We start from the raw sequence: 114684 nt of genomic DNA on the forward strand, positions 1-114684 counted from the left end.
CTCCATAATCGGCATAATCACCAACACCACAAGTGGCGCAAACAACCATACCTAAGAGCGTGATATACAGACGTCCATCCGTCGAAACGAACCAAACCGCCCACATATCTCTTCAGTAAACCAAATTGTCAAACAACACTGCACGGACCAAAATAAAAGACCGACGCGCCAATCTCAGCGCTTCCGCCTCTCAAATCTGCCTCCGATGCCTCTGTCTTTCCAGAGCGTCCCATCGTCTTTCCGATGTGTCCCCGGTGCCTCACCAGCGCCGGTGAAGGGCGCTCTAAGCAAAGCGCACGGGCACCGCAAGAGGAAAAATCGGGAATCTGCAAAAAACCGCAGAAAAAGTTCGATGCGGAAATTTAATGTTGTAAATCAATATATTATAAGAGCCCAGCACGACCCCAAACCCCCAAATACCATCGCCCAGGCACGCTCACGCGGGGGAATCGGCGATGCGTGTTTGGTGCGGAAGTGAACTGCCCACCAGATGTAGTGGCTGAGCAAAATGGAGCCACAATCCACTACGGCCCCATGCGACTCGTTTCAGATCGGGAAAACAGCCCCACAGCTTCATCACCAAGCGGAAATGTCAGCTCAGGCTGTCGATCTGGGCCTCAATTTTGTCCAACTGCGCCTGCTTTTCCGCGTCCGTCAGGAAAGACCCGGCAAAGGAGTTGCGAGCCAGCGTAACGATCTCACCCTCGGTCAGCGACAGGTTGTCGAGCACTGCGCGGTAATTGTCATTCAGATAGCCGCCAAAGTAGGATGGATCGTCAGAATTCACCGTAACGAGCAATCCGGCATCCAGCGCCTTCTTGACAGGGCTGGCGGCGAGATTGGGGATGCCCTTCAGACGCCAGTTCGAGATCGGGCACATGGTCAGCGGCGTCTGCTGGTCCGCGAGGCGCCGGATCAGCGCCGGATCGTCGAAGGCGTGATTGCCATGATCGACCCGTTCGACGCCCAACACATCCAGCGCGCCGCGCACATAGCTGGCATCGCCTTCCTCGCCCGCATGGGCGACGGGTACGAAGCCTTCGCTGCGGGCAGCCGCAAAAACGCGTTCGAACTTCTCGGGCGGATGTCCCCGTTCGGAACTGTCCAGCCCGACGCCAAAGATATGGTCCTTATGTTTACAGGCGCAGGCCAAGGCCTCAAACGCCTGATCCTCGGGAAGGTGCCGCAGGAAACACATGATCAGTTTCGAGGTGATGCCGTACTCACGCTTTGCCTGCTCGAGCGCCGAGGTGATACCTGCGACCACGGTTTCGAATGCAACGCCGCGATCGGTATGGGCCTGCGGATCAAAGAACATCTCGACATGGGTCAGCCCGTCCTGTTGCACGCGCTCCAGATAAGCCCAGGTCAGATCGTGAAAATCGCGCTCGCTGATCAGTACAGACATGCCCAGGTAATAGATGTCCAAGAAATCCTGCAGGCAATCGAACTGATAGGCATTGCGCACATCCTCGACCGTGTCATAGGGCAGGCTCACCTTGTTGCGTTTGGCCAATTCCAGCATCAGTTCGGGCTCCAGCGTGCCCTCGATATGCAGATGCAGTTCCGCTTTCGGAAGCGTGTCGATCAGGGCATTGGCTAGGTCGGTCATCGGAGCCTCCGGGTGCAATAAGGGTAGTGCGAGGATGAATCCGAAGTGATCCGCGGGCAAGAGCCGTGTTACTTAAGTCAGCGATTTATCCCTCCCGACGTCAAAGCGAACTTGCGATAGCCCCGCGTCGCTGACATCTTCGCGACAACGCAAGGCGCGCCGCAGCGGCGTGGATCGCGGCCAGAAAGAGAGACGACATGACAGTAAGAATGGCGCTGCTCGGTGCAGGACGGATCGGCAAAGTGCATGCCAAGGCAATTTCGGGCAATCGGGATGCGGTGCTGGTGTCCGTGTCTGATCCGTTTCAGGGTGCCGCCGACGCGGTCGCGGCAGAGTATGGATGCGCGGTCCGCAGCATCGACGAGGTCGAAGCCTCCGGTGACGTGGGCGCGGTTGTGATCTGCACCCCGACCAATACCCATGCCGATCTGATCGAACGGTTTGCACGGGCGGGAAAGGCGATCTTTTGCGAAAAGCCCGTCGACCTGGATATTGCCCGCGTCCGGGCCTGCCTGGCCACGGTGGACGAGACCGGTGCGAACCTGATGCTGGGCTTCAACCGCCGCTTCGACCCGCATTTCGCCGCGGTCAAGACCGCGATCACCGAAGGTCGCGTCGGCGCAGTGGAACAGGTCACCATCACCTCACGCGACCCAGGCCTGCCGCCGATGGATTATATTGATGTCTCGGGCGGGATATTCCGCGACATGACCATCCACGATTTCGACATCGCCCGGTTCCTGCTGGATGAGGAAATCGAGTCGGTTCAGGCCACCGGGTCGGTGCTGGTTGACCCCGAGGTTGCCGCGCATGGTGATTTCGACACCGCCATGGTCATGCTGCGCACCTCCAGCGGCAAGCAATGCACGATACTGAATTCCCGCCGCGCCTCTTATGGCTATGACCAGCGGATCGAGGTTCACGGGTCTAACGGTATGGTCGCGGCAGAAAACCAGCGCCCGGTCTCGATCGAGATCGCCAATGGCGCAGGCTATACCCGTCCGCCGCTGCATGACTTCTTCATGACGCGTTATACCGAAGCTTATGCCGCCGAGATTTCCGGATTCATCGCCACGATCCGCGATGGCGCACCGGTCTCGCCCTCGGGCGAAGACGGGTTGAAAGCGCTGGCGCTGGCCGAGGCCGCGTTGAAATCCGTTGCCGAGGGCCGGGCCGTTCTGGTCTCCGAGATCGCCTGAGCGTGACCCTGACGCGCCGAGACAGTAAAAAGGAACATGCCGTGAAAAGTGATCTGCTGCGGAAACCGTCGGGACCCTCGGGCAAGGTGCATGACATCACACCCGAACGCGCACGCGGCCCACAGAGCCCCGATTGGGCCTATGTGGGCTTTGGCCTCTATCATCTGAAAGCGGGCGAGACCGCGTCCGAGCCGACCGGAGATAGGGAAGCCATTCTGGTTCTGGTTGAAGGCAAGGCGCAGGTTTCCTGCGACAGCCTTGATTTCGGAGAGATGGGTGAACGGATGAACGTGTTCGAGAAAACGCCGCCCCACTGCGCCTATATCCCCGATGACAATCGCTGGTCGGCGACCGCCACGACCGATTGCGTTCTGGCGGTCTGCACCGCCCCGGGTCAGGGCACCCACCCTGCGCGGCGTCTTGGCCCCGAGGGCATTTCCCTGACCCCGCGCGGCAAGGGTCAGAACACCCGCCACATCAACAATATTGCGATGGAGGACCGGGACGTCGCCGGCAGCCTGCTGGTCACCGAGGTGTTCACGCCTGACGGCAACTGGTCTAGCTATCCCAGCCACCGCCATGACGAGGACAACTTCCCCGACATGACTTACCTCGAAGAGACCTATTACCACCGGCTCAACCCCGGTCAGGGCTTTGGCATTCAGCGGGTCTATACCGATGATGGTACGCTGGACGAGACCATGGCGGTCAAGGATGGCGACGTGGTTCTGGTGCCCCGCGGCCATCACCCTTGCGGCGCGCCCTATGGGTACGAGATGTATTACCTGAACGTCATGGCCGGGCCGTTGCGCAAATGGCGTTTCGAAAACGACCCCGACCATAACTGGATCGCAGAACGCGACGCCTGACAGCCGCGCAAGGCAACCGCGATCACGGGGGCCTGAGATTTCGCGTCAGGAATCGTCGAGTTCGTTCAGCAGATCCAGCAGCGCCTCGTATTTCTCGGTGCCCAGCCGCGCACGCGTCGCCTCGAGCAAGGCGATGCTCTTGTCAAGGTTGTCGCTGATGATCTTCTCACCATCGCGGGTGACGCCCACGATCTGACGGCGCCGGTCCGACGGGTCGGTTTCGCGCTCGATCAGCCCCTTGCCTTCGAGGTTCTGCAGGATACGTGTCAGGCTTGGCAGAAGCAGGCAGGCCTGTGCCGCGATCCTTGTAGGGTCTTGCGGGCCATCTTCGTTCAGCACGCGAAGTACGCGCCATTGTTGTTCGGTGATCCCCACATCCGCCAGCATTGCGCGCACCGGTCCCATCACCTGCTCACGCGCTCGCAACAGGGCGATCGGCAGGGAACGGGAGGTTCTGGGCAAAGTCCTGGTCATGCCCCACTGTCTCTCAAACTGTCAGGTGCCGCAACCACAGAGGGGTAAGCATATGACGATAAAATGACAAATCGCTTGCATTCGGATCACCGGATCGCGTTTTGTCAGGGCGCTTGCGGCTGAGGGAGACGGGACGATGCCAGCACCGAAGAACGAGTTCAAACAGGCTCTGAAAGACGGCAAACGCCAGATCGGCTGCTGGCTGAGCTTCGCCGAAGAGGTGACCGCCGAGGTGATGGGCACGGCCGGGTTCGACTGGCTGGTGATCGACGGCGAACATGCTGCCAATGACATACGTTCGATCCGGGCCCAGCTTATGGCGCTTGAGGCCAGCTCGTCACATCCGGTGGTCCGTGTGCCTATCGGCGAGACCTGGATCATCAAGCAGGTGCTGGACGCCGGGGCGCAGACCGTGCTGGTTCCCATGGTCGACAGCGCGGAACAAGCGCGCGAACTGGTCCGCGCCGTGACCTATCCACCCTCCGGAACGCGTGGGGTGGGCGCCGCCGCGGCCCGTGCCACCCGTTATGGCGAGATCACCGATTACGTCAAAACCGCTGGGGATGAGATCTGCCTGCTGGTTCAGGTCGAAAGCCGTGCGGGTATAGACGCGCTGGACGACATTCTTGCGGTGGAAGGCATTGACGGGGTCTTCATCGGCCCGGCGGATCTGTCCACCGATATGGGCCTGCATGGCAACAGCGCTGCCCCCGAAGTGCGCGCCGTAGTCGCCGATGCGATCGCCCGTATCAAGGCGTCGGGCAAGGCCCCCGGCTGTCTGGGCGTGACCGATGAGGCGGTGCAGGCCTATCTGGACATGGGCACGCAGTTCATGGCGGTGGGGCTGGATGTGGTTCTGCTGGCGCAGGCGGCCCGCGCCAAAGCGCAGCAATGGCTCAGCTGATCGCGGATTTGATCTGCTCGGCGGCGCGCGCATAGCCGCCCGATGCGCCATCGACCAGGTGGATATGATCATCGCGGACCACCGAAGGCACGAAACAGGTGGTCATCGCCTCGTCCTGCTCAAAGAGACCAAAGCGCAGGATGCCGTTGCCTTCGGCCTCTTCCAGGATCTGGCGCAGTGTCTGCACCGTCGCGGCGTCACAATCCAGCGTCATCTTCAGACCGTCATCGAACTTTCTGAAATCGGCATTGTTGGTGACCATGTCGGCGTAATGCACCGGATCGAACTCGCCTGCTTTCATGCCGGATTTGAAGAAGAACCATGCGATCAGATTGCCAACCAGCAGCTCAGCCTTGCGCCGCAACAGCGACCGGCCCGCGCGCGAGGCATGCGCCTCAAGCGTCAGACCGGGCGGTGGCCAGCGCACGCCGGGCCCGCCCGGCGGCAAGGGATGCCCGCCCCGGCTGAGCGTTTCGACAACCGCCACGATCCGGCTTGTGACGCCCGAGAAAACCTCTGGCGCAGCGTCTGGTCTCGGCTGGATCACCACGGACAGAATCGTGCCATTATGCGCGGGTGCATTGTTCCAGCGACAGGACAGACCGGTCAGGTCCGGCAATGCGCCCGGCTCGGCCAAGGGGGCCGCATTTGCCCCCTGTTTCATTCGCGCCTCGGCCCAGGACAAGCCCCCACCACCGAACATCGCATAGTCCACCCCGGTCGAGGCCTGATAGCGCGCCACGCCGACCTCGTGCCCCGCATCGCGCACTTCGGCAATCGGGAACTGGGCCGCGCGCAGTTCCAGCGCGAACTCCTCGTCCGCCCAACGCCGCATGACGCCAAGCACTTCGCGGCTGGTCGCGGCAAAGTCCGGCGGCACCGCAAAGCTCGCCCCGTCACCGCCAAAGACAAAAGGAAAGGATTGGCCACCACCCGCATTGATCTGCGACGAGATTACCGCCGCCCCAACCAAGTTCACCATCTTGTAGCGCCCCTCGGCGATATGGCGGGTCGACCCAACGATATCCGCCGTGCCGATCACCCAACCATCTGGCAAGGGCGCATAGCTGGAGGCATCTGTCAGATCGCCAAAGCGGTCGATCAGGGGAAGACCGTTGTAAAAACCGGTATCTGAGGAAAGCTTATCCATGATCTGAGCATACAACCGAATACCGTTGAAACACCCGTGGAAACCTGCTGGTGTCTTGAGATATACGGCAAATCATGCCACCCGGATCACATTCGCGGGTCAGACGGGTGGCGGGCAGCCACCGCCGCAGCGCCGAAGGATGAAAAGACACCGATGCAGGACCTGCGCGTCATCGCACCCAATCTCAAGCGCAGGCTGTCCGGCGTGACCACAACCGTGATCCGGCTGGTGCCGTTGCAAAGCCAGTGGATCGGGATCGCGGCAACCGGCCCCGGCCTGCCGCCCGAGGTGCCGCATATCCCGCTGATTAAAGTCCCGTTCCTGTCGCGCCGCCTGCTCCGCGTCTGGCATGCGCGGCGCAACACCGAAATGGTGATGGGGCTGTTTCTGAAACACGTCCTGCGATGCAATTTCAAACTGCTTTTTACCTCGGCGGCACAGCGCGACCATTCGGGCTATACCAAATGGCTGATCTCGAAGATGGACGGGCTGATCGCAACCTCGCCTCAAGCCGCCTCGTTTTTGGAGCATCCGGCACGGGTCATCATGCACGGCGTCAATACCGAGCTGTTCCACCCCACGCGTGACAAACCCGCCTTGCGCCATGACCTTAACCTGCCCGAAGGGTTGCTGATCGGCTGCTTCGGGCGAATCAGACCGCAGAAAGGTGTCGATCTATTGGTAGATGCCGCGGTGGAATTGTTGCCCTCGCGCCCCGACATCCATATCGTCTTTACCGGCCGCGCTACTTCCGAGTTCGAAGGGTTTCAGGCCGAACAGGAACAAAAGCTGGCCGCGGCGGGTATTGCCGACCGGGTCCGGTTTCTGGGCGAGCGTCCGTGGGACGAGATCGTCAAAACCTATCGCGCGCTTGATCTGTTCGTCGCCCCGGCCCGGCACGAAGGGTTCGGGCTGACCCCGCTTGAGGCGATGGCCTCGGGCGTGCCCGCTGTGGCCTGCCACGATGTCGGCGCCTTCAGCGCGCAGATCGTCGATGGTGAAACCGGACGGCTTGCCGAAAAGGACAACGCCCCTGCCCTGACCGAGGCCCTGCGCCAGATGGTTGACGATCGCGCGGCGCTGGCAAGCGCCCGGATTGCCGCGCGCAAACATGTGGAATCAAACTTCGCCATCGAGGGAGAGGCACGCGCCATCCTCGCGGTTTATCACGAGTTGCTGGACCTCTCCTGAGCGCAAAGCGCCAGAAACCCTGCGCCACGTGGCCGATTTTCACTATTGCCTCTTTTTTCTTGCGATGATCGCGGCTATGTAGCCGCGTCCTTAATCCAGGAGACTTCAAGATGGGCTATCGCGTCGTTGTCGTCGGCGCCACGGGTAACGTGGGCCGCGAAATGCTGAACATTTTGGCTGAACGCCAGTTCCCCGTGGATGAACTTGCAGCGCTTGCAAGCCGTCGTTCGCTGGGCACCGAAGTCAGCTTTGGCGACAAGACACTGACGACCCAGGACCTGGACACGTTCGATTTCACCGGCTGGGACATGGCGCTGTTTGCCGTGGGCTCTGCCGCGACCAAGGATTACGCCCCCAAGGCGGCCGCCGCGGGCTGCGTTGTGATCGATAACTCGTCGCTCTACCGCTACGACCCGGACATTCCGCTGATCGTGCCCGAGTGCAACCCGCAGGCAATCCACGGCTATGCCAAGAAGAACATCATCGCCAACCCCAACTGCTCGACCGCGCAGATGGTGGTGGCGCTGAAGCCGCTGCATGATCGGGCCAGGATCAAGCGCGTCGTCGTTTCGACCTATCAGTCGGTTTCGGGCGCGGGCAAGGACGGCATGGACGAACTGTGGGATCAGACCAAGGCGGTCTACAATCCGACCTCGGAACATCCGCCCAAGACGTTCCAGAAGCAGATCGCCTTTAACGTCATTCCCCATATCGACACCTTCATGGAAGATGGCTCGACCAAGGAAGAATGGAAGATGGTCGCCGAGACCAAAAAGATCGTGGACACTTCGATCAAGGTCACCGCGACCTGTGTGCGCGTGCCGGTTTTTGTCGGCCACTCGGAAGCCGTGAACATCGAGTTCGAGGAGTTCCTGGACGAGGACGAAGCCCGCGACATCCTGCGCGAAAGCCCTGGCATCATGGTGATCGACAAGCGCGAGTCCGGCGGCTACGTCACGCCGGTGGAATGCGTCGGTGATTTCGCCACCTTCATCAGCCGAGTCCGTCAGGATTCGACCATCGAAAACGGGTTGAACCTGTGGTGCGTCAGCGACAACCTGCGCAAGGGCGCGGCCCTGAACGCCGTCCAGATCGCCGAATTGCTGGGCCGCGAAGTTCTCAAGAAGGGCTGAAACCCTTTGATTTAACTATCATTTTGAGACACCACATGGCTTTTCTGAAGCCGAGTGGTGTCTCTTTTTTCGATTTCGACACGCTGTGGGGGTGCAACTCTTGCGCGATATTACTTTTAAGCGATTCGAACAAAGGCATTAAGCGCACTCAAAATGATGCCGAAACACCCGAATCGTGGCATTCGCGCGACCAGACTGCGAACAGAAACGGTTTATTTCCCGTCAAAAGTGTGATTTACCACATTTCGGCCACAGAAATGCACGATTCCGGGCAGATTTCGCCCGAAACATGAAGCTCCCAACGATAAAAACCGAACAAAGGAGATGGCGGATGGCTCCCAACGCGCTCTCTCGTAGTACCGGTAAAGTTGTAGCGCGGGTTATGCGCATTCAGAATTCCACAGCGAACGACAGCCGCCAGCGGCTTCCGGATTTGACACATTCCGAGCTCGAAAAGCTGTTCGACCAAGCCCACCGGCTGGAGCCCAACAAACATGCAAAACGCAATGAGACCCCGAGCAGTCCCGAACCGTCCGTGCAGACCCTCACACCGAACCAACCGGACTGAGCCGCAACCAGATCGGGGCAGAACCGATCAAAGGGGAACAAGACCATGACCAACGTAATCGCCCTCACCACCTCGACACCCAAAGCGCCCAAGGCACAGCAACCCCGCCAATCCGGCACCGTCGTTTCTATCGATGACTGGCGCACCAACCCTCATCCGGTGCGCACCCCCAATGGCGTGTTTTTCGTCACAAACATGTGGGGCCATTCAGGCGACGCTGCATGACCCCACCCAACGCAATTTCATCTTCGCATCTCAGCTAAAAATCGACCCCCAGCCAAGGAATGACCATGACCCAATCGCTTCTCGAAACCGCCCGCGCCAACCGCCTGTCCGCCCTCGCCCATCTGGAGCGGACACGTAAGGGCAAGACTCGCACCGAGAGTGTCCTGAGCTTCTCGGACCGCCGCGCCGAGCGGATGCCGCCGCTGGTCTTCACCTCGTGCCGCAGCAAGACCACCGAGACAGCACTGGCTGCCTGAACATCCATCTTTAGATCAACAGCCCCCGGTGGCGGAAGGCAGCCGAAAGGTTGTCTTTCGCTTTTTTTGCGGCACCCTTGCGCATTCCCGCAACGATTGCAAAGCTCAGCCCAAATTCCAACGGAGTTGAGCCATGCGTTTCGCGACTTCACTGATTGCCTTCATTTCCGCCCTGCCGGTCCAGGCCGATATCATTCCGGCGACCAGCAAAATCACCGAGGTGACGATGCATCCCGACAGCGCAACGATCCTGCGCAAGGGCGGCGTCGAGATTCCGGCAGGCAAGCACCGTCTGGTCCTGCGCGGCGTGCCCGACAGCGCGTCCCGCGAAAGCCTGCGGGTCACCGTCAATGGGGTGCGCCAGATCGGCACGGTCATTCGCGATGCTTTCACACCGCCATATGATGCGACCGCGCCCGAAGTGAAAGCCGCCGAGGCGCGGATCGAAGAGATCGAGCAGCGCATCCGGGCGGTCCGAGACGATGCCGCACAGGCCCGCGCGGCGGCGGCGGCCTCTGAGGTGTCGATCGAGTTCCTGCGCAAGCTGGGCGAGAATGAAAGCATGGCGGAGGCCGGTGCAGGTGCCTTACGCGATATCGCCCGCATGATCCGCGAAGAAGCGGGCGAGGCCAGCCAGGCCGCACTCGACGCCGAGGTTCGCGCCAGAGTGATCGAAGAGGCCCTGAAGGACCTCAACGAAGAACTGGCGGAGGCGCGGCAAGCCCTTGACGCGATCGCGCTGGAAGACGCCGACAGGCTCTATATCGCCGTCGAGGTCAGCGCGACCGAGCCTGTGACATCGGACCTGACTCTCAGTTACCTGGTGAATTATGAAACCTCGTGGGCACCGACATATGACTTCAACCTGATCACCGGCGACGATCCGCGTGTCGAGATCAAACGTAGCGCCCTGGTGCGGCAGGAGACCGGCGAGAACTGGACCGACGTGACCTTGCGCCTGTCGACGACCGAGGCCACCGGCCAGATCGGCGCCCGGATACTTTACCCATCTCTACGTCGTATCGAAGAACCCAGACCGGTGCTGAAACAGCGTGAGCTCTCGGCTGCGGCGCCAATGACGATGGAAGCAGATGCCGGCAGTCTGGCAGAACCGGTTGTCGAGCCTCCGCTCATCACCGAAGAGGTCATGTGGGCCGAGAGCAACCTGATCCTCACCTATTCCGAGCCGGTCTCGATTGCCTCCGGCGCAGATGTTCTGAAACTCCAGCTAGACAGCTTTGCCGAAGAGGCGGAGGTTCAGGCCGTGGCGGTCCCGATCCATGACGAAACCGCTTACCGGATTGCCCGGATGGTCAATTCTTCAGGGCGAGAGATGATCCCCAGCAGCTTTACCACCCACTATGTGGATGGGCAGCTTGTGGGGTTTGAGACGTTCGACGGTCTGACCTCAGGCCAGGAGGCGGATATCGGATTCGGCCCAATTGAGGGCCTGCGGCTGACACGGGATATTCTGGATCAGAGTGAGGGTGACCGGGGCATTTTGGCTCGCTCGAACCAGCGCGAGGACCGGGTTGAAATCGAGATCGAAAACCTCACGAAAGAGGACTGGCCGTTGCGACTGCTAGACCGTGTGCCATATTCGCAGCAGGACGATCTGGAGATCCAGTGGGTCGCGCGCCCCAAACCCTCCGAGATGAATGTCGACAAACAGCGCGGCATTCTGGCGTGGGACCTGAAACTGGCACCGGGGCAAAGCCAGACCATCCAACTCGACACAACGCTAAGCTGGCCGGAAGAGATGGTTTTGCGATAAAGCGCACACCGAAAAGTGGGGATCGGTATTCGGATTGATAGGCGCGCCATAGTAAGTGATTTGGGCCGGAAAAAGGGGCCGCACAAAGGCGGCCCTCAATTAGTTTTCATCGCGGCCAGGGGAGAGAATAGGTTTTGACGTTTGTGAAGAACTTCATGGCTTCGATGACGCCTTCCTTGACGCCGTTGCCGCTGTCCTTGATGCCGCCGAAGGGGGACATCTCGATCCTGTAACCGGGCTGTTCCCAGATGTTGCAGGTGCCCACATCCAGCCCGTTGACGAAGGCGATGGCGCGGTTCAGGTCGTTGGTGCAGACGCCCGAGCTGAGGCCGAACTCGGTCGAGTTCGAGATCGCCATCACCTCGGCATCATCATCGGGCACGCGCACGATGGGCACGATGGGGCCGAAGGTTTCCTCCATCACCAATTCGCTGTCATGAGGCACCTTGTCGACCACGATCGGCGGCAGCAGCGCGCCGTCGCGACCGGGGTGGTAGAGGATTTCGGCACCGTCCTTTTCGGCCATGTAGACCCTCTTTTCGAACAGCTCCGCTGCCTGGGCATGGATCACGCAGCCCAGCTGCGTATCCGGGTCCTGCGGATCACCGAACCGGATCGCCCTGGCCTTTTCCAGCACCAGCGGCACAAAGCGGTCGGCGACGCTTTCCTGCACCAGGATGCGTTTCACCGCGGTGCAGCGCTGGCCGGAATTGCCGGTGGCCCCGGCCACGGCAATGGTCGCCGCCTTGTCCAGATCACCGTCGTCGAGATCGTTCAGCACGATCAGCGGGTCGTTGCCGCCAAGCTCCAGCGCCTGCCGCCTGTAGCCTGCCTTTTCGGCGATGATCTTGCCGACCGGAACCCCGCCGGTGAAGGTGATGATGTCGATATTGTCGTTGGTGATCATCTCGTCGCCGATGTCGCCGGGCCAGCCGGTCACGATCTGGAACATCTCGGGCGGCAGTCCCGCCTCGTAAAGGATATCGGCCAGCGCGATCGCGGTCAGCGGCGTCAGTTCGGTCGGCTTGCAGACCATGCAGTTGTTGGTGGCAATCGACGGCGCGATCTTGTGGCTGACCATGTTCAGCGGGTGGTTGAACGGCGTGATCGCCGAGATCGCGCGCACCGGTTCGCGGGTGGTGAAGATCTTGCGGTCCTTGCCGTTATGGGTCAGATCACAGGAGAAGATCTCGCCATCGTCATGCATCGCCTGCGCGGCAGCGAACTGGTAGACATCCTGCGCGCGCTTGGTCTCGTAGATGGCATGCTGGTGGCAGATGCCCAGCTCGAGCGTCAGCCATTTCGCCATATAATCGCGGCGCTCGCCGATCAGCTCGCCCGCGCGTTTGAGGATTTCACTGCGCTCGTAGCGGGTCAGTTTCGGCGTGTAATTCGCGGCAATCTCGAACGCCTTGCGCGCATGTTCGGCCGTGCCGGCCGGAACGGTGCCGATCACCTCGTCGGTATAGGGATAGTGGACCGGCACCACATCATCGGTGAACACGATCTCACCGCCGATGCGCATGCCCTCGTTGCGGGTTTCGACTTTGTCTTTCATGAGTGCTGTCCTTTCGGCTCAAAGCGCTGCCGCTGTGGTGGCGTAGAAGAACGCATCGAAATTGCGCAATTCCGGTTTGCTTGGCAGGTCGATCACGCGGTTCACGATGAAGGGCACTTCCTGCTCGGTCAGTCCGCCATGGCTGCGCAGCGGCTCTTTCAGCGCGGCCAGGTCGTGGCGGTGTTCGGACGTGCCGATGCAGATATTCTCGCCCGAGATCATCACGATGTCACCGATCCGGTCACCGGGCAGTTCGAACCGCCGGATCGCTTCGGCCTTGTCCACCACCAGGATGATCTCGTCCCGCGCATCAAGCTTCGCCATGATCCCGGCCACATCCGCGCCTTCGGGCAGATAGGCGGTGGCAAAGGCACCCAACGCGCCATGATGCACCACGTAAGGGTCGGTGATCGGCAGGATCACACGCGCCGCATCCTTGCCCAGCCAGTCATCCATCAGGTCCTGCACATAGATCACATTGGGCGAGCCATCGGCATGGTGCTTGGGCTTCATGCCATGATCGGCGGTGACGACAATGGCCGCGCCAAGCGCGTCAAGCCGGGTCAGGTAGCGATCGAACATCTCGTAGAAGGACTTCGCCTCGGCATCGTCGGGGGCGTATTTGTGCTGCACGTAATCGGTCGTGGTCAGGTACATCACGTCCGGCTTCCACTCTTCCAGCAGCTTCACACCGGCGGCAAAAACAAACTCCGACAGCTCTGCCGAGTAGACCTCGGGCTGTGCCATGCCCAGCCAAGCGCTGGCCTTCTCCTGACCGTGCTCGGCGGCGGTCGAGCTGTCGGATTTCTCGGCCGAGAAGCACTTGGCGCGATCATCGTCAAACTCCAACCCGGCGCCCAGCAGCGCGCGCAGCTTGTCCTTGGCGGTGACGATGGCGACCCTGGCGCCGGCGTCATAGAACTGCTTGAACACGGTCGGCGCCCGCAGGAAGCGCACATCGTTCATCATCACCTCTTCGCCGGTCTCCGGGTCGATCAGGTAATTGCCGCAGATCCCGTGCACGCTGGGCGGACGCCCGGTTGCGATGCTCAGGTTGTTGGGGTTGGTGAAGGACGGGATCACCGAATGCGCCAACCGGTCGGTCCCGGTCTCGCGCATCCGCTTCAGCGTCGGCATCAGACCGTCGGCGATGGCCTTCTCCAGATACTCCGGCTCGCAGCCATCAAGACAGATGGCAATCGCGGGCACCTTCGGCATCGGATAAACACGCTCATTCGCCTCAACAGGGGTGTGAAGAGTCATCTCAGTTCCTTCCTTGTCAGGGGGCACGCTTTGGCGGTTGCCCCCGCTATTGTGATTTCTTGTGACTATTTGGCTCGGTTTACGGCGGCACGCAGCCAGCCGGACAGAAACTCGGCAATCAGCACCATCACGATGATCGACAGGATGATCGCCGCGACCCGCAGGTTTTCCAGCTGTTGCACATTGCGCTTGAGATACCAGCCCATGCCGCCACCGCCGAAGAACCCCACAACGGTCGCAGCCCGGAAGGCCACATCCCATGTGTAGATGGCGATTCCCGTGAAGGCGACGCGGACCTGGGGAATAACGGCGTAGATGAAGACCTGGAACGGATTGGCGCCAGTGGCGCGCATCGCTTCGACCGGGCCCATCTCGATGGCTTCGATTTCATCGGCAAAGAGCTTGCCGGCAAAACCGATGCAGAACATCGTGAGCGCGCTGACACCGGCGAGCATCCCGAAGCCAAGAACGGACACGAAGAGGATGGTCCAGATGGTTTCGTGAATGGCGCGGCAGGAGATAACGCCGAGACGGCCGACCGGAAACAGGATGCGGCGCTGGGGGGACACGTTCCATGCCGAGAACCACGCCAAGGGGATCGCCAGACAGACACCGGCAAACCCACCGAGGAAGGACATTTGCAGCGTGTCCAGGATGGACCCGGCATATCCCCAATCAAGCACGTATTCGAGATCCGGCGGGTAATACCGTTCACCAACGACGTTTGCGAACCTGCCCAGAGCGCCGATCAGCAATGCGATGTCGACATTCAGAAAGTGCAGTGAGTACCCCAGGAATAGCAGGACCAACAGGAGCGTGCCGTGCTTGTAGAGCGATTCCGGGTATTTGTAGCGTGACCATTTGGGCGTTTCAGTGGCGCCAGCTGTGCCTTGTGCTGTGGTTTGATCAATCATGGTCATCTCCTCAGATCACGGCTTTGCGAAGGTAGTGAGAGATCACTTCGCCCAGAAGGATGAGCAGCAGGATCGCAAGGATCACCATCGAGACACCGCCGTAGTTGAAACTGTTCATTTGGCGGAAGAAGAGCAGTCCGAGACCGCCGGCGCCGACCAGCCCCATCACCGCCGAGCGACGGATGTTGATGTCCCACTCGAAAATCACGGTCGCCAGCACGACAGGATAGATTTGCGGCAGGATGCCGTAATACATCACCTGAAACTGGTTGCCACCGACGGCACGGATCGCCTCGACCGGCTTGGCGTCGATGTTCTCGATCGCCTCCGCCGTGATTTTCGAGATGAACCCGACCGACCGCATCGCTATCGCAAGAATGCCGGGCAAAGCCCCAAGTCCCACGGCGCTGACGAAGATGAGCGCCCAGACGATTTCATGTACTGAACGGCTGAGCACCATCAGGAAACGGCCCAACGGGTAGAGGATGGCTTTGCTCGGCGTCACGTTGGCCGCACCCAGCCACGCGACCGGCAGAGAGAAGAAACACCCCAAGACCGTGCCGACACAAGCCATCATGAAGGTTTCCAGGGTCGGAATGATCAGTTCGGGCAAGAGACCCAGATCAAGACTGAAATAGCGGCCAATCGAACCCCAGACTCCACTTCTGCCCCCAATGCGGGACCAGTCGGTATCTTCGATGATGGTTCCCTGAAGGCACCAACCGATAAAGATCAGCACGACCGCCCAGATCAGACCCATTTTCAGGAACCGCTTGCGGCGCAGTTCACCCTGAAGATCAAGTGCCGCAGGAGAGACGTCGATGTAGGCCATGTTCAGAGCACCTCCATCTCGTAGATGACGTCGAGATCGGCATCGCGCATGGTTTCGGTCGCACCGTCGAATTTCTTGTATCCGTCCTGCAAGCCGATGATCCGGTTGCAGAATTCCTTGGCCAGTTGCACATCATGGATGTTGCAGAGTGCCGGCACCTTGAGTTCCCGCGCGATGTCGCGAATGAGCGCCATGACCTCGCGTGAAATCTTAGGATCAAGCGCCGATGTCGGTTCGTCCAGCAACAGGAGTTTTGGCCGTTGCATAAGTGCTCTTGCAATGCCGACACGTTGCCTCTGGCCGCCGCTAAGCTCATCTGCGCGTTTGTTGATGTGATCGCTCAGCCCCACTCGGTCGAGGTAATACAGCGCTTGCTTCACATCTTCTTGCGGAAAGGCACGAAAGAATGAGCGCAAATTGCCGGTGTATCCCAGGCGGCCGGACAGAACGTTATCCATCACAGACATGCGATTGATCAGATTGAACTCTTGGAAGATCATCCCGACATTGCGGCGCAGGTTACGCAGTTCTTTGGCGTTCAGGCTGCAGACATCTTCTCCCAGCAGTTGGATGCTGCCAGCGGATGGCTCGACCAGACGGTTGACGCATCGGATCAGTGTGGATTTGCCTGCGCCGCTGGGTCCGATAATGGCAAGAAAGTCGTCGTCCTTAACTTCGAAATCGATGCCCTTGAGAATTTCCGGACCCTTGGCGCTATAGCGCACTTTCAGGTCTCTAACGGTCAACACAGCCATGTCATTCCTCCCGTGTACAGCCCGACCCGCGCGGATGCGGGTCAGACCAGATTTTCGATCAGTTCTTGGCGTCTTTCGCCGCCTTGAGAGCGCGAATGATGTCGTAGTCTTCATCCGTCATCGCGACGAATTTGCTCGCATTCACGTTCTTGAGATATTCGCGCCCCTCCTCGCTCTCGTTGAGCGTCAGGAATGCCCCTCTGATCTGATCGACCAAATCCTCGCAGAGTTTTCCCGAAACGACGAACGGGTCCTGCGGTATGACCGGCGAGGACCAGATCAGATTGTAATCTTCCATATTGGCAAGGCCGCGGTCGATCACGTTGTCCAGCCGATGGGTGGCGACAAAGGCCACGTCAACCTGTTCTTCCAACACCGCGATCGCCGACAGATCATGTCCGCCGGTATAGACCACGCGCGAGAAATGATCCTCGAGCTGGGCGCCGATCACATCGGTAAAGGATACCCGCGGCAACAAGTTGCCGGATGTCGACGCCGGGTCCGTCAAACCGACGATCTTGCCCTCGAGATCCTCGATCTTTTCTATTCCCGAGTCGGAACGCGAGACCAGCACCGCCTTGTATCCGGGACCTTCTTCCTGGAAGTGGCCAGAATGTTTGGCATAGGTGGCGAATACCTTGAGTGACGGGTCTTTTTCCTGTGCAATCACATAAGAATACGGGCCGTGCATACCGATATCGACAAAGCCGCCCAACATCGCCTCGACCACCGAAGCGTAGGATGTCGGAAGGAAGAATTCGACCTCTTTGCCGGTTGCCGATTTGAGCTGATTCACCATCGGCTCATACAGCGACAATTCCTGCGTGGTCTCTTCGGTGGGAATCATCGAAAAGCGCAAAACGTCCGGGTTCTTGCACTCTTCAGCAGTGGCGACACTGGCAGCGGCAATCGCCACACAGGATATCGCCAATTTGATCGCATTGGTATGTTTCATTTCTTTCTCCTTGTGTTGGGTCGTGTTGGCGGGTTGTCCCTGCCTTGTCGTTCACGCCGCTGACAGGCTTATGACATCCTGCTGTTGCGCGGCCTCGATGAAGTTCTCTTTGGTTCCGACGAAGTTCTTGCCGCGTTCCCCGGCAAAGGCTTCGTCGATGATGTCGGCACAGTATTGATGCGGTATTTCATGATCCGCAAAACGCGTACCGACGCCCAGATCGTTCAGGAATTTTGTCAGTCGATCCGCGCCCGCGTTGAGGTCGGCGCCGAAGATATCCTGCAGCGCAGCTTCGCGGAAACCACCAATGCCGATGACCGAGCGAAGAACAGTGGGCAAAGTGAACGAGCACGCGATGCCGTGTTGCACGCCCCAGCCCAGAGTAATCGGGTAGGACAGATTATGCGCAATTGCGGTCTTTGTGTTGGAAAAGGCCAATCCGGCACATAGCGATGCCTCTGCCATGTCACTGCGCAGCTGCAGATTGCCAGTATCACGCATCACTTTGGGCAGGGCCTGTATGATCAGTTTCGCAGCGGCCACGGCATGGCGCGCCGACACCGGGTTGGCATTCACGTTCCAGATGCTCTCAATGGAATGCGACAGCGCATCAAGGCCTGTCGCCATCGTCAGGCCGGTTGGTTTTTTCAGCATCAGTTCCGGATCGACAAGCGCGGTCTCGGGATAGAGTCGAGGGTGCGCAAGGGAATATTTCTTGCCCTGCGCCTCGTTCCAGACCGTCGCCCAGCAGGTGACTTCGCTGCCGGTTCCGGCCGTTGTGGGAACTGCGATGATCGGCAGGAAAGCTAGCGCTTCCTCGCCGGTCTTGGTTTCGAGGTACCGTGCGACGTTGTCGAAGTTGCCGTTGGCTGCCGCAAACACTTTGGCCGAGTCGATGACCGAACCACCCCCGAGGGCCACGACTACACCGATCTCCCCGCCTTCATCGGCGAAACGAGCGCTTTGTTCCCTCAGAAGTTCGTAGTCAGGGTTGGGCGCCACGTCATTGATCGTAAGTACAGGCGCTCCCGCCGACGCCTTCAGCTGTTGTCCGAGTTCCGCAAAAAAGGGCTCGGGATACGTCACCAGCGCAAACCGCCGACCCGCGATCAAATCGGCCAGCTTCCTGACTTCGCCAGCGCCAAAAATGACATCTACCGGATTGCTGTATGTCCACATAATTTCCCTCATGACCAGTGTGTCACAAACCAGAATGGCTGTTGGCAAATCAGTGTGGGTTGGAATTATATATTTAACAAATTGATTGTTTAGATAGTTTATATATACTCAGTATATGTTAAAGCTCGCTCTGAGGTCCTTCCACGCGGTTGCGCGACACGGGGGCTTCTCCCGCGCGGCCAAGGCGCTGAACATAAGCCAACCTACACTTTCGACCCAGGTGAAGGCACTGGAAGAACGATATGGTGTCGACCTATTCAGGCGCGTTGGGCGCAGGGTGGATCTGACCGTACCGGGAAGCGAACTCTTTGAGATCACGTCGCGACTGGACCAGGCAGAGCAGGACGCGGAAAACTTGTTGGATTCCTTCCGCGGCCTTAACGCAGGCAAACTCAATATCGCGGCGGTCGGCCCGTTTCATGCCACCGACATGATCGTCGCTTACAAACGAAAGTACCCGTCGATCGATATCGAGGTGCGCTTTGGCAATTCATCCCGCTGTTTCGACCGGATTCTGTCCTTCGAAGCCGACATCGGCATCATCGCCGAGGTTCCTTCGGACCCGCGGGTCAAGACGCTGCCCTATAGCGTTCATGACGTAGTGATATTCGTAAATTCGGAGCATCCGTTTTTCGACCGGGCCAGCATCTCGTTGGCGGAACTTAACGGCCAGAAGGTCATTCGGCGCGAAGCAGGGTCAACCACGCGCATGGCTATCGAAAGTGCGCTTGAGCGGCATAATGTGGCGGTCGAAACGGTTGTGGAACTTGGCAGCCGCGAAGCGATCTGGAAGGCTGTTGAACAGGGGTTGGGCCTCGGGTTTGTGGCCGATTTCGAGTTTGTAGCGCACCCCAACCTGCGCGCCGTCAAAATCTCTGACATGAGAGTTCAGACAAAATACTATCTGGCGTTTCTGGCCGAGCGCAGGCAGTCGCGCTTGATCGACTCGTTTTGTGAGATCGCGGTTGCCGGGATAGAGCATGAGCAGACACAATGAGAACGCACCAAATACCGGCACCGAATAAGGGCCGATTGACATCTTAACAGACCTGTTGTTACTGCAGCGGCCCCAAATTCGCGCACTTTGACAACGGTCAACATCGGATCACCGCCTAATTCTCTCGCAACCAGCCGTCCTGAAATCCTACCTGCTCCAGCCCTGCAAAACGGCGCACGCGGTTCAGTTCGGCCTCAAGCTTGCGCATCCGGTCCCTCGTCCAGCGGATACCGTTTTCTGGCCAAAGAGCGCGCACCTCAAGTTTGCCGCGTTCGCGCGCCGCTTTCATGTCGATCCGCCCCACCAGCCGGTCTCCTTCCAGCAGTGGGAAGACGTAATAGCCATATTTGCGATTTGCGGCGGGGACAAAGACCTCGATCCGGTAGTGGAACCCGAAAAGCCGCTCGGCCCGTTTGCGGTCGCGCAGGGCGGGGTCGAAGGGGGACAGAACGCGCAGTCGCCCCGGCAAGGTGCCTGGTGCCTCGATGCCCGTGCCGGGCCGCGCAAAGACACGCCGCAGCGCACCGTCCGCGCCCTCGACCTCGACCGTCTCGATTTCTCCGGCGTGCACCGCCTGGGCGCACCAGGCTTTTGCTTCTGCCGGTGTCGCGATATCCCAGAATGCGGCCAACTCGCCCGATGTTGCAAAGCCCAGCCGGTCCAGTGCGGCATTGCACAGCCAGTCAACGGTGGCGGCCTCGTCGCACTCCATCGCGCCAGGGCAGAGATGCGCTTCGATCACCCGCTCGGTCAGGTCATAGCGTTTCCGGAACCCATCACGCCCGGTCACCGTCAGAACGCCTGACCGCCAGAGGTACTCCAGAGCGGTCTTGGACGGATGCCAGTCCCACCAGCCGCCCGAACCCTTGCGCTCATCCGTTCCCACATCCGAAGAACAGGCTGGGCCGTTGTCGCGGATGTGGGTCAGAACCTCTTGGAATTGCTGCTCATAGCCTGCGCGCCGGGCGGCTTTCCAGCGGGATTTCAACGCTTCGGCATCGCGGCGAAATTTCAGGTGCCAGTGCGGGTAGAATTCCATCGGAATGACCGCCGCGTCGTGGGTCCAGTGTTCGAATAATTGCCGGTCGCGTTCGTAAAGCCGTTTCAGATGGGCAGGTCGAAAGGCCGGACGGCGTGAATAGAGGATCATGTCATGGGCGCGGGCGACCGTGTTGATGCTGTCCACCTGTACAAAACCCAAGCGTTGGATCAGAGCACTCAGGTCCTCGCCATTGCCGGAGCCCGCAGGCGTCTCGGCCAAGCCATGTCGGTCCAGAAATACATGCCGCGCGGTGCGGTTGTCCAATTGGCGCAACGCCAACGCTTCAGCGCCGCTTGAGCGTGTCGCCATAACTGATCTTAGGGGTCAGCGTGATCCGCGACTCCATCTCCCGTTCGGGGTCCTCCAATCGTGCCGAGATGATCTGCGCTGCCGCGCGACCAATCTCCAACCGACAAGCATCCATGGTGGCCAACTGTCGCGGCAGGCCCTGCAACAACTCGACATCGTTGAACCCGGCTAGACCGATCTGTCCCGGAATATCGACACCATGTTCCAGCAGGTAGAGCAATCCACCCGCGCCGATCATGTCGTTAGAGTAATACAGAAAATCGAGCTCGGGCGAGCGTTCCAACATAGTCTGCGTCATCTCGCGCCCCTTGGCCAGTGCCGAGCCGCCGGAATAGAAATCGCGATCCTCGATCTCGATTCCGCTCTTGGCCAGAACTTCGGTGAACCCCTCGAAGCGCTTCCGCGCCCGGTGATCCAGCGGCATCTTGGTGCCCATGAACCCGATATGTTCATAACCCGCCTTCAGGATCGCCTTGGCCATCTCGCGCCCGGCACGGCGGTGCGAAATGCCGACCATCGCGTCCACTGGCTTGCCGTCGGTATCCATGATCTCGACCACGGGAATACCCGCCGCGTCCAGCATCGCGCGCGCCGCTTCGGTATGTTCCAGCCCCGCGATGATCACCCCCGAAGGCCGCCACGAGAGCATCTCGTATAAAACCTTCTCCTCTTTCTCGGGGAGGTAGTCGGTGACGCCCACGACGGGTTGCAGCTCGGTATCTTCCAGCACCTGATTGATGCCGGTCAGAACTTCGGGGAACACCATATTCGACAGCGACGGGATGATGACCGCCACTAGATTGACCCGGCTAGACGCCAATGCACCTGCGATCTTGTTGGGGACATAGCCCAGTTCCTTGGCTGCCGCCAATACCCGGGCACGAGTGGCGTCCGATACGTCGCCGCGATTGCGCAAGACGCGGCTGACGGTCATTTCGGATACGCCGGATGCCTCGGATACATCGCGGAGAGTGAGGGGGCGGGCGGTATCTGCGGCCAAGGTGTAATCCTGTGCTTGCTTGTTCGGGGCGATGCTAGCGCGAACAGAACGGCCTGTTCAACCACCGCGCCACGCTATTGCGAAGCCGTGGCATAAAAATCCGCCATCAGATCGTCGCTATTCCTGAAGGCTGAGCCCGTCCAGCTTGATCTTGCCGGAGGCGCAATTGGGGATGAGGGTTTTGGCCCCGAGGGTCCGCCCTGCGATCTGGCGGGTCGCGTCAATGTCGAAGAAACCGTGGCCGGTGACAGCAACATCCTCGTTGATGGAGAGGTCGCGCTGGTCGCTCAGGGCAACACCGGGCTGCAAATCGGGCTGGGCAAACAATACGAGGAAGACCTGACTGATCTGCCAGGCGTTCCGATCAACCCGGCGGATGTGGCTGTGAGAGTTCAGATCTTTTTAACTACAGCGATTTCTGAACACCAGCGGCCTAGGTCGCTGGAGGCGGGTCACCCGGTCTCGGGCCGCACAAAGACGCGCGAGGGATGCAACTCGCCCGACCGGTAGAGACCCACGGCCACAGCCTGACCGTTGAGTGAGGCCCATGCCTCGTCGCCATAGTCCACGTCCGAGGCCAGAACCATGCCGGGATTGCCATTGCGCAGGCGGCTGGCCCCCTCGGGCGTGCATTTCAGTTCGGGTAGCTCGGCCAGCCCTTCTTCGAGAGGGCGCAGATAAGCGTCCAGATCGGGGCTGTGGGCCATCTGCTCGATCTGTTGGATGCTCAACCCGTCTTCGGCGTCGAACGGTCCTGACCAGATGCGGCGCAGCGATCTGACATGGCCGTGGCAGCCCAGCGCCTGACCCAGATCGCGGGCGATGGAGCGGACATAGCCGCCCTTGCCGCAGGTCATCTCAAGCACCACGTGATCGGCGTCGGGGCGGTCGGCGAGCACCAGTTCCTCAACCCAGAGCGGGCGCGCGGCAAGTTCGACATCCTCGCCATCGCGGGCCAGCTTATAGGCGCGCTGACCGTCGATCTTGACCGCCGAGAATTTTGGCGGGACCTGCATGATCTCGCCGAGCAAGGGCTGCAGCGCCTCTTTGATCTGGGCGTCGTTGGGGCGCGCGTCGCTTTGTGCGATCACCTCGCCTTCGGCGTCGTCGGTATTAGTGGCCTGACCCAGTCGCACGGTGAACACATAAGCCTTCAGCGCGTCTGTGATGTAGGGCACTGTCTTGGTTGCCTCGCCCAGGGCCACGGCCAGCACGCCGGTCGCCTCAGGGTCCAGGGTGCCGGCATGGCCCGCCTTGCGCGCCTGCAACGCCCAGCGAACCTTGTTGACCACCGATGTCGAGGTTATGCCAGCGGGCTTGTCCACCACCAGCCAGCCGGAAATATCGCGCCCTTTGCGTTTGCGTGCCATGTCGTCTCTCGGGAATTGTCTAAGGCGCGCGGCCTAGCTGATCGCCCGCGCGCTGTCAAATGCGCTACTCGGCGTCCACCACCACGCCCACGATGGGACCCAGCGAGAACCCGGCATCCGACCGCCCAATCTGCGGCGCGTAAAGCCGCGAGATATTGCCGTCGAAATAGAGCGCATTGGGCGTGCTCAACACATCGCGGAATAGGCTGCCGAACTGGTGGAACGTGACCGCTTCGCGCGAGATCGCAAAGACCACACGCTTTCCGTCTTCGCTCGTGCCGACCCCGTTGCGGATATAGCGCGAGGTGGAATCGGGCAGGAAGCGCGGATGCAAATCGCCATCGATCACCAGCATCGGGCCGGATTGCGTTGCATCGCGGCAGAGCGGTTGCTGGTCCTGATAGCTGATCGTCTCGAACACGTCGGCACGACCCTCTCGGATGCAAAAAACACCATTGGGCAGCAGGCCGAAATTGCCGGGGCCTGCGTTCGGGATCACCCGCATTTCTTCTTGACCGTTTTCGACGTAGTGGCCAACCGGCGAGCGGTCGTCGTGATACATCCCGGCATTCATCGCAAAGGCCAGTTGCTTACCCTGATCGGCTAGCGCGGCATCGACGGTCTGGAAATGACCCAGTATTTCACCCGCCTCATCGCGCAGGAACAGGCGCAGATCCTCTGACCCGGCATCGGCCTCGCAGATTGTGAAACGGTTGCCCTCATGCTCGATATCCGAACAGGTCAACGCCGTGGCCGGGGCGGCCAGCAGCATCAGCAGAGCGGCAGACAGGCGTTTCACTCGTCCAGGTCCCGGCGCACTTCGTCTTGATTGAACAGACGACGGGATTCGTCCATCTGGTCAAAGGTTTCGTCCAGACGGAAGCGCAGATCGGGGGCGAATTTCAGCCCCACCCTCTTGCCGATCACGCGGCGAAGCTCGCCCTTGTTGCGCGCCAGCAGTTTCAGCACGTCCTCCTGCCCTTTGCCGCCCAAAGGCAGCACGAAGGCAGTGGCGATCTTGAGGTCGGGCGAGGTGCGCACCTCGCCCACTGTGATCGACATGCGGTTCAGATCGGGATCATGCACGTCGCCGCGGGCCAGCACCTCGGAAAGTGTACGGCGGATCAACTCGCCGACGCGAAGCTGACGCTGGGAGGGACCGGGGCCATCGTGGAATTTATTCTTTGCCATACTCTTCGATCTAAGCCGAACGAGAGGCTTTGCCAAGCGCTGCCCGAACGGGTAGGAGGCTTAAAGCCGATCTGACGCGAGGATAAGTGACATGACCCATATTCCCGGCATCGCCATCACCGGAGCATCGGGCCGCATGGGCCAGATGCTGATCCGTACTGTGACAGACAGCGACAAGGCGCGGCTGGTGGGTGCGGTCGAGCGCAAGGGTCATGACTGGATCGGGCGCGACGTGGGCGAGGCCTTGGGCGGTGCCGCTTTGGGCGTGACCGTCACCGACGACCCGCTGGGGGCGTTTGCGCCCGCGCAGGCGGTCATCGACTTCACCGCCCCCGTTGCGACGCTGGAATTTGCCGCTTTGGCGGCACAAGCCCGAGCAGTGCATGTGATCGGCACTACCGGTATGAGCGACGAAGAAATCGCCGCGCTGGAGCCTGCCGCGCGCCATGCGGTGATCGTGCGGGCGGGTAACATGAGTCTGGGCGTGAACCTGCTGACGCAGTTAACCAAAAAGGTCGCCGCCGCGTTGGACGAGGATTTCGATATCGAAGTGATCGAGGCGCATCACCACCATAAGGTCGACGCGCCTTCGGGCACCGCGCTGATGCTGGGCGAGGCCGCTGCCGAGGGGCGCGGGGTGGCGCTGGCTGATGTTTCGGATCGGGGTCGTGACGGCATCACCGGCGCCCGCAAACGCGGCGATATCGGCTTCACCGCGATCCGGGGCGGCGACATCGTGGGCGAGCATGACGTGCTTTTTGCCGCCGCTGGCGAACGTATCACCCTGCGCCATGTCGCCACCGACCGGGCGATTTTCGCCCGCGGCGCGCTGAAAGCCGCGCTTTGGGGGCAGGGCAAGCAGCCGGGGCAATATGACATGGTGGATGTGCTGGGACTGTAGATGCCGAGCGGATGCAGTGACCGCTGTCCTATGGGGACGCAAGTTCGGTCAATGCCGACCTGAGCAAAGGAGAAGGGCGCGAGCTGGCGCTGATCTGTCTGGGACTCAGATATACATGCGACCGGCTGCTTTTACGGTGCTTTGTGGAGGTGTTCGAGAGGCGCGGCTGCGATGTGCTGCGGCTCCGGTTCCGCTATGCCGCCGATCACTGGTTTCTAGATGCCGAGGACGAAGCGCAATTTGCCGAGATCTTCTCGGACGGGCAGGATATTTTTGACCAAGCCCTGACATTGGAAGAGGAGCGGTGGGTCTGGCTGATCGGCAAATCGCTTGGAACCCTGCCGATGGCAGGTGCCCTTGCGGCGCAGGTGCAGGCCGTGCCGGATGTCCGGGGCGTTTGGTTGACCCCCGGCCTGCTCAAGACACCCCTGCCGGAGAGGCTGTCAAAGCTGAGCCTGCCGTCGATCCTGGTGCTTGGCACAGAGGGCCCGTGCAATCTGCCCGAGCTACCTACCCCCTACGCGGCTCGTCCCGACTTCGCCTTGTACCTGGTGCAGGGCGTGGATCACAGGTTTCGGCATGTCGATTGGGCGAAGGCCATCGCAGAGGCGGCAGGTCTAAATGAGGACTGGGTCGCATCATCAGCGTGAGCCGCCGCTGCATTCAGGTAGCTGGCAATTGCTGCGTGGCGCAATGGATGCCGCCGCCGACCTCGCCCAGCGCATCGATGTTCAGGGTGATGACGTCACGGTCGGGATAGTGCCTCTGCAAAGCGTCCCGAGCGATCCTGTCAACCTTCCGGTCGCCAAACTGGGCGGCGATCACCGCACCGTTGCAGACATAATAATTGGCATAAGAGGCCACGAAATCGAGGCTGCTGACTCGGCGGGTTTCAGGCTCTGGGATCACCTCAATCTCTAGCCCCTCGGCGGCTAGCCGGTCATGGGTGTCCAGTGCGGCTATGTGGAAAGGGTCCTGCAGATCGGGATCATCTGGCAGGTTGATCAGTACGCGACCGGGGCCAGTGAACCGAGCGAGGCTGTCGATATGGTAATCGGTGATATCCTCGTCCCGCACACCTACAGACCAGATCATCCGCTCGGCACCATAGGCCCGTAGCAGGCGGTCCTCGATCTGGTCGCGGCTGAGGCCGGGGTTGCGGTTGTCGTTCACCCACGAGCTTTCATGCGCCATCAACAGGCCATGCCCGTCCTGCTCGACCCCGCCCGCCTCGCCGGTGAGCCCGCTGGGGATCAGGTCAAAATCGAGGCGTCGGGCGATCTCGGCGGCGATCCGGCCGTCACGTTTGTGAATTTGACGATTGCCCCAGCCATTGAACTGGATATGGCTGACCAGGCGTTGCCCCGAGGACCTTGTGGCGAACAGCGGTCCGGAATCGCGGCACCAGAGGTCCTCGGTCGGAATGTCCCAGAGCGTGACCCTGTTCGACAGCTGTTGCCGCGCTCGGGTCTGATCCGGGGCAGCGGCCAGCAGGATCACCGGTTCGAATTGCGCGATCGTATTGGCGATGTCGGCGATGGTGGATTGCAGCATCTCCAGAAACACCCGGTCGGGATGAACCCGGGTGCTGACGGGCCATTGCATGATGGTCGCCTCATGCGGAGCCTCTTCCGGCGGCACGGTAAAGGTGGCATCGGATGCCGCCATGGCAGACCCTCCAAGCAGATACGCTGCGCCGAACCCGGCAGTGGCGGCCAGAACGTTGCGCCGATTTATTCCGCCATCATTCAAAGGCTCGGAGGCCGTCGGGTGGGGTCTGGCCCGCTGATGCCGCCTCGACCTTTGCAAAGAGAGCGCCCAGCCGTTCGTCCCAACTGGGGTATTGTCCGGTCACCGCCAGAGTCAGCCGTTCCGCACCGATCGACAGGCCCGGCGGGGCGCTGTCGCCCGCGATGACGATTTCGCCGATCTCGGTCCAGTTGGCTGGCGGGGGATAGACGGCTGGGGCGGGGTCGCCCGCCACGACCAGCCGGTAATAGATTCCCATGGTGACAAAGAAATCCTCGCCTGTCGGATCGGGAAAGAAATAGCCCGATCCATCGCGCGCTTCGAAGGCTTCTTCGGCGTTGCGCAGGATCACCTTTTCCGAGAAGGGCAACCCGATCTCATCCAGAACCGGGCGCATCTCTTCGGATTGCGGGACGCTGACAAGGGCTAGCCGCGCGGGGTCGAGCTCGAACTCCTGCGTGAGAAGGCGCAGCATCAACCGGGTCACGGCGGCACGGTCCATATCTGCGGGCGGGTGGCAACCCACCTCGTGAAAGAGCGGCAAAACATCGGAGCGCGCGCGCTCGCCGACATCTGCGACCCGCGCGAGCGGTTGCACGACGAAAGCCCCTTGGGGCAGCATCGACTGATCGAAATCGTGTCGTAGCCCGCCATTGTATGTTGCATCACCGGTTGCGATAGGCAGGGCGGGGGCTTCTTTGTAACCCAGGCTGCCATAGGCGGCGCGCAGCCGTTCCAGCACCGTGTCATATTGTGCCTCAAAGGCGGCATTTTGGGTCGCGGCAAGCGCAACCGAAGGCAGCATCGTGCCCACGGTCAGGGCGGATCCCAATTTGATCACGTCGCGTCGGTCCAATGTCATGATCCGCTTTCCCCTTCGCGCAGGCCTGTGGTCACGGACAATATAGGACCGATTTTCGTGTCTGTCTCAACCCGGCATGAAGACTGTCTTGAAGTTTCTTCATGCCGCCAAGGGTCAGAGCGTTTTGATCCTGTCTTCGCGCAGGGGGCAGGCGAGGTAGACGCCGAATTCCTTCCCGATGTCGGCGCTGACACGGGCATGGACGCGGCCCTGCCGGTCGAGAAAGCGCTGGCTGTCTTCGACCGGAAATATCCCCTCGTGCCAGATGCCGGGATGGATATAGAGCCCGCGCGTCCCGTCGCACCAGAAGGCCACGACCTTGTCGGGGGTCAGGTTGTCGCCGGGCAAGGCGGCAGGAATGATGAAGGGTTTACGGTCGAGCGGATAGAACAGCTGCCCGCCATCTGGGTGGTAGTTCATGTGCCACAGCAGCACCTGATCGCGGGGCGCGGTCTGCGCCTCTCCGCTGGCCTGCTGCGGATCGGTGGACCAGCCCAGCACGTAGTGCCCGTTGACGGCCTCGTTCTCGCCATAAAGAACATCGCCCTTCCAGTCGCCCTTGAACGTGCCCTCGACCCAGCCGCCTTCGTCGCCGGTACCCTTGTCGATGGGCCGCCAGCCCTGTTGCGGCCAGCGGGTGATCTCGATTTCGAATCCGTCGTGGTCGTCGACCAGGCAGCCATATCCCTTGACACTGTCATCCGTGGCGCGGATCAGCGGCACCTCGTGCCAGGGCAGCGAGGGTTTGGTGCTGGCCTCGAAGATATATTCCGGAGCGTTCATGTGACCCTCATATGCTGATCGACGATACGTTGCACCATCGGGGCGAAGTGGTGGAAATCGGGGGTTTCCATATCGTCGCGCTTGCCCGCCTCGTCCAGATAGCGCACCTGGATGATCTTTTCGAGGTTGGGGTTCTGTTCGAATTCGGCCACTTCCTCGGCACTCATCGGCCCGCCCTGTAGGTTCAGTGAGTGGATCGAGGCCTCGGACAGCCGCTCGAAATATTCCGGTTTGGTGGCGCAGAGATAGCGCTTGGCCGCTACGTGGTAGAGCACGCAATCGGTGACCACGCTGGGAAAGAACGGGGCCAGGACCTCGGCACCCGCATCCTCGTGATAGCGGTCTTCAGTGTCGCCCATGCTGAAGGTGCCGAACTCGGACGTGAAATGGCCGATATCGTGCAGCAGGGTGGCAACAATGATGTCCTCAGGCAGGCCGTTCTGTTCGGCGATGGTTGCGCCTTGCAGCATGTGTTCGGCCATGGTGACGGGTTCACCCAGATATTCCTCGCCGCCGCGCCGGTCGAAGATGTCGGCCAGAAAGGCCACGATGGTGTCGCGGGTCAGGTCAGGTTTGCCGGTCATTCTGCGGCCTCCGGCTGGGCCATCTTGAGCGCGGCCAACGTTGACAACAACCCGTCGCGGTCGGCGTAGCAGCCTTGCAGCCAGCGCGATCCTGCGCCTGAATAGCCGGTGCGTGCGTGCAACACGCGGGTGTTGTCAACGATAAAGCTTTCGCCCGGTTCCAGTTTGAACGCCACGCCCATGGCGGGATCGTCGATGATGGCGGCGAATTGCCGGTAGGCTTGGTAATAGGCCTCCATCCGATCAAAGGGGATGTCCACGAAGGGCGCTGACGAGCGGTTGTTGAAGCGGACTGCGACCAGTTCGCCGTCGGGCGCAAGTTCGATCATCGGGCGGCGCGACCGCAGACAGACGCCGTCCGAGCCGCTATATTCGAAGCGGGCAGGGTGGCCTGCGAGCAGAGCGAAACCCTCGGGGTTGTCTGCGCGTAGACGTTGCGCGGCGCGAAACCCGTCCACCACGATCGAATCGCCGCCCTCGGCGGAGTTTTCCAGACAGTAGAGGATTTGCAAGCCCGGCACCGGATCGCGATAGGGGTTGTCAGTATGGGCCTGAAGCCCCAGCCCGGTATAGGCTAGGTTGGATGGGTTGACCTCGGTTCGGACCTCGAAATAACGGCCATAATTGGTCTCGCGTACATAGCCGAACAGGTCGGCGACACGCAGCAATGCCTCGGGCTCGACCGGGCCGCCGGTCAGCCGCGCAAAGCCGTATTCGGCCACCGCCGCCAGCCAGGCGTGTTTTGCGCGGGGCTCGGCATGGACCGCGCTCCAGTCGGCACCGGGAGGCGTCAGCGCGCTGCCCCAAGTGGTGATTCCGGGTGCGGTGCGGCCCGCCTCGCGAGGCCGATCGCGGTCATAGGCGTGATCGGCCAGCCAGCCAGCGGGAAAAATCACGGTTTTGCCTTCCGGCTGGAATGTGACCTCAAGGTCTCCGCCCACGATGCGCGTATCGCTGACACTGGTGTCGGCGGGAATGTCGCCGATGGTGATCAGCCGCTGCCCGTTGCCCGGCGCGCGGGTTTCGGGGTCAAGCGCGTTATCGCGCAGCCAGATGGAGTGAAAGCGGGTGGTGGCCCCGTCATGATCGGTGACGGTGACAACGGGGCCGGAGTGAGTGGCGGTGCGCAGCATGTGGGGCTCTCATAATGGCAATGCGGGAGTACTTGAGGGGATACAGGTGGCATGGCATTAAGACAATTAATCCTTATTCGATCTGAGGCCTGGAAAATCTAATGAGCAAACGCAAATTGGGATTGCCGCCGCTGGACTGGCTGCGGGTCTTCGAGGCCGCCGGGCGATTGGGCGGGTTTTCCGCCGCCGCGCGCGAGTTCGGGTTGACCCAGGCGGCGGTCAGCCAGCGGATCGGCAATCTCGAGGCGTGGCTTGGCCGGTCGTTGTTTATCCGCGAGGCACGCGGCGTGTCACTGACGGTGGAGGGCGAAAGCTATCTGCCTCTGGTGCAGGACAGCCTGCGCGCGCTGGAGCGCAATACAGAGAACCTGTTCGGCAAAAGCCCGACCGAGCTGCGTGTCGCTGGGCTCAACTCCCATCTGGGAGCGCTGGTGGTGTCGCGTCTGGCGGCGTTTCACGCAGCCCATCCGAAATTGCGGCTGGTGATCGACTCGCTGGACCGCTGGTCGGGATTCGACGAGGAAAAGACCTGGCTGCAACTGCGTTTCGGCAGCGGCGCCTGGCCCGCCCGCGCCGCGCGTCTGGTTGCGACCGAGGTTCTGACCCCGATGGCCGCGCCGGGCCTGTCATGGGGCGCGCCACTGATCGAGCTGCGCGGGCCACGACCGGGCTGGTCGGACTGGTCGGCAGAGACCGGCGAGACCATGACGGGCGGCGGCTGGCTCAGCGTCGATTCGATGGAACATGCGCTGGAGGCTGCGCGGTTGGGTATGGGCGTTGTGCTGGGTTCGGTTCCGCTGGCGCGCGAGTTGCTGCAGACCGGAGCGCTGCGCCGTCTTGACCTGCCGGACATGATCACCAGTGAGGGCTATTGGCTGACCTGGCCCGAGGACCGGCCCATCAGCAGCAAGCAGCGTCATCTGGTAGAGGCATTTTATCAGACCATCAGCATCCGGGGCAAAGAGTGATCCACCGGCGCGGTCCCTGCGTAAAAGGAGTATCTCTGCCACATCCCCCGGTGTTGTCATGTTGCTGCGATCTCTTTTCTCAATGTTGTTTTGCGCCATTGCGGTGCCCGCCTACGCCGATTTCGCCCAAGTCCGGAACGAGGCCCAGTTCAAGGCGATCGTGTCCGGCAAGATCCTGACACGGCCGCTGATAAAACTGCAGGTCTCGCCCGATGGAAAAATAAGCGGCACTGGTCTGCGCTGGGCGGTTGAGGGCAATTGGAACTGGCAGAATGGCTATTTCTGCCGCGACCTGTACTGGGGCGGCAGCGACTTGGGCTATAATTGTCAGGAAGTGCGCGTTCGCAACGGCAAGATCCGCTTTACCTCGGATCGGGGCAAGGGCGATTTCGCTGATTTCCGGCTGCGGTCTGATTAGGTTTCCCGTGCCATTCGGGTGTTGACCCACTGCACGATCCCACCCAGTACCAATCCCCAGACGGCGGCGCTCAGCCCGATGATGGTGACACCCGAGGCGGTGACCAGAAAGGTGATCGCAGCCGCTTGCCGATAAGACGTGTCCTTGAACGCAGCGAGCGCCGAAGTGGAAAAAACCGGCAGCAGGGCGACACCCGCCAGCGTGCCCAGCAGCAGCGGCGGTGCGAGGCCCGCAAACGCGGTGATGATCCCGGCGAACAGCCCGAAGAGGCAATAAAACAACCCTCCGAACACCGCCGAGAGATAGCGTTTCCCGGTGTCGGGATGCGAGTCGTCATTGGCGCACATGGCGGCCGTGATGGCGGCAAGGCAGGTCGCGGGAGCGCCAAACGGGGCCGAGATCAGGCTGGCCCCGCCCACCGACGAGATCAGCGGCGCGGGCGCGGGTTGATATCCAAAGCTACGGATGATGGCGAGGCCGGGGATGTTCTGTGTTGCCATGGTGACAATGAACAGCGGAAGGCCGATACCGATCAGCGACTGGATCGAGAAGACCGGGACAGCGAAGACTGGTGTGGGAATGACCGAAGAACCGTTCAGCGTGAAGTCGAAGCCCGGCTGAAACACTACAACCAACGCCGCAACTACCACGGCGCAAGGCACCGCGATCAGGCGGTTGATCTGGCCTGCGACGAACCAGGTGAGGATCACTGGCAGGGCAATCCAGGGGGCGTGACCCAAGGCACTGAAGGGCTGCAGGCAGATCGACAGCAGCACCGCCGACAGCATCGCCTGCGCCAGCGGCGCGGGAATGGCCGCGATCAACCGGCTCAATGGCCGCCAGAACCCGGCGATGGTGGTCAGCAGACCCGCGAAGAGAAACGCGCCCACTGCTTCGGCGAAGCCCGCCGCCGGAACCGTCGAGACCGCCAACAGCGCCACGCCCGGCGTGGACCATGCCACACTTACGGGAATCTTCGTGCGCAAGCTCAAGACTACACCCGCCAGTCCCATCGCGATGGCGGCGGCCATCAGACCCGAGGCAGCCTCGGCTTTCGACGCGCCCATGCCGTTCAGACCCTGCAATACGATGGGAAACGAGCTGAAAAACCCCACAACGGCGACAACAAGGCCGGTTGAAACGGTTTGCAAAGGGATGGCGCTGTGGCGCATGTGAGGCTCGTGCGGGAGTATGCGGGAAGGTGACGTTGTTGAAACTGGTTGCCGCCAGAGACTATGCCCATTTTTGCGGCGCAGCCAAGACCGGGAAAGCGATCTTGCGCCTCGTTGGTTAGGCAGTTGCGGATGCATTGCCTGACTGATGGTCTTTCAATCCTGACTTGTTCATTTTTTCCCACTCCATAGGTTCGCCATCAGGTTGCGGTCCAATTGAGGGGCGTTCTTTCCGTCAACATCACCGACTTGAAGCCGGTCCCCATTTTCAACAATGAGTAGGATGCGCAGGGCTCATCTTTGATCTGGCATTCAAGAACGGTGGGGATTTCTTCAATCTCGCGGTGCATCTGGGTTGTCGTTATGTCACGCTACTCCGGTAATCATCGAGACAATCTCGTTCTTGTCGGTATTGGCCGTTTCGCGAATGCCGATCTGTTTGCCCCGGCGCAGCACGCAGATACGATCCGACAGACGGAACACCTGATCGAGACTGTGACTGATGATCAGGATCGCGAGGTTTTTGGCCTTGAGACTGGCAATCAATTCTTCAACGCGCGCGGTTTCAGCGACACCCAGGGCAGCTGTCGGCTCATCTAAGAGGATCAGTTTGCTGGCCCAATGCGTTGCGCGCGCGATAGCCACCCCCTGGCGCTGCCCGCCGCTCAGATCGCAGATCGTGGAACTGGCCGACGGGATGCGCACATCCAGTTCGTCCACCAATGTCTGGGTTTCCTGCCGCATTCTGGATTTGTCTAAGATACCAAAAGGCTTTTTGGTCAACTCGCGCCCCAAAAACATGTTCATGAAGACCGGTTGCTGATCGGCTAGTGCCAAATCCTGATAAACCACTTCAATACCCTTGCTGCGTGCCGAGCTTGCATCTGCAAAGGCTGCAGTTTCCCCATCAAGCTGAATTGTGCCGGATGTCGGCGTATAGACACCAGAGACGATCTTGATCAGCGTTGATTTTCCAGCACCGTTATCACCCACAAGCGCGACGATCTCTCCGGCGCGCAGGTCAAGCGAGAAATCCTGAATTGCGACCACGCCGCCAAAGGCCTTATGGATATTCTGAAGGCTGAGAACCTGCCCGGATGTGGTCATGTCAAAGCTCTTTCTGGCCAGCCTGTTTGCTGCCCGAATATGTTTTCGATTGTCGTCACGTGGGGATCACCAATGCTGATGCCAGACACGCCCACGATATTGGCGCGTGTGACAAAGGCCTGCCCGCGAAATCCGAAGATCACCGTGTCACCGGTTTTCGGTTTCACCGGTCCTGTGGCATCGACCATGCCGTAATAATCAATCGCAGAGTAATCAGGGATTTCCACGCTGGCCATGGCGGAGGCCGCACTTGTGGGTTCAGCACTCACCAGTGCCTTGACGTCATATTTTGGAAAAACCGGATCGATATACAATCCGCCGCCAAAACAGAACGCGTTGCCGCCGTGATGATGCGATACCTCGCTCAGATACAGGACCGCCGGATCTTCTGGCAGGTCTTCGACGGCATGCAGCGGCGTGGTACCATGTAACGCATTGCCTGGCTCACATTGGGTTGCACCGGCATCGGCCAACGCTTGCAGGATTACGGATGAATTTGTTCCCGGTGCGTTGATCTCGATCCCAGCGCGCCCGGCTGCGGCCAAGACATCGGCCGCGCGCGACAAGGTGCTGAGGTTCTGTGTTGGCTTTACCTTGCGGCTGTCCAGATCGAATAAAAGCGCAGGGAATGTCGTGATCCCGGCGAAGGCTGCTCCGTCCAATGCATCGATCTGATCGGCGACATTCGCCACACTATCGGCAGCAAAGCCACCTTCATGACCTCGATAGAATGTATCGCCCGTCGTCTGAATGCGGGCCAGAATATTCTGAACGCGGCTAATTTTTGCTGCCGCATCTGCGGCCTCGCGGGCCTTTTGGTCGCTGAACACTGTCCAGTAGTCGGGCTGAAGCTGGGCCGCTGCAAATGCTGCGCTCCCCTGCGGCACCTGCACGAGATGTCCCAGATGCCCGGTTTTCAGACCCGCGCGATGGCAGGATATGGCACAATCCATATCAACAGCTACGGACCGGTCGATCCCGCCGCGCATGACGGCCTGACAGAACCCTGAATGCCGTCCCACCTGTTTGGTCATGGCAAAGGTTTTCAATCCCAATGATGCGGCCTGTTCAGAGAAGTGGCGCGCATTGCGCTCTACCGCATCAAGGTCCAGCACATAGGAATTCGGTGGCAGCGCGCCCGACTGGTGTAGCGCCATTGCAGCCTCGATGAAGCGAGGATTGCGACGCATCAATACTTCAAGAAACATGTGGTTTGGTCCTTTGTCAGCGTTTGGTGTCGCGCAGCGATATGGCAACGGCGAGCAGAATAATCAGGCCGCGCACTATCATTTGGTCTGATACTTTCAGGTTCATCAGGATCAGCCCGTTATTCAGCATGCCCATCAAAAGCGAGCCGACAAGCGCCCCCATAACCGACCCTTTACCGCCATTGAGGGCAGTACCGCCGACGATCACAGCGGCAATGACGGTCATCAGGTCACTTTCGCCCAGCGTGTATTTGGCCGCTTGCAGCCGTCCGGCATAAAGCAGTCCGGCAAGACCGGCGCAGGCCCCGCAGATGGTCAGAACGTAGAAGCGGACACGTGGCACCTTGATACCGGAAACTTGAGCAGCGCGTGCATTGTCACCAATGGCAACCACATGTGCACCGAATCTGGTGTGGCGATAAACCAGATGCCCTATCCCGACACCAATAGCGGTCCAGATCACAAGGGACGGTACAGAAAACAGCTTTCCCGACCCGAATATTCCAGTGAAGGTATCATTGACGACGGGGATGGACCGCAGATCGGTCATCGATCGTGCGATCCCGGCGAACAGCCCCATTGTAGCGAGAGTGACCAAAAAAGATGGCAGCTTGAGATAGGCAACCAGCACCCCGTTGAAGGCCCCGATCAGGATGCCCGCTCCAAGTCCGGCAATCACGCCAACCGGCATGGAATAATGCTGCATCGTCACTGCCGCCGACAGCGCGGCGACAGCGACAATTGATCCAAAGCTCAGATCAATCTCACCGGCTGAAAGGGCAAAGACCAAACCGACGGCCATGATCGTCGCAGGTGCTGTCTGCAAGATGATGTTGGTCAGATTGCGCTGTGTCAGGAACCCGTCATCATGCAATGTCAGCGCAAAGAAAAGGAAAATGGCCAGAAAGCCGATATAGACGATCCATTGTTGCAGATCGTGGCCGGCAAGCCGCTTAAGTACAACGTTCATAGTCAGACCTTGGAAGTGGAGAAGTGGCAGCTGTTTCCAGCTGCCACGATTGGTTGTTTATTGAAGAGAGTCTGGTGCGTCGGCGTTATAGGACCGTTTCCATCCTTCGTTGATGGAGCCGGCGTCGATAGATAGGGCATCGACCACCAGAAACGGATCAACCTCCCTGCCCAGAAGGCTCGCGGCAGCCGCCCGCGCTGCATACACACCGATGTTGTAAGTCTCATCCGCGATAATGCCTGCGATGTTGCCACCGTTTTGCATGTCCAGAGCGGCAGGTTCATTCAGATCGATTGTGACAACCTTGGTACGATCATTGTCTTGTTGGCGTAGCACCGAGATGACACCAAGCGCCGGTTCAGCCCAGGGTGTATAAATCCCATCAAGGTCAGGATTGCGAGACAGCATACCGCGCGCAATGTCTTCTGCATTGGCTGGATCTGCCATACCGGCTTCTGTGACGATCTCGATATCCGGGTAGGTGTTCTCGATGGTCCATTTGAATGCGTTGTCACGCTGGTTTGTTACGGGAAAATCAGCATCATGATACATATAGCCAACCTTGCCTGAACCACCCATTGCTTCTGCAAGTGCTACCGCTGCCTTGTTTCCGATCTGAAAAAGATCAGCAGAAACAACTGATACATAATCCTCACCATGCGTGAACCCATCAACAGCGTTGTCAATGAAGACAAGCTTGACACCAGCGTCGCGCGCGATGCCATAAACACCTGCAGCGGTTGGCGGATCAATCGGCAGTGAGACAATGATCGACGGATTGCGCGCCATCACTGTCTCAACATCGGATTTTTGGCGAGCTGTGTCGAAGCCAGCATCCGTTTCCGCAACCACTTCAATGCCAAGTCGGGCGAATTCGTCCCTTGCACCCTGCGCAACAGCGCTGGACCAAGCATAAAGCTCGTGCCAAACGAGAGCTGCCGTGTAACCGCCTTGCGAAACTTCCGTAATTTCCGCCTCGGTCAGTTTTAGTTCGGCAACAGGTGTCGGAGCCTCGCCATTTGGACCAACAGTAAGTGGTTGTTCTGCGAGCGTAGCGGTTCCAAGGCACATACAGGCTACCGCAGGCCAGAGAATTCTAGAGATATTCATTTCTGTTTCCTCCTGTCTTGTATATGCCGCACGAGCGGCAATGCGCTGCGTACTGTCTTGTGGTAGAGACCGGGTGGTCCAGCGGTAACGCAGCTTCCCGCTGGACCATTTGGTTTTGCCAAATGGCTCAGCGTAAGCTTGCAGGCGCTTCGATGTTGAGCGACTGCATCCAGCCTTCCGCGACATCTTCAGCCGTCACGGTCACGGCGGGGGCCACAACAAATGGTGGAACGTCCAGGTCGAGCAGATCAAGAATGCCCGCCGCCGCCATTGCCCGGCCCAGCTCATAGGCTTCATCTGCAACAATTGCGGCCACATTTCCACCTTTGACCATATCCAGCGCTATCGGCTCTGACAGGTCCAGCGTCACGATCTTGGTCTTTGTGTTTCCGTTAGCCCGCAACGCTGCAAGCACACCTTCAGCAGGGCCTGCCCAAGTCACGTAAATGCCGCCAAGATCAGGATTGCGTAGCAACATCGCATTGGCAATTTCTTCGGCACGCGCAGGATCGCTGATCCCTTGCTCGGCCACAATTGAAATGTCTGGATAGTCGTTTTCGATTGTTGTCTTGAACGCGTTATCCCGTTGATTGGTCACATAGTATGCGGCGTCATGGAAAATCCAGCCAACCGTTCCTTTGTTACCCATAGATGCAGCCAGCGCATCCGCCGCCTGTTTGCCCATCTGGTAAAGATCATCCGTGACGATGGCCGCATAATCATTGGGGTGTTGATAGTCCGCTGGCAGATTGGACAGGAACACAAGTTTTACACCACTGTCTCTTGCCGCTTCGAACGCAGCAGCAGATGTCACCGGGTCAAGCGGCAGTGACAAAATGATGCTTGGGTTCTTGACTAGGGCCGTCTCAATGTCGCTGCGTTGCTTGGCTGCGTCAAAACCGGCGCTGGTGGTGGCGACAACTTCGATCCCGAAACGGGCGAATTCATCGGTGGCACCTGCGGAGACCGCATTTACAAAATCCGATTGATCATGCCAGAGCAATGCCGCTGTATGACCACCGGCCTTCAAGACCTCCATGCTGCTCTCGGGCACGGCAATTTCAGATGTCGGCGTCGCAGCTTCGCCGCCTGGGCCAATTGTCTGTGCGGACAGCGGTGCCGCATTCAATGCCAGCGTCGCGCCGACAATAAGCTTTGAAAGTAAAGTTTTCATCGTGATCCTCCCATGGACTTTGGTTCGTTTTGAATGCCGCAATAGCGGGCTAGAAACAGGGCAAAGGCACGCACTGCCGCCAGATAATCATCAACGCTGATTCGTTCTTCGAATGTGTGCGCTACGCTGATGTCGCCGGGGGCGCAGTAGATTGATGGACAGTTCAGCGTGTTCACCAGAAACGGCGTTTCCGACCAATAGGGCGCGCCGCCTAGTGCGCCGCCTGTCGCATGGGTGTTCTTAATGCATTCAGAGAGCAATAAAGCCGCTGGATGGTCCGGTTCGATTTCGACCGGCGAGCCGCCACATGGGTGATCGCGCCCGGCCGGATAATGGACGCTGACCGAGATACTTTCGTGTAGTGATGCTTGCGCGAGGGCGGCTTCGAATTGTGATACGGCATCATTCAGATGCTCTTCAGGGCGCAATTTGCGAATCAACGAGATTTTACAGGTTCCGGGAACCGCTATGTAACCACCGCCGGTGATTTCAGTGACCAGAAGCCCGGAAGAACCGACGAGATCATGTGTGGGGCCACCGGTCAGTTCGGCCTCATGTTCCCAAAGTACGGTCAGGATGGCATGCGCGGCCTTTATCGCATCTACGCCGTCTTCGGGCGTGCCGAAATAGGCTGACCGACCAGTTACCGTAATGTCAGCAATAAAAAATCCGATCTGCGCAGTGTAGACGTCCAGTTTTGTTGGTTCGACATAGACCGCAAAGTCAGGTTCTTCGATCTGACCGGTCTTGATCCGTTCAACCAGATCCTTTGCGCCTGCACTGACACCGGTTCCGGGTTCGCCGCTTTCCTCGTCCCCGATAAAAGCGAAACTGACATCGCCAGACAGCCTTACGCCCGCCTTATCCAGAAGCCGCAGAGCAGCGATGGACGCGCAAATCCCGCCTTTGAGATCGCAGGCCCCGCGTCCCCAAATCTCATCGTTGATCAGAGGCGCTGCGAATGGGCTTTCTTGATGCTTTTCAGCCCAGTGTTCGGCCCAGCCACGCACATGAACTGTGTCGGTATGGCCAACGAACATCATGTGAGGGCCGTCGCCAGTGCCCTTTCGCATCCCCCAGGTGTTTGGACGACCAGGGAGAAAATCGCCCATCCAGGTTTTCATATTCAATGCGTCAAGTTGGCGTTGCAGAAATCCGGCAAAAGCAGCCTCATTGCCGGTCACGCTGTCAATGCCAATCGCCTTTTGCAGTAACGCAAGGTCAGCTTGAGGATTTTGCGCCTCTGCCAATATCTTCTCAAGCCCTGGCATTGTCACGCCACACCTTGTTGGAAGGTTTTCAGTTCTGGTGCAGGAACGTCAATTTTGGTTCCGGGCAAGCCTTTGGCAAACACCGCAACATGCAAGCGCGACAAGGCAACGGAAGTCGCCCCGGCCAACGCCGCGTGGACACCCAGAGCGGAGGGCTCAACTTGGATAGGTCTCGGAAAACACTTCGCTATTTCTTGCCGGACCAGGTCGAGCAATTCATGACGTGCTCCGATGGAGCCACCGAGTACGACACAGGACGGATCGACCACAGAACAAATCGCCACAATTGCGCGTGCAATCTGGTTTGCAACGCATCTCAAAACTTCACTTGCAACGGTATCGCCAACTGAGGATGCGTCGAAAATCTCCGGCACTGTTACAGAACGACCAGTTTCTCGCCTGTAGAGATCAATGATGGCCGAAGTCGCTGTCGCGCGTTCCAATGCGCCAACAGCAAGACTTTCAGGCTCGTTGGGGTCAGCACCGAAAGGCAAAAATCCGATTTCCCCCGCGCCACCCGTGGCCCCGCGCACCAATTCGCCGCCAATGACAAGCCCCGCGCCAATCCCGGTGCCAACTGACACGAAGGCAAGGTCGTCATATCCGGCACGCTGGGTCATCCAATGTTCACCCAATGCCGCGAGATTGACATCATTCTCGACAATGACCTCGATCCCCAATTGTTCCTCAAGAAGGGCGGGGAAGTTAAGCTTGTCCACGTCCGCAATATTTGGTGACATCCTGATATGACCTGTGTCCGGCTCAAGAACGCCGGGGACGCCGATCACCGCGACACGTATCTTTTCAGTAGGGAGGTCATTTCTGGCTGCGGCTTCGACAACCAGCTTTGAAATTTGTCCCACGACATCTGTGCCACCAGCTGGATTTGTCGGTTCGGTGATTTCTGAGACAACCGCACCAGACAAATTGCACAGAGCAACCCGCACCTTCGTGCCACCGAGATCAACACCAGCTACATATGCGGCATCGGGGACGATTTCGTATACGACCGCACGTCGCCCGATATTGCCTTCGGTACGCCCGACCGTCTGAACCCAGCCATCCGTCTCAAGGGTAGAGACAACCTCGGATACAGTTTGTTTGGAAAACCCGGTCATCTTGGCAACGCTTGCGCGCGAGACCGGACCATAGGTGATGATAGCCTGCACAATTGTGCTGGTGGTCATGCGTCTAGAGATTGCCGAAGTATCGGTCACGCGGTCGCCTTTGTATTAGTTCGTCTATCTACCGAACTAACTAGTTGACGAAGTGAGAGTCAAGCACTCTGGGTTTGCGGTCTACTCTGCGTCGGCCCGAGTGGTGCCCTTATGGAGTGCTGGAGTCCGACTTTCCATTCCGACAAATCCGGTCATTCGAGCAACCGCTGTGAACGTCAGAATAGTCCGCACTGCCGACCTTGGCTGGCGCGTGATGAAGGCCCGGTTTGGGGCAGAAATGCTTGACGTTTGCGCCAGTATTGCGTGATGCTGCTCGTTGATCGCATTCAGAAAATCCGCCGGTTCGAGTCAAGAATGTGCAGCGTTCCACTTCAGATGACTTTGACCTTTACGTCATGAACTGATCCAAATTCCGAAAACCGGCCTTGGTGCGAAGCGCGTCGGACGACTGGTTTGAGCCGAGGCTGTGTGAAAACTCTGGCGGTTAATCGAGGCACGCCCCAAACGCCCGATATCCTCACTCGCCCGTTCCGCTGAATGGTATTCTGCGGCGTCCACAGAAATGAACGCGACGACAGGAGAGGCCACCCAAAAAAACTCACCCAATCACAGCCCAATGCGGACGTCGTTCGACGGAAATTTTGCCGACGACTTTCAGTCTTGAAAATTGCCGAAGCTCGACTGTTCCAAGCGTTACTGCAATTGTAAAATGTCGGGTATGCAGAGCTTTCTCTTCGCGGGCATTTTATTTGCACCGTCGGAACGTTTAAGCCGCTTAGGACCATCCTTGACTTTTATTTTCGGCTTGGCCAGCGGGCCTTTTACAGTGACCGGCCAAGGGCTCCGCGAGAGCGGTTCGCCTATCTTGCGAGGTTGCAGATTTAGGTCCAAGGCTTTGTTGTTCAGACTAACACCACCAAATACGACAACCTGCACCTGATCAGTTTCCAGCGTGGTTTGTTTCGTCGAAATGCTTCCATTGGATATGCTCAGCGGGGCACGCAAACAAACGATCGGCGCCACTTTTTGCTTGTCCTTGGAAAACACCCAAGGCAATACCCCAAGGCCAGCAAGATCCAGAAGTTGAGTTTCAATCGAGCCATTACGCATTGTAACCGTGGCGTTACCGCTCATGGACCTAGCAAACTGTTTGGCTGACTCGGTCCCCCCAGTGACATTAAAGTCAGCATAGATCGTTCCGCTCGCGCCCTTTTTGAAATTCAAATTGTGAAGAATGTCATCCAGTTGCCATCCTTCGGCTCTACCAGTCAGCGTCAACAAATGCACTTCATCCGAGAGATCCATTTGACCGCTCACGTCGAAGTTGGCACCTCCGTATTCAAACCTTAACGGTCCAGCTCTTAGTTCGTTTTCGTCCAATGTCAGTTCGCTCTGCAAGCTGCTGATACCTTGGGCTCCTTCGATGTGCCGCAAATCAATATCCACATCCATGTTCATTCCTGACAATAGAATAGAACGCCCGATAGGCTTCAGTGTCACATTTCGCAGCGGTCCCGAAGATTCCGCTTCCTCAGAGGCAACTGGTTCCTCTGCCTTTTCATCGCCAGTTTCCGAGGTGCCCAGCTTTCTCAGCTGTGCAGCCCCCAATACGATGCTACGAATTTGATCTATTCTGATCAGGTCACTTTCGATTGCCCCATGCAGCACAGGGTCAGTAGTCGCATCATCAAGATCGGCCCTGATTTGCAGGACAGAGTCAGCAATTGTGACATTGGCATCAGCGTTCCAATCTGTACCCTCGCTGACGAGATTGATCCCAAGGTGAGCCTGCCCTGTATCTACCGGCTCCAGCGACAAGGCTTGTAGAAGGTCAGCTCCAGACGGGACGTCTACATCAATTTCCAAATCCAGGTTCTCGAATTTCAGTACGTTTTTGATAGTACCGTGCACTTCCAGATTCCAGACGTCCGTTTCGCTCGTCTTGCCGTCCAAATTTGTCAGCGAAAGTTGATTGATGTCGCCGCTTAGATGAAAGTTGCCTGAGAATTTGCCCAGCTGGTCATCCGGCCCCAAAAGCTCCGGTGAGATCAAACTGCTTGCCGGAATGTCCAGTAACCCCTCGGCCGATATCCCTTGCAACTGCAACGCGTTATCGACTGAACCGTTCAAGATTACGAACGGATCTGAAGGGTTTCCGATCCGCAAGTTAACGTTTCCTACACGAAGCGTGCCATCTGGTGTTCTGGACAACTCAGAAAACTTTACCGGTGGCGGGCCTTCACCAGAGGTATCCAATGTGAAGCCATTGGTCTTAACGACCATTTGCCGCTGAGGAACCTGACCGGGCACACTGTCCATGACCATATCAACTGCGACAAGCTTGAGGTCGTACCGCGATGAGGCAGGGGCTGGCTCAGCGTCTTCTGGGTACAAACGAATGCGGGTTGTCAGCGAAACGTCGGCCGGATTTCCAAGCTCACCGATTTGCCCCGTCAACTCTAGGCTTTGCCCTCCGTCCAGTTTGGCCAGTACATTAAGGTCATCAATCCGGGAAACTCCATTGGCCGCCTTGAACGTGGCACCCACTTTACCCGATCCGTCCAATACTCGGTTCAGCTTCAGGACATCCAGCAGCTGACCAAGTTCGGCGACTTCAACTGTGGTTTCTAACTGCAGGCCAGATTGCTGGGGAACTTGAGTGGCCGCAATGGAAATCTGTTCGAATTCCATCATCACCTGAAACGGGTCTTCAACCGGAAATACTCCCGTCAGTTCAAACGCCTCACCGTTCAACGAGCCTGATCCAACTGCTGATGCAGCTTCGGTTTCACTCCTACGTTCCAATACCAAATCAGGGAGCTGCAAATCGAACTCCAGGCCATTTAGATCGTTCTGGTAAAGAACTGTGACATCGGTCAATTCAATCTTGCGATCCGTCAGAATATCGGAGATCGGGTTTGCAGCAGTTTTCGCAGGTTTCTCCGCGTCGGCGCCGGTTGCGGCAACGGACTGCCAACTGGTTGTTCCTTCGTCATTTGTAAGAAGGTTCAGATGCACACCATCCAAAGAAAGATTGCTCAGCGACAGCTGACCATTCCAAAGATCCTGCGCCGAGACCTCGAATCCAAGCCTGTCGAGTGTTGCCAGATTAGCATCAAAAACCGAAGAACCGTGAAGCACAATTCCCTTCGCCGAAACCTGCAATTGCCTCCCTACGCCTATTCGAACTTCATCTTCAATGAGAACGTTTTGGCCCAGTTTCTTGGAAATCAGACCTTCAACGAAGGTAGTCCTTAGTGAAGAAAACGCGGAAGAAGAAAGTAGGAGCCAGGTGGCAATGACGACGACCAATGCAACTGCGCAACAAACTAAGACACCTTTTACTATGTATCGCACGCTCTTCTCCTCAGATTCCGATTCCCCGCAAGGGAATCCTAGTTCATTTGGTTGTGTCGCAAACTCCGTTTTAAGGAGAGATCACATCACCGCGGTCTGGATCAAAGGCAAGCTGCAGTTTGCGCCATGTTTTAGGTGTTTCCTTAGGCAGTGCATCTCGGCGTTCCATTCGTTTCTACCATGCATTCTCAAGCCGGTACTGTCCACAATGAGGGTAATCGGACCTCTCAAAACTCTCCGCTCCGCACTGATATTCAGCGTCTTTCCTCATCTCGAGAGGGTGGAGAAATCCGAAACCGCGATGTCAAATTTCATTAGGCTAACGACCGATCGCACAAAGCCCTGCATTTGGCAGAGCGGAAGTCGAAACACGACCTGCAGCACCGGACAAATATCCATCGCCAAGTCCGAATAGTGTGTCTGACCGCCACGGGTATTGCGACACAGTAGTGTCCAGTTGTCTGCTGTGTCGTCCGCAATCCAGATCGCCAGATCTCCGCGCCGCCTAAGGTTCTCAATCTACTCGGACGCATTTGTGACCCGGTACCGTGCATTATCGAATTTGCCGCGGCGCTCCTGGTTGAGTTTGTGGGCCATTTTCCGTCGCTCACATTCAAGAAAACGTTGGGAATAGTTCACCCGTCCGATCCGAATAACACTCCCAGACAGAAGGGCATTCACCAGCTGCTTGTTATTGGGGCGAAGTCAGTGATCACAGTGTTGGTCACCAAAGGCGTGCAAGGGAGCCCATGGCTCGAGAGAGTGCTGGTGCGAACACCGCGAATAGTTGTTGTCATTGCACGCAACTTAGGATTGTCTGTTCAAGGTCATGGGGCACTGTAAAACATTGGCTGGATCAACAAACCATTTGCGATCCATTTTGATCGCACAGCCCAAGGTTTCCAGCCAGCTTGTTAAGTCGTCTGCTTGTTATGCTCCGTTCACATATTGGCCCTAAGGATCTTTACGGTCCGCTTTCACCAAGAGGCCATCCTTACTGGGAGAATACTATGTCATTGATTGTTACCGGTGTAATCGACGGCCCCCTTACTGGAGGAGTGCCGAAAGCGGTCGAGCTCTTTGTAACCGCCGACATCGCAGACCTTTCTGTTTACGGCATCGGGTCGGCGAACAATGGCGGTGGATCGGATGGCGAAGAGTTCACCTTTCCCGCAGTCGCTGCAACGGCCGGAACCTATATCTATGTGTCGAATGAAGCGCCGGGGTTCACCAATTTCATGGGCTTTGCGCCCGACTATACAACCAGCGCCCTATCAATAAATGGCGATGACGCCATCGAACTATTTCAAAACGGGACCGTCATCGATCTGTTCGGCGACATCAACGTTGATGGGAGCGGGCAGCCATGGGAGTATCTCGACGGATGGGCCGCCCGCAATCCCGGTGCAACCGCCAGCCCGACATTTGACCTAACCGAGTGGACTTTTTCCGGCCCCAACGCCCTTGACGGCGAGGGCACGAACACCGGGGCGGCCGTTCCCTTTCCGTTGGCATCCTTCGACAGTCCAGTGATGACGCCGAATTTTGTGATCAATGAAATCGACGCCGATCAGGACATGACAGATAGCGCGGAGTTTATCGAGATCTATGATGGCGGCGTCGGAAACGCGACGCTTGATGGGTTGTCGGTGGTTCTGTTCAACGGCAATGGCGATACCGTCTACGACACAATCTCGCTTGATGGGTTTTCGACCGATGCGGACGGTTTCTTTGTCATCGGTTCCGCCAATGTCCCCACTGTCGATCTGGTGGCCTTCACCACCAACGGATTGCAGAACGGCGCCGACGCGGTTGCCCTCTATGACGGGCCGGCACCTGCAGCGCCCACGACAGACAATCTGTTGGATGCAGTGGTTTATGGCACCAATGATGCGGATGATGCCGGTCTTTTGGTAGCCCTCGGTCAAACCACTCAAGCCAACGAAAGTGAGAATGGGAACTCGATCGGCGACGCCCTTGCCCGACAGCCGGATCAGACCGGCGATTTTGTCGCCCAGGCACCCACACCCGGCAGCAGCAATGTCATCGAGCCCCCCGTCGAGATCACGCGGATAAGCGAAATTCAGGGCAGCGGCGGCACCGGACACATGGCGCAGATCGGAGTGGATGACCGAAGCCTGCTGGAAGGTCAAACCGTGACGGTCAGCGCGATCGTCACCGCAGATTTTCAGGATGGGTTGCTGGGCAGCCAAGGTGATCTAAATGGCTTCTACCTGCAGGAAGAAGACAGCGATCAAGATGCCAACCCGCTGACATCCGAAGGGATTTTTATCTTTGATGGTTTCAATCCTCTGGTCGATGTCAATGTCGGGGATCTGGTCGAGGTCACCGGCGTTGTCGGTGAAAACTTCGGTCAGACCCAAATCACCGCCACCGCAATCGCTGTCTTCGAGACCGATCAGCTGGTGCCATCCTCGGTCGAGGTGGTGTTCCCCACTGCCGGTGTCATGCTGGATGATGACGGCAATTATGTCGCCAACCTTGAAGCCTATGAAGGAATGTTGGTGAACGTGGCCCAGGACATGACGGTGTCCGAGTTGTTCAATCTGGATCGTTTCGGGCAATACAACGTCACAGCCGATGGTCGACCGGTTCAATTCACTCAGGAAAATGATCCTGATGCGACGGGTTTCGAACAGCATATGCAAGATATTGCTGCACGCACTTTGGTTCTGGACGACGGCTCGACGGTTCAGAACCCTGATTCGTTGCGGATCATTGATGGAAATGATGGCATGCTGTCCGCCGATGACAGCTTCCGAATGGGCGACAACATTTCTTCGATCACGGGTGTCTTGGGGTATTCCTTCGACGAATTTCGCATCAATGCCGCTGACGGGAATTACAAGCAAGTCAATCCGCGACCCGAGACACCCGAGGATCTCGGCGGCAATTTCAAAGTCGCCAGCCTGAATGTGCTCAATTACTTCACCACGATCGATTTGCCGGGGGCCACCACGGATAACGGCTCGGACCCGCGCGGTGCCGATACGGCCGAGGAGTTCGCCCGGCAAGCCGACAAGCTGGTCAACGCCATTGTCGAGATTGACGCCGACGTGCTTGGTCTGGTCGAGCTTGAGAATGACTTTGCCGGCAGCACGTTTGCCATCAAGGATATCGTTGACCGGGTGAATGCCGAGCTTGGGGCCGAGGTCTTTGGATTTGTCGACCCCGGGCAGGAATTTGTCGGCGGCGATGCCATCGCAAACGGTCTGATCTACAAGGTCGACGAAGTTGGTCTGAAAGGTGAAATGGCCATTCTCGAGAGCTTTGAAGGGCGGGACTTCATCGACCCGCTTGGAGCCGGTCGCGGGCTGAATCGGCCTGCAGTTGCCCAGACATTCGAGGATCTGGACACCGGACAGACACTCACGATCTCGGTCAACCACCTGAAATCCAAAGGGTCGCTTTCCGGCATCGCTGCGGATGAGGATCAGGGTGACGGTCAGGGCAACAACAACGCAACACGGGCCGAGGCGGCCGATATCCTAGCGGACTGGCTGGCCAGCGACCCGACCGGGCAGGGATCGGAGAATGTGCTGATACTGGGCGACCTGAATTCTTACGCTAAAGAAGATCCGCTGAGTGTTCTTTCGGATGCAGGCTTTACAGATCTTGCGGCGGCGGAATTGGGTAGTGACGCCTATTCCTTCGTGTTTGATGGCCAGATTGGCACTCTGGATTACGTGCTGGCCAACGACGCGCTAGCGGCAAGTGTCACCGGGGTGACGGAATGGCACATCAACGCGGACGAAGCGGATGCGCTGGACTACAACCTAGATTTCGGTCGTGATCCGACATTGTTTGACGGCGACAGCCCGGCGCGCAATTCCGATCATGATCCGGTCATCGTGAGTTTCGAGTTTGAACCTGTCTACAACTTGATCGCTGGAACCAACTGCCGCGACTTCCTCATTGGCACCGAAGGACAAGACCAGATCGATGCAATGGGCGGCCGGGATTTTGTATATGCGGGGGGCGGGGATGACCTGATTACCGGCGGGCGCGGCAACGACAAGATCTTTGCAGGCCAAGGCAATGACGATATCGACGCCGGTCGCGGGAATGACCTAGTCTTCGCCGGCGCCGGAGATGACATCATCCGGGCAGGAGACGGCAAACGCGACATCTACTGGGGCGGCGACGGGGCTGATCTCTTCATCTTCTCGGCGGAGCTTGCCGAGGATCGGTCGCGCGATAAGACACTTGTTCTTGATTTTGACGTTTCGGAAGACGTCATCGATTTGGGAGGCGCGCAAATCGCAAGTGTTCGCGAATTCCACCACAAGGTTAGGATCAACCTCGAAGGCGGGCGCGACCAGATCGATCTTTATGGCGTTTCCGAGTTCGAAGACATCATGTTTTCAGGTAACCTTATGATCGGCTGACAAATAGCAGTCTGGTTCGATCCGTTCCAGTCACCCTGGGTGGGCTACCATTACTTTGATGTTGCCCGGGGTTTCGGATGTTCGCTGTAAGTGCACGGCTTCGATTGATCAAAGGGGCAGGATTGAATGCGGGTTCACTAAGCACTGCAATTGCGTCGCACGCGGATGCTGCTTGGCCTAAATTGCTTCGCATGCGAAGCTTCACCGATAACTATGACAAAAGGGGAGTTGTCTGATGAAACATCATTTACTCGCACTGGTAATTGGCCTGACGGCCACCACCGCACAAGCCGAAGAGTGGCGATTCAATAACTTCTTGCCAGAGACGCGGCCTGAATCGGCGGAGCTTTCGCAATTTGTTGACGAGGTGAACGCCGCAGGTACCGGTACCACGCTCAAGATTTACAGCGGCGGATCATTGGGGCTTCCCAATACCGATGTGCTGCGCTTTGTGCCCAAGGGTGCGGTTGAGATGAGCTTGATGTGGGCCAACTACCTTGGCCGCGACGCGCCAGAGCTGAGCTCGGTCGTAGTGCAGGGAACGATTGCGTCGGTTGACGAATTCAAGCAGGCGCTGCCCATCGTCCAGCAGATTTATTCCGAGGCCTATGCGGACTGGGGCATTACTTCGGTGGGTTTCGCGGCTATCCCGATGTTGTCTGTCTCGGTTTTCTGTCGGGACGAGCCGGTGAACACGATGGATCAGCTAAAGACGAAAAAGCTACGCGTTTGGGCACGCGATCAGGTAGAGGCCTTCACCCGGCTTGGCGTTGCTGCACAGATTATTCCGCAGGAAGAAATGTATGTGGCAATGAAAACCGGCGTCGTGGATTGCGCACTTTACCCAGCGCTTTACGCGCATACCGTTTCGCTGCAGGAAGTGTCGAAATATGCGTCTTTCTTGTATCCCATGGCGTCTGGCCCCTACGTGATCGGCGTATCGAACGACAAATGGGACGCAGCGGATGACCCGTTCAAGACTGCAGTTGCCACCGCGGCTGATGGGCTGTGGGAACGGACCAACCAATACGAAGACGACCTTGAGCGAGAGCTGGCCGCCCGTGACACGTTAGTCGAGCAGGGTATCGTTTGGGGCGAGGATTTCCCCGAGGCGGATCGGGACGCATTCGTTGGGGCGGTAACGGGGATATGGGCCGAACTGGCAGAAGAAGCCGGTGGCAAGGCACCCGAATACCGTCAGCGTGTGCTGGAAGCTTTGGGTCGCTAATTGCGCATCCAAAACACAATTGCATGGGGGCTTGAGAAACTGGCCCTCGCTTGCGCGGGTCTGGCTGCGATTGGGATCGTGACGATCATCGGGTTCATTGCGACAAGCGTCGCGTTGCGAAAACTCGCCAACACACCGGTGCATATGACGGAAGAAGTCGTGGGCCTGCTGCTCAGCGTCAGCCTTTTGCTGGGACTGCCGATGGTCACGCTGAAATCTGAACATGTTAAGATGTCATTGCTGATTGCTGCCCTTGACCCTGCTGCCCGCAAATGGGTTGCCCTGACTGGAACGGTGCTGAGCATTGTTTTCTTTGGCTGGCTATTGGTGGAAGCCCGTGAGTGGTTCGAGTTCGCCTTTCAGCGGAATCTAAAAACTCTGACCTCCCGGATCTTGCTCTATCCGTGGATGGCGATGCTGCCTTTATCACTGATTATTTGCACGCTGATCCTGCTCGCTCGGATCGCGGGCATCCTTCCCGAGCCCATACGACGCCCATGAGTCTGTGGACTGTTCTGATTGGCGTGCTGGTCACCGCCGCAAGCACCGGCATGGCACTCGGAGCCGCGTTAGGCCTGACCGGTTTGATCATCCTGTATTTCTTTTCCAACGGGGCGACCTCGTTGGCGATTGATGCCATCTGGAACGTCTTCAATTCGTTCACGCTCAGCGCGGTGCCCGTATTCATCCTTCTGGGTGAAGTCCTGTTGCGCAGTGGGGTCAGCGAACGTGCCTATGCCGCGTTCTCGCCGATATTTCGCCGTGTCCCGGGGGGGCTCTTGCACACCAATATTGCCGTTTGCACCCTTTTTGGTGCAGTCAGCGGGTCCAGCCTCTCCACCGCCGCCGCCGTTGGATCGGTCGCCTATCCTGAGATGACGCGGCGTGGCTACGACAAGGATATGATCGTTGGCAGCCTTGCGGGAGGAGGAACCCTGGGCCTGCTCATCCCGCCCAGCCTGTCGTTCCTGATTTACGGCGCACTGACCGAGACATCCATTGGACGCCTGTTTGCTGCCGGGATCGTCCCGGGCTTGATGGTTGGTCTGATGTTCATGACTTACATTCTGATCCGCTGCCTGCGAACGCCAACTCTTGCGCCGCGCGCGGCAGAGGCGCCGGGCCTGTGGCACATCATCAAGGGCTTTCGCGAGGTCTGGCCAATCCTGGCGCTGATCGCGGCGGTCATTGGCACCATCGTTGGCGGGATCGCTACCCCAACTGAGGCCGCCGGTCTGGGAGTGGTGATTGCCGTGGTGATCTCGTCGATCTGGGGAGATCTCTCGCTGCGCAAGTTGACAGATGCGGTCTACAATTCAGTGCTGTTGTTTTCATCCATCGGATTTCTGGTGCTCGGCGCCACGATTCTTGCCTTGTCGGTCAGCGTGTTGGGCGTTCCTCAGAAGATCCTTGAGGCAGTGGCGAATTCAGGTTTGGGTCCCTATGCCGTGTTGGCGGTGGTCTTGTTGACCTACTTGATCCTGGGCTGTTTTTTCGACGGGCTTTCGCTGATGATCATGACGCTGCCCGTTGTCTTTCCGCTGTTGACGGGCCTCGGGTTTGACCCAATCTGGATCGGCGTCATTATCACTATTGTGATCGAGATCGGGCAGGTTACGCCGCCGGTGGGGCTGAACCTGTCAGTGTTGACATCGCTGACCCGAGGCGAAGTGCCCTTGGGGCGTGTCGCGATCGCTACGGTGCCCTATTGGGTCATTCATTTGATGGCGATTTGCCTGCTAGTCCTGTTCCCAGCGTTGGCACTTTATGTGCCAAGCATTCTCTTTTAGGAGTTCGGTCCCGGCATCTGGCGTATCGGATTTAGGATGTATTGGCCCGGCCCTGAAGTCCAGATTTTGCAGGTGTACAAGCACTACTCGGGCAATGGCGGGTCTTCCTTGATCATTCGGATCCCGGCAAAAGCAAAAACGATCGTAATGATTGGATTGATCAGGTTGAACAGCGCAAACGGAGCATATGAAATTGTTGCAACGCCCAATGTGGCCGCCATGTAGGCCCCGCAGGAATTCCAGGGGACGAGGGCACTTGTGACGGTTGCTGAATCGCCCACCGCCCGGGACAGGACCTGTGGCGCCAGTTTCAACCGCTGAAACGGTTTTTGAAATACGCGCCCCGGAAGCACAATTGCAATGTACTGATCAGATGCCAGAATGTTGGTCGCCAGAGCCGAAGCGACCAAAGCGGATATAAGTCTTCCGGTCGTGTTTGCCGCTTTCAGGATCGGCTTCAAAAGTCGGTCGAGAACCCCAATCCTTTCAATGACGCCACCAAAGGCAAGAGCGGTCAGGATCAGCCAGATGGTTACGAGCATCGAGGACATTCCGCCACGGCTGAGGAATGTGTCCAATGTCTCGGACCCGCTTGTGGATACGTAACCGTTGGCCATTGCGGTCCAGACCCCTTTGATCATGGCCAGCGCAAAAGGCAGATCGGGGTCATCGGCCAGCGAGACCACATGATCGGGGGCTATGATTACGGCAATCACACCACCGGCAAGGGCGCCAAGAAATATCGTGACGAAAGGAGGGTATCGCAACAGCGCAAGGACAAGAACCAGCAGTAAGGGTAAGAAGGGCAGGATTGATACATCGAATTCCTGGGCGATGCCGGATGTAATATTTGACGCATCAAAATCTGCAGGTGACCCCATGAGCCAGAAAAAGAACAGTGCCAGAACCAAAGTCGGCACCGAAGTCCACAGGGTTTCTACGATATGTTCATAAAGGTCGGCGCCGACTGCCGCAGTTGCCAGATTTGTGGCGTCAGACAAGGGGGAGGATTTATCACCAAAATATGCACCGGAAATAATCGCCCCGGCGGTGATCGCTGGGTTGAGATCCATTTGATCGGCAACACCCATCAATCCGATCCCCAATGTACCTGCCACAGTCCAGGAACTGCCAACGCACAAAGCCACCAGTGCGCAAATCAGTACAACCGTGAAGTAAAAATAGTCCGGCGACAAAACTTGCAGGCCCCAGTAGACCATGGCGATCAATGTCCCGCTCATCGCCCATGTGCCGATCAAAGATCCGACGGCGAGCAAGATAAAAATAGCTCCGATGCCAGTTGTGACGCTGTCACGGGCGGCCTCGCCCATCTCCTGCCAATTGAACCCGTGAAGCCACCCTATCGCCACAGCGACAAGCGCTGAAAACAACAGGGCAATTTGATTGGCCCCCGAGGCAGCGTCATCCCCATAAAGCCCGTAAGCGAGTGCCAACAAACCCATAAGGGTTACGACCGGGATCAAAGCCCAAAGAACCGACGGGGTACGCGGTTGAGCGTTCATGATACCGACCCACGGCCGAGACCAAGCTGTCGCGCTTCAATTTGCTGAACTTCGTGATCCAGGAAGTAGGACAACGCCACACGGATGCCGACTATTCCCGCCAGAAGCGTCACCTCTTCAAGGGTTCGATGGGCGATCGAATGCAGGATGTCAGATACAATCAGAATGTCGAGCGCCACCAAAATCCAGCGGCCAAGCGTTATTCGGAAAGTGCGTAGCATCTCGCCTGTCACTATATCCAGAAAGTGCTCGCCACGGCCACGCGCCGTGCGCACTGTCGCCTGGACAGAACCAACCAATCCGGTCAAGAGAACGAGTACTGCAAGTGCATCCAATGTACCGGCCAATACTTCCACTAACCGCATTTTCATACTCCATCAAAAGTTGAAAGTAACTGGCCCAGTGTAACCCCAAGTTTATCCATGGTTTAGTACGAAACAGCTTGCTTGGTGAGAAATTTTGGTCTGTAGTCAAGGCAATAGCAAGACACTGCGTATAGAATTTTGGTCGGCGAACTGATGCAGGACGGTTAGCTAAAATTCTGAAACCGATAAAAAAATTGGGTGATTCCCGCATGTCCAAGTTCAAATTTCCCACAGCTTTCACGATTCTGTTCGTTCTGATTGCGGTCGTCGCCGTGCTGACGTGGATCATCCCTGCCGGTGAATACATGCGTGAAATGAACGACGCACTGGGCGCAGAAGCCCCGGTTCCGGGTACTTATCAGGAAGTTGAACCAAACCCGCAGGGAATTACGGCCGTCATTCTGGCACCCATTGCCGGGATGTATGATCCCGGACTATTGGGTAGCTCATCCAGTGCGGCAATTGATGTTGCTCTGTTTGTTCTGATCATCGGCGGTTTCCTGATGGTTGTCACCAAAACAGGTGCGATAGACGCCGGAATCGGTTGGTTGCTTTCCCGTCTCGAAGGGCGGGAGATTCTGATGATACCGATCCTGATGGTGGCCTTTGCCTTTGGTGGCACCAGTTACGGCATGGCCGAAGAATCTCTGGCATTCTACGCCTTGATCATCCCCGTATTCATCAGGGCGGGCTACGACGCACTGACCGGGGTCGCCGTTATAATGCTGGGTGCCGGTATCGGCACTTTGGGCTCAACGTTCAATGCCTTTGCTACCGTAGTCGCATCACAAGGGGCGGGTATTCCTTTCACTGATGGAATTATCCTGCGTTTCATAATATTGGCTCTCTGCCTGGGTGCCGGCATCGTTTTTGTCATGAGATATGCGCGTAGGGTCAAAACGGACCCGACCGCTTCGGTCGTGGCAGACCAAGCCAATGATAACCGGAGCCATTTTCTCAAGGGTTCGTCCGAAGATGAAGCCTTTCCGGATATGACCCGGACTCGGTCCGTTATTCTTGCCCTTTTTGGCCTGACCTTCGCAGTGATGATTTACGGTGTGGTCGCGCTGGACTGGTGGATGGGCGAAATGTCAGGATTATTTCTGGTAATGTCCATCATCGTCTGGTGGGTCGGCAAATTCGATCAGGGCTCGCGCATGGATGAAGCGACCTTTGTCGAAACATTTGTGGATGGCGCACGGGATTTGCTTGGCGTCGCCCTGATCATCGGTGTCGCCCGCGGAGTCGTTGTCATCATGGACGCGGGCAAAATCACCGACACAATTCTGGCAAGCGCTGAAGGGTTCGTTTCAGGGCTCAGCGAGTACCTGTTCATCAATGCCATGTTTGGCATCCAGATCCTGATGTCTTTCCTTGTGCCCAGTTCCTCGGGACTGGCAACTTTGTCGATGCCGATCATGGCGCCCCTGGCTGACTTTGCGGGCGTCGGGCGTGACCTTGTCGTAACGGCTTACCAGTCAGCGAACGGTTGGGTGAACCTGTTCAACCCCACTTTTGCGGTGGTCATGGGTGGTCTTGCAATTGGCCGAGTTTCTTACGATCGCTGGCTGCGGTTTGTAGCCCCGCTGCTTCTCATTCTGGCTATCATCATTATCGCATGTCTCAGCGTGGGTGCCGCCATCAGCTAGCGGATTTCCCGGTTCTTTCCGGCGCACGTGTTTGAAGAACCGCAGGCACCGCAACTACAGGAGATGACAATGAAATTTGGTGTTCATTCTGAAGTTGGCAGACTTCGCAAAGTGATGGTTTCGCGCCCCTCTTTGGCGCATGATCGCCTTACCCCACGAAATTGCGAAGAGTTGCTGTTCGATGACGTGATATGGGTCGAAAAAGCGCGCGAAGATCACGCGGAATTCGTCCGGATGATGGAAGGTCGCGGAGTCGAAGTCTACGATATTCAGGATCTTTTGGCCGAGGCCATAGATCAGACGCAGGCAACCCGCGCATTCCTTCTCGATCGCCTCGTTACATCCAATTCGGTTGGACCCGGACTTGTTCAGGCCATGCGGCCTTGGATGAATGAGATGAGTGGGAAGGCGCTGGCGCGGCAATTGATGGGCGGGGTGATCATCGAGGACCTTCCCGGAGGAGAATTGACCCACCTGATGAAAGCCGAATTGCCAGGAAGCGAATTCATCATTCCCGCAGTCCCCAACGCGCAATTCCAGCGCGACCCGTCCTGCTGGATTTACGGAGGTGTGACGTGTAATCCGATGTACTGGCCGGCGCGACGACCAGAGACGCTGTTCCAGCGGGCCGTCTACAACTTCCACCCGATGTTCAAAGACGCCGAGTTCGAATTCTGGTGGGGCAACAGCGACGAGAACTTTCAGATGTCATGCATGGAAGGCGGAGACGTCATGCCAATCGGGCATGGAACGGTATTCATCGGAATGGGCGAACGCACCACCCGGCAAGCGGTAACGCAGGTCGCCCAAACCCTGTTTGAGCGCGATGGCGCCGAACGCGTTGTCGCCTGTGTCATGCCCAAATCCCGCGCGGCAATGCACCTTGACACGGTGTTCACCTGCCTCGAACAGGACAAGGTGACTGCCTTCATGGAGGTCGCGAACGAAATCACCTGCTATTCTTTGCGCCCGGATGACAAAGGCGGGCTGGATGTTCGCAAGGAATCCGGCTCGATTTTCGAGGTCTATCAGGAAATACAGAACCTTTCGGAACTGAGAATTATCGGGACCGGAGGAAACGAGTTCCAATCCGAACGCGAGCAATGGGATGATGGCAACAACGTCGTCGCATTGGAGCCCGGCGTGGTCGTCGGATACGCTCGAAACAAATATACGAACGGCCTGATGCGCGACGCCGGGGTCGAAGTCATTGAAATTAACGGGCAAGAACTGGGCCGCGGCCGCGGCGGTGGCCATTGCATGACTTGCCCGATTCTGCGTGACCCCGTTTACTAATTGCAACTTTCTTAGGGAGAGACCTGAAATGGCATTCAATCTCAAAAGCCGCAGCTATCTCAAGATCGCCGATTTTACACAGCGTGAGATGCTATATCTGCTGGACCTGGCCCGTGATCTGAAGCGGGCAAAATACTCCGGATCCGAACAGCCTGCCTTAAATGGCAAGAACATTTGCCTGATCTTTGAAAAAACATCGACCCGTACTCGTTGCGCCTTTGAGGTTGCCGCCTACGACCAGGGAGCAAACATCACTTATCTGGATCCGTCAGGATCTCAGATCGGGCATAAGGAATCCATGAAGGATACGGCACGAGTTCTGGGCCGGATGTTCGATGCGATCGAATTCCGCGGTGCGGGCCATGAAATGGTCGAGGAACTGTCTGATTACGCAGGAGTCCCCGTCTATAACGGCTTGACCGATGACTGGCATCCGACACAGATGCTGGCGGACATGCTGACGATGATCGAACATGCGGACAAGCCGCGAAAGGACATCGTTTTTGCCTATTCCGGAGATTGCCGTTCCAACATGGGCAACTCTCTTTTGATGCTTGGTGCGATTATGGGATGCGACGTCCGCATGATATCCCCAGCCGAAACACAACCGCATGACGATATTCGGGAACTGGCGATGGAGCGCGCTGAGAAGTCCGGTGCGCGTGTCACGATTACCGACGACTCGAGCGCTGTTGAAGGGGCCGATTTCATTCACACCGATGTTTGGGTGTCGATGGGTGAACCCAAAGAAGTTTGGGCTGAGCGCATCAAACTGCTGACACCCTATCAGGTGAACATGGATCTGATGAAAAGGACCGGAAACCCCAATGTGAAATTCATGCACTGCCTGCCGGCTTTCCATAACCTTGAAACCCAGGTCGGTCGCGATATTCACGAACAATTCGGCATCACAGAAATGGAAGTGACTGAAGAAGTCTTCGAAAGTGAAATGAACATCGCATTCGAGCAGGCTGAAAACCGGATGCACACAATCAAGGCGATCCTCGTTGCAACCCTCGGAGGTTGAATCATGAGACTGGTTGTTGCGCTTGGAGGAAATGCGCTGTTGCGGCGAGGGCAGGAAATGACCGCTGATAACCAGCGCGAAAACGTTCGGGTCGCGGCGCATACCCTTGCCCCTCTGGCTGAGCGACACGAACTGGTGGTAACGCACGGAAACGGTCCGCAAGTCGGGCTTCTGGCGCTGCAGGAAGCGGCCTACACGGACGTCGAGGAATACCCCCTGGACGTCCTTGTTGGCGAAACCATGGGGATGATCGGGTACATGATCGAGCAGGAGATGGGAAATCTCCTGCCGTTCGAAAAACCGTTGGCTACAATTTTGACCATGGTCGAAGTCGACCCGGAAGATCCGGCTTTTGCGGATCCGACGAAATTCATAGGGCCGGTCTATTCCAAGGAAGATGCACAGCTGTACGCGACCGAAAAGGGCTGGACGGTCAAACCCGACGGCGACAAGTGGCGCCGGGTCGTTCCCTCCCCACCGCCCAAGCGGATCTTTCAGGTTCGTCCGATCAGTTGGTTGCTGGATCAGGGAAGTGTGGTTATCGCGGCCGGCGGGGGTGGGATTCCGACCATGTATGGTGAAGACGGTAAGCTAAAGGGCGTGGAGTGCGTGATCGACAAGGACCGGTGTTCATCCATGCTGGCGCAAGAGATCAATGCCGATGCATTCATCGTGGCTACCGATGTTGAAGCCGTCTATCTTGACTGGGGAAACCCACAACAAAGCGGCATTCGACGTGCCTCACCTGATCATTTGGATGCGTTCGGCTTTCCAGACGGGTCCATGGGACCAAAAGTTCAATCCGCTCAGGATTTTGCGCGTGCAACGGGTGGCAAGGCGATAATCTGCTCCTTGTCGGATATTCCAGCTGCGTTGAACGGCGATGCCGGTACCACCGTCGACCCGGATGCGACCGATATCGAATACTATCCCAACTGAGTTAGAAGAATAAATTCTATGAACGAAACTTCGCAGCTTCCGACGGCAGATGCCAATTTACCGTGGACCACTCCACTGGAAACTCTGGCGCAAACTTTGGATTCAGATCTGCAATCTGGTCTGAGTTCCGAAACCGCATCCCGGAAGCTGGCCGAGGTCGGGCCCAACAAGCTGGTCGAGGCAGCTCGGATCTCGCCGTGGTGGCTTTTTCTGATTCAGTTCAAAAATCCGCTGCTGATCATTTTGATCATCGGAGCCGTGATTTCGGGGTACACGGCACATTGGATCGACGCGATCGCAATCGCCGTCATCGTCGTGATTAATGCGATCATTTCGTTTGTGCAGGAACATAGCGCCGCAAAGTCTCTCGCGGCGTTGAAAGATATGGCGGCGCCGCAAGCTTTGGTGCGCCGGGATGGCAAATGGGTTGTCATCGCAGCGGCGGATATTGTTCCGGGCGATGTCCTCAAGTTCAAGGCAGGTGACATTCTTGCTGCCGATGTCAGGTTTGGCCAGGCGGACCGCCTGCAGGTCGACGAAGCAGCCCTGACCGGTGAATCCGAACCTGTGACCAAGCACAATCAGCCGATTGCCGATCCGGACGTCATTTTGGCCGACCGCCTGAACATTGGCTTCATGTCTACTAAAGTCACTAACGGAGCCGGTGAAGGCATCGTCGTCGCCACCGGCATGAGCACCGAGGTTGGTCACATCGCCGGTATGATGGCCGCGGCGGAAGAACCCAAAACGCCGTTGCAGGAGAGAATTGAAAAACTGTCGCGCATCCTGATCGGTGCTGCATTGGGCGTTGTAGCGATTGTGATTGGCATTGGCGTCATGCAAGGCATGGACCTGTCCGAGATGCTGACAACCGGTATTTCGTTGTCCGTTGCCGCAATACCCGAAGGGTTGCCAACGGTCGTGACGATTGTGCTGACACTTGGGTCACAGCGAATGGCACGCAACAACGCTTTGGCTCGGCGGTTGAGTTCGGTGGAGACGCTGGGCACCACCTCCGTCATCTGTTCCGACAAAACGGGCACGCTGACACAGAACCAGATGCAAGTGATGCAAACCTGGGCCGGTGGCAAGACCTGGGAAGTGACAGGCGAAGGGTTTGATCCGAATGGTCAGTTCGTCGCTACTGATGGGGCACCTGCCAATATCGATGACGAAGAAGACCTGCGGCATATGCTGAGTGTGTCCGCCTATTGCAATGACGCTGAAATGACGATGTCGGATGGCCGCCCCGATATTCAAGGCAATCCGACGGAGGGTGCACTGGTCGTCGCAGCGGTCAAGGTTGGGATCACACGCAAAGGATTGATGGAAAGCCAAGTCGATACCCTTCAGACTTTCCCGTTTGACAGCACCCGCAAAATGATGAGCCTGCTTGTCCGTTTGCCGGACGGGCACGACTACCTCATCGCGAAAGGAGCGCCCGACGTCATCCTGGGCCGGGCGAAAGAAGTCCGTATCAAAGGTGAAAACGTGCCGATGACGCCCGACCGGCGCACAGAGGTTGAAGCCGTCATAGAACAATTCGGAAGCGGAGCGCTGCGTACGCTGGCGGTTGCTTACAGGCGGGTCGAGGATGGGAAATTCGATCCCGAAAATCCGGAACAGGATATCATCCTGCTTGGCATTCACGGCATCATGGACCCGCCCAGACCCGAAGTTAAAACAGCCGTGGCGGAAGCCACAAGTGCGGGCATCAGGACAGTCATGATTACCGGCGATCACGCCGTCACAGCTCAGGCCATTGCCGAAATGATCGGCATCAAAAAGCGAGAGGACCAGACCGTCCACACGGGGTCTGAGCTGGATGGTCTGGATGATGGCCAGCTCGAAGAAGTGGTCCAGCATGCAGCGGTCTTTGCAAGGGTCACTCCTGAACACAAGCTGCGTATCGTCAGTGCCCTTCAGCGCAACGGTGAAGTAGCCGCCATGACCGGGGACGGCGTTAATGATGCACCCGCTCTGCGTACCGCCGACATCGGTGTTGCGATGGGCATTACAGGTACATCAGTAGCGAAAGACAGCGCCGCCCTGATCCTGTTGGATGATAATTTTTCCACAATCGTGAAAGCGGTCAGCGAAGGGCGCCGCATCTATGACAACCTGCTGAAGTTTGTGCGACAGGCACTGACAGCAAACGTAGCCGAAGTCTCGACGATCCTGTTCGCCTTCATTCTAATGGGCGATGACCCCCTGATGCCGCTGACGCCGTTGATGATTTTGTGGGTAAACCTTGTCTCGGATGGCATTCCTGCGCTTTCGTTGGGTTTCGAGAAGGCTGAGGACGACGTCATGGAGCGCACACCGCGCAGCCGTGAGGAAGACCTGTTCGCGGGTGGCCTGAAACAACGGATCATTTTTCGCGGTCTGGCTGTTGGCGCTGTGACATTTTATGTTTTTCAAACTGCACTTTCCAAAGGTGAGACATTGGCGTCCGCTCAAACGATGGCTTTCGTGACGATCATGTTTGCGCAGGTTTGGCACATTTTCGACGCTCGTTCGAGCTGGACCCTGTTCCGCAAATCGCCATTTGGAAATGAGTATCTCTTAATGGCAATTGGACTGTCCGTTTGTTTGTCAGCGATCGCAGTGTTTACACCTTTCGGTCATTTTGTTCTAGGGACCGAAAGCCTTACAGCCTACATGCTGATAGGTTGTTTTGGAATTGCAGCACTGCCGACCCTTGTTCTGTCAGGAATAAAGGAAATCTTTGGCTGGCGTGTTTTGTAGAGGATTGCCAAATTGTTGCGCTGACAGCGCGACACGCAACACCGCCTTGAATACCCGCATTCAGCGGTTCGGTTGCTATGACAAGTCCCATCCGTCAGACCGGGCGCAGAGGTGGATTATATAGCAGATTTTTGGAGCGACCATAATCAGCTTTACGCAGGACACACTTATCCTGCGATCTCGGCAAACACTCGAAAGCCGGATGTCACGCCGGCACCGTTAACTTAATACACATGTCTCGTTGATGTGTGATTGGGTCGCATAACCAACCCCAACAGTTCTTCCAACTATCACCGCCACCGCTTCCGGCCGGATGTGATCGCCCAGGCGGTCTGACTGTATTTTCGCTTCCCTCTCAGTTTGCGCATGGTCGAGAATCTTTTGGCAGTGCGCGGGATCGTCGTGTTACACCAGACGATCCGCAAGGGGGCCGAGCAGTTTGGGCGTCAGTTCGCCGGGACTATCAGATGCTGCTCCGCTGACCGGTTTGATGGTAAGTAGCGCCTCGACGAAGTCGTTATCACGAGCCAAGGTAAGAAAAACTGGCTTTGGCGGGCGGTCGATCAAGACGGATTTATCCTGGACGTGCCGGTTCAGAGCCAGCGCACCACCAAAGCTGCCAGGCGATTGATGCGAAAGCTGCTCAAGCGGCAGGGAACTGTCCCGCGCGTCTTGATCGCTCCCTCTCTTGACATTGCTGCGCAATGCATTGTCGGGCAAGTGACAAATTGCGCTCGCACGGGGCGGCGAGGCGTAGGACCATGCCGAATGTCGAGCATCAACCCCATACCGGCTTGAACAACCGAGCGGAGAACTCCCACCAGCCAACGCGACAACGAGAGAAGTTGGTGAAGAGGTTCAACTCAGCAGGACACCTGCAACGCTTCGTACCCATCCACGACCCGGTAGCCTACCTGTTTCAGTTGCCCCGCCACGAAATGACATCAGTCGACTTTCGGGAAATAGGGTCCCTTGCTGTGCAAACCCGGCGGGAAATTGCACAGGCCTCAGCTACTAATCGCAAGGTCGGTGGAACTCGCTGGCTCACAGAATTTAAGTTTATAGTGCCGACTATGTGCGCCAAGATCGGGCGTGGGTTGGTTATTGTCGGCCTTCTGGTGGCGTTTGAACGGGCGACTTTATCCCTTGGGCGCACTTTGATCGCATGCCTTTGAAGCCCAGTATGACTACCGCCGCAGTCTGTCAGAAATCGATCGCCAGCCCTTTGTTCTCCCAATCGCCATATCGCACGGGTTCCGGCCCGTCACGTCCGCCCAACTCTTTGGGCCCCGGCTTGGCTTCGGTTTTAGCCAGACGGCGGCGTTCTTCTGCTTCGGCCAGTGCGCGCTGTGCGGCGGCGGGCAGGTCTTTGGGGGTTTCGCTCATGGCCTGGGTTCCTTTCCGGTCTCGCCCTTGATATACGCCCGCCTCTGCCCGTGGCAATGCGGGCATTGCGTCACAGATCAGGATCAGAGGCATGAACGACACCGCGACACGGGCGCGCCAGAGCGCGGTTTACCTGCTGGATCAGATATTGGGCGAGCATCGGTTAATGTCGGAATGTTTGGCGGCTGGCGCCCTGGACAAGCTGGCCGCCGAGGACCGCGCGCGGGCGCAGCGTCTGGCGTTGGACACGTTGCGCGGACTGGAGCGGGCCGACCGGATGCTTAACAAGCATCTGCAGAAAAAACCGCCGCTGCCGGTACTGAACGCGTTGCGTCTGGGTGTCGTGGAACTGGCCCGGGGCGAGGCAGCGCATGGCGTGGTCAACGCGATGGTCGAGATCACCGCGCGCTCCCGCCGTCACGGGCGGCTCAAAGGGCTGGTCAACGCGGTATTGCGCAAAGTGGCAGTTGATACGCCCAAGCACTGGGAGTTGCTGCGGGTGCCGCGGCTGCCGAAATGGCTGCGCACCCCGCTGGTGCAGGCCTGGGGTGCGGAAGCCGTGGCAGGCATGGAACGGGCGCATTTTGCCGGCGCGCCGCTTGATCTGACGCTGAAAACCGGTGCCACAGCGCCTGAGGGTGCCCTATTGCCAACCGGATCTGTGCGGATAGACGGCCCGGTACAAGTGACGGCGCTTCCGGGATATGAAGCGGGTGATTGGTGGGTGCAGGATGCCGCCGCCGCTCTGTCCGCAAAGGTGTTGGCCGCACAGCCGGGGGAGGCGGTGCTGGATCTCTGCGCCGCTCCGGGTGGCAAGACGCTGCAACTGGCGGCACAGGGCGCAAACGTCACCGCGCTGGACCTTTCTGAGGCGCGGATGCGGCGGGTGCGCGAAAATCTCGGCCGCACCGGTCTGAGCGCCGAACTGGTCGTGGGTGACGCGCTGGAGCATGAGGGCAGTTATGACGCGATCCTGCTCGATGCGCCCTGTTCAGCCACTGGTACCATCCGGCGACACCCCGATCTGCCCCATGCCAAGGACGGCTCGGAATTTGGCGATCTGATCGCGCTCCAGGCGCAGATGCTATCCCATGCTCACACGCTGCTGAAACCCGGCGGACGGCTAGTCTATTGCACCTGCTCGCTGCTGCCGGATGAGGGCGAGGTGCAGATTGAGGAGGTGCTAGAGAAGTTCCCCGATCTGAGCGTGGACCGCGCAGCGCTTGATCTGCCAGGGGTCGAGCCCGGCTGGATGACGCAAGAGGGTGGGCTGCGCCTGCGTCCCGATTACTGGCCCGAGCGTGGCGGCATGGACGGGTTCTATATCGCCTGTCTGCGCAAAGCGGGCTGAGTGCGAGTTCGACGGTGACTTGCATTGCCCGAACCGCTAAGCTCTGCGACAAACGCCAAAGAGCGTGAGAGGCAGTGACAATGTCCAGTTCCGATACGATGGCGACCCGTTGGGCTCGGTTCCAGAACCGATTTTACGCGCGGCTGAGCCAGCGGCGCGCGGCAGTGACCGGATTCGTATCGCAGCCCGAACCGCGCACCGTCGGCGTGTTTGCCCGTGGACGGCAATTGCTGGCGGGCAATCTGCTTTTCGCTGGATATCTGGTCGAATCGCGCGACAGCGGGCTGTGGGAGGTCGCTTCGCCCAACCCGTCCTTCGACGAGGAACGGCATGGCTTTGCTTGGCTCGACGATCTTGCCGCCGTGGGCGATGTGCGGGCGCGGGCCAAGGCGCAGATCTGGCTCTGGGGCTGGATCGACCATCACGGGCGGGGTCGCGGCCCGGGCTGGACGCCGGAACTGACCGGTCGGCGGGTGATTCGCTGGATCAACCACGCGCTCTTTCTGCTGCGCGGTGTCGAGCCGGAACAAAGCGATGCGTTCTTCCGCTCGCTGTCGCACCAGACCTGGTTTCTGGCCCGGCGCTGGAAATCCGCGCCGCCGGGACTGCCCCGCTTTGAGGCGCTGACAGGCCTGATTTATGCCTCGCTGGCGCTGGAGGGTTTGGAGGAATTGGCCGATCCGGCGATCCGCGCGCTGGGGCAGGAGTGCCGTAGCCAGATCGATGCGCAGGGCGGGGTGCCCACGCGCAACCCCGAGGAATTGCTGGAAGTGTTCACGTTGCTGACCTGGGCGGCAGCGGCCCTTCAGGAGGCCGGGCGCGGTGTCGGTGCCGATCATGCGGCGGCCATCCTGCGCATTGCGCCCAGCCTGCGGACCTTGCGCCATAGCGATGGTGCTCTGGCCCGGTTTCATGGCGGCGGCAGCGGAATCGAAGGCCGGCTGGACCACGCGCTGGCGGCAAGCCAGACCAAGCCGACGCCCTTTGACCGGTTGGCGATGGGCTTTGCCCGTCTTGCGGGCGGGCGCACCAGCGTGATTGTCGATGCAAGCCCGCCACCTTCGAGGCGTGCCTCGTACAAGGCGCATGCCTCGACACTGGCGTTCGAACTGACCTCGGGCCGCCGCCCTCTGATCGTGAATTGCGGGGCGGGCGACAGCTATGGTCCTGAATGGCGGCGTGCCGGGCGGGCAACACCCTCACATTCGACTCTGTGTCTGGACGGCTATTCCAGCGCGCGGCTGGCTGAGCCCGAACGCGGCACCAGCAACGAAGCGCTGATCTCTGCCCCGCGCGACGTTGTGGTCGAAATGTCAGACCTGTCCGACGGGGTGCGGTTTCAGGGCGGGCATGACGGCTATGATGCGGTGTTCGGCCTGACCCATGCCCGAACGCTAGAACTGTCGTTCGATGGTCGCGGGCTGACCGGCGAGGACATGCTGCTCGCTATGAGCGACCCGGCCAAGCGGCGTTTCGACAAGGCGATGGATGCCGCGCAGCTTGCGGGAATCGGCTTTGACGTCAGGCTGCACCTGCATCCGGACGTGGATGCGGCGGTCGATCTGGGTGGCGCAGCGGTGTCGATGGCGCTGAAAAGTGGCGAGATCTGGGTTTTCCGGCATGACGGGCAGCATAAATTGGCTTTGGCCCCAAGCGTTTATCTGGAAAAAGGTCGTCTGAAGCCGCGCGCGACAAAACAGATCGTTCTATCCGGGCGCGCAATGGGGTATGCGACGCGCATCCGGTGGACGCTGAGCAAGGCGCAGGACACTGCGATTGCCATTCGCGACCTAAACCGGGATGAGCCGCAATTCGACTGATCCGCAAGAGGACCAAGACCATATGACCGACCTTTACCCCGTGCGCCGCGCGCTGCTGTCCGTATCCGATAAGACCGGACTGATCGAATTGGGAAAGGCGCTGTCGGCGCAGGGTGTAGAATTGCTCAGCACCGGCGGATCGGCGAAGACCCTGCGCAAGGCGGGGTTGAACGTGCGCGACGTGGCCGAGGTCACCGGCTTCCCCGAGATGATGGATGGCCGTGTCAAGACGCTGCATCCGATGGTGCATGGCGGGCTGCTGGCGTTGCGCGACAATGACGCCCATGTGGCCGCGATGGATGAACACGGGATCGGCGCGATCGACCTGTTGGTGGTGAATCTCTACCCGTTCGAGGAAACCGTCGCCAAGGGTGCCGATTATGACACCTGCATCGAGAACATCGACATTGGCGGCCCGGCCATGATCCGCGCGGCGGCCAAAAACCACGCTTTCGTCAACGTGGTGGTGGATGTCGAGGATTACGACACGCTGCTGGCAGAGCTTGCGGCCAATGACGGCCAGACGTCGTATGCCTTCCGGCAGGCACTGGCCCAGAATGCCTATGCCCGCACCGCCGCCTATGACGCCGCCGTGTCGAACTGGATGGCGGGCGCGCTGAAACTGCAGGCCCCGCGCCGTCGCGCGGTGGCGGGCAAGCTTGCGCAGACCCTGCGCTATGGCGAGAACCCGCATCAGGAGGCCGCGTTTTACCTCGATGGCTCCGCTCGCGCAGGCGTCGCTACGGCGCGTCAGGTGCAGGGCAAGGAGCTGAGCTATAACAACATCAACGACACCGATGCAGCGTTTGAATTGGTATCCGAGTTTGATCCCGCCGACGGCCCCGCCGTTGCTATCATCAAACACGCCAACCCCTGCGGCGTGGCACGTGGCGCGACCCTGAAAGAGGCCTATCAGAAGGCGTTCGACTGCGATCGCACCTCGGCATTTGGGGGCATCATCGCGCTGAACATGTCGCTGGACGCCGATACTGCCCGCGAGATTGTGCAAATCTTTACTGAGGTGGTGATCGCACCGGGTGCCTCGGAGGAAGCAGTTGAGGTGTTTGCTGCCAAGAAAAACCTGCGCCTTCTGCTGACCGATGGACTGCCCGACCCGCAGGACAGCGCGTTCACCACCCGTCAGGTGTCAGGCGGCATGCTGGTGCAGGACAAGGATGTGGGCCACCGCGACATGGGTGACCTGAAAGTGGTGACCCAAAACGCTCCGACCAAGGAGCAGATGGCCGATCTGCTCTTTGCCTGGAAAGTGGCGAAACATGTCAAATCCAACGCCATCGTCTATGTGAAGGATGGCCAGACTGTGGGTGTCGGCGCGGGCCAGATGAGCCGGTTGGACAGCGCCACCATCGCAGGAGTCAAGGCACAGCGCATGGCTGAGGCACTGGACCTGCCGGTTAGTCTTGCCACAGGGTCCGCCGTGGCCTCGGACGCGTTCTTTCCCTTTGCTGACGGGTTGCTGGAGGCCGCCGCAAACGGCGCGACCTGCGTGATCCAGCCCGGCGGGTCGATGCGCGATGACGAAGTAATCAAGGCCGCGGACGAGGCTGGTCTGGCCATGGTGTTCACCGGTATGCGGCATTTCCGTCACTGATGCTGGGCGCACGTGTCATATGGGCGGCCCTGGCGGCCTTCTTGCTAGACCAGTTCAGCAAGTACTGGGTGGTGCATGTGATGGAGGTGGACCGGCTGGGTGGCATCGATGTGCTGCCACCAATCCTGAACTTCCGCTATGGCGAAAATCGAGGTATCAATTTCGGGCTGTTTCAGGGCGATAGCGACGCCTCGCGCTGGGTGCTGATCGGATTGTCCTTCCTGATCTGCGCGGGGGTGCTGTTGTGGCTGCGCCGAGCGCCGGGTGGCTGGATCACCCAGGTCAGCGCCGGTCTGCTGATCGGGGGCGCGCTAGGCAATGTGGTGGACCGACTTCTTTATGGCTATGTGCTGGATTTCCTGAACATGTCGTGCTGCGGGTTCAATAACCCGTTCGTCTTCAACATCGCGGATGTGTTCATCTTCGCCGGGGCCTTTGGGCTGATCCTGTTCGATGGCACGAAAAAATCGCCGAAAAACGCCTCGTGACGCGGTGCGGCAAATGGGCTACAACACCGGCCAAACAGGCAGGAGGTGACCATGCGGGGACCGCTGGGCGCGATCATGATTGCAGGTGTTTTCGCTCTGTCGGCATGTGCCGACAAGGGGCTGCGTGTCCTTCGCGCGCCTGGTCCGGGGCCGGATGAGTTCGCCGTTCTGCCGGTCAAGCCGCTGACTGCACCGCAAGATTACGCGGTTCTGCCCGCGCCCACGCCGGGCGGAGCGAACTTGACCGACCCGACGCCGGTGGCCGATGCGGTCGAGGCGCTGGGTGGCAGGGCCTCTGCGCTGCAGCCGGGCGCTGTGCCATCCTCGGATGCTGCTCTGGTGAGGACGGCGGGACGCTATGGCGTGCCCGCCAACACCCGTGAGGTTCTGGCACAGGAGGATGCTGATTTCCGCCGCCGCAAAGGACGTCTGGCCAATATCCGGCTGTTCAAGGTGGATCGCTACGGCGAAGTCTATGACAAACAGGCGATTAACCCCTATGCCGCCGAAGATGCGTTTCGCCGGGCCGGGCGCGAAACCCCCTCGGCGCCGCCTGAAGATCGTTAAGAATTCTCAATTTTCTGCCATCGCCGCTTGATCCCGCGTCATTGCACCGTAGGTTGTGCGCAAGTTGGAACACATGGCTGGGCCGGGCGGATGCCGCTTGAAGATTCATGCCAGATGGAGGACACCCGATGATACGTTCCCTTGTTGGCGGGGCCGCGATGATGCTGATGCTGCCGGTCTGGGCAAGCGCCGAAACCGAGGCCGTGACCACATTCTCGCTGGATAACGGGATGGATGTGGTTGTGGTCGAGGATCACCGTGCGCCGGTCGTGCAGCACATGGTCTGGTACCGCGCCGGGTCCGCGGACGAGCCGGTTGGATCGTCGGGCGTGGCGCATTTTTTGGAACATCTGCTTTTCAAGGCGACCGACACGCTTGAATCGGGTGAGTTATCCGCGACCGTGGCCGCCAATGGCGGGCAGGACAATGCCTTCACCTCGTTCGATTACACCGCCTATTATCAGCGCGTTGCTGCGGACCGTCTGGATCTGATGATGCAGATGGAAGCGGACCGGATGCGCAACATCCGCCTGACCGAGCGTGACATCGAGACCGAGCGCGACGTGATCCTCGAAGAGCGCAACCAGCGCACCGAGAATAACCCCCGCGCGCTGTTCGGTGAGCAGTTGCGGGCGGCGCAGTATCTCAACCATCGCTACGGAGTGCCGATTATCGGCTGGCGGCATGAGATGGAAGAGCTGGATATGGACGACGCGCTGTCGTTTTATCAGACCTATTATGCACCAAATAACGCCATCCTTGTGGTGACCGGCGATGTCGATCCCGAAGAGGTGCGCGCGCTGGCCGAAAAGCACTATGGCGCGATCCCGGCCAATCCCGACCTGCCCGAGCGCCTGCGCTCGCAGGAACCGCCGCATACCGCCGCGCGGCGGCTGACCTACAAGGACCCGCGCGTGGCACAGCCCTATGTGCAGCGCAGCTACCTCGCACCCGAGCGCAATCCTGGCGACCAGAAAACCGCAGCGGCGCTGTATCTGCTCTCCGAACTGCTGGGCGGCGGCACCACCTCTTATCTGAATGAGACGCTGCAATTCGATCAGAAAAAGGCCGTTTACGCGGGCGCATCTTATGGTGGCGTGTCCTTGGATGACACCGCCTTCAACCTGTTCGTGGTCCCGTCCGAAGGCGTCTCCCTGCAGGAGGCAGAGGATGCGATGGATCAGGCCGTGGCCGATTTCCTCGCTGCTGGCGTCAACCAGGAGGATCTGGACCGGATCAAGATGCAGCTGCGTGCGGCACAGGTCTACACCCGCGACAATGTGGATGGGATCGGTAATCGCTATGGCCGTGCGCTGGCCAGCGGGCTGACGGTTCAGGATGTGCAGGACTGGCCGGACGTGTTGCAGGCCGTGACCGGCGAAGAGATCATCGCGGCGGCGCGCGAGGTCTTCCAACCCGAAATCTCGGTCACCGGCTGGCTGATGCGCGATGAGGAGGTCACCCAATGAGAGCGTTTCTGACAACCTGTCTGGTTCTGTTTCTGGCGCTGCCCGCCTGGGCAGAGGTCGAGATCAAGGAAGTGACATCGCCCAATGGCATCAAGGCCTGGCTGGTCGAGGATCACTCGATTCCCTTCACCGCGCTGGAATTGCGATTCCGGGGGGGCACTTCGCTGGATGCGTCCGACAAGCGCGGTGCGGTTTATTTGATGGCCGGGCTGATTGAAGAGGGCGCCGGTGATCTTGATGCGCGAGCCTATGCGCGCGAGTTGGAGGCGCTGGCGGCGTCTTTCGACTATGATGCCAGTGACGATACCGTGTCGATCTCGGCGCGGTTCCTGTCTGAGAACCGCGATGAGGTGACCGATTTGTTGCGCACCACCCTGCATCAACCTCGCTTCGATACGGACGCGGTAGAGCGGGTGCGCGCGCAGGTATTGTCGGGCCTGCGGTCGGATGCCAAGAACCCCAATGACATTGCCGGGCGGTCCTTTTCGCAGATGGCTTATGGCGACCACCCCTATGGCGCCGACGGTAAGGGCACGCTGGACAGTGTCGGCGCCCTGACCCGCGATGACATCGTAGCGGCCTATAAAGGCGTCTTTGCACATGACCGGCTGTATGTCGGCGCGGTGGGCGACATCACCGCTGAAGAACTGGGCGTATTGCTGGACAAGCTGCTGGCCGATTTTCCTGAAACCGGCGCACCGATTCCCGGCAAAGCAGACGTGACCATTGACGGTGGCGTCAGCGTGGTCGAGTTCGACACACCGCAATCGGTGGCGCTGTTCGGTCAGAAAGGCATCGACCGGCACGACCCGGATTTCTTTGCCGCTTATGTCCTGAACCAGATCATGGGTGGCAGCTCGCTTGAAAGCCGGCTGATGCGCGAAGTGCGCGAGGAGCGCGGGCTGACCTACGGGGTCTATTCCTATCTGGTGCCCAAGGACCTTGCCTCGGTCTATATGGGGTCGGTGGCCTCGGGAAATGACCGGATCGCCGAAGCGATCACCGTGGTACGCGACCAATGGGCAGATATCGCCGAAAACGGTGTTACTCAGAAAGAGCTGGACGATGCAAAGACCTATCTGACCGGAGCCTATCCGCTGCGGTTTGACGGCAATTCGCGGATCGCCTCGATTCTGGCGGGTATGCAGATGGACGATCTGCCGATCGACTATATCACCACTCGAAACGACAAGGTCAACGCGGTGACGCTGGAGGATGTGAACCGCGTCGCCAGTGAACTGCTGGATCCCAATGGGCTGCATTTCACGGTTGTCGGAAAACCGGTTGGGCTGGACGGATAGAGTCTTTCTGACGGGGCGTCTTTGCGGGTGCTCCGTACATCTCGATATAGCGTGAAATGCTGCCCATCAGTTTGTCGCGCGCGCAGAAATGCGAGGCAAACAGGGCGCGGTTGATCTCGTGATTGTGCGTAATCAGTGTGGCCAGCCGTGCGCCATCGAAGATCAGGCATCGCAAGGTTTCATCGGCGATGACGGTCGCGGTCGCCGTCATGCCCATGCTAAGGGTCAGCTCGCTCAGCATCTGACCATCGCTGCAGGCTTTGACCTGATGCTTATCGATCCAGATGCTGACTTGGCCCTGCAGGATGTAGATCAGGTTCTCGAACGTCTTGCCCTCGCGGATCAGGCAACCGTCCACCTGAACCGTCCGGGGCGCGACCATGTCCATCAGCCGTCGTGCCTGATGCGGGCGCAGGTTGGTCAGGCAATCGTCGATGAAGCGTTGTTCATTCGGGGTGAAACGCACGGCGCGCGTCAGAAGATAGACGCGTCATGCCAAACAGCGAGATGGTGATGAACGAGGCCAGAATGATTAGTGTCGCCAGATTGAAATACGCGGTCAGGCTGAAAAAATTGCCCGGCGCCACGATCAGGTTCATCGACGGGTAGAGAAACCCCTGTCATCTGATGAGGTCGGAACGCAACAGAAAATCTGCGCGGAAATAAAGCGCGGTCCCGAAAACGCCGTTGGCCTGAGCGATCCCTTGGCTTGAATGCATCGACAGGTAGTTCATCGCGCCCGGGCCTCGCAATATTGCGTGTTTAAAGCACGCAATAATAACAATTGAACCGACTTCGGCAGATCCGGGTGCTGAACCCATGTGGCGGGCCGAGCCCGGCCTTGTGGTCCCGAATTCCGTCCGCGCGCCTATCGGTAACGGATTTGTGTCCTGCCCAAACGAGTGATTGCACGCATTTTCGGCAAAAATCCCACATTGTTCCGGCCGTAAATCGCCGCTAGACCCAAATGAGGGTTTCCCGGTCCAACATGTCGCCCTACATTCAGGGACAGGGCAGGGGCATAGTTACGCTCCTATCCACCACTCACGATGAGCCCGGTTCCCGTGTTCGCAATCGCGTCGCCCGATCCCCCCGATCCGGCTGACTCGGGACACGGAACCGGGTGTTCTTCGTCTTGGGCAACCCTATGGCAGAATCGTGCGGTCCTATGCTAGGTTTAGCGGTATGGCGCATCCGAACCCCAATATCAGCGAAGAGCAGCCCGTCATTCGGCAGTTGGATGAAAGCGCGATCAACCGTATCGCCGCCGGTGAGGTGGTCGAACGACCAGCTTCGGCGGTCAAAGAGCTGGTCGAGAATGCGATTGATTCCGGGGCGCATCGGATCGGGATCGACATTGCGGATGGCGGCAAGACGCTGATCCGGATAAGCGACGATGGCTGCGGAATTGCGCCCGGTGATCTACCGCTGGCGCTGGCGCGACACGCGACCTCGAAGATCGACGGCAGCGATCTGCTGAACATCCACACTTTCGGGTTTCGCGGCGAGGCGCTGCCCTCGCTGGGTGCTGTGGGTCGCCTGTCGCTGACCAGCCGCGCTGCCGGGCACGAGGCGGCGGTGATTGCTGTGACCGGAGGCCGGTCCGAGCCGGTGAAACCTGCCGCGTTGCGCAACGGCACCGTGGCCGAGCTGCGCGACCTGTTCTTTGCCACCCCTGCGCGGCTGAAATTCATGCGCTCGGACCGTGCCGAGATGCAGGCGATCAGTGACACGGTCAAGCGGCTGGCCATGGCCGAGCCGGGTATCGGATTCACCCTGCGCGATGTCTCGGGCGGAGGTGAGGGGCGGATCACCTTCCGAACGGATCGCGAGAATGGCGATCTGTTTGATGCGCTGCACGCACGACTGGCCCGCATTCTGGGGCGCGAGTTCGCCGAGAATGCGCTCAAGATTGATGCCACGCGCGACGGTATTCGCCTGTTCGGCTATGCCGCCCTGCCGACCTATTCGCGCGGTGCGGCAGTGGCGCAGTATTTGTTCGTGAATGGCCGCCCGGTGCGTGACAAGATGCTGACCGGCGCGCTGCGGGCGGCCTATTTCGATTTCCTCAGCCGCGACCGGCATCCGGCGGCGGCGCTGTTCATTGATTGCGACCCGACGCTTGTCGACGTGAATGTGCATCCCGCCAAATCCCAGGTGCGATTCCGCGATCCGGGCATTGCGCGCGGGTTGATCGTCTCGGCCCTGCGGGCAGCACTTGCCAGGGCCGGTCACCGCGCCTCAACCACTGTGGCAGGGGCGACATTGGGCGCATTGCGGCCCGAGGCACCGGGACACGCGCGGGTCTATCAGATGGACCGTCCGTCTCCGTCGGCCCGCCGCGCGGCGTATGAGGCGCAGGCACCAGGCTTTGCAGATTTCTCAACAGCGTTTAGCGGCCAGATTTCCGATCCCGCCCCTGTTGCCTCTCCCGTGTCAGAACAGGTCGATCCCTTGGCCGAGCGTCTGCCATTGGGCGCGGCGCGTGGGCAGGTGCATGAGAATTACATCATCGCCCAGACCGAGGACGGCGTCGTGATCGTGGACCAGCACGCCGCGCATGAGCGGCTTGTCTACGAGAAACTCAAGCACCAGATGGCCGAGACCGGCGTCGCCGCGCAGGCCTTGCTGATCCCCGAAATCGTCGAGTTGAGCGCCGGAGACTGCGCCCATCTGCTGGAGGCGCGCGGAGATCTTGCAACCATGGGTCTGACGATTGAGGCCTTTGGCGGATCAGCGGTGGCAGTGCGCGAGACCCCTGCCATTCTGGGCGAGGTCAATGCCGGCGCCATGCTGCGCGATATTCTCGACGAATTGGCCGACCAGGGCGAAAGCCAGACGGTGCAGGCCCGGATCGAGGCGATCTTGAGCCGGGTAGCCTGCCATGGTTCGATCCGGTCGGGCCGCCGGATGCGCGGCGAAGAAATGAACGCGCTGCTGCGCGAGATGGAGGCGACGCCCCATTCTGGCCAGTGCAACCATGGCCGCCCCACCTATGTCGAACTCAAACTGGCCGATATCGAACGGCTGTTCGGACGCACATGATCGAATTCAACGGCACTCAATATTCTCTGGACGATCCCGCCGTGCTGGCCGCGGGAGCTGCGGCGGCACTGGCTCTACTGATGATCGTGCTGCTGTTTCTGGCGCTGCGCGCCGCAAACCGCTCGGCCCGGATGGCGGCCCCCCTTTCGCAGCAGATGGCGGTTCTGGGGCAGCACGTTCAGCAATTGGGGCAGGGGCAGGAGCAGTTGCGTGGCGGGCTGAGCCATGTTTCGGACGCTCAAGCCAATGCGCAGGTGCAGGTAATCCAGACGGTCGAGTCGCGGTTGTCGAATGTGCAGCAGCACATGAATGACCGCCTGGCCGACAACGCCATGCGCGCGCAACGGGCGCTGACCGAAATGCAGGAGCGGATGAAGGAAACCCTGCACGGCTCGTCGAAACAGACCGCAACTTCGCTCACGCAATTGCAGGAGCGGCTGGCCACTATCGACAAGGCGCAGGACAATATCACCAAGCTTTCGGGCGATGTGCTGAGCCTGCAGGACATCCTGTCGAACAAGCAGACGCGTGGGGCGTTCGGGGAAATCCAGCTCAACGATATAGTGTCCAAAGCGCTGCCTGCCGACAGCTATGCGCTGCAACACACGCTGTCGAACGGCAAGCGGGCCGATTGCCTGATCCGCCTGCCGAACCCGCCGGGGCCCATCGTGATCGACAGCAAGTTCCCGCTGGAGGCCTATGAGGCGCTGCGCCGAGCCGAGACGCAGGCGCAATTGCAAGAAGCGGCGCGGTTGATGAAGACGGCGTTGCGGGCCCATATCAGGGCGATTTCCGAGAAATACATCATCGACGGCGAGACCGCCGATGGGGCATTGATGTTCTTGCCCTCTGAGGCGGTCTATGCCGAGCTGCACGCCAATTTCCCCGATGTGGTGCGCGAGGGCTTCGACAAGCGGGTCTGGATCGTCTCGCCCACCACCTGCATGGCGACGTTGAACACGATGCGCGCCATCCTCAAGGACGCAAGGATGCGCGAACAGGCGGGTGCCATCCGCAAGGAGTTGGGGCTGCTGCACAAGGATGTGGACCGGCTGGGCGATCGGGTCGGCAATCTGGACCGGCATTTCGGTCAGGCCGCCAAGGATATCTCGGAAATCAAGATTAGCGCCGAGAAGGCGGGCCGAAGGGCGCAACGCTTGGACAATTTCGATTTCGAGGAACTGGCGCCCGAGGATGCGTCCAACGTAGTGTCCCTGAGCAAATCCGAGACCTGAGGCTTTTGGGTTTCATACTGTCTGACGTCGGCGCCCAGATACCCTTCCGCTTCCACCAAGCGACCTAGTAATACACTTGTGCCGATGGGGTCGCGGACTTGTCCGGCAATGACGAACAGGCTGATCAGGCGCCATTTACCAGTGCGCTTGAACCAATGGCCCACCATGGCTCATCTGTCACACACAGCATGCAATTTGGTATTCGTTTCGTCCTTGGTGCGGACAGTCAGGCGTCCGCCTGTTTGCATCAATCCTCACGGCCTTCGCTATAGGGGTGCAATGGCCAACGCTCGAAGACACTGAAATCGCAAACATTATCCACGAAGGTCAGATCGCGCTTGGTATCTGTCCTTTGCAACACATCCAACTACTCGCGCTTGAAGACAAGCTTCATGCTTGAGGATGCCTGAGCGCTTAAGCCGACACCCATAAACCCTACTTTGCCGTCTGCCCCAACTTGGACCGAGACCTCGACGGTATCCATGCGCACCCCGGCGCCCGCCGCAGCCTCTGCCTTGTCAAGCATCGACGCGACCGTTTCTATGAAAGTCGTCAGATTTGCTTCCATTGCATCGGCGCTCAATTCCACTGCACGTGCTACGCGCGATGTATCTGCTTGCCCACGCGCTGACGTGGGGCGACCAATCGGCTGCGCTTCAGTCTCTGTTTCAAATATGAACACTTTGTTCGGACTCATTGGTTTTCTCCCTCGTTTGTGACATGTGCGCTTGAAGGCGCACCAAAATACTGGAAGCCTGCCCAGAACAGCGGCGCACGAAATGGTCTTTCGTGACCTGCATACGCTTGGTCGAGCCATTGGCACTGCATATCAATCGATGAAATGGCGTGTTCCGTAGCCGCATCGGCGCTGGCAGTGTCTACACGCATTTGAAGCGTCTTCAGACGTTCCAGCGTTTCATGCGCCGTCAGCTTGCGCAGCCAATGGCAGGTCTGCGCCAACGCTTTTGCAGGCGCGCTACCCGTTGCAAGTTCCTGTTGCAGACGCGTGATCAGCAGGAATGTGGCTAGATCGTCGACCCGCCAAGACGGTGCAATCAGGCCGGAAACACCCGCCGCTTGCAAGATGGCAGGAAACCCAAACGGTTCGTCGGAGTTGCTTTGCTGAGAAACCCCTGCCTCACAACACGATAAAATCAGAAGCGAGCACGCGGCGCTTTTTTCTTCAAAGAGCTCGCTAATATGCAACGGCCCATCGTTGAATTCGATACTTGAGGACCAAGGGTTTTCGGACACAAATTCACCATGGGCGGAAACAAGTATATGATCCGCAGTAGCCACTGATCGACGGAATTCTCGTTTGGTTGCCTGCCAACCTGTCAAAACGCGCCCATTTTCAACGAACACGCCTTCAAGCCGGGCAAATGGCAAATTGTCCTGAGGATCGAGGAATAAATCCATGTCGGCGGGTCCAGCAGTCCGGTGGCTGGTGTCCATGGCGACGCTAGAAAAGTCGTCGAGCGTTGAGGCGACCGCGATCTCATCGAACAGTTCGGATACATAAGCGCCGCCCAGCAAACGGGCATGCGCGATTGGTAAAGCTCGCAACAGGCGATGAGGTACGATAACAAGCTCGCTGCCTCCATCGCAAAGACCAGGAGCAAGCCGTCCGAGAAGGCTGCCAACCTGATCCAGAATGAGATGGCTGATTGACTCTGCGGCCATCAAAAGAAGTTCCGGGGGAGCGCCACTTTGAACAAGCGCGCGCTTGACGCCTTGATCTAGTGACCAGACGTCTACATTTTCCCAAGTTTTGAAGGCCTCTTCACGAAAATTTTCGTAGATTGGTCCACCAAGCCAGTGTGCCTCGATATCTGCGTCTTCGCCCTGGATCGAAAAGACCGCAATTCCATTGCTACTGCAAAAGATAGATAGCACCCGTCGGCCGGGTGCAGAACCGACCCAAGAGAGCGCGACCTCAACGGCGGGTGTCATCGCATCGGCCATCAATCCGGGTCTTGCTTCCCCACCGTGTCCCTTCTGCAAAAGACGAGAAAGGCGACCCTTCGCGGCTTCGGCAAAGGCCAGTGTTTGCGCTGCGGGAACGCCGCTTTTGATCCGGGCTTCAACACCAAATCCATCCAGCCTACTCCACTCCTGCAGCATGGACTGCCAGACAACCGGATCGGCCTCACCAACCGTGATCCGGTGATACAATTGGTCAATTGCTTGATCGCAATAGCTGAGCGCTTCTTCGAAATTCTCTTCTTTCAGAGCAATGCGCGTGCGCAGAGAACCAATCCGAATGCTGCCATCCCCAATCGGCAGGTTCGAGTTGAGCTTGACTGCGATTTCGACTTCGTGCCGCGCGTCGTCAATACGCCCAAGAGCCAACAGTATGCTGCCTCTGTTCGCATGTAGCATCGTACCAATTTGATCGATGCCGTTCGCTTCGACCTCGAGTGTCAAGGCCACTGCCCGATCTATCGCCTCAAGCGCCCGTTCCAGTTGCCCCAGATCCCGCAGGACATTGGAGTATGAGTTCCAGAATACACTCTGAGATTGTTTGGACACAGAGGCCACTCTGGAGACCAGATCCGCGTGCAATTCTGCGGCTTTCGGCAAATCCCTTGCCTCCGAGTAGCGCATCGCTCTTTCGAGTAGAACGGTCAATTGCTCGTCGGGTGAGATTTCGGGTTCGGCAAGTAGCTGATCGAGTACGCCTATGGCGAGATAGGGCTGCGACAGCGCACTTGAGAGAGTATTGTATTGGATCCCAATATGAAGTGTTTTCCTGAATTCTCCGATCTCTTGCGCAGCCGCAAAGGCCGCTTCCAGTGCTTTGTTCGCTTCGCCCAGCGACCCGATACCGATCCCGGCACCAACACCTAACTGGACCGCATAATCGAGCATTTGGAACAATAGTTCCCTGAGTCGTGCGGTGTCCGGTTCGTTGTTGGCTTCGCGTTTTAGGCGCAGGGCCTTAGTGTAAGCGGTCAAGGCATCGTGTAATTCCAACCTTGCAGGACGTGCCGATGCCTGACCAAACGCCAGCCAAAGATCTGCATAAAGATCCGGGTTCGGCGGGATCGCAGTGCCTTCGACTATGTTGAGTCCGCGCTTTGCAATTCTGGCAGCCTTGCGCATATCGGATGCATCCGCATCGCCGTCTGAAACGTGGAACGAGAATTCGCGGAGGAAAGCAACAAGATCATTCAACGCCTCTTCTGCGGCACGCTTGTCCGGGCTGGCTTCCGCCGCGCGGAAGACGAACTCCAGCCCGAAATCGAGGGCATCCGCAGTCACGAGACCTGCGTCTCGTGAGGCGCGGAATCGAGAAACCAGGTCGAACGTCTCGGGGTTGGAAACAAAGTGGTCTGCATGCGCAATCTCTTGAGCGGATCGGACATAGTCGGCAAAAGAAAGCGGTGGAGAGGCAGGTAGTCCGTATTCCGGAATGTTCCCGTCAGCTGTGACGTCGATCAGCTTGAACAGCAAACCCCGCAACTCGCTTGCGGGTGTTAGTTTCGGACTCGCAGGTGTTTGCTGTGCATCGATCAGTGTCGCCAGCGCTGTCAATCGCGGGTGCTGAATTCCGCAGTCTAGGGCGCGATCGAGGGCCGACGCTGCGGCCTCGAAATCGCCGGTATAGCGCCCATGGAGCACAGCAATATCCCAGTGAATGTCAGGAATTGTGTCATCCAGTAGCAACGCCTCGTGAAGGAACTGAAAAAAGTGTTCAAGTGCATCCGGTGGAGGGATGACTTGCAAGGCATCCGCGACGTTCATGCGGTGCTCAACAAGGCCACCAAAACTCAGGGCCTGCGCGCGCCGCAGGACCGCCGTGTCGTTTTCTCTGCGTGCTTGGGTTAATATCTCTGCGGCCACACCATAGCGCTTGGCCCGCTTTTCGGCTTCGGCCCGCTGAAGTGCATAGAGTTCTTCTCGGTCTGGATTGACCATAGGAAGAGCCTTAAAGTCGTTAATCAAATAATCCCTATTCTAGCTCATCCACCCACATTTCCAAAGTCGCCAATCCAAGGAACCTAACTGGCAGGGCAGCCAAACCATAATTCCAACGGTCTGGGCGCAGTACACTGTCCCAGCCTACGTTGAGTGACGTGGTCTATTTGGCTGCTGAACTGTATCTTTGGTCAACGGTCCGAGATCAGAGTAAGCACTCTAATCCTAAATCGAATATGAGATATTAAGAGGCATGCCGCGTACAAGACAGAAGGTGGTCAAATGCACTCAGGCTTCGCGCAACAAGAACCATTGGATTTTTTCGATCGGCGTCTTCGGAAGCGCATCTATAAAGGCAAACACGCGCGGGTATGCTTTCTGAAAAATTGCCATCGCAACCGGACACAGGCCATTTGCCAACGCCAGAAACCCTGCTTAGCCAAGCAAACTGCGACGAACGGAAGTTGGCTTGAGGACGATTGCTGATGATGCTGACCCCGGACTTGCTAACAATGCCAACATTACACTTTGAGGGCGCCGTTGATGACGGCACCCTCTATTCTCTTTTCTAGCTGTTACTGGCGCTTTAGCATCCGCTTCGCGGCGGCCTCCATGCTCTCGTAGCTTTCGCCAGAGACAGACACTGCCACTTTCTGGATGGTACCACCGATGAACGCCCCTGGGGTCGCGTACATCTGACTTACCGCGTCTCCGCTGTCATAGCCGACGCAGAGGCCATCACCCGAAAGCGTAAACTTGCCCGATTGGGCCCGCATGGCACCCGAGGCGACTTCCTGATCATCGACATAGAGCTTCATTGAACCCAGAACCTCGCCATTGTCGCCGGTGCCCGTCGCGTCGAACTCCATGCCTATGGTATAAACCCCTGTTGCGAGTTCGATATCCGATTCAAACACTTGCTCGGGTTGGATTCCGAGGAAGTTGTAGACGTAGTAGAGCTTTTTGTCCTTGATGAAGAGCGAATGACCACCGAAGCGTGAACCATGTGCAAAGACAACACCAGACGTGGCTTCATCCTCGATCTCGACATTGGCTAGGATTTTATAGTCCCGACCGCGAATGTTAACGGCCACACCTTCCGGCACACAAGCGGTGTTTGGATAATAGATGTAGGTATCACGTGCTGGCTCGGATGTAGGCCGATCGATTCCAAGAATCTCGACTGCGCTTCGGTCATCCAGAGGAAGGACGTTGTTCTTGGCGGCTTCGTCGAACCAAACCTGAATCAATTCGTTTAGCTTTTCAGGTTCCTGTTCTGCCAGATTGTTCGCTTCCGACCGGTCCACGTCAATGTGGTACAGTTCCCAGACATCTCTGTCGAAGTTGCTCGTGCCGGTCAGAGGCGCGTGAACGGCAACCGCCTTCCAGCCATCTTTCCAGATTCCGCGTGTACCCAGCATTGTATAATACTGCACTTCTTTCTGGGTTGGGTCGTCCGGCGCGGAATCAAAAGAATAGGCCATAGAGACCCCTGACAGGGGGTATTGCTCGACGCCATTGTTGGTCAGGGGCATTTCCAATCCGGTAATTTCCAAAATCGTGGGTACGATGTCGACTGAATGGTGATACTGATGTCGGACTTCACCGCCTGTTTTGATGCCGTTGGGCCAGGATATGATCAACGGGTCATTGGTACCACCGGCGTAGTTCGAATATCGCTTGAACATCTTAAACGGAGCCGAAAACGCAGCCGCCCAACCGGTTGGGTAGTGGTTGTAAGTATCCGGTCCACCAAGTGTGTCGAGATATTTCATGTTTTCGTCCAGTTCATCAGGATAGCCGTTGAAAAACTTGTTCTCGTTGACCGAACCGTTTGGTGACCCTTCTCCCGACGCGCCATTGTCCGCAGCATATATGATCAGTGTATTCTCGTATTGCCCAGTCTCTTTGAGGTAATCGACAATCCGGCCGACCTCGCTGTCGGTGTATTCCGAGAACCCGGCATAAACCTCTGCCATTCGGGCGAACAACGTCTTCTCATCGTCGTTTAGACTTTCCCAGGGCCGCACAGCATCTGCAGGGTTGGCAATGTCTTCCGGCATGAAATTAAGCGCGGTATTCACCGTGCCTTCGGGCATGATACCTTTTTCAATCATAGCCTGAGTGATTTCTTCGCGATAAACGTCATAGCCTTCGTCAAAGACACCTTTGTACTTATCGGCCCATTCGGTAGAGGCGTGGTGCGGCGCGTGGTTGGCGCCGGGGTTGAACCACATGTACCAAGGTTTGGATGGGTTCGTCGCGTTCTGATTTCGCAGCATTGTTATGGCCTGATCGGCCAGATCCTTGGAGAGATGATAGCCGTCCTCAGGGCTGTAGGGCTGCTCAATGAATCGGTTGTCTTCAACCAGATCGGGATACCATTGGTTGGTCTCGCCCCCTAGGAACCCATAAAAGCGATCAAAACCTTGGTTCAATGGCCATTCAGTGCGACTGGCGCCAGAGGCAACATCCTGCTCTGGCACGTTGTGGTTTTTTCCGATCCAAAAGGTACTGTAGCCATTGGATTGCAGCACTTCGGCAATGGTGGTCACCTGTGGCGGCAACCGCCCGCTAGCGCCAGGGAAACCATCTGCAGTCTCCGTAATTGCAGCCATCCCATTGAGATGATGATTGCGCCCCGTCAACAGAGTCGAGCGTGTGGGCGAGCACAATGCGGTTGTGTGCCACTGCGTATATGTCAACCCTTCAGCGGCGAGGTCGTCAAGCGTGGGCATATTAATCTTGCCGCCATAGGGAGACCAAGCGCCGAGCCCGGTGTCATCGTAGAGGACAAACAAGATATTTGGAGAACCTTCCGGCGCGGCCTTGGGAATGAATGGTGTCCAGTCAGGTGTCGAGTCACGCACGTCCAGATCAATTGTCCCGTTAAAGCCCGGGTATCCCAAAGGCTCTTTCATTTCCGGTGCATCCTGAGAAAACCCGGGCCGCGGAATCAAAGCAATTATTGCTCCGAAGACAATCAAGCGTTTGTTCATGAAACAAACCTCCAATTAAATGAATGGAATGGAACAGTTGGGGTCATCGTTCCTCAGATTCATCTTAACGATGAGTAACTCACAATCAACAGTGTGTTTTCGCGCCTTTCTAATTGGATGCCAATCGGGTGAACTTCTGAACTGACGAAACGATTGGCCTGCGGTTCCGTCTTCGACGCTGAAGCAACCGAAAGCATTGCCTCGGGCGCGTGGGGCATGCATCGATTTGAGAAACATCTTTTGGATTTACCCGATGGGGTTTTTTGATGCCACGCGCCAATATGCGAGGTTTGAGAATCGCGACTTACTACATTCAGTATTTTCGGGTTGCTCTACCCCTAGGTGTTTGAACTCAATGCTTGATGGTGCGATCCATTCGATGGAATGGAAGAAAGCCCAATGGGACAGATACGTCACGGCAGCGCCACGTACCGCTGCCCGGCAGTCGTTTGCACGACAAGCGATGAGAGGGGACGCACACCATCCGAGCAACAATATGGCGACCCGCCACCCGACAGGACATTGCACCGCACTGTCCCGAGAGGGACAAGCTTCGAGCGCCGAACTGAGCCGCGAGCTCGGCATCAACGTGTAGATCGTTGCCAAGTTGCGAAAGCGCCAAACGGGCGAGGCTAAAAAGACGGGGCCAAAGGCACCAAGTTCGACTGTTCTATGATAAGACTGCCGAGAGCTTCCCCGGCTTCTCAGACATTGCGTCAATCCGCCTCTGACTCCGCATTTTGTCAACATTACCTAGTTGTGGGCGGTGTCTTTGACACTTGCAGCCGCAAGCTTGCCTGGACGTGATATGCGCCTTCAAAGGCGACTATCACTCGAATTGCAAATCGCGTTTCCAAGGCCGTTCGAACGGGCTTGTGCATCATTTGAAGCAGATCAGATGCGCAGAAAGGGCTGCACCAGCCTCGGGATCAGGCTGTTGAATTTCAGCGGCGCGTCGGTGACGGCAAGGCAGATGCAATCTGCAGAAATATCGGCGACCGGCATATGCTCAAGATCTTCGTCTGCGATTTCCACATCGCCGCGGGCAAACCGGTCGACCTCGTCCGAGAACGCGCCCTGCAGCACCATAGTTAGTTCCATTCCCTTGTGGCCGTGATCGGGCACGGCGGCGCCGGCGGGGATGAACAGTAATCGAGCAGAGGCTGCGGCGGAGGTCGGCAGAATCGCCTGTTTCACCCCCATCCCTACTGGTTTCCATTTGATTTCCGAAACACTGCCGCCAACGTAATCGCGCAACGGTGCAGGAAGCACGTCACAGGAGGGGCGCTTCGGCGTTTCAGCAGGTGCGCCACCAGCAATCAGCGCCAGCGTTGCGTCAAGCGCGCCGTCTGCCAGATCGGCCGTATCCGGCACGTCCTGCAACATGCAGCCCCCCAGCGCGTCATAGCTTTCGGCCTGCGCGCGGCAGGCGTCGCAGAGCGACAAATGGGTGGCGACCATGAGGTTGAAGGCCTCGGGCAATGTGCCCGCAGAATAGCCCATCAGCAGCTCGTCGGTCAGATGATGTTTGATCTCATTGCTCATCTTCATTCACTTCATCGCATGGCGCAGCCTATCCAGCGCCAATCTAATGCGCGACTTGATCGTGCCAAGTGGCAACCCGGTCTGGGCGGCTATTTCGCGATGGCTCAGATCACCAAAATAAGCCTTTTCGATCAAGTCCCGCTGCGCCTGCGGCAAGGCTTTCAACGCCTTGCGCAGATGCGCGGTTTCCTGTTGCAGGGAGACGATGTCGGCTTGCTCCGGCTCAGCCTCGGGCCCCCAGGTCAGATCCTCGGGCTCGGGCCGGCGTTCCTTGCGCAGGAGGTCGATCCGACGGTTCCGCGCGATCGTATAGACCCAGGTGGCCACCGATGCGCGCGATGGATCGAACAGATACGCCTTGTGCCACAGGGTGGCCATCACCTCTTGGGTGCATTCCTCGGCCTGGCTCGGGTTTGAGCCGGACTTGATGAGAAACGCCTTCACCCGTGGGGCGAAGTGCCGGAACAGTTCGGCAAAGGCGGCCTTGTCCTGCGCATCACGTATGCGCAGCACCTGAGACACCCATTCCGCTTGCGGCTTGCAACCATCGTCTTCCCTGTTCACCGCCATTTTTCCCTTGCGGATACTTGATTTCCTCTGCCGCATGACCTGATCCACGGCATCAGCCGCGCTTTCGATCTCAACGGGTTCCACTTCGGCGAACATAAACAGGTTACGTGCATCAGCCCAAGCCGGATCACATGCGCCGACAAAAAATATTTTCTTTTCATCCGAAGCCGTTGCTCAACCGTAATGCATGTCAGGAACGGAATAGTGTCGGAGAAACACGCAAAATGCCATTTGAACACTCTGCGGGCGCGCCCCGGAAGATCGCCGTCATTGGCGGAGGTATCTCGGGGATGGGCGCGGCCAACCTGCTGGCCGACACCCACAACGTTACGCTCTACGAGGCAGAGGGTCGGCTGGGCGGCCATGCCCGCACGGTTATTGCAGGCAGAAACGGGGATCAGCCAGTCGATACCGGCTTTATCGTTTTCAATCGCGCCACCTATCCGCGGCTGATCAATCTGTTTGACAAGCTGGGTGTGCCGGTTTCCGAAAGCAACATGAGCTTTGGCGTCTCAGCGCGTGGCGGCGCAGTGGAATACGCGCTGCATGGTGCAGATGCGATGTTTGCCCAGCGGCGCAACATGGCGCGACCCGGCTTTCTGCGGATGGTGCGCGATCTGTTTCATTTCAACACCAAAGCCCCGCTCTATGCCCACGACCGCGAGATCACGGTGCGTGAAGTGTTACAGCGACTGGGCACTGGGAGCTGGTTTCGGAAGTACTACCTGGAGCCGTTCTCGGGTGCGATCTGGTCGACGCCCAAGGACAAAATCCTGGATTTCCCGGCCTGGGCGATGATCCGGTTCTTCGAGAACCACGCGCTGCTGAATTATGACGGTCAGCATCAATGGTACACGGTGCGCGGTGGCTCGGTGGAATATGTGCGTCGCCTTCAGCTTGCGATGCAGCGCAAGGGCGTGTCGCTGCGTCTGGGCGCGCCTATCGACGGGGTGCGCCGCACCTCGCTGGGGCCGCAGGTCAAGACAAACGGCACTGAATGGGAGCTCTATGACGAGGTGGTCTTCGCCACCCATTCCGATGATACGCTGGCGCTGCTTTCGGATGCGACGCCAAGCGAACAGGCAGCTCTTTCCGCGATCCGCTATCAGGCCAATCATGCGGTGCTGCATGCCGACACTTCGCTAATGCCGCGGCGGCGGAAATGCTGGGCCAGTTGGAACCACACCGAAGATGCGCAGCCGCAGTCGGACCGGATCGATCTGACCTATTGGATGAATCTGCTGCAGCCGATCCCGAAGGAGGACCCGCTGTTTGTGACTCTGAATTCGCGTCGCCGTATCCGCGAAGAGCTGATCTACGAAGAGGCCAGCTTCCGCCATCCGGTCTTTGATAGCGCGGCTCTGGCGGCGCAGGAAAAGATCGCGCGGTTCAACGGGACGGCGGCCACCTGGTTCTGTGGCGCCTGGATGCGCAACGGGTTCCACGAGGACGGCCTAGACAGCGCGGTCAATGTCGTTGAAGGCATCAACCGTGTCGCGATGACACCGATGGCGGCAGAATGACCGGGGCCGTACAACATATCCCGGCCCATACGTTTCATGGGCGCAAAGGCGCGGTGCAGAACGGATTCCGTTATTCGCTGGATTATATTCTGTTGGATCCCGAGCAGGATCAGCCTGCGCCGCTCCTGTTCTCACGCAGGCTCCCGAGCCTGATGGGCTACCGCACGCGTGACCACGGTGGCACGCCGAAGCGGGGCGAGGGGGCTAGATGGCTGCGCCGGGTGTTCGAGCAATACCAGCTGCCGCAGCCCAAACGCATTGCCCTGCTGACGCAGCCGCGTGTGCTGGGTTATGTGTTCAACCCGGTCAGTTTCTGGCTGTGCTATGACGAGTCGGATGATCTGACCGTGGTGGTGGCAGAGGTCACCAACACGTTCGGTACCCGCCACAGCTATCTCTGCCACAAGCCCGATCTGTCGCGGATCGACCCCAGCGACCGTCTTACCGCAACCAAGCTCTTGCATGTCTCGCCCTTCCAGCCGCGCGATGGCGGTTATACCTTCCGCTTCGACATTAGTGATGCGCGGATCGGCGTCTGGATTGATTATGGCCGCAAAAAGGGCGGGTTGATCGCCACGCTGACCGGCAGCTGCCAGCCTCTGACCAACCGGGCGATCCTGTGGTCGGCCCTGCGTCGCCCGTTCGGGGCGCGGCGTGTCATGGCGCTGATCCATTGGCAGGCGATCAAGCTATGGTTCAAGCGCGCGAATTTCCGGCGCGAGCCTGAGCCGCATCAGCCGGATGTGAGCCGGGGATGAGCATGGCGCGCACGGATATCCTAGTGTCAGAACGGCTGGGGGCCTATGCGATCTTTGCTGCGCTGCTGTCGGCGGCGGGACTGCCGCTCTATATCCATGCGCCGAAGTTCTTTGTCGACAGCTACGGGGTGAGCCTGACCGCGCTGGGCGCGGTCCTGTTCGGGCTGCGCCTGCTGGATGTGGTGCAGGATCCGGCGCTGGGCTGGCTGGCAGAACGGCTACGGCACCATCGTCAGGTTGCGGTGGCCGCTGCGGTCACGGCGCTTGCGGGCGCGATGGTGGCGCTTTTTGCAATCACCCCGCCGATGGCACCGATGCTGTGGTTTGCGTTGATGTTGACGATCGTGTTTTCGGCCTTCAGCTTTCTGACCATCTGTTTCTATGCCCAAGGCGTCAGCAAGGCGGACCATATGGATGGGATGGGGCATATCCGGCTGGCGCGCTGGCGCGAGACCGGAGCACTGCTGGGCGTGTGCGTTGCCGCCATCGCGCCGGTTGGTCTGGCGGCGGTGACAGATCAGCCCTTTGCCGGGTTCGCGCTGGGCTTTGCCCTGCTCGCCTGTCTTGCCGGGTGGGTGATGCGGACCGAATGGGCCGCTGGACCGCTGCGCAAATCTACAGGCTTTGCTCCGGTGTTGCGAGACCGGGTCGCGGGGCGTTTGCTGGTGATCGCGTTTCTGAACGCGGCTCCTGTGGCGGTCTCCTCGACGCTGTTTTTGTTTTTTGTCGAAAGCCGTCTGGCTGCACCGGGTGCGGAAGGCCCACTGCTCCTGCTTTTTTTCCTCTGCGCCGCCTGTGCCGCGCCAATCTGGGGCAAGGCGGCAGAGGCCTGGGGAGCAAAACGCGCGCTGATCGCGGGGATGTGCCTGTCGATCCTGTCCTTTGGTTTTGCGATCACGCTGGTGGCCGGGGATGTGGCGGCATTTGCGGTGATCTGTGTCTTCTCGGGCGCGGCCCTTGGCGCGGATCTGACGCTGCTTCCTGCGCTTTTTGCCACGCGCATGGCAAAAATTTCGCCCACCGCCGCCGAAGGGTTCGGCTTGTGGGCGTTCGTTTCGAAATTCTCGCTGGCCATCGCAGCAGTCGCGTTGCTGCCGGCGCTCGAATATGCCGGGTTCCGCTCGGGCATGGACAACACCGACGAGGCATTGCGCCTGTTGTCGCTATTCTATGCCGGGTTGCCCTGCGTCCTCAAACTGGCCGCGCTGGCTTTGCTAGCGGCCACCGATCTGAAAGGAAACTGACCATGGAGGCGATCCTCTATATGTTACTGGGCGGCGCGCTTGTTCTGGCGCTCGCGTTTGCGAAACGACGATTCATGTCCTTCCTGTCGCAAAGCCCCGATGACTATGTCTCGCAAGGCCCCGATTTCGACCTGCGCCAACATCTCAACGGTCCCATTCAATGCGAGGGTGTGATCTATGGGCCGACGGGCCGCGTGACGTCGCGCTTCGTCGGGGATTTCGACGCCAGCTGGCAGGGCAATCGCGGCGTGATGCGGGAACATTTCCGCTATGACAGCGGCAACACGCAGGATCGGAAATGGGCATTGGAGCTGGACGATGAGGGTCGGATCCGCGCCACCGCACCGGATGTGATCGGTGTGGGCGAAGGGCGTCAGAGCGGTTCGGCCGTGCAATTGCGCTATCGCATCCAATTGCCGGAAAGCGCGGGTTCGCATGTGCTGGACGTGGTGGACTGGATGTATTTGGCCCCCAATGGCACCATCGTGAACCGCTCGCAATTCCGCAAATTCGGCATTCAGGTGGCAGAGCTGGTGGCCACGATGCGGCCGCTTGATCTCCGGATAGAGGAGCGCGATGCCGCGTGAGGGACTGGGCCGGAAAACGCTACTGGCTGGTGGGCGCCAGCGAGGGGCTGGGCGCGGAGCTTGCCAGGATCATGAGCCGCAGCGGCGCGCATCTGATCCTGTCGGCACGCTCAATTGACCGGCTTGAGGCGCTGGCCGCGGAGCTGCCCGGCCCGACCGAGGTGGTGCCTCTGGATGTTTCGGATGATGACAGCGTGCGCAAGGCCGCTGCACGGGTCGGCGAGATCGACGGAATGGTGTTTCTCGCCGGCGTCTATTGGCCGATGGCTGCGCAGAATTGGGATTATTTTCGGGCCAATGCCATGGCGGATGTCAACTTCACCGGGTTGATGCGTGTTCTCGGCGTGATCGTGCCACAGATGGTGGTGCGGGACGCGGGCCATATCGTGGTGACCGGATCGCTCTCGGGCTATCGCGGCCTGCCCGGCGCGGTCGGTTATGCCGCGTCAAAGGCCGGAACCATGGTGTTGACCGAGGGGCTTTATGCCGATCTGCGCCAAACCGGCATTGATGTGCAACTGGCCAATCCCGGTTTTATCTACACCCGCCTGACCGAGAAGAATGATTTTGCCATGCCCGCGATCATGGAACCCGAGCGGGCGGCGCAGATCATGTTCGATCACATGAACACCGATCATTTCCAGCGTGCCTTTCCGGTTCCCTTCGCCTGGCTGTTCCGTTTGGGGCAATTACTGCCGGACTGGCTCTATTTCCGGCTATTTGCGTAAGATCAAAGACCACGCGCCGCGCGCCTGATTGGGTGCGATCCGTGAACGCGGACAGGAGTGCGATTCAGATGTTGGAAATTTCAGCGCGCAAAGTGGCGCAAGTGGCGATGATGGCACGCGAATTGGGGCGCGCCGAGGGCGAAATGCGGGCCTTCATCGACCGGATGGACGAAGATGAGCAGGCCGAACTGGTGGCGATCATGTGGATCGGGCGCGACAGTTTCGATGTTCAGGAACTGGGCGAAGCGATCCGCACCGCTAAGGCAGAGGCCTCGACCCCTTGTGCCGACTACCTGATCGGCACACCGCATCTGTCGGACCATCTGGAAAACGGGCTGGACGCGCTGGGCATCTCTGCCGAGGATGTGGAAAACGACCTGATGTGAGGGCCAGTAGGGCGGGCTACAGTTCCTTGAGGTGCCGTTCGAAGACCTGCCGTGCCCGTCCCCAGACGCCCGCGCCGATGTCCTCGAGCGTCAGCAGCGAAGGCAACAGTTGCGCAGCATAGTCGTGCGAGCTTTCAACCGGCAGCATCGATGGCAAGTTATCGATGGCCATCACGTCCAGCACCCGGTTAGTCGCAACCCTTAGCACCGGCTGGTCCCACGTGGTGGCACGGTCATAGACCGGCACCGGGTTATAGTCGCTGTCGGGATCGCAGGCGATGTCACCGATGGCGGTCAGGCGGCGCGGTGCCTCAAGCGCCGAGTGCGGCACAAAGACCGGCGTCCCGGGGCGGGCGAGAATGCAGTTCAGAAACAGATCGTGGCTCAGGATTTCGGGAAACGGCCCACCACTGGCGGTTTCCGCCATGTCCCAGCGGGTGACGCTGACACCCATCGCCTCGCAGATGTCGGCGGCCCCGCGTCCGACGCGACCGAGCGCGCCGATGACAAGGGCCGAAGGGCGCGGTTTCCCTGTCGCGTCGAGCTCTGACGACAGCGCCGAGGTCAGGGCGTCCTTGCCGGGATAGGTGGCGACCCGGCCGCAGATCGCGCCGCGTTGCTGCGCGGCCCAGGCTTTCAGCGTGACTGCCGCCCCGGCATACCCGGCCCAGTAGCCGAAGGCGGCAATGCGTCGACCGTCTTCATCCACCAGGTATTCCAGATCGTAAAGCGTGCCGCCGCCCGCCTTGAACCGTTGCAGAAGCGCGCAGCCCGCGCCTTGTCCCTTGAACGCATGGCCGAACATGATGTGGCGATGGGGCAGGGGCGTGCCGTCTTCAGGAAGCTCCTTTAGGCCGAAGATGATCGCGTCGCGCGGTGCGTCCGGCCAGCTATGGGGCGTGGCGATGGTGCAGCCCGCGTCCCTATAGCCATCGATGGGAATCGCGCGACTGGCGCTTTCCTCGACCGTGACCGCGATCCCCGCCGCGACCAGCGCAGCCGCGCCTTCCGGGATCAGGCCCGTGCGTTCTTCGTTTGCGCGCTGTTCGGCGCGAACCCAGAGATGTGTCATGCCAGCCCCCTCCTACAGCATTCCCGCCTGCGTTACGGCCCTGACAGAAGGGCGCGCGCTCATGGCATCGCGAAACGCGGTGATCTTGGGAAAGACGGAGGGATCAACGCCGTCAGCTTCCAGCCAGCTGCACACCACATATAGGTAACAATCCGCAAGGCTGACGCGGTCCCCCAGCACGAAAGGACCGCGCAACCCGCTGGCTTCGATATAGGCGCAGGACTCGGTCATAATCTGCGGCACCTTGGCCTTCATGTCCTGCCAACTGCTTTCGAGATCGGCCCAGCGATGGCCGCGCAGCCGGTGGGCGTGGTTCACATGCATGGTCGAGGCCAGGTAATACATCACCTCGCGCATGCGGGCGGCCAGTACCGGGTCGTCAGGCACCAGCCCGGCTTGCGGCGCCAGTGCCGCCACATAGTCCAGCAGCGCGCCGGTCTCGGTCAGAATGCCGCCTTCAACTGCCAGCGCTGGCACCCGGCCCTTGGGGTTGATCTGGTGATAGGCGGGTTTGGTCTGCTCGCCGCTTGCGAAATCCAGCTTGACCGCTTCATAGGGCAGGCCGGCCTCTTCCAGCGCGATGGCTACGGCAACCGAGATGGTGCGAGGGGCGTAATAGAGCTGCATCAGGGCGTCTCCTCAGAGGTGGGTCTGGGCATACTGGCGATCGGGCGCTTCAAGATGCGGGATCGCATTGAACAGGACCGGGCTCAGCTCGGCCCCTATAGGGTGCAAACGATGAAGCGAGGTGTTCATGATGGCAAGAGCCACCCGCGCCATGGACCGGGTGTCCAGCCCCAGCACCTGCCGCATCACCATTGAGATCAGCCCGCCCGAGGTCACCACGATGGCCGGGCCATTACCCGCGCCGATCTCGCTGAGAACATCGCCTACGCGGGTCGTGAACTGGTCAAAGCTTTCAGGTGGATTGTCGATCTCGCCTGCTTCCCAGGCGGCGAAGGTGCGCGGCAGATGTTCAACAAATCCTTCGCGGTCTTCGGGGATCAGAACGCCCTTCTGGTCCTGCAAGAGCTGGGCGAGGGCAAAATATTCGATCTCGTTCAGGCGGGCGTCCTGAATGGGGTCCACAAGCCCCATGCTGGCGGCGGTTTCGATATGGCGGGTCAACGTGCCGCAATAGGCGCGCGGGTGATGCGTGCCGGTGCCGCGCAGATGCGCGCCCAGCCAATTTGCCTGCTGGTGGCCCAGTGGGCTGAGCTTGTCATAGCTGGCTTCGTCGCGGGCTTCAGTATTGGCCTGTCCGTGACGGACAAGGGTGATGTAGGACATGGGTACTGCTCTCCGGTTGGCCTTGTCTTAGGCCAGCGGGGCGAATTGCGCCATATGTGATCTGCATCCCGCGCGTCTTCCCACGAACGCAGGCGATTGCGTGTGGGGTTGGTTCAGCGACAAGGAGATAAGTGAGAGGTTGGACATCGACCCAAGCGGGGCTCGTTGTGGCTGCTTCCTTCCGGACCTGACCAGGTTGGCGAGGCGCTCGCCCGCGCCAACCTCTCACGCGTCGATATAGGCGCGTTGCGCAGGGTTGGCAAGATGAGTCTCGGACCCGCTTTGGCGGGATTTTCGGGCCGCCCTCATGAACGCCATTGCTCTTGGCTGGCAGAAGTGGCAGCCCTGTCGGCACATTTCGTCTGGGAAAGCAGATCATGAAACATGCCGAACAGGTGACCTTTGGCGGGTCTGGTCTCAATCGTTCCGCGCATCAGCGCGCGGACCCTGCAGCGCTCGCGCAACTGGCGCAGCATGAAGGCGCCAGATACCATCTGCTCTGGCGCGGCAAGGTGCTGCTGCAGCCCGATGAAGCGCGGGTCCTGCCGCATGTGGCGGCGGATCATCTCCTGGTAAAAGCAGCGTTGATCCCGCCGGTCTTTCTGGGCGCTGCCGATGATGGCACGCCTCATTTCGCCTGCGACATCTCGAACTGGTCACCCGATGCGGCGGAGTTGGGGACCGTGGGCGCGTTCCACGACCCCAGCCAACAACAGCATCCCGACCTGCCCGACGGCCAGGTGTTCTGCGAGCTGCGGCGGATGATGACGGCGCTTAACCCGCGCGAGGCGGAACTGGCGGCGACGGCGCGGGCGCTGTTCAGCTGGCATGAAACGCACCGTTTCTGCGCCCGTTGCGGGGCGGAAAGCGAGATGATGCAGGGCGGGTGGCAAAGGACCTGCCCAAGCTGCGGCGGGCAGCACTTTCCACGCACCGATCCGGTTGTGATCATGCTGATCACACATGGCGATTCGGTACTTATGGGGCGTTCGCCGGGTTGGCCCGAGGGGATGTATTCGTTGCTTGCGGGTTTTGTGGAGCCGGGCGAGACCCTGGAGGCCGCCGTCCGCCGCGAAGTTGCCGAAGAGGCCGGGGTGCCGGTCGGGCAGGTGACTTATCTGGCCAGCCAGCCTTGGCCGTTTCCGACCTCGCTTATGATCGGCTGCGCGGGTGAGGCGCTGTCGCGCGACATCTCGATCGATCCGACAGAGATTGAGGACGCATTCTGGGTGACGAAATCTGGGATGCTGCAGGTCTTTGCCGGGGAAAACCCCGAGATCAAACCCGCCCGCACCGGTTCGATCGCGCATTTCCTGATCCGTAACTGGCTTGCGGATAGGCTGGATTGACGCAACACTCTGCGCAACCGGAACCCGTCAGGACCCTTCATGCAGATAGCAGGAACCGAGGATATCGCAGCGCCCATCAGCGATGTGTTCGACATGCTGTCGGAGTTTGACAGTTTCGAGCGCAATGCGATCCGGCGCGGGATCGATGTGCGGCGGCTGAACGACCACTCGCGTGCGATGCGCGGGCTGGAATGGCAGGCGGCGTTCCAGCTACGCGGCAAGCCGCGCAACCTGCATCTGGTGCTGTGCCGGTATGACAGGCCACATCTGATGCAGATCGATTCGTCGACCAAGGGGATCGAATGCACTATGCTGGTGGAGCTTATGCCGCTGTCGCCGCGCCGCACCCGTCTGCACCTCAAGCTCAAGCTGCGGCCCAATACGCTGCCCGCGCGGCTGTTCGTACAGTCGCTGAAACTGGCCCGCCGTAACCTGAACCGGCGATTCAAGAATCGGCTGAGTGAATTTGCCCGGAACATGGAGAACCGCCAGACCAAGGTGCGGTAACGCGCCGGTCAGGTGCGCTGACGGGTGGCAGGGTAGACGCCCAGAACCTCGACTTCAGCGGTGAAATAGGCCAGCTCGTCCAGCGCCAGTTGCACATTCGCGTCATTGGGATGCCCTTCGATATCGGCATAGAACTGCGTCGCGGTGAATGACCCGTCGACCATGTAGCTTTCCAGCTTGGTCATGTTGACGCCGTTGGTCGCGAAGCCGCCCATCGCCTTATAAAGTGCGGCGGGGATGTTGCGGACCTGAAACACGAATGAAGTAATCATCCCGTGATCGCCCCGACGCGTCATGTCGGCCTCGCGCGACATTATCAGGAACCTTGTGGTGTTGTTGCCCTGATCCTCGATATGGCGGGCCAGAACGTCCAGCCCATAGATTTCACCCGCCAACTCGCTGGCCAGCGCGGCGATTGCCGGTTCGCCACGCTCAGCGATCTCGCGGGCGGCACGGGCATTGTCGGGGCTGACGCGGCCGGTGATGTTGTGCTGGCGCAAAAAGCCTGCGCATTGCGGCAACAGCACAAGATGGGAATGCGCCTCCCGCACTTGGTCCAGCGCCGTTCCGCGCACCGCCAGCAGGTTGATATGGACGCGCACAAAGGCCTCGTCGATGATATGCAGACCGCTATGGGGCAGCAGCCGGTGGATATCGGCCACCCTTCCATAAGTGGTGTTTTCGACCGGCAGCATGGCCAGATCGGCCGCGCCACTGCGCACGGCTTCGATCACGTCTTCGAAGGTGCGGCAGGGCAGCGGCTCCATCCCGGGCCGCGCGTCGCGGCAAGCCTCGTGGCTATAGGCGCCGGGTTCCCCCTGAAATGCGATGCGATTGGTCATTTGATAGGCTTCCATGCAACAAGCCCGCGAATTGGGCGATTGGTCGCGCTGTCTATACCTTGCCTCTTGCGAGGGGAAGCCTTAGACACCTGCGCAGACAGCTGAAATGGACTCGCGATCAATGTTCGACACGATGACAGTTACCAAGGCCGCGGCCGGCCTCTTTGGCGCCTTTCTGGTGTTTCTTCTGGGGAAGTGGGCAGCAGAAGAGATCTACCATGTGGATGGCCATGGCGATGCCGCCTATATTGTTGAGCCTCTGGAAGGCAATGACACCGTCAGCGAGGCCGAAGAGGTCAATTTCGACGAGCTGATGATGGCGGCAGAAGTGGACAAGGGCGCCAACGTGTTCAAGAAATGCCAAGCCTGCCACAAACTGGAAGACGGTGCCAATGGCACCGGTCCTTATCTTTATGGTGTTGTGGGTCGCCCGATCGCATCGGCTGCCGGGTTCGGATACTCCTCAGCCATGCAGGGCAAGGGCGGCGATTGGACCGTGGAAGAACTTGACGCGTTCCTGGCCAACCCCAAGGGCGCGGTGTCGGGGACCTCGATGGCCTTCGCGGGCCTCAAGAAGCAAAGCGATCGTGTCAATCTGATCGCTTACCTCGACAGTCTCGACAACTGAGCCGGAACACATGGATTTTTTAGGGGCCGCTGCCGGAGCAGCGGCCCTTTTTCTTTCATTAACGCTTCTTCACGGCGCGTTCACATGTTCTAAACTTGCAACTTGAATCGCTGGACCATTTTCTAGCACAAGCAAGATTGGCCCTTAACGCCAACCAGACCGGAGAGGATGAGCCGATGAAACCCACCAAAGCCGCAGCCCGTGAGGGCGTTTTGGACGCGAGGTTAAGGTTCGTTGGGGTTCTGGGCCTGTCAGTTGCCCTGTTTCTGGGTGGGGCAACGTTGCTGCGGGCCAATGACGATGTCGTGCGTAGCCATGGCTATTCCTATTTCGGAAATCTGGATTACCCCGAGGACTATCCGCATCTGAGCTACGTGAACCCGAAGGCCCCAAAAGGTGGCGAGATGTCGCTTGCCGCGTCAGGCACCTTTGATTCGCTTAACCCCTATTCGCGCAAGGGCCGTGCCGGTGCGTTGACCTCGATCCAGTATGACAGTCTGATCGAAAGCAGCAGCGACACGGTCGGGCAGTATTACGGGGTGCTGGCCAAGAGCCTCGAATATGACAAGGACCGCAATTTCGTGATCTTTCACATGCGGCCCGAGGCGACATTCTGGGATGGCACGCCGGTGACGGCCCATGACGTGGTTTACAGTCACACGCTGTTCATCACCCAAGGTTTGCCGTCATACGCGCAAGCCGTGGGCCACATGGTCACCGGGGCCGAGGCGCTGGATGATCATACGGTCAAATTCACCTTCAACCCCGAAGTCAGCCGCCGCAGCCTGATCGAAACCGTTGGCAATACCACCGTCTTCTCAAAGGCGTGGTTCGAAGCGGACGAGACGCGGCGTCTGGATGAGCCGCGGCTAGAAGTGGCGGTCGGCTCTGGGCCCTACAAACTGGACAGCTATGACATCAACCGCCGCATTGTCTACAAGCGCCGGAACGACTATTGGGGCAAGGATTTGCCGTTCAACGTGGGACGCAACAATTTCGACACCATCCGGGTTGAGTATTTTGCCGATCAGACGGCCGCGTTCGAGGCGTTCAAGGCTGGCGTCTACACCTACCGGATCGAAAGCGATCCCAAGATCTGGGATACCGGTTATGAATTTCCCAAGGTCCAGAACGGTCAGGTGATCAAGGACGAGATCCCCGATCGCAGCCCGCCGACGCCGTCGGGTTTTGTGTTCAATCTGGGCAAGCCGCAATTTGCAAACAAGAAAGTGCGCGAGGCTCTGGCCCTGGCGTTCAATTTCGAATGGGCCAACGAATCGCTTATGTTCGGCCTGAACACGCAGCGCAACTCGTTCGTTCAGGGCACCCATCTGGAAGCGACCGGTGTGCCCGAAGGCGCGGAACTGGACTTTCTCAAATCGCTTGGCGATGTCGTGCCCGAGGAGCTGATCTCTGAACCTGCCCTGATGCAGCATGAATCCCGCTCTGCAAGGCTGAATGACCGCACCAATCTGCGCAAGGCGTCGCGGATGCTGGACGAGGCCGGATGGGACGTTGGTGCGGGCAACCTGCGCCGCAACGCAGAAGGCCAGACGCTGAAGGTTGAAATCCCGTATCCGTCAAGCCTGCCCACGTCGATCACGACCATGATCGAGACCTATGTGCAAAATCTGCAGGCGCTGGGCGTGGATGCAAAGGCCGACAAGATCGACCCAGCGCAATACACCCTGCGCAGCCGCGAGCGCGACTATGACATGGTCTATTCGAATCGCTATGGCGCGTTCCTGTCTACGGGTGGCGGGTTGAGCCAGATGTATGGCTCGAAAGAAGCGGAGTTCAGCCTGTTCAACCCGGCCGGTCTGGCAAGCCCCCTGGTCGATGCGATCATCGAAGCCTCTTTCGACACAACCGATCAGAACCAGCAGGACGCCGCGCTGATGGCGCTGGACCGGTCGCTACGCTATGAGTTCTTTGTGATCCCTGACGGGTATGTGGCGAATTACTGGGTGGCGTATTACAACATGTATCAATACCCCGAGGAACTGCCGCCCTTCTCGTTGGGCCATCTCGACCTGTGGTGGGTCGACGAGGAGAAGGCCGCGAAACTGAAGGCAGAAGGCGCGCTGCGGTAACATGGGCGCTTATATCCTAAGACGCCTGTTGTTGGTCATCCCGACCTTGCTGGGCATCATGATCATGAACTTCACACTGGTACAATTTGTGCCGGGTGGCCCGATCGAACAGATCATCGCACAGATCGAAGGGCAGGGCGACGTCTTTGCCGGTTTCGCGGGTGGCGAAGCGTCCAGCCCGGAGCCGCAAGGCGGGGATGAGCAGTATATCGGCGCGCGCGGGTTGCCGCCGGAATTCATCGCGGAACTGGAAAAGGAATTCGGCTTCGACAAACCGCCGCTGGAGCGGTTTCTGGGCATGATGGGCAACTATCTGACGCTGGATTTCGGGCAGAGCTATTTCCGTTCGATCAGCGTGATTGATCTGGTGCTGGAAAAGATGCCGGTGTCGATCTCGCTGGGTCTTTGGTCGACGCTGATCGCCTATCTGATCTCGATCCCGCTGGGTATCCGCAAGGCGGTGCGGGATGGCAGCAGTTTCGATACCTGGACCAGCGGCGCGATCATTGTGGCTTATGCGATTCCCGGCTTTCTCTTTGCGATTCTTCTACTGGTGCTTTTTGCCGGTGGCTCCTACTGGCAGATCTTTCCGCTGCGGGGCCTGACCTCGGACAATTGGGACAGCCTAAGCCTGACCGGTAAAGTGCTGGACTATTTCTGGCACATCACGCTGCCGGTGCTGGCCTCGACCATTGCCGCCTTTGCGACGCTTACGCTGTTGACCAAGAATTCCTTTCTGGACGAGATCAAGAAGCACTATGTCATGACCGCGCGCGCCAAAGGACTAAGTGAGCAAAAAGTGCTTTATGGCCATGTTTTTCGAAACGCCATGTTGATCGTGATTGCCGGGTTCCCGGCGGTGTTTATCGGGGTGTTCTTTGGCGGTTCGATAATCATCGAGACGATATTTTCGCTCGACGGGCTCGGGCGGCTGGGGTTCGAGGCCGCCGTGGCGCGTGACTATCCGGTGATCTTTGGCACGCTCTTCATCTTTGGTCTGATGGGGCTGGTTGTCGGCATCATCAGCGACCTGATGTATGTGCTGGTCGATCCCCGTATCGATTTCGAAAAGAGGGAGGGTTAAATGGCGCTCTCTCCGCTCAACCAACGCCGCTGGCGCAATTTCCGCCGCAATGGCCGGGCTTATTGGTCGCTGATCATCTTTTCAGTGATCTTTGGCCTGTCGCTCTTTGCCGAGTTCATCGCCAATGACAAACCGATCCTGGTGAACTATCGCGGCGACTACTACACGCCGATCTTCAAGTTCTATCCCGAGACCGATTTCGGCGGTGATTTCCGGACCGAGGCGATCTATGGCGATCCCGAAGTGAAATGCCTAATTGACAGCGGTGGACTGGAGGCCTGTTTCGATGATCCCGAAGGCATCATCGCCGAGATCAAGGCGGGCACATATCAGGCCGAGGGGTTTGAACGCGGTTGGGCCATCTGGCCGCCGATCCCCTATTCCTTCAACACCTCTGTTGATCGTCCCGGCGCGGCCCCGCTGCCACCAAACGGCCAGAACCTGCTGGGCACTGACGACACCAAGCGTGACGTGCTGGCGCGGGTGATCTATGGCTTCCGCCTGTCGATCCTGTTCACCCTGCTTGTCACCGGAGTGGCCAGCCTGATCGGCATCTTCGCAGGGGCCATACAAGGGTTCTTTGGCGGCTGGCTCGACCTGGTCTTTCAACGCATCATCGAGATCTGGTCGGCAACCCCCTCGCTCTACGTCATCATCATCATGTTCGCCATTCTGGGGCGAAGTTTCTGGCTTCTGGTGGCGCTGATGATCCTGTTCTCATGGACCGGGCTGGTCGGGGTCGTGCGGGCCGAGTTCCTGCGCGCGCGGAACCTGGAATATGTGCGCGCGGCCAAGGCGCTGGGCGTGGGCAACATGACCATCATGTTCCGCCATATGCTGCCCAACGCGATGGTGGCGACGCTGACTTTCCTGCCCTTCATCGTGACCGGCACGATCGGCGGTTTGGCCTCGCTCGACTTTCTGGGCTTTGGTCTGCCTTCTTCGTCCCCCTCGCTGGGCGAGTTGACACTGCAGGCGAAACAGAACCTGCAGGCACCATGGTTGGGCTTCACCGCGTTTTTCACCTTTGCCATCATGCTGTCGCTTCTGGTCTTCATCTTTGAAGGCGTGCGCGATGCGTTTGACCCAAGGAAGACATTTTCATGAGTGCGGTTCTCGAGGTCAAAGGCCTGAGCGTCTCGTTTCGTCAGGACGGGCAGATATCAAAAGCGGTGCGCGGCGTGTCCTTCAACGTGGAGCGTGGCGAGACCGTGGCGCTGGTGGGCGAATCCGGGTCGGGCAAATCGGTCACCGCGCTCAGCACCGTGTCCCTGCTGGGCGACAGCGCAATTGTCGACGGCTCGGTCACTTATGACGGGCAAGAGATGATCGGCGCGTCAAAACAGCGGCTGATGGATGTGCGCGGCAACGATATCAGCTTCATCTTTCAGGAGCCGATGACTTCGCTTAACCCGTTGCACACGATCCAGAAGCAGATGGCCGAAAGCCTTGCCCTGCATCAGGGTGTGACCGGTGATGCGGCGCGGGGGCGCATTGTGGAACTGCTGAACAAGGTCGGTATCCGCGACCCCGAAGAGCGTCTGGACGCCTATCCGCACCAGCTTTCGGGCGGACAGCGGCAGCGGGTGATGATCGCCATGGCGCTGGCCAACAAGCCCGACATCCTGATCGCGGATGAACCGACCACGGCGCTGGACGTGACCATTCAGGCGCAGATCCTGGAACTGCTGGCTGACCTGCAGAAGGCCGAGAATATGGGGATGCTGTTCATCACCCATGATTTGGGCATCGTGCGCCGGATCGCCGATCGGGTCTGCGTGATGAAAGATGGCGAGATCGTCGAGACCGGTGCGACGGCCGAAATTTTCGACAAACCCCAACATCCCTACACCCGGAAGCTGCTGGCCGCGGAACCCTCGGGATCACCGAAGCCGGTTGACGCAAGCGCCGAAGAAGTCGCGCGCACCGATCATCTCAAGGTCTGGTTCCCGATCCAGCGCGGGTTTCTCAAACGCACGGTCGGCCATGTGAAGGCGGTCAACGACGCCACGATCACCGTGCGCGCCGGTGAAACACTTGGGATCGTGGGCGAAAGCGGTTCGGGCAAGACGACGCTGGCACTGGCGATTATGCGACTGATCGCGTCGGAGGGTGGCATCACCTTTCGCGACCAGGACGTGCGCAAATGGTCAACGCGCGAGCTGCGGCGGTTGCGCAAGGACATGCAGATCGTGTTTCAGGATCCGTTCGGCTCGCTGAGCCCGCGGATGACCTGCATGCAGATCATTTCCGAAGGCTTGGCCATTCACCAGGTTGATCCACATCGTGCGCCCCGCGATCTGGTGGCAGAAGTGATGGAGGAGGTTGGGCTGGACCCTGCGGCGATGGATCGCTATCCGCATGAGTTTTCCGGCGGGCAGCGGCAGCGGATCGCCATCGCGCGGGCGATGATCCTGCGACCCAAGCTGCTGGTGCTGGACGAGCCGACCTCGGCGCTGGACATGACCGTGCAGGTTCAGATTGTGGAGCTGTTGCGAAACCTGCAACAGAAATACGGGCTGGCCTACCTGTTCATTTCACATGACCTCAAGGTGGTGCGGGCAATGTCGCATCAAGTGGTCGTGATGAAACAGGGCGATGTGGTCGAGACGGGCGCAGCCGAGTCGCTCTTCGAGAATGCGCAGACCGATTACACCCGCGAGTTGATCGCGGCGGCGGGGTAGTGGGCCAAGCGGTTTCGAAATCGCTTGCTAGGCGTTTGCAAACGCCTTGGTCCGCGCTTTAATGTCGCCGCGAGGCCGGGTCAGGCGCTGGCCATCTTCTCTTTCGCCGATTTTGGCGCAGGCCCGCGCAACTCTTCGTAATGGTCGAAATCCATCTGCGCCCAACCGGTGCCGCGCGTGGCGCTGGCGATCGATCGGTGCAACTCATCCTGCGCCACTGCGGGCAGCAGCGCGTTGAAAATCTCCCAACCCGAGGCATTTGGATTGCCCTCAAACCCCAGCACTTGCCCCTGAAGCGAGCTGATTGTGGGCACCAGATCGCCGACGAATTGTGACGGCAGATGAATCTCGGCCCGTAAAATAGGTTGCAACACAACCGGCTTGGCCATCGGTAGGGCCTCGCGCACAGCGGATTTGCCAGCCATCCTAAAGGCATAGTCCGAGCTGTCCACAGAATGGTGCTTACCGTCTTTCAGTGTCACCTTCACATCGACCACCGGGTGACCCTGCGGCCCTTCGGCCAATGCATCTTCAGCACCGTGTTCGACGGCGGGGATATGGTTGCGCGGCACGGTGCCGCCTTTGACCACCTCATCGAACTCGAAGCCAGCACCACGCGGCAGCGGCGTGAGCGAGATCACCACATCCGCGAACTGGCCCGCGCCGCCCGATTGCTTGCGATGGCGATAGCGGTGTTCGACCGGCTTCTGAATGGTCTCGCGATAGGCGGTCTCGACCTGATCGGTGGAGATTTCGATCCCGAAATCCTCGGCCAGTTTTTCGGTGACCCGGCGCATGTGTTGCGGGCCTTGCGTGCCAAGAACCGGATGGCCCGAGGTTGGATCCGGTTGCAGACTCAGCCCCGGGTCGATTTCGGCCAGCCGCGACAGCGCGTTCGACAGGCGCACATCGTCACGCTCATGGGTTGGGGTGACCAACTGACGGTGACCAGGCGAGTGGCATTGCGCCCATTCCGGCAGCGAGCTGCTGGTGCTGCTGTCATAAAGCAGACCGGGGTTGAGGTGATCGGATTTCACGGCAAGGCCGATCTGACCCGCCGCGAGCGTCCCGACCTGCGTCTTGGCGTCCAGCGCGGTCAGGCTGCCTACTGTTTCGCCGCCCAAAGCCTCATGCGCCTTGACGCCTTCGCCCAGCCCGCGCAGCACGGTGATCTTGCCGATATGTTTCTTCACATCGGCAAAGCCCGCGATTGCGCGTGCCTTCTCGCCTGCTTCGTCGCGGTCGGCGGCAATGTCGAACTCGGGTGCCTCGTGCCGCAGCGCCTTCATCATCCGCGTCAAACCGTTGCCGTGTTCAGCGGCCCCCAGATAGGCCGGGATCAACTGGTGATTCTGCAGCACCTTGGCGGCGATATCGAAAACTTCGGCGGTTGCGGGCTGCTTGTCCTCGATCAATTGCTCCAGCAGGGCATCGTCGAAATCCGAGAGGGTTTCGAGCAGTTCGGCGCGCGCCTCTTGCTCGCGATCCTCGATGGATTGCGGCAATTCGATCAAGGCCGAGGGCTGGCCTTCCTGATACTTCCATGCACGCTCGGAAATCAGGTCGACCGCGCCGACGATCTGGTCACCGTCGCGGATGGGAACTTGCCGCAAAGTGATGTGGTGGGTGCAATAGGTCTGCAGGCCGGCGATGATATCGCGGATGCGGCCATTGGGGTTGTCCATCTTGTTGATGAACAGGAAACAGGGAATGCCGGCATCTTCGGCCAGTCGCAGATAGGGTGCGCACAGCACCGCCGCGTCCGGATCAGGTGGCACAACCACCACCGCTGCGTCTGACAGCGCCATCGCCGGGCCCACATAGGCCAGCGCGTCGCCGCCGCCATCCACGTCGATCGCGCACCACGGCTCGCCCAAGTAAGAAAAACCGTGCAGGTGCACGGTTCCGGATACATCGAATTTGGTGGGTCGATCGTCGAGGCGGCTGATCGCCTCGACGAGCGTAGATTTGCCGGATTGGGTAGGGCCTAGGACCGTAAAAACGCGCATGGTGGGTTCCCTCTTGGAGTGCTGCAGTGTTTGTGTTCGCTGCACGGCTAGGGCCGAACGAATGCGGGTCCGTTCGCTTGCGCTGTATGACTGGCCTCTGCCTCGGTGCGCTGGGTGACAACCCGGCGCGCTCTGTCCTGAGTGTGAGAAATCAGGGGGTCGCACGTCAAGCCCCTTGCATACCGGGCGGGTGCCGTGGGCGGAATGACGGGGATTGAGGTGCGGATCAGACGGCCGAGCTGTGGCCTGCTTTGCTCAGGTCATAAACGTCGAAATGGCGGGCGATCATGCGGGTCAGGGGCCGGGCTGGCTGCGGAATGAAAAGCCCGTCATCGGAGATCTGCAAAAGCCCGTCAAAGGCGGCGTTGGCCCGTTGGAACATATCCTCCAGTGAATCGCGCGGCAGGGCATAACGGCGTTCGATCTCGTCGCGGTCGATGCGGAAATCGCACATCAGTGCCTCGATCAGACGCCCGCGTAGATTGTCTTCGCCGTTAAAGACATGCCCGCGCGCGACAGAAAACCGCCCATCGCGGATTGCGGCAGTATGTTTTGCCGTGGCCGAGGCGTTCTGCGCATAGCCCTGCGGGAAGCGCGAGATTGAGGATGCCCCGACGCCGATCAGAACATCCGACCGATCATCGGTATAGCCCTGGAAGTTGCGGCGCAGGCGCCCGTTTTGCAGGGCGCGGCTCAGCCCGTCTTCTTTGGTCGCGAAATGGTCGATCCCGATCTCGTTGTAATTGTCCCACAGGAACAGTTGCCGCGCGGTTTCGAAAAGGCCCAGCCGCTGTTCGGGGGTGGGTAGCGCGTCCGAGGGGATCATCTGCTGACGCTTGGCCATCCAGGGCACATGCGCATAGCCATAGAGCGCCACGCGGTCGGGATTTAGCGACAGCAGTTTCTGGACGCTTTCGGTGATCCGCGTCGTGGTCTGGAGGGGCAACCCGTAGAGAATATCGGCGTTTAGGCTATGAATGCCGCGCGCGCGCAGCATCTCGACGGCATCGCGGGTGACCTCATAGCTTTGCAGCCGGCCGATGGTTTTCTGGATATTCTCGTCGAAATCCTGCACCCCGATCGAGGCGCGGTTCATGCCCGCCTCAGCCAGCGCGTCCAGACGCGCGGCGTCGATTTCGTTGGGGTCGATCTCGACAGAGAACTCGGCCTCTTCGGCAAAAGGCGCGACGTCCGCGATGGTGCGGGCCAGATCGCGCATCATCTCAGGGGCCAGCAGAGTGGGCGTGCCACCGCCCCAATGCAGCCGCGACAGGGTCACCTCCGCTGGCAGATGCTGCTGCAATAGCCGCAGCTCGGTCTTCAGCGTCTCAAGATAGGCGGCGACCGGGGATGCGGTCTTTGTGCCTTGCGTCCGGCAGGCGCAGAACCAGCAGAGGCGGCGACAGAAGGGTACATGGATGTAGAGCGAGAGCGCGCTTCCGGGTGCGATCTCTGAAATCCAGTTGCCGAACAGGTCGGCCCCGACGTCCGAGTTGAAATGCGGCGCAGTCGGATAGCTCGTGTAACGAGGTACCCTTGCGTCAAAAAGGCCTAGCCCTGCCAAATTCGGTTTCGTATTCATGCCACCTCTGTATTATCAGGGCGCAATTCGAGGCCTTGACCCAGATCAATTAGGACAAAATATGACCAAGCACGCAAAGTTGGCGCCGACGGGCTGCGGCGAATGCCCGATCCGGTATCGCGCCGTGTGCTCCAAATGTGATGCGGATGAGCTGACAGAGCTTGAAACCATTAAATATTACCGCAGCTACGAGGCCGGTCAGACGATCTTGTGGGCGGGCGACCAGATGGGATTCGTCGGTTCGGTGGTTTCGGGCGTGGCGACTCTGACCCAGACGATGGAGGATGGCCGGACCCAGATGGTCGGGCTGTTGCTGCCATCGGATTTCGTCGGGCGGCCAGGCCGTGATTCGGCGGCCTACAATGTTGTCGCGACCAGCGACGTGGTTATGTGCTGTTTCCGCAAGTCCCCGTTCGAGGACATGATGGCCAGAACGCCGCATATCGCGCATCGGCTGTTGCAGATGACGCTGGATGAACTGGACGCGGCGCGGGAGTGGATGCTGGTGCTGGGTCGCAAGACCGCGCGCGAAAAGATTGCCAGCCTGCTGTCGATCATCGCCCGCCGCGACGCGTCGCTGAGCCTGGGTGTGGCTGCCGGAAGGGTCGTGTTCGACCTGCCGCTGACCCGCGAGGCGATGGCGGATTATCTGGGCTTGACGCTTGAGACTGTGAGCCGCCAGATCTCGGCGCTGCGCAAAGACGGGGTAATCGTTCTGGACGGCAAGCGCCATGTGACCGTGCCGGATATGGACCGGCTGATGGACGAAGCCGGTGACGACAATGATGGCGGGATGCTGATCTGACCCTTGGGTCAAGACGCTGGGCACTTCCTTTCAGGCGTGACCGCCCACGGTTTCCGTGTTCTATTAAGACCTTGGAAACACTTCTCGGGAGCTTGGAATGGAATTCAGTGGCCTTTTGGCAATGCTGTTGATCGGCGCGATCGCGGGTTGGCTGTCAGGGAAAATCATGGAAGGGCGCGGATTCGGCCTGATCGGCAACATCATCGTTGGCGTCGTCGGGGCCTTTCTTGCCGGAACGATTTTTCCGGCCCTTGGTTTTACTTTGGGCGGGGGGCTGTTCTCGTCGATTTTCTTTGCGACCGTGGGGGCGGTGATCCTGTTGTTCCTGATTGGTCTGATCAGACGCGGCTGACAGGTGGCAAGCCGCCTTGATGGGCGGCTGAGCTCTGTAGTCACGCCGCGATTAATGGGCCAGAAAGATCGGAACCTTCGCAACCTCAAGCATGTTGCGGGTGGCGCCGCCCAGAATGGCCTCACGGAATCGCGAATGCCCATAGGCCCCCATCACGATCATGTCGGCATTTTTGTCCAGCGCGTGCCGGTTCAGAATATCGGACACCCGCGTCATGGATTTGTTCAGCACGTCGATCTCGCATCTGACCCCGTGGCGGGCCAGCATTTGCGATAGCAGCCCGCCCGGATCGGACCGGTCCGGGCCATGGGTCGGCGGCGCGATCGCTACGATCCGCGCAAGGTCGGCCGCTTTCAGAAATGGCAGCGCCATGCGGATGGCGCGCATCGCCTCGACGCTTTCGTTCCAACCGATCAAAACCCGCTTGGGCATCGCGGGTGAGGCATTGTCATCGGGCAGAACGATCACCGGGGCGTGGCCCTCGAACATGGCGGCCTCGACAATCGGCTCGGCCTCGGTCCCATGGTCTGGACCATAAGGACGTGGAAGCACGACCAGATCGGCAAACCGCGCGCGATGGGCCACGTGGCGCCCGATATCGGCCATTTGCGCGACGCCTTCCTGCGTTGACCAGCGAATCCCAGAAGGTGCCAGGACTGTCTCGGCCTGTTCCCGGATTTCGGCGGCCTCGGCAGTGGCGCGGGTCAGTGTTTCCTGCAGGATCAACGCATTCGCCCCGGCATAGTAATACCCGGTCTGGGTGCGGTCGACGCCCAGGCAAAGCACTTCGACATGGGCGTCCAGTTCCTGGGCAAGCGTGGTGAGATGAGACAGAACACCGCGCGCTTGCCCGGTATCAGTCAATACGGTCAAAAGGGATTTGTAGGACATGTGCTCCTCTTAGTGACACTTGGTCACTGGCAATACTGCAGATTGCGTTTCGATGAGGATATGACTGCCACGGATTTCAGGTTATCGTCTTGACACAGATCAAGGAAACGAACCTGTGCGAGATGCATTTAGGCGCCCAGACAGAAAGACCCGGCGCCTATTGGATTCGCAGCGGGTTTAATAAAGGGACGCGAAATGCTGAATTATATCAAGCTCATGATGCTTGGTCTGGTTGCCTTGTTTTCGATGATGGCAATCAACTACGCACGCGATGAGGCATACATGGTTCATGCCATCATCGTTTTGCTGGTGTCCGGCGGAATGTTCTTGTGGATATTGCGCAGGACCGATGAGCCAGACACTCCGATTGACTATTCCGGCGAGTACATGGACGGTGTCATCCGCTATGGCGTGATAGCTACCGCCTTTTGGGGCGTCGTTGGCTTTCTGGCCGGTGTGTTCATTGCGTTTCAGCTGGCCTTTCCGTCGCTCAATTTCGAATGGGCGCAGGGATATGCCAATTTCGGACGGCTGCGCCCGCTGCACACATCGGCAGTGATTTTCGCCTTTGGCGGCAACGCGCTGATCGCGACGTCCTTTTACGTGGTACAGCGTACCTCGGCGGCGCGGCTTTGGGGCGGCAATCTGGCGTGGTTCGTGTTCTGGGGCTATCAGCTGTTCATCGTTCTGGCCGCGACCGGCTATGTGCTGGGCGGCACCCAATCCAAAGAATATGCAGAGCCGGAATGGTATGTCGATCTCTGGCTGACCGTGGTCTGGGTAGCCTATCTGGCAGTATATCTCGGTACCATCATCAAACGGAAAGAGCCGCATATATATGTGGCCAACTGGTTCTATCTGGCCTTCATCGTGACCGTCGCAATGTTGCATCTGGTCAATAACATGACTGTCCCGGTCAGCATCTGGGGGTCGAAATCGGTGATCCTGTGGTCGGGTGTGCAGGACGCGATGGTGCAATGGTGGTACGGCCATAACGCCGTGGGCTTTTTCCTGACCGCTGGTTTCCTAGGCATGATGTATTACTTCATTCCGAAACAGGCCGGGCGCCCGGTCTATTCCTACAAGCTGTCGATCATTCACTTCTGGGCGCTGATATTCCTGTATATCTGGGCCGGACCGCACCACCTGCATTACACCGCCTTGCCGGACTGGGCCTCGACCCTGGGCATGGTGTTCTCGATCGTCTTGTGGATGCCCAGCTGGGGTGGCATGATCAACGGTCTGATGACGCTGAGCGGTGCCTGGGACAAGCTGCGTACCGATCCGGTGATCCGGATGATGGTGATTTCGCTGGGCTTTTACGGCATGTCGACCTTTGAAGGACCAATGATGTCGATCCGCGCGGTCAACAGCCTCAGCCACTACACCGACTGGACCATCGGCCACGTGCATTCCGGCGCGTTGGGTTGGAACGGAATGATCACATTCGGCGCGCTTTATTATCTGGTGCCAGTGCTGTGGAAGCGCGAGCGTCTTTATTCGCTCAGCCTTGTCAGCTGGCATTTCTGGCTCGCGACAATCGGGATCATCCTTTACGCCGCCTCGATGTGGGTGACCGGTATCATGGAGGGCCTGATGTGGCGCGAAGTGGATGCCAACGGTTTCCTGGTGAACTCTTTCGCCGACACCGTGGCCGCCAAGTTCCCGATGTATGTGGTGCGTGCGCTGGGCGGGGTCCTGTTCCTGAGCGGTGCGATCATCATGTGCTATAACCTGTGGATGACCGTCCGTCGGGCACCGGCCAAAGAGGCCAACCTGACCGTCGCGGTCCCGGCTGAATAAGGAGGGCCGGAGCAATGGCAATTCTCGACAAACACAAGATCATCGAGACCAACGCGACCCTCCTGCTGGTGCTGAGCTTTCTGGTGGTGTCCATCGGCGGTATCGTGCAGATCGTCCCGTTGTTCTATCTGGAAAACACCATCGAGAAGGTCGAGGGCATGCGTCCCTATACCCCTCTCGAACTGGCCGGGCGCGACATCTACGTCCGCGAGGGCTGCTATGTGTGTCACAGCCAGATGATCCGCCCCATGCGGGACGAGGTCGAACGCTATGGCCACTACTCGCTGGCGGCGGAATCGATGTATGACCATCCATTCCAATGGGGCTCCAAGCGGACTGGGCCGGACCTGGCCCGTGTCGGCGGGCGCTATTCGGACGACTGGCATGTGGACCACCTGCGCAATCCCGAAGCGGTGGTGCCGGAATCGGTGATGCCTAAATACGCCTTCCTGGAAAACCGGATGATTGACGGCAAATACATCGAGGACGTGATGACTGCGAATGCGATGACCGGCGTGCCCTATAGCGACGAGATGCTGGAGGCCGCGCAGGCAGACTTCCGGGCGCAAGCCGATCCCGACAGCGACTATGACGGGCTGCTCGAACGCTATGGTGACAAGGTCAATGTGCGCAATTTCGACGGTCAGCCGGGAATCTCGGAAACCGACGCGCTGGTGGCTTATCTGCAGATGCTGGGCACGCTGGTCGATTTCTCGACCTTCACGCCTGATGCGAACCGCTGAGGAGGGAGAGATGGAAGAATACACCCTGCTCAGGCAGTTCGCCGATAGCTGGATGCTGCTACTTCTCTTTGTGGTGTTTGTCGGAATCGTGATTTGGGCCTTCCGCCCGGGCAGTTCCAAGACCCACGAGGACACCGCGAACATCCCGTTCCGACATGTCGATTCGCCCAATGACGGCGATACCGGACCAAATGCGCGCACATCCAAAGCCGCCACAGACGAGGAGGCGAGAACATGAGCCAGCACGAGGAACAGAACAAGGCGGCCAATCACCAGCCGGGCGATCCCAACACCACCGGCCATACATGGGACGGGATCGAAGAGTTCGACAACCCGATGCCACGCTGGTGGCTCTGGACCTTTTATGCCACCATCCTCTGGGCGCTGATCTATACTATCGCCTATCCGGCCTGGCCTCTGGTCAGTTCGGCGACCGCAGGTGTGCTGGGCTGGTCGACCCGCGCCGATGTCGCCTCGGAGATCGTATCGGTTGAGGAAGCCAATGCCGAGATCAACGGTCGGCTGGCTGCCATCAAGATGGAAGACATCGCCGAAGATGCCGATCTGCACAACTATGCGGTATCCGCTGGTGGCGCGGTGTTCCGGACCTGGTGCGCGCAGTGCCACGGGTCAGGCGCGGCAGGCGCGGTGGGCTATCCGAACCTGCTGGATGACGCCTGGCTCTGGGGTGGGGATATCGAGAATATCCACCTGACCATCAGCCACGGCATCCGCAATGAGGATGACCCCGATGCCCGCTACTCCGAGATGCCTGCCTTTGGCCGTGACGAGCTGCTGACCGGTGACGAGGTCGATCAGGTGGTGAATTATGTGATGTCGCTCTCAGGCACGCCGCATGACGCCGCTCAGGTCGAGGACGGATCGGTGGTCTTCGCCGACAATTGCGCTGCCTGCCATATGGAGGACGCCACCGGCGATCCTGAACAGGGCGCGCCGAACTTGGCGGATGCGCTCTGGCTCTATGGTGGGGACTACGACACCCTGATGGAAACTGTCACCAACAGCCGTTTTGGCGTCATGCCAGCGTGGCAAAACCGCCTGACCGAGGCGCAAATTCGCGCGGTTTCCGCCTATGTCCACCAACTGGGCGGCGGCGAATAAACAGAATACCTTCGGGCGGTGATACGCCCGAAGGTCCGGTGTCGGCTGCTCGATCTGTTCGCGCGTTTCCTGAGCAGCCGACGCCGACTTTTGCGAAAATAGGCGCAAGACGGGCGGCGGTCCAGTCAGCGATTGGCGCGCGCCTTCACAGATCGTTCAGATCGATATCGCGCCGCTTCTGCATCCACCAATGACCCTCAGGCAACCAGCGCCGCCGTTTTTTGGCCTTGGGGCCGGGCACATCCCGAATATGCGGGGCGTTTATGCGGGTGGCGGTCATGAACGACCGGGCAAAAACTGTTAGCATGGTCTGTCTCCTGTAGAGCGTACTGACTGGATTCAAGATTGCGGTTTGGCGCGAAAAATGCGACTCAATTACCATTCGTATCTGTAAGCAGAGATTACATATGAATTGGAAAGAGATTCCGCCGCTAGCGTCATTGAGAGCCTTTTCTGCCTTCGCTGAAAGGCGAAATGTCACTCAGGCAGGTGAAGCGCTGAATGTAAGCCACGCGGCCATAAGTCAGCAATTGCGGGCGTTGGAAAGCCATCTTGGCGTTGCTCTTCTGGATCGCAGCGGAAAATCACTGGCCCTGACGCCCGATGGCGAGCATTTGGCGCGTGCCCTGCAGCTTGGGTTCGGGGCTATCGGCACCGCCATCGCGGATGTGACCAAATCCGGTACGGATCGCCCTGTTCATGTCTCGCTCACATCGACCTTCGCGGCGTCTTGGTTAATGCCCCGGCTGCCTGCCTTTCGCCTCGATCACCCAGAGGTCAGCTTGATTCTGGAACCCTCGCCCGACGTGGTCGACCTGCGCCCCGGTGGCGTTGACGTAGCGATCCGATACGGGGCGGGTGGATGGACCGGGGTACAGGCGCAGATGCTGCTGCAATCCCCGATCGTTCTCGTCGCCGCGCCAGGGCTATTGGGGGGCAAGAGTGATTGGACACCTACGGAACTGGCGCATCTGCCTTGGCTGGAAGAAATCGGTACAACCGAGGCTTCGACATGGCTGGCCGGGCGCGGGGCCGCGCTGGACCCGGCGGCGGGGCGCATCACCTTGCCGGGAAACCTGATGCTGGACGGTGTGCGCGCCGGGCAGGGTGTCACCATCACAGTGCGGCATTTCGTCAGGCAGGACATCCTGTCGGGTCGCCTCGTCGAACTTTATGTCGAACCCGATACCCGTGGATATTACATCGTCTCAGGGCAGGCACCGCTGCGCCCGACCGTCAAGACCTTCGTTGCGTGGCTGAAGCGGCAGGCGGGCGAGATGTGACAAAAGATGATTATACGATGCGCGTTTTGACCCATATCAAAGTCTGATCTGTTATGATTTGTGAGAAGGTGCTGAATCCCATCCTCTCTTGACCGGAGCATTTGCGTGAACGACCCCCAGCCCGCCCCCAGCCTTTATGCTGCCAGGGAGCCGATTTTCCCCCGGCGCGTCTCCGGCGCGTTCCGCAATCTGAAATGGATCATCTTGGCGGTGACTCTGGGAATCTACTACCTGACGCCCTGGATCCGCTGGGATCGGGGCCCTAGCCTGCCGGATCAAGCAGTGCTGCTGGATATGGCCAACCGTCGGTTTTATTTCTTCTGGATTGAGATCTGGCCGCATGAATTCTACTTCGTCGCGGGCCTGCTGATCATGGCGGGGCTGGGCCTGTTCCTGTTCACTTCCGCGCTGGGTCGGGTCTGGTGCGGCTATGCCTGCCCGCAGACTGTCTGGACCGACCTTTTTATCCTTGTCGAGCGCTGGATCGAAGGCGACCGGAACGCGCGGCTGCGGTTGCACCGCCAGAAAAAGATGGATCTGCGTAAGGCCCGGTTGCGGATCACAAAATGGGTGGTCTGGCTGCTAATCGGGCTGGCTACCGGCGGGGCCTGGGTGTTCTATTTTGCTGACGCGCCGACCCTGGTACGTGATCTGGTCACCGGACAGGCCCATCCCATCGCCTATACGACCATGGCGATCCTGACGGCCACCACCTTCTTTTTCGGTGGTTTCGCTCGTGAGCAGATCTGTATCTATGCCTGCCCCTGGCCCCGTATCCAGGCCGCGATGATGGACGAGGATACGCTGGTCGTCGGCTATCGCGACTGGCGCGGAGAGCCGCGTGGCAAGGGCAAGCGGACCGATGATAGCGAGCTGGGCGACTGCATCGACTGCATGGCCTGCGTGAACGTCTGCCCGGTTGGCATCGACATTCGTGACGGCCAGCAGATGGAGTGCATCACCTGCGCGCTCTGTATCGATGCCTGCGACGACATGATGGCCAAGATCGGCAAGCCGCGCGGACTGATCGACTATATGGCGCTGTCGGACGAGGCCAATGAGCGCGCCGGCAAACCACCCCGGAACATCTGGAAACATATCCTGCGGCCACGCACGATCATGTATACAACACTTTGGTCGCTGGTCGGGGTTGGGCTGCTCTTCGCGCTCTTCATCCGTTCGGATATCGAACTGACGGTGGCACCGGTGCGCAACCCGACCTTCGTGACTCTGTCCGATGGTTCGATCCGAAACACCTATGACGTGCGGCTGCGCAACAAACATGGCGAGGACCGTCCGTTCCTGCTCTCCGCCAGCGGTGACCCCGCCATGCGCATCCAACTGGAAGGGCTACCTGATGCATCAGTGATAGTTCCGGCGAACATCTCCTATCTGCAACGGTTTTATATCGTGACACCCAAGGACGCAGCACCGTCACAGCGGGCCAATACCCCGGTCCGAATCTGGGTTGAGGATCTGACGAATGGTGAGCGCGCCCACAAGGACACCACCTTCAATGGGCGGGGGAATTGAGCATGTCGGAACGCAAATTCACGGGCAAACATGCCGCAGCGGTCTTTATTGGAGCTTTCGCGGTCATCATCGCGGTGAATCTGGTGCTTGCCTTCAGTGCGGTGCGGACTTTTCCGGGGCTCGAGGTCAAAAACTCCTACGTGGCATCGCAACAATTCGACGACAAGCGCGATGCACAAGAAGCGCTGGGCTGGACCGTCGCCGCCGAGGCGCAGGGCGGGCTGGTTGTCCTGTCGATCACTGACCGGCATGGCCATCCGGTGGAAGTATCGGAACTGAACGCGGTACTGGGCCGTGCCACCCATGTCAAAGAAGATATGGCGCCCGAATTCCGTTTTGACGGGTCCGCTTATGTTGCGAAAGCCGAATTGGGCAAGGGCAACTGGAATATCCGCATGATGGCCAAATCCGCCGACGGCACCCAATTCAGCCAACGCGTCGTGCTGCGGGTGAAAGGGTAACCCGTGACCGCTCAACTGCGCCAAACAGCTGCTGCTTGCCCGGCTTGTGTCGCCGCTCCGGCGCAGGTGGCCGAGCCTGCGGAGCAAGAGGTCCGGATCGCGCTGTCGTTGCCCGGCATCCATTGTCAGGCCTGTATCGCCAATGTCGAACGCGCGCTGAACGCGGTGCCCGGCGTCGACAGCGCGCGGGTGAACCTGACGCTGAAACGCGCGATGATCGAGGCCGCGCCGGACATGCAGACCGCCTCGTTGATCGAGGTTCTGGAGCAGGCTGGGTATGAGGCGCATGAGCTTGATCCCGGCGCACTATCCGCGACGCAGACCGATCAGGCGGGCCGCGATCTGTTGATGCGGCTGGCGGTAGCCGGGTTCGCCT

Annotated in this window: 104 protein-coding genes, 1 other RNA gene and 2 pseudogenes (1 of these 107 only partly in view); 57 read left to right on the forward strand and 50 right to left on the reverse strand. The window is 59.0% G+C overall.

Translation table 11 applies throughout. The annotated features are described in order from the left end of the window. Nucleotides 1–592: 592 nt before the first annotated feature. The gene (locus AB1E33_RS21195; protein ID WP_372579244.1) at nucleotides 593–1612 is read right to left on the reverse strand and encodes an adenosine deaminase; all 1020 of its coding nucleotides are present in this window, start codon (nucleotides 1610–1612) and stop codon (nucleotides 593–595) included. A 197-nt stretch (nucleotides 1613–1809) separates the two neighbouring features. Between AB1E33_RS21195 and iolG the strand changes: the two genes are divergently transcribed. Together iolG and iolB are read left to right on the forward strand one after the other, a co-directional pair. Further along, nucleotides 1810–2811, forward strand: coding sequence for an inositol 2-dehydrogenase (iolG, locus tag AB1E33_RS21200; protein WP_372579245.1), 1002 nt, complete (start codon nucleotides 1810–1812; stop codon nucleotides 2809–2811). A gap of 41 nt (nucleotides 2812–2852) precedes the next feature. Next, on the forward strand, nucleotides 2853–3680 hold the full coding sequence (gene iolB, locus AB1E33_RS21205; RefSeq protein ID WP_372579246.1) for a 5-deoxy-glucuronate isomerase: 828 nt from the start codon (nucleotides 2853–2855) through the stop codon (nucleotides 3678–3680). Between the two features lie 45 nt (nucleotides 3681–3725). On the opposite strand, the gene hpaR is transcribed toward iolB, so the two are convergent. Next, complete coding sequence (gene hpaR, locus AB1E33_RS21210; protein ID WP_372579247.1) at nucleotides 3726–4154, reverse strand: homoprotocatechuate degradation operon regulator HpaR; 429 nt, start codon at nucleotides 4152–4154, stop codon at nucleotides 3726–3728. A gap of 136 nt (nucleotides 4155–4290) precedes the next feature. Between hpaR and AB1E33_RS21215 the strand changes: the two genes are divergently transcribed. Beyond that, complete coding sequence (locus AB1E33_RS21215; protein ID WP_372579248.1) at nucleotides 4291–5058, forward strand: HpcH/HpaI aldolase family protein; 768 nt, start codon at nucleotides 4291–4293, stop codon at nucleotides 5056–5058. Here AB1E33_RS21215 and AB1E33_RS21220 read toward each other — a convergent pair. Further along, the gene (locus AB1E33_RS21220; protein WP_372579249.1) at nucleotides 5051–6208 is read right to left on the reverse strand and encodes a DUF3095 domain-containing protein; all 1158 of its coding nucleotides are present in this window, start codon (nucleotides 6206–6208) and stop codon (nucleotides 5051–5053) included. The two genes, AB1E33_RS21215 and AB1E33_RS21220, sit on opposite strands and share 8 nt — an antisense overlap. Before the next feature lie 153 nt (nucleotides 6209–6361). Here AB1E33_RS21220 and AB1E33_RS21225 point away from each other — a divergent pair, with 153 nt between their 5' ends. The 7 genes from AB1E33_RS21225 to AB1E33_RS21255 all read left to right on the forward strand — a co-directional run bounded on the left by AB1E33_RS21225 (nucleotide 6362) and on the right by AB1E33_RS21255 (nucleotide 11356). Further along, nucleotides 6362–7399 carry a glycosyltransferase family 4 protein gene (locus AB1E33_RS21225; RefSeq protein ID WP_372579421.1) on the forward strand — a complete coding sequence of 346 codons (1038 nt, stop codon included), beginning with the start codon at nucleotides 6362–6364 and terminating at the stop codon, nucleotides 7397–7399. A 110-nt stretch (nucleotides 7400–7509) separates the two neighbouring features. Then, complete coding sequence (locus AB1E33_RS21230) at nucleotides 7510–8532, forward strand: aspartate-semialdehyde dehydrogenase (RefSeq protein ID WP_372579250.1); 1023 nt, start codon at nucleotides 7510–7512, stop codon at nucleotides 8530–8532. A gap of 35 nt (nucleotides 8533–8567) precedes the next feature. Further along, nucleotides 8568–8825, forward strand: a complete 258-nt coding sequence (locus AB1E33_RS21235; RefSeq protein WP_372579251.1) for a hypothetical protein — start codon at nucleotides 8568–8570, stop codon at nucleotides 8823–8825. A 38-nt stretch (nucleotides 8826–8863) separates the two neighbouring features. Then, on the forward strand, nucleotides 8864–9100 hold the full coding sequence (locus tag AB1E33_RS21240; RefSeq protein WP_372579252.1) for a hypothetical protein: 237 nt from the start codon (nucleotides 8864–8866) through the stop codon (nucleotides 9098–9100). A gap of 45 nt (nucleotides 9101–9145) precedes the next feature. Further along, nucleotides 9146–9325 carry a hypothetical protein gene (locus AB1E33_RS21245; RefSeq protein WP_372579253.1) on the forward strand — a complete coding sequence of 60 codons (180 nt, stop codon included), beginning with the start codon at nucleotides 9146–9148 and terminating at the stop codon, nucleotides 9323–9325. Nucleotides 9326–9390: 65 nt separating this feature from the next. Continuing rightward, nucleotides 9391–9582: a hypothetical protein gene (locus AB1E33_RS21250; RefSeq protein WP_372579254.1), complete on the forward strand. Its 192-nt coding sequence runs from the start codon at nucleotides 9391–9393 to the stop codon at nucleotides 9580–9582. Nucleotides 9583–9715: 133 nt separating this feature from the next. Then, entirely contained in the window at nucleotides 9716–11356 is a 1641-nt protein-coding gene (locus AB1E33_RS21255) for a DUF4139 domain-containing protein (RefSeq protein WP_372579255.1), read from the forward strand. A 106-nt stretch (nucleotides 11357–11462) separates the two neighbouring features. Here the strand turns inward: AB1E33_RS21255 and phnY are convergent, their stop codons facing one another. The 7 genes from phnY to psrA all read right to left on the reverse strand — a co-directional run bounded on the left by phnY (nucleotide 11463) and on the right by psrA (nucleotide 18812). Further along, nucleotides 11463–12914, reverse strand: coding sequence for a phosphonoacetaldehyde dehydrogenase (phnY, locus tag AB1E33_RS21260; RefSeq protein ID WP_372579256.1), 1452 nt, complete (start codon nucleotides 12912–12914; stop codon nucleotides 11463–11465). A gap of 18 nt (nucleotides 12915–12932) precedes the next feature. Continuing rightward, nucleotides 12933–14177: a phosphonoacetate hydrolase gene (phnA, locus tag AB1E33_RS21265; RefSeq protein WP_372579257.1), complete on the reverse strand. Its 1245-nt coding sequence runs from the start codon at nucleotides 14175–14177 to the stop codon at nucleotides 12933–12935. Between the two features lie 65 nt (nucleotides 14178–14242). Continuing rightward, on the reverse strand, nucleotides 14243–15091 hold the full coding sequence (phnE, locus tag AB1E33_RS21270; RefSeq protein ID WP_372579258.1) for a phosphonate ABC transporter, permease protein PhnE: 849 nt from the start codon (nucleotides 15089–15091) through the stop codon (nucleotides 14243–14245). A gap of 10 nt (nucleotides 15092–15101) precedes the next feature. Then, nucleotides 15102–15923, reverse strand: a complete 822-nt coding sequence (phnE, locus tag AB1E33_RS21275) for a phosphonate ABC transporter, permease protein PhnE (RefSeq protein ID WP_372579259.1) — start codon at nucleotides 15921–15923, stop codon at nucleotides 15102–15104. Between the two features lie 2 nt (nucleotides 15924–15925). After that, nucleotides 15926–16672, reverse strand: a complete 747-nt coding sequence (gene phnC / locus AB1E33_RS21280; RefSeq protein ID WP_372579422.1) for a phosphonate ABC transporter ATP-binding protein — start codon at nucleotides 16670–16672, stop codon at nucleotides 15926–15928. Nucleotides 16673–16736: 64 nt separating this feature from the next. Further along, on the reverse strand, nucleotides 16737–17633 hold the full coding sequence (locus tag AB1E33_RS21285; protein ID WP_372579260.1) for a phosphate/phosphite/phosphonate ABC transporter substrate-binding protein: 897 nt from the start codon (nucleotides 17631–17633) through the stop codon (nucleotides 16737–16739). Nucleotides 17634–17684: 51 nt separating this feature from the next. Continuing rightward, nucleotides 17685–18812 carry an iron-containing alcohol dehydrogenase PsrA gene (gene psrA / locus AB1E33_RS21290; protein ID WP_372579261.1) on the reverse strand — a complete coding sequence of 376 codons (1128 nt, stop codon included), beginning with the start codon at nucleotides 18810–18812 and terminating at the stop codon, nucleotides 17685–17687. Nucleotides 18813–18927: 115 nt separating this feature from the next. Between psrA and AB1E33_RS21295 the strand changes: the two genes are divergently transcribed. Continuing rightward, entirely contained in the window at nucleotides 18928–19809 is an 882-nt protein-coding gene (locus tag AB1E33_RS21295; protein WP_372579262.1) for a LysR substrate-binding domain-containing protein, read from the forward strand. 115 nt (nucleotides 19810–19924) lie between these two features. Here the strand turns inward: AB1E33_RS21295 and AB1E33_RS21300 are convergent, their stop codons facing one another. The 6 genes from AB1E33_RS21300 to rbfA form a co-directional block, all read right to left on the reverse strand. Beyond that, nucleotides 19925–21130 (reverse strand): winged helix-turn-helix domain-containing protein, encoded by a 1206-nt coding sequence (locus AB1E33_RS21300; RefSeq protein ID WP_372579423.1) that lies wholly within the window; start codon nucleotides 21128–21130, stop codon nucleotides 19925–19927. Nucleotides 21131–21134: 4 nt separating this feature from the next. Beyond that, on the reverse strand, nucleotides 21135–22160 hold the full coding sequence (locus AB1E33_RS21305) for a LacI family DNA-binding transcriptional regulator (RefSeq protein WP_372579263.1): 1026 nt from the start codon (nucleotides 22158–22160) through the stop codon (nucleotides 21135–21137). 117 nt (nucleotides 22161–22277) lie between these two features. Then, nucleotides 22278–22487 (reverse strand): hypothetical protein, encoded by a 210-nt coding sequence (locus AB1E33_RS21310; protein WP_372579264.1) that lies wholly within the window; start codon nucleotides 22485–22487, stop codon nucleotides 22278–22280. Between the two features lie 125 nt (nucleotides 22488–22612). Next, nucleotides 22613–23530, reverse strand: a complete 918-nt coding sequence (truB, locus tag AB1E33_RS21315; RefSeq protein ID WP_372579265.1) for a tRNA pseudouridine(55) synthase TruB — start codon at nucleotides 23528–23530, stop codon at nucleotides 22613–22615. Between the two features lie 64 nt (nucleotides 23531–23594). Next, nucleotides 23595–24302, reverse strand: coding sequence for a phosphodiester glycosidase family protein (locus tag AB1E33_RS21320; protein WP_372579424.1), 708 nt, complete (start codon nucleotides 24300–24302; stop codon nucleotides 23595–23597). A 23-nt stretch (nucleotides 24303–24325) separates the two neighbouring features. Further along, a complete protein-coding gene (gene rbfA, locus AB1E33_RS21325) occupies nucleotides 24326–24721 on the reverse strand; it encodes a 30S ribosome-binding factor RbfA (protein WP_372579266.1) in 396 nt (131 codons plus the stop codon). A 91-nt stretch (nucleotides 24722–24812) separates the two neighbouring features. Here rbfA and dapB point away from each other — a divergent pair, with 91 nt between their 5' ends. Beyond that, entirely contained in the window at nucleotides 24813–25622 is an 810-nt protein-coding gene (dapB, locus tag AB1E33_RS21330; protein WP_372579267.1) for a 4-hydroxy-tetrahydrodipicolinate reductase, read from the forward strand. 149 nt (nucleotides 25623–25771) lie between these two features. Beyond that, nucleotides 25772–26272: a hypothetical protein gene (locus AB1E33_RS21335; protein WP_372579268.1), complete on the forward strand. Its 501-nt coding sequence runs from the start codon at nucleotides 25772–25774 to the stop codon at nucleotides 26270–26272. Between the two features lie 13 nt (nucleotides 26273–26285). Here AB1E33_RS21335 and AB1E33_RS21340 read toward each other — a convergent pair whose 3' ends face one another. From AB1E33_RS21340 to tmpA, 5 genes are all read right to left on the reverse strand, one after another. Then, the gene (locus tag AB1E33_RS21340) at nucleotides 26286–27359 is read right to left on the reverse strand and encodes an agmatine deiminase family protein (RefSeq protein ID WP_372579425.1); all 1074 of its coding nucleotides are present in this window, start codon (nucleotides 27357–27359) and stop codon (nucleotides 26286–26288) included. A 7-nt stretch (nucleotides 27360–27366) separates the two neighbouring features. After that, entirely contained in the window at nucleotides 27367–28233 is an 867-nt protein-coding gene (locus AB1E33_RS21345; RefSeq protein ID WP_372579269.1) for a hypothetical protein, read from the reverse strand. Between the two features lie 114 nt (nucleotides 28234–28347). Next, on the reverse strand, nucleotides 28348–29016 hold the full coding sequence (locus AB1E33_RS21350; protein ID WP_372579270.1) for an ureidoglycolate lyase: 669 nt from the start codon (nucleotides 29014–29016) through the stop codon (nucleotides 28348–28350). Continuing rightward, a complete protein-coding gene (tmpB, locus tag AB1E33_RS21355) occupies nucleotides 29013–29600 on the reverse strand; it encodes a (R)-1-hydroxy-2-trimethylaminoethylphosphonate oxygenase (protein ID WP_372579271.1) in 588 nt (195 codons plus the stop codon). The genes AB1E33_RS21350 and tmpB overlap by 4 nt, the downstream gene beginning before the upstream one ends. Next, nucleotides 29597–30733: a 2-trimethylaminoethylphosphonate dioxygenase gene (gene tmpA / locus AB1E33_RS21360; protein WP_372579272.1), complete on the reverse strand. Its 1137-nt coding sequence runs from the start codon at nucleotides 30731–30733 to the stop codon at nucleotides 29597–29599. The genes tmpB and tmpA overlap by 4 nt, the downstream gene beginning before the upstream one ends. Nucleotides 30734–30834: 101 nt before the next feature. On the opposite strand from tmpA, the gene AB1E33_RS21365 reads away from it, so the two are divergent. Both AB1E33_RS21365 and AB1E33_RS21370 read left to right on the forward strand, forming a co-directional pair. Further along, nucleotides 30835–31701, forward strand: coding sequence for a LysR family transcriptional regulator (locus tag AB1E33_RS21365; protein WP_372579273.1), 867 nt, complete (start codon nucleotides 30835–30837; stop codon nucleotides 31699–31701). Nucleotides 31702–31759: 58 nt separating this feature from the next. Continuing rightward, entirely contained in the window at nucleotides 31760–32119 is a 360-nt protein-coding gene (locus AB1E33_RS21370) for a dihydrodipicolinate reductase (RefSeq protein WP_372579274.1), read from the forward strand. Here the strand turns inward: AB1E33_RS21370 and AB1E33_RS21375 are convergent. The 10 genes from AB1E33_RS21375 to AB1E33_RS21420 all read right to left on the reverse strand — a co-directional run bounded on the left by AB1E33_RS21375 (nucleotide 32116) and on the right by AB1E33_RS21420 (nucleotide 45185). Continuing rightward, nucleotides 32116–33429, reverse strand: coding sequence for a benzoate/H(+) symporter BenE family transporter (locus AB1E33_RS21375; protein WP_372579275.1), 1314 nt, complete (start codon nucleotides 33427–33429; stop codon nucleotides 32116–32118). The genes AB1E33_RS21370 and AB1E33_RS21375 overlap by 4 nt on opposite strands. 228 nt (nucleotides 33430–33657) lie before the next feature. Further along, nucleotides 33658–34398 (reverse strand): ATP-binding cassette domain-containing protein, encoded by a 741-nt coding sequence (locus tag AB1E33_RS21380; protein ID WP_372579276.1) that lies wholly within the window; start codon nucleotides 34396–34398, stop codon nucleotides 33658–33660. Next, nucleotides 34395–35606 carry an alanine racemase gene (locus AB1E33_RS21385; protein WP_372579277.1) on the reverse strand — a complete coding sequence of 404 codons (1212 nt, stop codon included), beginning with the start codon at nucleotides 35604–35606 and terminating at the stop codon, nucleotides 34395–34397. Before AB1E33_RS21385 ends, AB1E33_RS21380 begins: the two co-directional genes overlap by 4 nt. A 16-nt stretch (nucleotides 35607–35622) precedes the next feature. Next, entirely contained in the window at nucleotides 35623–36576 is a 954-nt protein-coding gene (locus AB1E33_RS21390; protein ID WP_372579278.1) for an ABC transporter permease, read from the reverse strand. Between the two features lie 57 nt (nucleotides 36577–36633). Beyond that, nucleotides 36634–37686 (reverse strand): substrate-binding domain-containing protein, encoded by a 1053-nt coding sequence (locus AB1E33_RS21395; RefSeq protein WP_372579279.1) that lies wholly within the window; start codon nucleotides 37684–37686, stop codon nucleotides 36634–36636. A 127-nt stretch (nucleotides 37687–37813) separates the two neighbouring features. Next, nucleotides 37814–38860 carry a substrate-binding domain-containing protein gene (locus AB1E33_RS21400; protein ID WP_372579280.1) on the reverse strand — a complete coding sequence of 349 codons (1047 nt, stop codon included), beginning with the start codon at nucleotides 38858–38860 and terminating at the stop codon, nucleotides 37814–37816. Next, nucleotides 38857–39972 carry a M20 family metallopeptidase gene (locus AB1E33_RS21405; protein ID WP_372579281.1) on the reverse strand — a complete coding sequence of 372 codons (1116 nt, stop codon included), beginning with the start codon at nucleotides 39970–39972 and terminating at the stop codon, nucleotides 38857–38859. The genes AB1E33_RS21400 and AB1E33_RS21405 overlap by 4 nt, the downstream gene beginning before the upstream one ends. 161 nt (nucleotides 39973–40133) lie before the next feature. Beyond that, nucleotides 40134–41318: an ROK family transcriptional regulator gene (locus AB1E33_RS21410; RefSeq protein WP_372579282.1), complete on the reverse strand. Its 1185-nt coding sequence runs from the start codon at nucleotides 41316–41318 to the stop codon at nucleotides 40134–40136. A gap of 684 nt (nucleotides 41319–42002) precedes the next feature. Further along, entirely contained in the window at nucleotides 42003–44666 is a 2664-nt protein-coding gene (locus AB1E33_RS21415) for an AsmA family protein (RefSeq protein ID WP_372579283.1), read from the reverse strand. 267 nt (nucleotides 44667–44933) lie between these two features. Next, nucleotides 44934–45185 carry a transposase gene (locus AB1E33_RS21420; protein WP_372579426.1) on the reverse strand — a complete coding sequence of 84 codons (252 nt, stop codon included), beginning with the start codon at nucleotides 45183–45185 and terminating at the stop codon, nucleotides 44934–44936. A 491-nt stretch (nucleotides 45186–45676) separates the two neighbouring features. On the opposite strand from AB1E33_RS21420, the gene AB1E33_RS21425 reads away from it, so the two are divergent. From AB1E33_RS21425 to AB1E33_RS21440, 4 genes are all read left to right on the forward strand, one after another. Further along, a complete protein-coding gene (locus tag AB1E33_RS21425; RefSeq protein ID WP_372579284.1) occupies nucleotides 45677–49075 on the forward strand; it encodes an ExeM/NucH family extracellular endonuclease in 3399 nt (1132 codons plus the stop codon). Nucleotides 49076–49310: 235 nt separating this feature from the next. Beyond that, nucleotides 49311–50303: a TRAP transporter substrate-binding protein DctP gene (dctP, locus tag AB1E33_RS21430; RefSeq protein ID WP_372579285.1), complete on the forward strand. Its 993-nt coding sequence runs from the start codon at nucleotides 49311–49313 to the stop codon at nucleotides 50301–50303. Nucleotides 50304–50381: 78 nt separating this feature from the next. Then, complete coding sequence (locus AB1E33_RS21435; protein ID WP_372579286.1) at nucleotides 50382–50804, forward strand: TRAP transporter small permease; 423 nt, start codon at nucleotides 50382–50384, stop codon at nucleotides 50802–50804. After that, on the forward strand, nucleotides 50801–52093 hold the full coding sequence (locus tag AB1E33_RS21440; RefSeq protein ID WP_372579287.1) for a TRAP transporter large permease: 1293 nt from the start codon (nucleotides 50801–50803) through the stop codon (nucleotides 52091–52093). The genes AB1E33_RS21435 and AB1E33_RS21440 overlap by 4 nt, the downstream gene beginning before the upstream one ends. Nucleotides 52094–52176: 83 nt before the next feature. Here the strand turns inward: AB1E33_RS21440 and nhaC are convergent, their stop codons facing one another. Continuing rightward, nucleotides 52177–53616 (reverse strand): Na+/H+ antiporter NhaC, encoded by a 1440-nt coding sequence (nhaC, locus tag AB1E33_RS21445; RefSeq protein ID WP_372579288.1) that lies wholly within the window; start codon nucleotides 53614–53616, stop codon nucleotides 52177–52179. Beyond that, a complete protein-coding gene (locus tag AB1E33_RS21450) occupies nucleotides 53613–53981 on the reverse strand; it encodes a DUF1622 domain-containing protein (protein WP_372579289.1) in 369 nt (122 codons plus the stop codon). The genes nhaC and AB1E33_RS21450 overlap by 4 nt, the downstream gene beginning before the upstream one ends. A 209-nt stretch (nucleotides 53982–54190) precedes the next feature. On the opposite strand from AB1E33_RS21450, the gene AB1E33_RS21455 reads away from it, so the two are divergent. The 6 genes and pseudogenes from AB1E33_RS21455 to AB1E33_RS21480 form a co-directional block, all read left to right on the forward strand. Beyond that, on the forward strand, nucleotides 54191–55630 hold the full coding sequence (locus AB1E33_RS21455; RefSeq protein WP_372579290.1) for a YfcC family protein: 1440 nt from the start codon (nucleotides 54191–54193) through the stop codon (nucleotides 55628–55630). A 69-nt stretch (nucleotides 55631–55699) separates the two neighbouring features. After that, complete coding sequence (locus AB1E33_RS21460; RefSeq protein WP_372579291.1) at nucleotides 55700–56926, forward strand: arginine deiminase; 1227 nt, start codon at nucleotides 55700–55702, stop codon at nucleotides 56924–56926. A 28-nt stretch (nucleotides 56927–56954) separates the two neighbouring features. Continuing rightward, entirely contained in the window at nucleotides 56955–57953 is a 999-nt protein-coding gene (locus AB1E33_RS21465) for an ornithine carbamoyltransferase (RefSeq protein WP_372579292.1), read from the forward strand. Between the two features lie 3 nt (nucleotides 57954–57956). Then, the gene (arcC, locus tag AB1E33_RS21470) at nucleotides 57957–58892 is read left to right on the forward strand and encodes a carbamate kinase (protein WP_372579293.1); all 936 of its coding nucleotides are present in this window, start codon (nucleotides 57957–57959) and stop codon (nucleotides 58890–58892) included. A gap of 18 nt (nucleotides 58893–58910) precedes the next feature. Further along, a complete protein-coding gene (locus tag AB1E33_RS21475; protein WP_372579294.1) occupies nucleotides 58911–61640 on the forward strand; it encodes a cation-translocating P-type ATPase in 2730 nt (909 codons plus the stop codon). Between the two features lie 261 nt (nucleotides 61641–61901). After that, a pseudogene (locus AB1E33_RS21480) lies at nucleotides 61902–62653 on the forward strand (IS6 family transposase); the annotation flags it as partial. 190 nt (nucleotides 62654–62843) lie between these two features. Here AB1E33_RS21480 and AB1E33_RS21485 read toward each other — a convergent pair. Next, nucleotides 62844–63026, reverse strand: a complete 183-nt coding sequence (locus tag AB1E33_RS21485; RefSeq protein ID WP_372579295.1) for a DUF1674 domain-containing protein — start codon at nucleotides 63024–63026, stop codon at nucleotides 62844–62846. 91 nt (nucleotides 63027–63117) lie between these two features. On the opposite strand from AB1E33_RS21485, the gene AB1E33_RS21490 reads away from it, so the two are divergent. The 7 genes from AB1E33_RS21490 (at nucleotide 63118) to AB1E33_RS21520 (ending at nucleotide 71634) form a co-directional block, all read left to right on the forward strand. Further along, nucleotides 63118–64377, forward strand: coding sequence for an RsmB/NOP family class I SAM-dependent RNA methyltransferase (locus AB1E33_RS21490; RefSeq protein WP_372579296.1), 1260 nt, complete (start codon nucleotides 63118–63120; stop codon nucleotides 64375–64377). An 80-nt stretch (nucleotides 64378–64457) separates the two neighbouring features. Next, the gene (locus AB1E33_RS21495; RefSeq protein WP_372579297.1) at nucleotides 64458–66197 is read left to right on the forward strand and encodes a heparinase II/III family protein; all 1740 of its coding nucleotides are present in this window, start codon (nucleotides 64458–64460) and stop codon (nucleotides 66195–66197) included. 22 nt (nucleotides 66198–66219) lie between these two features. Beyond that, the gene (purH, locus tag AB1E33_RS21500; protein ID WP_372579298.1) at nucleotides 66220–67809 is read left to right on the forward strand and encodes a bifunctional phosphoribosylaminoimidazolecarboxamide formyltransferase/IMP cyclohydrolase; all 1590 of its coding nucleotides are present in this window, start codon (nucleotides 66220–66222) and stop codon (nucleotides 67807–67809) included. Continuing rightward, nucleotides 67809–68297, forward strand: coding sequence for a signal peptidase II (gene lspA / locus AB1E33_RS21505; RefSeq protein WP_372579299.1), 489 nt, complete (start codon nucleotides 67809–67811; stop codon nucleotides 68295–68297). The genes purH and lspA overlap by 1 nt, the downstream gene beginning before the upstream one ends. A 51-nt stretch (nucleotides 68298–68348) precedes the next feature. Then, entirely contained in the window at nucleotides 68349–68864 is a 516-nt protein-coding gene (locus AB1E33_RS21510) for a DUF3035 domain-containing protein (RefSeq protein WP_372579300.1), read from the forward strand. A 158-nt stretch (nucleotides 68865–69022) separates the two neighbouring features. Beyond that, the gene (locus AB1E33_RS21515; RefSeq protein WP_372579427.1) at nucleotides 69023–70333 is read left to right on the forward strand and encodes a M16 family metallopeptidase; all 1311 of its coding nucleotides are present in this window, start codon (nucleotides 69023–69025) and stop codon (nucleotides 70331–70333) included. After that, a complete protein-coding gene (locus AB1E33_RS21520) occupies nucleotides 70330–71634 on the forward strand; it encodes a M16 family metallopeptidase (protein ID WP_372579301.1) in 1305 nt (434 codons plus the stop codon). Before AB1E33_RS21515 ends, AB1E33_RS21520 begins: the two co-directional genes overlap by 4 nt. Here the strand turns inward: AB1E33_RS21520 and AB1E33_RS21525 are convergent. Both AB1E33_RS21525 and AB1E33_RS21530 read right to left on the reverse strand, forming a co-directional pair. Further along, nucleotides 71597–72100, reverse strand: a complete 504-nt coding sequence (locus AB1E33_RS21525; protein WP_372579302.1) for a cyclic nucleotide-binding domain-containing protein — start codon at nucleotides 72098–72100, stop codon at nucleotides 71597–71599. The two genes, AB1E33_RS21520 and AB1E33_RS21525, sit on opposite strands and share 38 nt — an antisense overlap. Next, nucleotides 72081–72239, reverse strand: a pseudogene (locus AB1E33_RS21530) (CBU_0592 family membrane protein); the annotation flags it as partial. The pseudogene AB1E33_RS21530 and the gene AB1E33_RS21525, both read right to left, overlap by 20 nt. A gap of 580 nt (nucleotides 72240–72819) precedes the next feature. On the opposite strand from AB1E33_RS21530, the gene mutL reads away from it, so the two are divergent. Both mutL and AB1E33_RS21540 read left to right on the forward strand, forming a co-directional pair. After that, nucleotides 72820–74679, forward strand: coding sequence for a DNA mismatch repair endonuclease MutL (gene mutL, locus AB1E33_RS21535; protein ID WP_372579304.1), 1860 nt, complete (start codon nucleotides 72820–72822; stop codon nucleotides 74677–74679). Next, nucleotides 74676–75914, forward strand: coding sequence for a DNA recombination protein RmuC (locus tag AB1E33_RS21540; RefSeq protein WP_372579305.1), 1239 nt, complete (start codon nucleotides 74676–74678; stop codon nucleotides 75912–75914). Before mutL ends, AB1E33_RS21540 begins: the two co-directional genes overlap by 4 nt. Nucleotides 75915–76281: 367 nt before the next feature. Here AB1E33_RS21540 and AB1E33_RS21545 read toward each other — a convergent pair whose 3' ends face one another. The 5 genes from AB1E33_RS21545 to AB1E33_RS21565 form a co-directional block, all read right to left on the reverse strand. Next, entirely contained in the window at nucleotides 76282–76611 is a 330-nt protein-coding gene (locus AB1E33_RS21545; RefSeq protein WP_372579306.1) for a Pepco domain-containing protein, read from the reverse strand. After that, complete coding sequence (locus AB1E33_RS21550; protein WP_372579307.1) at nucleotides 76608–79835, reverse strand: CHAT domain-containing protein; 3228 nt, start codon at nucleotides 79833–79835, stop codon at nucleotides 76608–76610. The genes AB1E33_RS21545 and AB1E33_RS21550 overlap by 4 nt, the downstream gene beginning before the upstream one ends. 575 nt (nucleotides 79836–80410) lie before the next feature. Beyond that, nucleotides 80411–82834 carry an arylsulfatase gene (locus AB1E33_RS21555; RefSeq protein WP_372579308.1) on the reverse strand — a complete coding sequence of 808 codons (2424 nt, stop codon included), beginning with the start codon at nucleotides 82832–82834 and terminating at the stop codon, nucleotides 80411–80413. 894 nt (nucleotides 82835–83728) lie between these two features. Beyond that, nucleotides 83729–84379 (reverse strand): ChrR family anti-sigma-E factor, encoded by a 651-nt coding sequence (locus AB1E33_RS21560; RefSeq protein WP_372579309.1) that lies wholly within the window; start codon nucleotides 84377–84379, stop codon nucleotides 83729–83731. Nucleotides 84380–84385: 6 nt separating this feature from the next. Next, on the reverse strand, nucleotides 84386–85045 hold the full coding sequence (locus AB1E33_RS21565; RefSeq protein WP_372579310.1) for a sigma-70 family RNA polymerase sigma factor: 660 nt from the start codon (nucleotides 85043–85045) through the stop codon (nucleotides 84386–84388). A 128-nt stretch (nucleotides 85046–85173) separates the two neighbouring features. On the opposite strand from AB1E33_RS21565, the gene AB1E33_RS21570 reads away from it, so the two are divergent. From AB1E33_RS21570 to AB1E33_RS21595, 6 genes are all read left to right on the forward strand, one after another. Further along, entirely contained in the window at nucleotides 85174–86472 is a 1299-nt protein-coding gene (locus AB1E33_RS21570) for an NAD(P)/FAD-dependent oxidoreductase (protein WP_372579311.1), read from the forward strand. Further along, nucleotides 86469–87230: a DUF1365 domain-containing protein gene (locus tag AB1E33_RS21575; protein WP_372579312.1), complete on the forward strand. Its 762-nt coding sequence runs from the start codon at nucleotides 86469–86471 to the stop codon at nucleotides 87228–87230. Before AB1E33_RS21570 ends, AB1E33_RS21575 begins: the two co-directional genes overlap by 4 nt. A 2-nt stretch (nucleotides 87231–87232) precedes the next feature. Beyond that, nucleotides 87233–88474: an MFS transporter gene (locus AB1E33_RS21580; RefSeq protein ID WP_372579313.1), complete on the forward strand. Its 1242-nt coding sequence runs from the start codon at nucleotides 87233–87235 to the stop codon at nucleotides 88472–88474. A 2-nt stretch (nucleotides 88475–88476) separates the two neighbouring features. Next, entirely contained in the window at nucleotides 88477–89061 is a 585-nt protein-coding gene (locus tag AB1E33_RS21585) for a DUF3833 domain-containing protein (protein ID WP_372579314.1), read from the forward strand. Further along, nucleotides 89058–89789: an SDR family NAD(P)-dependent oxidoreductase gene (locus tag AB1E33_RS21590; protein ID WP_372579315.1), complete on the forward strand. Its 732-nt coding sequence runs from the start codon at nucleotides 89058–89060 to the stop codon at nucleotides 89787–89789. The genes AB1E33_RS21585 and AB1E33_RS21590 overlap by 4 nt, the downstream gene beginning before the upstream one ends. Before the next feature lie 68 nt (nucleotides 89790–89857). After that, nucleotides 89858–90175: a DUF3775 domain-containing protein gene (locus tag AB1E33_RS21595; protein WP_372579316.1), complete on the forward strand. Its 318-nt coding sequence runs from the start codon at nucleotides 89858–89860 to the stop codon at nucleotides 90173–90175. A gap of 16 nt (nucleotides 90176–90191) precedes the next feature. Here AB1E33_RS21595 and AB1E33_RS21600 read toward each other — a convergent pair whose 3' ends face one another. From AB1E33_RS21600 to ffs, 4 genes are all read right to left on the reverse strand, one after another. Then, nucleotides 90192–91247 (reverse strand): saccharopine dehydrogenase, encoded by a 1056-nt coding sequence (locus AB1E33_RS21600; RefSeq protein ID WP_372579317.1) that lies wholly within the window; start codon nucleotides 91245–91247, stop codon nucleotides 90192–90194. Between the two features lie 12 nt (nucleotides 91248–91259). Beyond that, the gene (locus tag AB1E33_RS21605) at nucleotides 91260–91874 is read right to left on the reverse strand and encodes a glutathione S-transferase family protein (RefSeq protein ID WP_372579318.1); all 615 of its coding nucleotides are present in this window, start codon (nucleotides 91872–91874) and stop codon (nucleotides 91260–91262) included. A gap of 12 nt (nucleotides 91875–91886) precedes the next feature. Next, complete coding sequence (locus AB1E33_RS21610) at nucleotides 91887–92537, reverse strand: histidine phosphatase family protein (protein ID WP_372579319.1); 651 nt, start codon at nucleotides 92535–92537, stop codon at nucleotides 91887–91889. A 129-nt stretch (nucleotides 92538–92666) separates the two neighbouring features. Next, nucleotides 92667–92765, reverse strand: an RNA gene (gene ffs / locus AB1E33_RS21615) — signal recognition particle sRNA small type. Nucleotides 92766–92914: 149 nt separating this feature from the next. On the opposite strand from ffs, the gene nudC reads away from it, so the two are divergent. Both nudC and AB1E33_RS21625 read left to right on the forward strand, forming a co-directional pair. Then, on the forward strand, nucleotides 92915–93886 hold the full coding sequence (gene nudC, locus AB1E33_RS21620) for an NAD(+) diphosphatase (protein WP_372579320.1): 972 nt from the start codon (nucleotides 92915–92917) through the stop codon (nucleotides 93884–93886). A 39-nt stretch (nucleotides 93887–93925) separates the two neighbouring features. Further along, the gene (locus tag AB1E33_RS21625) at nucleotides 93926–94393 is read left to right on the forward strand and encodes an SRPBCC family protein (RefSeq protein ID WP_372579321.1); all 468 of its coding nucleotides are present in this window, start codon (nucleotides 93926–93928) and stop codon (nucleotides 94391–94393) included. A gap of 8 nt (nucleotides 94394–94401) precedes the next feature. Here AB1E33_RS21625 and AB1E33_RS21630 read toward each other — a convergent pair whose 3' ends face one another. Then, complete coding sequence (locus tag AB1E33_RS21630) at nucleotides 94402–95235, reverse strand: prephenate dehydratase (RefSeq protein WP_372579322.1); 834 nt, start codon at nucleotides 95233–95235, stop codon at nucleotides 94402–94404. Between the two features lie 121 nt (nucleotides 95236–95356). On the opposite strand from AB1E33_RS21630, the gene AB1E33_RS21635 reads away from it, so the two are divergent. From AB1E33_RS21635 to AB1E33_RS21655, 5 genes are all read left to right on the forward strand, one after another. After that, on the forward strand, nucleotides 95357–95863 hold the full coding sequence (locus AB1E33_RS21635) for a c-type cytochrome (RefSeq protein WP_372579428.1): 507 nt from the start codon (nucleotides 95357–95359) through the stop codon (nucleotides 95861–95863). 176 nt (nucleotides 95864–96039) lie between these two features. Then, nucleotides 96040–97956, forward strand: a complete 1917-nt coding sequence (locus tag AB1E33_RS21640) for an extracellular solute-binding protein (RefSeq protein WP_372579323.1) — start codon at nucleotides 96040–96042, stop codon at nucleotides 97954–97956. Between the two features lies 1 nt (nucleotide 97957). Next, entirely contained in the window at nucleotides 97958–99040 is a 1083-nt protein-coding gene (locus AB1E33_RS21645; RefSeq protein ID WP_372579324.1) for a microcin C ABC transporter permease YejB, read from the forward strand. Then, on the forward strand, nucleotides 99041–100147 hold the full coding sequence (locus tag AB1E33_RS21650; protein WP_372579325.1) for an ABC transporter permease: 1107 nt from the start codon (nucleotides 99041–99043) through the stop codon (nucleotides 100145–100147). Further along, complete coding sequence (locus AB1E33_RS21655; protein ID WP_372579326.1) at nucleotides 100144–101724, forward strand: ABC transporter ATP-binding protein; 1581 nt, start codon at nucleotides 100144–100146, stop codon at nucleotides 101722–101724. Before AB1E33_RS21650 ends, AB1E33_RS21655 begins: the two co-directional genes overlap by 4 nt. Nucleotides 101725–101804: 80 nt before the next feature. Here the strand turns inward: AB1E33_RS21655 and AB1E33_RS21660 are convergent, their stop codons facing one another. Then, entirely contained in the window at nucleotides 101805–103733 is a 1929-nt protein-coding gene (locus AB1E33_RS21660) for an elongation factor G (protein WP_372579327.1), read from the reverse strand. Between the two features lie 226 nt (nucleotides 103734–103959). Continuing rightward, complete coding sequence (hemN, locus tag AB1E33_RS21665; RefSeq protein WP_372579328.1) at nucleotides 103960–105315, reverse strand: oxygen-independent coproporphyrinogen III oxidase; 1356 nt, start codon at nucleotides 105313–105315, stop codon at nucleotides 103960–103962. Nucleotides 105316–105376: 61 nt separating this feature from the next. Between hemN and fnrL the strand changes: the two genes are divergently transcribed. Both fnrL and AB1E33_RS21675 read left to right on the forward strand, forming a co-directional pair. After that, nucleotides 105377–106120, forward strand: coding sequence for a transcriptional regulator FnrL (gene fnrL, locus AB1E33_RS21670; RefSeq protein WP_372579329.1), 744 nt, complete (start codon nucleotides 105377–105379; stop codon nucleotides 106118–106120). 97 nt (nucleotides 106121–106217) lie between these two features. After that, nucleotides 106218–106472, forward strand: a complete 255-nt coding sequence (locus AB1E33_RS21675) for a GlsB/YeaQ/YmgE family stress response membrane protein (RefSeq protein ID WP_372579330.1) — start codon at nucleotides 106218–106220, stop codon at nucleotides 106470–106472. Between the two features lie 51 nt (nucleotides 106473–106523). On the opposite strand, the gene AB1E33_RS21680 is transcribed toward AB1E33_RS21675, so the two are convergent. Continuing rightward, nucleotides 106524–107363: a universal stress protein gene (locus tag AB1E33_RS21680; RefSeq protein ID WP_372579331.1), complete on the reverse strand. Its 840-nt coding sequence runs from the start codon at nucleotides 107361–107363 to the stop codon at nucleotides 106524–106526. A 195-nt stretch (nucleotides 107364–107558) separates the two neighbouring features. Here AB1E33_RS21680 and ccoN point away from each other — a divergent pair, with 195 nt between their 5' ends. The 4 genes from ccoN to ccoP are packed head-to-tail and all read left to right on the forward strand — an operon-like array spanning nucleotide 107559 to nucleotide 111031. Beyond that, entirely contained in the window at nucleotides 107559–109166 is a 1608-nt protein-coding gene (gene ccoN, locus AB1E33_RS21685; protein ID WP_372579332.1) for a cytochrome-c oxidase, cbb3-type subunit I, read from the forward strand. 14 nt (nucleotides 109167–109180) lie between these two features. Continuing rightward, entirely contained in the window at nucleotides 109181–109909 is a 729-nt protein-coding gene (gene ccoO, locus AB1E33_RS21690; RefSeq protein WP_372579333.1) for a cytochrome-c oxidase, cbb3-type subunit II, read from the forward strand. Nucleotides 109910–109919: 10 nt separating this feature from the next. Then, the gene (locus AB1E33_RS21695; RefSeq protein ID WP_372579334.1) at nucleotides 109920–110147 is read left to right on the forward strand and encodes a cbb3-type cytochrome c oxidase subunit 3; all 228 of its coding nucleotides are present in this window, start codon (nucleotides 109920–109922) and stop codon (nucleotides 110145–110147) included. After that, nucleotides 110144–111031 carry a cytochrome-c oxidase, cbb3-type subunit III gene (gene ccoP / locus AB1E33_RS21700; RefSeq protein WP_372579335.1) on the forward strand — a complete coding sequence of 296 codons (888 nt, stop codon included), beginning with the start codon at nucleotides 110144–110146 and terminating at the stop codon, nucleotides 111029–111031. The genes AB1E33_RS21695 and ccoP overlap by 4 nt, the downstream gene beginning before the upstream one ends. 145 nt (nucleotides 111032–111176) lie before the next feature. Here ccoP and AB1E33_RS21705 read toward each other — a convergent pair whose 3' ends face one another. After that, a complete protein-coding gene (locus AB1E33_RS21705) occupies nucleotides 111177–111338 on the reverse strand; it encodes a hypothetical protein (protein WP_372579336.1) in 162 nt (53 codons plus the stop codon). Between the two features lie 100 nt (nucleotides 111339–111438). On the opposite strand from AB1E33_RS21705, the gene AB1E33_RS21710 reads away from it, so the two are divergent. From AB1E33_RS21710 to AB1E33_RS21725, 4 genes are all read left to right on the forward strand, one after another. Next, a complete protein-coding gene (locus tag AB1E33_RS21710) occupies nucleotides 111439–112314 on the forward strand; it encodes a LysR family transcriptional regulator (RefSeq protein ID WP_372579337.1) in 876 nt (291 codons plus the stop codon). A gap of 105 nt (nucleotides 112315–112419) precedes the next feature. Beyond that, nucleotides 112420–113847, forward strand: coding sequence for a cytochrome c oxidase accessory protein CcoG (gene ccoG / locus AB1E33_RS21715; RefSeq protein WP_372579338.1), 1428 nt, complete (start codon nucleotides 112420–112422; stop codon nucleotides 113845–113847). A gap of 2 nt (nucleotides 113848–113849) precedes the next feature. Next, nucleotides 113850–114308: a FixH family protein gene (locus AB1E33_RS21720; protein WP_372579339.1), complete on the forward strand. Its 459-nt coding sequence runs from the start codon at nucleotides 113850–113852 to the stop codon at nucleotides 114306–114308. Between the two features lie 3 nt (nucleotides 114309–114311). Then, nucleotides 114312–114684 carry the 5' end (the start) of a heavy metal translocating P-type ATPase gene (locus tag AB1E33_RS21725; protein WP_372579340.1) on the forward strand. It continues 1805 nt past the right edge of the window, so only the first 373 of its 2178 coding nucleotides appear in the window; its start codon is at nucleotides 114312–114314; its stop codon lies off the right edge, out of view.

It is taken from the genome of Ruegeria hyattellae, assembly GCF_041537925.1.
Classification (GTDB): Bacteria; Pseudomonadota; Alphaproteobacteria; order Rhodobacterales; family Rhodobacteraceae; genus Ruegeria_C.

What these genes read in the sequence shown, in the direction of transcription:
- AB1E33_RS21585 (WP_372579314.1), top strand. Translation starts at nt 88,477, where the DNA reads ATGGAGGCGATCCTCTATATGTTACTGGGCGGCGCGCTTGTTCTGGCG.
- dctP (WP_372579285.1), top strand. Translation starts at nt 49,311, where the DNA reads ATGAAACATCATTTACTCGCACTGGTAATTGGCCTGACGGCCACCACC.
- AB1E33_RS21575 (WP_372579312.1), top strand. Translation starts at nt 86,469, where the DNA reads ATGACCGGGGCCGTACAACATATCCCGGCCCATACGTTTCATGGGCGC.
- lspA (WP_372579299.1), top strand. Translation starts at nt 67,809, where the DNA reads ATGCTGGGCGCACGTGTCATATGGGCGGCCCTGGCGGCCTTCTTGCTA.
- AB1E33_RS21465 (WP_372579292.1), top strand. Translation starts at nt 56,955, where the DNA reads ATGGCATTCAATCTCAAAAGCCGCAGCTATCTCAAGATCGCCGATTTT.
- AB1E33_RS21560 (WP_372579309.1), bottom strand. Translation starts at nt 84,379, where the DNA reads ATGAGCAATGAGATCAAACATCATCTGACCGACGAGCTGCTGATGGGC.
- AB1E33_RS21520 (WP_372579301.1), top strand. Translation starts at nt 70,330, where the DNA reads ATGAGAGCGTTTCTGACAACCTGTCTGGTTCTGTTTCTGGCGCTGCCC.
- AB1E33_RS21660 (WP_372579327.1), bottom strand. Translation starts at nt 103,733, where the DNA reads ATGCGCGTTTTTACGGTCCTAGGCCCTACCCAATCCGGCAAATCTACG.
- AB1E33_RS21285 (WP_372579260.1), bottom strand. Translation starts at nt 17,633, where the DNA reads ATGAAACATACCAATGCGATCAAATTGGCGATATCCTGTGTGGCGATT.
- AB1E33_RS21710 (WP_372579337.1), top strand. Translation starts at nt 111,439, where the DNA reads ATGAATTGGAAAGAGATTCCGCCGCTAGCGTCATTGAGAGCCTTTTCT.
- AB1E33_RS21390 (WP_372579278.1), bottom strand. Translation starts at nt 36,576, where the DNA reads ATGAACGTTGTACTTAAGCGGCTTGCCGGCCACGATCTGCAACAATGG.
- nudC (WP_372579320.1), top strand. Translation starts at nt 92,915, where the DNA reads ATGAAACATGCCGAACAGGTGACCTTTGGCGGGTCTGGTCTCAATCGT.
- AB1E33_RS21410 (WP_372579282.1), bottom strand. Translation starts at nt 41,318, where the DNA reads ATGACCACCAGCACAATTGTGCAGGCTATCATCACCTATGGTCCGGTC.
- AB1E33_RS21540 (WP_372579305.1), top strand. Translation starts at nt 74,676, where the DNA reads ATGATCGAATTCAACGGCACTCAATATTCTCTGGACGATCCCGCCGTG.
- AB1E33_RS21655 (WP_372579326.1), top strand. Translation starts at nt 100,144, where the DNA reads ATGAGTGCGGTTCTCGAGGTCAAAGGCCTGAGCGTCTCGTTTCGTCAG.
- phnE (WP_372579259.1), bottom strand. Translation starts at nt 15,923, where the DNA reads ATGGCCTACATCGACGTCTCTCCTGCGGCACTTGATCTTCAGGGTGAA.
- AB1E33_RS21510 (WP_372579300.1), top strand. Translation starts at nt 68,349, where the DNA reads ATGCGGGGACCGCTGGGCGCGATCATGATTGCAGGTGTTTTCGCTCTG.
- AB1E33_RS21550 (WP_372579307.1), bottom strand. Translation starts at nt 79,835, where the DNA reads ATGGTCAATCCAGACCGAGAAGAACTCTATGCACTTCAGCGGGCCGAA.
- AB1E33_RS21375 (WP_372579275.1), bottom strand. Translation starts at nt 33,429, where the DNA reads ATGCATCCGCAACTGCCTAACCAACGAGGCGCAAGATCGCTTTCCCGG.
- iolG (WP_372579245.1), top strand. Translation starts at nt 1,810, where the DNA reads ATGACAGTAAGAATGGCGCTGCTCGGTGCAGGACGGATCGGCAAAGTG.
- phnA (WP_372579257.1), bottom strand. Translation starts at nt 14,177, where the DNA reads ATGACTCTTCACACCCCTGTTGAGGCGAATGAGCGTGTTTATCCGATG.
- phnY (WP_372579256.1), bottom strand. Translation starts at nt 12,914, where the DNA reads ATGAAAGACAAAGTCGAAACCCGCAACGAGGGCATGCGCATCGGCGGT.
- AB1E33_RS21570 (WP_372579311.1), top strand. Translation starts at nt 85,174, where the DNA reads ATGCCATTTGAACACTCTGCGGGCGCGCCCCGGAAGATCGCCGTCATT.
- AB1E33_RS21595 (WP_372579316.1), top strand. Translation starts at nt 89,858, where the DNA reads ATGTTGGAAATTTCAGCGCGCAAAGTGGCGCAAGTGGCGATGATGGCA.
- AB1E33_RS21490 (WP_372579296.1), top strand. Translation starts at nt 63,118, where the DNA reads ATGAACGACACCGCGACACGGGCGCGCCAGAGCGCGGTTTACCTGCTG.
- AB1E33_RS21630 (WP_372579322.1), bottom strand. Translation starts at nt 95,235, where the DNA reads ATGACCAATCGCATCGCATTTCAGGGGGAACCCGGCGCCTATAGCCAC.
- AB1E33_RS21320 (WP_372579424.1), bottom strand. Translation starts at nt 24,302, where the DNA reads ATGCTGCTGGCCGCCCCGGCCACGGCGTTGACCTGTTCGGATATCGAG.
- AB1E33_RS21240 (WP_372579252.1), top strand. Translation starts at nt 8,864, where the DNA reads ATGGCTCCCAACGCGCTCTCTCGTAGTACCGGTAAAGTTGTAGCGCGG.
- AB1E33_RS21380 (WP_372579276.1), bottom strand. Translation starts at nt 34,398, where the DNA reads ATGACCACATCCGGGCAGGTTCTCAGCCTTCAGAATATCCATAAGGCC.
- AB1E33_RS21220 (WP_372579249.1), bottom strand. Translation starts at nt 6,208, where the DNA reads ATGGATAAGCTTTCCTCAGATACCGGTTTTTACAACGGTCTTCCCCTG.
- AB1E33_RS21610 (WP_372579319.1), bottom strand. Translation starts at nt 92,537, where the DNA reads ATGTCCTACATCACCCTTGTCCGTCACGGACAGGCCAATACTGAAGCC.
- AB1E33_RS21385 (WP_372579277.1), bottom strand. Translation starts at nt 35,606, where the DNA reads ATGTTTCTTGAAGTATTGATGCGTCGCAATCCTCGCTTCATCGAGGCT.
- AB1E33_RS21400 (WP_372579280.1), bottom strand. Translation starts at nt 38,860, where the DNA reads ATGAAAACTTTACTTTCAAAGCTTATTGTCGGCGCGACGCTGGCATTG.
- AB1E33_RS21395 (WP_372579279.1), bottom strand. Translation starts at nt 37,686, where the DNA reads ATGAATATCTCTAGAATTCTCTGGCCTGCGGTAGCCTGTATGTGCCTT.
- AB1E33_RS21675 (WP_372579330.1), top strand. Translation starts at nt 106,218, where the DNA reads ATGGAATTCAGTGGCCTTTTGGCAATGCTGTTGATCGGCGCGATCGCG.
- AB1E33_RS21555 (WP_372579308.1), bottom strand. Translation starts at nt 82,834, where the DNA reads ATGAACAAACGCTTGATTGTCTTCGGAGCAATAATTGCTTTGATTCCG.
- AB1E33_RS21350 (WP_372579270.1), bottom strand. Translation starts at nt 29,016, where the DNA reads ATGAACGCTCCGGAATATATCTTCGAGGCCAGCACCAAACCCTCGCTG.
- AB1E33_RS21720 (WP_372579339.1), top strand. Translation starts at nt 113,850, where the DNA reads ATGTCGGAACGCAAATTCACGGGCAAACATGCCGCAGCGGTCTTTATT.
- AB1E33_RS21475 (WP_372579294.1), top strand. Translation starts at nt 58,911, where the DNA reads ATGAACGAAACTTCGCAGCTTCCGACGGCAGATGCCAATTTACCGTGG.
- arcC (WP_372579293.1), top strand. Translation starts at nt 57,957, where the DNA reads ATGAGACTGGTTGTTGCGCTTGGAGGAAATGCGCTGTTGCGGCGAGGG.
- AB1E33_RS21635 (WP_372579428.1), top strand. Translation starts at nt 95,357, where the DNA reads ATGTTCGACACGATGACAGTTACCAAGGCCGCGGCCGGCCTCTTTGGC.
- AB1E33_RS21440 (WP_372579287.1), top strand. Translation starts at nt 50,801, where the DNA reads ATGAGTCTGTGGACTGTTCTGATTGGCGTGCTGGTCACCGCCGCAAGC.
- AB1E33_RS21460 (WP_372579291.1), top strand. Translation starts at nt 55,700, where the DNA reads ATGAAATTTGGTGTTCATTCTGAAGTTGGCAGACTTCGCAAAGTGATG.
- AB1E33_RS21495 (WP_372579297.1), top strand. Translation starts at nt 64,458, where the DNA reads ATGTCCAGTTCCGATACGATGGCGACCCGTTGGGCTCGGTTCCAGAAC.
- AB1E33_RS21245 (WP_372579253.1), top strand. Translation starts at nt 9,146, where the DNA reads ATGACCAACGTAATCGCCCTCACCACCTCGACACCCAAAGCGCCCAAG.
- AB1E33_RS21255 (WP_372579255.1), top strand. Translation starts at nt 9,716, where the DNA reads ATGCGTTTCGCGACTTCACTGATTGCCTTCATTTCCGCCCTGCCGGTC.
- AB1E33_RS21580 (WP_372579313.1), top strand. Translation starts at nt 87,233, where the DNA reads ATGGCGCGCACGGATATCCTAGTGTCAGAACGGCTGGGGGCCTATGCG.
- ccoO (WP_372579333.1), top strand. Translation starts at nt 109,181, where the DNA reads ATGGCAATTCTCGACAAACACAAGATCATCGAGACCAACGCGACCCTC.
- AB1E33_RS21425 (WP_372579284.1), top strand. Translation starts at nt 45,677, where the DNA reads ATGTCATTGATTGTTACCGGTGTAATCGACGGCCCCCTTACTGGAGGA.
- fnrL (WP_372579329.1), top strand. Translation starts at nt 105,377, where the DNA reads ATGACCAAGCACGCAAAGTTGGCGCCGACGGGCTGCGGCGAATGCCCG.
- AB1E33_RS21225 (WP_372579421.1), top strand. Translation starts at nt 6,362, where the DNA reads ATGCAGGACCTGCGCGTCATCGCACCCAATCTCAAGCGCAGGCTGTCC.
- tmpA (WP_372579272.1), bottom strand. Translation starts at nt 30,733, where the DNA reads ATGCTGCGCACCGCCACTCACTCCGGCCCCGTTGTCACCGTCACCGAT.
- rbfA (WP_372579266.1), bottom strand. Translation starts at nt 24,721, where the DNA reads ATGGCAAAGAATAAATTCCACGATGGCCCCGGTCCCTCCCAGCGTCAG.
- AB1E33_RS21195 (WP_372579244.1), bottom strand. Translation starts at nt 1,612, where the DNA reads ATGACCGACCTAGCCAATGCCCTGATCGACACGCTTCCGAAAGCGGAA.
- mutL (WP_372579304.1), top strand. Translation starts at nt 72,820, where the DNA reads ATGGCGCATCCGAACCCCAATATCAGCGAAGAGCAGCCCGTCATTCGG.
- AB1E33_RS21625 (WP_372579321.1), top strand. Translation starts at nt 93,926, where the DNA reads ATGCAGATAGCAGGAACCGAGGATATCGCAGCGCCCATCAGCGATGTG.
- dapB (WP_372579267.1), top strand. Translation starts at nt 24,813, where the DNA reads ATGACCCATATTCCCGGCATCGCCATCACCGGAGCATCGGGCCGCATG.
- AB1E33_RS21230 (WP_372579250.1), top strand. Translation starts at nt 7,510, where the DNA reads ATGGGCTATCGCGTCGTTGTCGTCGGCGCCACGGGTAACGTGGGCCGC.
- AB1E33_RS21455 (WP_372579290.1), top strand. Translation starts at nt 54,191, where the DNA reads ATGTCCAAGTTCAAATTTCCCACAGCTTTCACGATTCTGTTCGTTCTG.
- AB1E33_RS21365 (WP_372579273.1), top strand. Translation starts at nt 30,835, where the DNA reads ATGAGCAAACGCAAATTGGGATTGCCGCCGCTGGACTGGCTGCGGGTC.
- AB1E33_RS21485 (WP_372579295.1), bottom strand. Translation starts at nt 63,026, where the DNA reads ATGAGCGAAACCCCCAAAGACCTGCCCGCCGCCGCACAGCGCGCACTG.
- hemN (WP_372579328.1), bottom strand. Translation starts at nt 105,315, where the DNA reads ATGAATACGAAACCGAATTTGGCAGGGCTAGGCCTTTTTGACGCAAGG.
- hpaR (WP_372579247.1), bottom strand. Translation starts at nt 4,154, where the DNA reads ATGACCAGGACTTTGCCCAGAACCTCCCGTTCCCTGCCGATCGCCCTG.
- AB1E33_RS21370 (WP_372579274.1), top strand. Translation starts at nt 31,760, where the DNA reads ATGTTGCTGCGATCTCTTTTCTCAATGTTGTTTTGCGCCATTGCGGTG.
- AB1E33_RS21345 (WP_372579269.1), bottom strand. Translation starts at nt 28,233, where the DNA reads ATGACATTGGACCGACGCGACGTGATCAAATTGGGATCCGCCCTGACC.
- AB1E33_RS21250 (WP_372579254.1), top strand. Translation starts at nt 9,391, where the DNA reads ATGACCCAATCGCTTCTCGAAACCGCCCGCGCCAACCGCCTGTCCGCC.
- AB1E33_RS21600 (WP_372579317.1), bottom strand. Translation starts at nt 91,247, where the DNA reads ATGACACATCTCTGGGTTCGCGCCGAACAGCGCGCAAACGAAGAACGC.
- truB (WP_372579265.1), bottom strand. Translation starts at nt 23,530, where the DNA reads ATGGCACGCAAACGCAAAGGGCGCGATATTTCCGGCTGGCTGGTGGTG.
- phnE (WP_372579258.1), bottom strand. Translation starts at nt 15,091, where the DNA reads ATGATTGATCAAACCACAGCACAAGGCACAGCTGGCGCCACTGAAACG.
- ccoP (WP_372579335.1), top strand. Translation starts at nt 110,144, where the DNA reads ATGAGCCAGCACGAGGAACAGAACAAGGCGGCCAATCACCAGCCGGGC.
- tmpB (WP_372579271.1), bottom strand. Translation starts at nt 29,600, where the DNA reads ATGACCGGCAAACCTGACCTGACCCGCGACACCATCGTGGCCTTTCTG.
- psrA (WP_372579261.1), bottom strand. Translation starts at nt 18,812, where the DNA reads ATGTGGACATACAGCAATCCGGTAGATGTCATTTTTGGCGCTGGCGAA.
- nhaC (WP_372579288.1), bottom strand. Translation starts at nt 53,616, where the DNA reads ATGAACGCTCAACCGCGTACCCCGTCGGTTCTTTGGGCTTTGATCCCG.
- AB1E33_RS21695 (WP_372579334.1), top strand. Translation starts at nt 109,920, where the DNA reads ATGGAAGAATACACCCTGCTCAGGCAGTTCGCCGATAGCTGGATGCTG.
- ccoN (WP_372579332.1), top strand. Translation starts at nt 107,559, where the DNA reads ATGCTGAATTATATCAAGCTCATGATGCTTGGTCTGGTTGCCTTGTTT.
- AB1E33_RS21565 (WP_372579310.1), bottom strand. Translation starts at nt 85,045, where the DNA reads ATGTTCGCCGAAGTGGAACCCGTTGAGATCGAAAGCGCGGCTGATGCC.
- AB1E33_RS21235 (WP_372579251.1), top strand. Translation starts at nt 8,568, where the DNA reads ATGGCTTTTCTGAAGCCGAGTGGTGTCTCTTTTTTCGATTTCGACACG.
- AB1E33_RS21640 (WP_372579323.1), top strand. Translation starts at nt 96,040, where the DNA reads ATGAAACCCACCAAAGCCGCAGCCCGTGAGGGCGTTTTGGACGCGAGG.
- AB1E33_RS21515 (WP_372579427.1), top strand. Translation starts at nt 69,023, where the DNA reads ATGATGCTGATGCTGCCGGTCTGGGCAAGCGCCGAAACCGAGGCCGTG.
- AB1E33_RS21650 (WP_372579325.1), top strand. Translation starts at nt 99,041, where the DNA reads ATGGCGCTCTCTCCGCTCAACCAACGCCGCTGGCGCAATTTCCGCCGC.
- AB1E33_RS21705 (WP_372579336.1), bottom strand. Translation starts at nt 111,338, where the DNA reads ATGCTAACAGTTTTTGCCCGGTCGTTCATGACCGCCACCCGCATAAAC.
- AB1E33_RS21405 (WP_372579281.1), bottom strand. Translation starts at nt 39,972, where the DNA reads ATGGGCGATTTTCTCCCTGGTCGTCCAAACACCTGGGGGATGCGAAAG.
- AB1E33_RS21545 (WP_372579306.1), bottom strand. Translation starts at nt 76,611, where the DNA reads ATGAGTCCGAACAAAGTGTTCATATTTGAAACAGAGACTGAAGCGCAG.
- purH (WP_372579298.1), top strand. Translation starts at nt 66,220, where the DNA reads ATGACCGACCTTTACCCCGTGCGCCGCGCGCTGCTGTCCGTATCCGAT.
- AB1E33_RS21295 (WP_372579262.1), top strand. Translation starts at nt 18,928, where the DNA reads ATGTTAAAGCTCGCTCTGAGGTCCTTCCACGCGGTTGCGCGACACGGG.
- AB1E33_RS21450 (WP_372579289.1), bottom strand. Translation starts at nt 53,981, where the DNA reads ATGCGGTTAGTGGAAGTATTGGCCGGTACATTGGATGCACTTGCAGTA.
- AB1E33_RS21215 (WP_372579248.1), top strand. Translation starts at nt 4,291, where the DNA reads ATGCCAGCACCGAAGAACGAGTTCAAACAGGCTCTGAAAGACGGCAAA.
- AB1E33_RS21680 (WP_372579331.1), bottom strand. Translation starts at nt 107,363, where the DNA reads ATGTCCTACAAATCCCTTTTGACCGTATTGACTGATACCGGGCAAGCG.
- AB1E33_RS21645 (WP_372579324.1), top strand. Translation starts at nt 97,958, where the DNA reads ATGGGCGCTTATATCCTAAGACGCCTGTTGTTGGTCATCCCGACCTTG.
- AB1E33_RS21605 (WP_372579318.1), bottom strand. Translation starts at nt 91,874, where the DNA reads ATGCAGCTCTATTACGCCCCTCGCACCATCTCGGTTGCCGTAGCCATC.